Source organism: Schleiferilactobacillus perolens DSM 12744 (genome assembly GCF_001435585.1).
In the GTDB taxonomy this organism is placed as follows: domain Bacteria; phylum Bacillota; class Bacilli; order Lactobacillales; family Lactobacillaceae; genus Schleiferilactobacillus; species Schleiferilactobacillus perolens.
Genome location: NZ_AZEC01000010.1, coordinates 1 through 109036 on the forward strand (window position 1 = coordinate 1; position 109036 = coordinate 109036).

Sequence of the window (109036 nt, forward strand, 5' to 3'; positions counted from 1 at the left end):
AGCGATGCGACGATTGAGTGGGAATAGACAGAATTCGCTTATAAACGTTGACATATCAACGTTTTGATGACTGACTACCCCGCTCGTGCAACTATCGTGCAACTTCTGGTGCAAGTCCAGCGGTAACACCGTTGTTTTGAACCTGCGCCACGTCTGATTTAGCGGTCGAAATTTCGACTAGACCATTCAGCCGTTTGGCGGCCTCAAAGTTCATATTCGGATATAAATGCCCGTAAGTTCCGAGCGTCGTCTGAATATCTTCGTGGCCGAGGCGTTCTTTAATCACCAGTGGGTTCTCACCCAGACTGATCAATAGCGAAGCATGTGAATGCCGTAAAGCATGAACGCGGATGCGATGGACTCCTGCCAGAGCTGCATGCCGCTTGATGATTCGCATGACCAGATCCCGGCGAGTAGGAACGCCGTTGAACGATAGAACAAAATCAGTTTTACACTCAAGCGCTTGTGCTTTCTTCCAATCGGAGAGAAGCTCAAGCGTTTTTGCATCCAGTGGAATCGTGCGATTGCTGGCTTTGGTCTTCGGTGTGGAGAAGGAGTAGTTCGTGTAGCTGCGTAACCACAGCGTCTTGTTGATCCGAACTGTGCCTTCCTCAAAGTCGATGTCGTCCCATTGCAGGGCGGTTGCTTCACCAATGCGCATACCAGTCATAAACAGAAACCAGAGAGTGAAGAAGCAGAAGTGCTGGTAGAAGTCTTCGATATAGAAGGTCTTAATGACCGCCTCGAATTCTTCCTTCGTCCAGAAGTCCACTTGGTTCTTCACTTTCTTAACGTTGCCGACGGTCTTGGTGGGGTTCTCATTCATGAAGCCGAGTACAATGGCTCGTTGAAAGACGCGTGATAGCATGCATTGGACTAAGCGAGTGTAACTTTTACTTACTTGACAGGTCATTTGGTTCTGCCATTTCTGTATGTCCACCGGCTTAATCTTGTCCATGTACATGTGCTCAAACATCTTGAAGTGCTTCAAACTGGAACGCCGACTGTCGTAGGTTTGCGGCTTCACTTGGTTCTTGTACCACGGAAGAAAGAATTCTTCCCAGAATTGTTTGAATTGAATGTGTTGTTGGTCACGTTCCGCGACAACTTTCTCTACACTGCCACCGACCATTTCCTTGTAGGCTTTGCGTGCATCACGACGTGTCGTGAAGCCACCAACCTGCTTCTGGATCTTCTCGCCTGTTTTAGGGTCAACACCGAGGTAGGCGCGGAAGTAGAAAGTACCATTCTTGCGTGTTTTGATTGGGTCTTTAGTTGTAGCCATGTTTTATTTCTCCTTTGTTGCTTTGGAGTGCATGGTTTTGGCGAGTTCCGCCAACGTGCGCGTGCTAATTTGGAGACCCAGTATTTCTTCAACAGCAGTTACCGGTACGCGTCCGAGCTTCGGGCTTTTGTAGTAGGGAACACCTTTGCGTACCATCAGCAGCTTAGCGCGTCTAATAATGTCCTGTGCGCGTGAGGCACCATACCCAAGAGCAACCAGTTCGTGTTTCGTCATCGTGATCACGTGAACCATATTCTTCTCCTTTCCGGGGAGCACGGATCGTACCGATGCTCCAGTCTACCATCCAAAAGTTACGTGCAACAATACCTGGTGCAAAAAACAATACGTGTTTCGTCATCATTCAGCCCGGTTCCAACCGGCTATCGAGGATTTTAAAGAGAGCCTCTCTCCCTTGTTTCGTCAGGGTGACGTGCAAGTATCCAGCCTACTGGTTAATCGCTCGCTCGTGAGAGGTCATGGCGTTGTGAGGCCTACGTTGCTGAACGATGCCATTCAGTTGTCAAAGAACGTTGGCGGGAAAATAAAAACCCGCTTCGTATATACAGACAACGAAAGCGGGGTGAAATGAAAGAGATGGCGAAAAAAGTTTATGTTTTTTTCTGACCGATTTTTTTTGAAGACATTGCAAGGTGCTTCTCAACATCGAAACACTTTGCAATGTAAATCAGTTTGATTTGAAGCTCTTGCCTCAAATCCGGATCAATATGCCGGTGCCCGTATCTGGCCTCGTAGTCAATAACACGACCAAATAATTCAAGCAAGAGCGTAATAGCGTTGTTGTCGTCCTCCTGAACTGCTAAAATAACCGGTACTAGGTTATCAATCTCTGAGTAATGCATCGAATATGCCTCCGCATCCATTACAGGTTTGTGTATGCTACCCGAATTCGTTTTAGTGCACGCTGACGCCGATAATTAATTCCTTGACTTGTTTTGCCACTACGGTTGCCAATTTCGACGTCGTTGAGTTCGCCATAATAATATTGATATAAGACCGTTTTATCTGTCGAAGAAAGGGTGGAAACTGCTCTTGATAATTTCTCACTTTCGATGAAGTCTTCAAGATGCTCGATTTCCTCATCGGTCAACCTGAATTCATCGAGATGATAGGAATCTTCGATTTCTTCCAGTATCCAGGCCTCCAGTGGTATTTCCTTGATTTGCCGAAGAGAGGCCTTATACCGATTGATTCGTTCATTTTTGAGGGCTTGTTGTACATAGCAAATAAACATTCGCGTCACTTCTTGCTCACTACTCATTGGGTTATCCTCCTCGTCTGATTTATTGGGCTACATAATTCCAGACAAATTTTCTGGTCACTTATGAAAGCGATTTCTAAATATTTCTTTGACGAATTACCTGAATTACCTGATGGAGAATTGCTGCACGAAAAAAATCGACCGGTAGCAGTGAATGCATACAGGTCAATTCTTAATCAATAGCTTATGAAATCAGTGTTTTGAGCTGTTCGTGGGAGAGATTCTTATCGAGAGGATGGTGGTCATTCGGAAACAACCCGGTAGTAGATATTTCGGGTCAGTTTGTAGACAAGAACGTATACTAGCGCCAGAATGGCTAATGTAATCAGCGAGACATTGAGGAAGAAGTACCAGTTTGTGAGACCGAAGACGCGTAGCAGACGCTGAACAAAGGGTAATGCAACGCCAACGTGAATGATGGCAACTAGTAAGGGCAAATAGAACACCGTCAATAATTGGCTGTTAATTGTTCGGTGAACTTCTCGTCTGTTATGAAGTGACCCTTGTCAAGCCCCAATTTATCAATTTCAACGGTATTAATAAGCTCCAGAATGCATTTGTCCATCGATGATTAACCACTCTGTTATTCGTGAGTTGGTTACCAACAGGTTAATGGTTCATTCGAAGGCAATATAATCTAGAAACGTGGATCACAAACTGATGAATCAACTTGCACGGCCAATGTTTGTTGATTGGTTTGTGCCAGAATAGGCGCAACGTATGTTGCCAGACCTTTGTATTCTGGGACTTATTGATACCGTTGAGATTAACCTGATACTTTCATCGTTCTGTAGCCCCATCATCCTGAACAACGGTTTTTAACTTGGTTTTGTGTTGCTTTTGAACTTAGACTAGTGTGCCTGTTTCGATCTAAAAAGGGTCTAGCATCTCCAGTGTTGATTACTACCAACACCAAAAATTCTAGACCCAGAAATTTAATAAACGATTTTAGCTCGTCCTGTGACCTCTACCAAAGTTACACAGGGCGGCTTTTTTATTTGTGGTGCTTGTCGATATAGCTGAGGAGCGCGATTAAAAACGTGCCAAACAGCAACATCAACGAGAGTGTCTGGAAGACGCTCATTGACTGTGAAACCTTCCTGAAGATTATTCCATGTTCCCATGGGCCTCACCTCGCAAGGGAAAAGACAGCCACCGCCCTTAAAACTTCCTGCGTAATCTATTATACAGGTGAATTAAGTATTGACCAAGCACAACAAAAATTAAGTCATGGAGTTTCATAGGATCCTAAATTGATCAAATTAAGAATCAGCAAAACATCTTTTGTAGATACCCTTTTTTAAGTTCTTGGAGTTTTTCAAGCTTACGCTGATTGGCAGCGATAAGATGATCAGTCAAAAACAAGAGCCCCAGTTTACAATTCAAGTGCAACACCCTGACGACTAGACCATAAAGGCCATGAAGACCATGAAGACCTATTCTTGTTAGTGCTAGCTAAACAAGAAAGCAGGAATCTTCATGACCCACTCTCAGACTAACACCCACAAGCATTACCAACAACTCAGTTTTAGCGACCGTGCTACAATTCAGGCCCTTCAGGCTGCTGGTGACACCGCGACCGTGATTGCACAGAAGCTTCATCGCAGTAAAGCGACAATCTCACGAGAAATCACGCGTGGATCTGTAACTCAGCTCGACTCGAAGCGTCACTCGCATCAAGTCTATCTTGCGGAAACTGCCCAAGCCATGCACGACCGTAAACGCGATAGAACCGGTCACTACGCCTTTCTTAAGACCGGCCGTGCGTTCTTCAAGGCTCTCGCCAGGAGCTTACTCGTAAGCCGCGCGTACACAGCGTTGATAGCTTCGTACACTTCTATCGCGACCAGGGCAAGGCTTGCCCTTCAACGACAACTGTGTATCGCTACATCGACGCCGGGCTGCTTGAGCTAGACAACATGACACTTCCCAAGAAGCTCCGACGCCGCATCAAAGGCTATAAGAACGCCCACAAGCGCAAGAATAAGAAGATATACGGCGACTCAATCGAGTTGCGTCCTGCGGCCGTGAATGACCGCACAGGCGTGGGGCATTGGGAAGGCGACTTGGTCAAAGGTATTCGCTTAGCTGATGAGCCAGCATTAATGACGCTCACAGAACGGTACAGCCGGACTGAGATCATCGTCAAGATTCCTGACTATCATGCGGGCACCTGCCTTAAAGCCTTGCAGGACACGATCGACGACTACGGGGCCAAGGAATTTGAGAGTATCACTTTTGACAATGGTTCCGAGTTTGCCAAGTTATCAGAGATTGTTGGAACCCAGATTTACTTCGCACATCCGTACTCGCCTTGGGAGCGTGGCACAAACGAGAACGCCAATGGACTGCTTAGAGAATTCTTCCCGAAAGGGAAGTCTCTAAGAGCAGTTACCCTGGTTGAAATTCAAGCAGTCCAATCCGCACTGAACCATCGTCCCAGACGTATTCTGAACTATCTTCGCCCATGCGATTACTACCGATGCATGGCGTAACAGCCTAGACCACTATCAAGAATTCGTTATCATCGTTGCACTTGACTTGAAAATTGAGGATCAAAAACAAGAGTTGTTCAATGTATTTTTGTTCTTTTTCATCTGGAAAGATTGAAAAATACTTTTGAACTTTATCATAGTTTATCCCAAATACTTTTAAACCAGTTCCAACTTTATAAACATAATGTCTAAAGCTTGGTGATAAAAAAAGATATAAGTAATAAACGGGATCTCCATACTTAAGACGAATAGCTATTGTATGTAGTGGCTGTTTAATTAGGCCACTAGATTAATCGGTAACCGGCGGCTCGCGTGTGGATGAATATTAGCCGTTAAAATACGCTGAACTGAGTTTGTCGAAATACCGGTGAGACTGGCGATAGTCTTAGCCGGGAGTGATTTACTGGCTAGCTTCAGCACATGAGTCGCTAGTCCGTGACCGATGGCGTGGTTGGTTGATACCACTGGAGTGGTGGCCGTACAAGTGCTATGGCAGTTACTACAACGCCAGCGTTGCTTGTTTAGCTCTAGAATTACGGGCCGGTCTATGGGTCCTGCAATGTGGACATGAGTGAGCTTGTGTCCGTTAGGGTGCAACGTATTGTATCCACAGCTGGGATAGCGCCTGAGTGTGTAGGTAAGCTCTGCCTGGATGACCAAATACTTTTTGCGACCCGAGCCCCGACCATGAAATTCCTCACGAGTACCGAACACCTGAATGTTTGTGTCTGTAATTCCCAGTAATTTAAGTGTATTATCTGGTTGAGACATCTATTCCTACCCCGCTTATCTTGAGTTTCGTCGCTTAAAGCATAGCACTAGGGAGGCTTAGATGCCTTTTTTTGTTATTAAAAAGGGCCTAGTACTTTTGGAATGGAAATACTTTCCAACACCAAAAATTCTAGACCCAAATTTACCAAATACAATGGCCATTCCAAATACAGATACAATTTGGAACATTCGGAGAATGGTTAAGAGGGTCCAGAAATATTTTGAAAAATATGGGCCCTTAGTTTTCCAGGGGGTTTAGGTTCGTGCACCGAAGGCTCTTGGGGAGATTGACTATATGACAAATCGTGAGTTGATTGACTTAAAGGTGTCCTCACACCAACCCAATAAGACGCAGACCTTTCAAGTTCTGATGTATTATCTGATGGCATACTATAGTGGCGAACCGCAGTTTCGAGCAATTCAGTATTTAACTCTGCTCAATCCTAGACGAGGTATTGCTTATCGAGTAGCCGTCAATGAACTTTTCGCCGGTGCCGTTGGCATTGTGAGTAAAGGAATTCTTGGATTTCCAGATTCTCCACGGGATATGTGAAAAGTCTGATGGGACGCACGATTTAGCCGTCCATCTGGTATACTAAGTCCAAACGAGTAAAATGTATTTTGACACACATGTAAACGATTCACAAGTGACTTTTTCACATTTCACAAGCAAGGAAGGTAGACATGAAACGAATATCGGCCGGAGCGGTTAAATTCCAGTTTTGGTTCACAGAATTTGTTCAAGCAATGGGTATGGCTAACGATAACGATGATTTCACAGTGTTGCGCCAACAGATCCTGGCAGAGAATACGTTCCATGCCTCCTCCCATGCCCGGCTGATCACCACGACCGGTGTGGTTTTACGGCGCGTGGGCTCACTCACGCCAGCGATGCGGGCACTCTTTGATCAGCTCGATCCAGTCAATCAGCGCATTATGAATCTTATCGCCATCATGAATACGGAGCAGTTGATGTATGCCTTCATGTATGACGTCTTCCGTCCGGAACTAATCCTGGGTGACCGACAGATTGAAGCTTACGAAATGGCAGCTTTTTTTAAGAAACTGCCGTTGACGCATAAAGAGGCTGCCCATTGGACCGAGGAAACATTGAGGAGACTGCAGTCCACTGTGGCGCAGTATCTGCGCCGGGCCCAAATCGTTAAGGACTACAAGGACACACTGGTGGTTGAAAACTATTTGCTCGATGAGCGCTTGGCAGACCGGCTGCGCGAAGAAAACCACTTGGATTACTTAGCAATCCTGACGGGGAGGACGTCGTAATGGTACCACTGAAGAAGAAGTTTCAGGACTTGCGGGAAAAGATCCAAACGCAGTCATTTCAAGAGAATCGGGGCCTGTCGAACGAGGTTGGTTACTATATTTTCGATTATGATCCCGAGAAAGAACTATATGTCCGCGGCGAAATTGGCGATATTATCCGCCAAGAAAAAGCGGCGCCCACGGGTGTCACCATTCAAGTGTTCGACCTGTTCACCATCATGTTGACGATTGTTGATCAGTTCGGCTACCGGGAAGCATTCATTGATCTGGAAAAAAGTAATGGTATCACCCAAGTGATTGACTGGATGAACAACATCATGGAGATGAACGAGGAACACAACCTAGTGGTGCAGTATATCAGCGACCATTTGAACAAAGATGGTCCCACCATCGTGTTCATTACCGGTGTTGGGCAGGTTTATCCAATTATCCGGGCCCACAAGGTGTTGAACACCATGACCCAGGTCATTGACCAAATTCCGGTCATGATGTTCTATCCAGGTAATTACAACAGTGTGCGGTTGCAGGCCTTCGGGGAGCTGCAGGAAGACAACTACTACCGCGCGTTTCATTTCGAATAGGGGAGATAACAATGCAAATACGCGACTTATTTGTTAAACCGATTGATCGAAATATCCAAGGCGTCATCAAGGTTGGCCAGGATGCAGACGCTAACGTGAAGCAAGAACTGGACGAGTACGTTGTTACCCGAGAATTGAAAGGCCACTTTGATGACTTCTTTGCGGCCTATGAGAAAAGCATCAACCATGATACTGATGAAATGGGGGTCTGGATCTCCGGTTTCTTCGGTTCTGGTAAATCACACTTTCTGAAGATCCTTTCCTATCTGTTGGAGGATCGGAAAGTTGACGGCAAGAGCGCCATTGATTATTTCAAAGAGAAAATCAATGACCAGATGACGATCAACCGTATTGAGCTGGCTGCGCAACAGCCAACCGACGTGGTGCTGTTCAATATTGATTCCAAAGCTAAGACTGGTGCCAAGTCAGATGACAATGCCATCATCAATGTTTTCCTGCAAGTGTTTAACGAAATGCAGGGCTTTTCGAGCACCAATTTTTGGATTGCTGAAATGGAGCGCCAACTAGTTGCGCAGGGTAAGTACGACGCCTTTAAGGACAAGTTCACGGAGTTGGATAACACTCACATGGATTGGACGGTTGGTCGGGATCATGCCATTTTCAAGAAAGGCACGATCAAAGATGCCCTAGTGCAAGTCGATGCATACAGTGAAGAGGATGCCCAGGGCTTGATGGATCAATTGACGACATCTTATCAAGTCAGTATTGAGGACTTCTCTAAACTGGTGGCCGCCTATATCAAGAAGACCGGTAAGCGGGTCGTTTTCCTGGTGGATGAAGTCGGCCAGTTTGTTGGAGAAAGTACCCAGCGGATGCTTAACCTGCAAACCGTCGTTGAGGACTTGGGGGCAGCTACCCATGGTAAGGCTTGGGTAGTTGTTTCTTCCCAGCAGGCTATTGATACTATTACGGACAAAATCAGCGGTCAGGACTTTTCCAAGATTCAAGGCCGGTTTGCGACCAAGATCAGCATGAGTTCGGCCAACGTGGACGAAGTCATTCGCAAGCGGCTGTTGGCAAAGACAGAGCCGGCTACAACACAACTTGCGGCAGACTACGAGGCTAACGCAGCCGCAATCAATAACATGATTGATTTTGACGATGGCGTGGATCGGCCTAAGTTCCGTTCAGGGGAAGATTTTGCGGCGACGTATCCGTTCGTTCCGTATCAGTTTAACTTGCTGCAAAATGTGCTTACAGCGGTCCGGACCCACGGCTCTGATGGTAAGCACTTGTCTGAAGGTGCACGGTCGATGCTGTCCCTGTTCCAGGAATCTGTGGAAGCTATCATGGACCAGCAGGATACGGCACTGGTGCCATTCAGCTTGTTCTTTGAAGGCCTGCGCCAGTTCTTGGACCACACCCATAGCATCGTGATTGCCCACGCGGTGGACAACGACACCGTTGATCCCACCCATGAAGAAGATAACTTCAACGTCCAAGTACTGAAAGCACTGTTCATGGTCAAGTACTTGAAAGACTTTGACGCGACGCTGAACAACATCGTGACGTTGATGATTGACTCAGTGGATACTGATCGGGTTGAATTGCAGAAAAAGGTCCAGAATGCGTTAGCCATTCTGCGGCAGCAACGGTTTGTCGAGAAAAACTTGGATAACTACGAATTCTTGACCGATGCGGAACAGGAAGTCAACCAGGCCATCAGCCGGGAAGAGGTTCTGTCAGGCGAGTTGGAAGATCGGATGGGCAACTTCATTTTCGATCCGAAAACGGGCATTACTAATAAGTACACTTACCCAAAGCTGAAAGGCCGTTACAATTTCACGTTGAATCAATACGTGGATGAAACTCCCCAGGGGCGGACCAACAATGACATGACGATCCAAGTCATCACGTCTTTGGATGGCGCCAATAATCGGAATGAAGCCAACCTGCTGCTTCTGTCCATGGATCCGTCTAAACATAAGATCGTGGTTGATCTGCCGAGCACGGACGACTATCTCGGCGACTTGCGGCGGGCGGAGCAGATTGGGAAATTTGTCATGCTTGGCAACGCCCATGCCGACGCTCGGTTCAACTTTATCAAGGAACAGCGGACTGCTGAACGGCAGCAGCTGTTAGTCAAGGCCCGGGAGCGGATTATGACGGCCTTGGAACAAGCAGACGTTTATGTTGCCGGACATAAGATTGAGGGCGGCAAAGACTTCCAGGGGCGCTTCACAGATGGTTTGAAGATGTTGGTGGATGATACGTACCGCAGTTTAGGACTCATTGATGCGGCCAAGTCGTCGTCAGATATTACGCAAATCCTGGATCAGGATAATGAGTTGGCAGTATCCACGCAGGAAAACGAGCGTGCGGTCCAAACAGTGTACAGCTGGCTCCAGCGGACGATGCAAAAGGACAAGCATGTTACGTTGCAGGCCATCTTGAACAACTTCAAGGCCATTCCCTATGGTTATATTGAGGACGACATCGAATGGCTGGTGGCCAAGCTGCTGGCGGATGGCAAGATTCAGGCTAATCTACAGGACCAAGTACTTTCTCCGGTCAATCCGGCGTACAAGCCTCAGGATATTGCCAATTTCCTGACCAAGAAGCAATACGCGGAACAGATTTCGATTCAGGTGAAGAAAGACATCAATCCGCGTTATCTGCGGGAAATGAAGGACGTCGCCGATCAGGTCTTCAATAAGCGGTCATTCAGTGCAGCTCAGCCGGATCTGATGGTGGCTGAATTGAAGGAGAAGATTGCCAAGGACAATGGGACGCTGCAGTTCTTTGATCAAAAGAATAGTTCCTTCCCGGGCCATGAACTGCTCAAAAAAGGCAGTAAAATGTTCAGTGAATTACTGGCCATTAATGATGCGGAAACTTTCTACGACAAGATTCATACTCGTTATGATGATTTGCTGCAGTGGGCGGATGACATGAGCGACAAGGGTATCATGGATTTCTATTTCAGCGATCAGCAGCAGACAATTTGGACGCGGGGATTGGATGATATTGCGCGGTACAAGGCATCCCATGACTTCTTCACCAGCACGGCTTTGGCCGAGGACTACCAGCAGCTGAACAAACTGCTGAATGAGGACCGAGCTGGACGTGTTATCCAAGAAATTGATGGTGTTCATCAGAAGTTTGTGGATACCTTTGCCAAGATTATGGACGATCACCAGAAACAAGTGACCGACAAAATCCAAGCAGTCAATGAAAAGGCCAAACAGCGGATTAACGATTCTTCCACCGGAGATGACTTCAAACAGCAACGGCTGGCGACGTTGACGGAGCAGATCAAGCGAATTATGACCGAGGCTGAGGAAGCGCCAGATCTGACGCGCTTAGAGGCCAAACCGGCAGCAGCTGATGCGGTGTTAAGGCGCATTACGCAGAGCTTGGAAAATGAGGAGCAGCGACTAGCAGAAGAACAGAAGCTGGCTGAGGTGGAGAAAGTATCCCCGAAGCCGAGTTCAGACGAGGAATCCATTAAGCTTGTGGATCCGCTTCCTGCTCCTGACCCCAATCCGGCGCCTCAACCAGAACCTGTAGCGCCTGTTGTTATTCAAACTAAGTATCTTGAAGCCGATCAACTCCCCATTGAACGGGAATGGTCCATTTCCTCTGAAGATGACGTAAACCGGTATGTTGAGAAGCTTCGGCAGGCATTGCTGGATCAAGTTAAAGAAAACCAGATCACGAAGTTTACCCTCTAGCAGACAATAACGGCTATTCGTGGGAGTGGCCGTTATTTTGAAAGGAATCGCAATGGATAAAAAGAAGATTCATGATTTCGCGGTGAAAGCCCGCCGCGAGCTCATCGAGAGTGTTGAGTTAAAGCTGACCCAAGTGGGGATCACCAGAGACGGTGTAAAAGAGAAACTGCCAACATCGACGGCTGAGATTGCCTTCTATGTGCCAAACGACACGGAAGGGGTCAGTGGGCGGGATACGTCGCGCCGGGTCAGCTTAGTTCAGCGGTTGCAGACCGCGGCAGCCAAGGATGATTGGCATACCGCCTATGATAATCTCGTGGAAGATGCGTCATACACCTGGTTCAACCGGATCATCGCATTACGATTCATGGAAGTGAACCATTATTTGCCAAGCCGGGTTGCCGTGCTTTCTTCCGAAGAAGGACGGGCAGAACCGGATATTTTGGCGCATGCACTGGAAATTGAAGACGATCTTGGCGGCTTTTCTGATGAGCAGCGAGATCTCATTCAACATGCGCAAGAAACTCAAGAGCCAGCGGCGATGGATAATGCGTATCGACTACTGTTTTTGAAGCAGGCCAACGCCTTGAACGCCAATTTACCCCATTTGTTTGAGAAAACAACTGATGCCTTCCAATTATTGTTCACTCCCAGCTATCAGAATGGGGTGATTAAGGAACTCGTGACCGAGGTGCCGCGGGATGATTTTGACGTGGAGAAGGAGGGGCAGGTCGAGATCATTGGATGGCTGTACCAATACTACAATGAAGAACCCAAAGACGTTGCCTTCAAAAAAAGCAAGTACGCGGCATCAGATATTCCAGCCGTCACTCAGTTGTTCACACCAGATTGGATCGTCAAGTACTTGGTTGAAAATTCGCTCGGCCGCTATTGGATCGATGTGCTCCATACACGCGGTGATCAACGGTCTGAACAGGATATTGCCCAGAGTTTCGGTTGGCGATATTTCATGCCCGCTGCTCAGCAAACTGAGGATGTTCAGCAACAACTATTGGCTTTCAATAGTCATCTGTCAGGCAAGAAGCTTCAACAGATCACCTTTTTAGATCCTGCCATGGGTTCTGGCCACATCCTGATCTATGCATTCGATGTCTTCATGCAGTTATATCAAAGCGAAGGCTATTCAGCACGAGAGGCTGCCAATAGCATTGTTGCCAACAACCTGTTTGGTCTAGACATTGATCGGCGTGCCTACCAGCTCGCCTACTTTGCAGTGATGATGAAGCTCCGGCAATACGACCGGCGCGCACTGAATCAATCCATTGATCCGCAACTGTCGGATATTCCGCAAACTAATATTCTCAATGATGATCTCAACGAGTTAACCAGAGCCTATGCTAATCAGTTGCCACAGCAACAAGCCAAGTCCTTTCAGGGCACAGTGAAGGAGTTCAACCGGGGCGATGTTCTCGGCTCCTTGATCAAGCCTAGCCTCGATCAAGGAATACTATCTGAACTCCAAACGAGTGCAGCCACAGAGCCAGAATCAGCACAGCTTTCCTTTGCGACGACAAATTTCAATTTTGAAGAGATGTCCCGCATCACCCGTGTGCTTACTATCTTGGCTGCCCAGTACACAATCGTAGTAACAAATCCACCCTATATGGGGTCTGGCAAAATGACACCGAGCCTTTCAAAGTTTGTCAAAAGGGAGTATCCAGACAGTAAAGCAGATTTATTTGCTGTCTTTATGGAATTGGCACAGAAGTTGAATGTCCAAAATGGATATCACGCACTTATTACCCAGCACCAGTGGATGTTCCTGTCTAGTTTTGAAAAACTACGGGTTAAGCTCCGTAAGAATGTGCTCATCAATATGGCTCACTTGGGTACCCGTGCGTTTGAAGAAATTGGGGGCGAAGTGGTCCAATCAACTGCGTTCGTGATGAGAAATGCGTCTATACCGAGTTATGTCGGCACATACGAGAGATTGGTGAATGCTCCTTCTCAAACGGCTAAAGAGGACGCGTATTTGGAAATGGTGAAAGATCCCTCCTGCAAGGGTCTCTATCGAACTAACCAAACGAACTTTGAGAAGATTCCGGGGAGTCCTTTATGTTATTGGATTTCAGATCGAGTTTTAAAAGTTTTCTCGCTGCCTAAGAAAATCAATGATATAGGATTCTCTAAAAAAGGTCTTGACACAGGTGAAAATACGAAGTTTTACAGACTATGGTTTGAAGTAAATAATGAAGCAGATTATTGGATTCCCCTTAATAAAGGAGGCAAATTTCGTAAATGGTATGGGAACCACGAATACGTTATAAATTGGAGTCAGAATGGATCAGCTATCAAAAGAAATGGAAAGGCAAATATTAGGAACGAAAAATTCTATTTTAAACCCTCTGTCTCTTGGTCTGACGTTACTTCTGGAAAACTGTCTGCTCGATTAACACCTTCTGGCTTTATCTTTGATGCAACTGGACCATCTTATTTTGGGGCCAATCTCTTTTCGATGTTAGCCTATATGAATTCAAAAGTGTTCGCTTCTATAGCAGCTTTAATGATGCCTACAATTCATTTCACAAATGGACAAGTTGGGCTGATACCATACAACACACAGGCCGATTCAAATCAAAGGATTGTTTTCCTTTCAAAAGCAAACGTTTTGATTTCAAAAACAGAATGGAACAATTTTGAACAATCTTGGAAATTTGACTATCATCCCTACATGTTTCATATCGCTGAGCATAATCGAAATTGGACCGTGGAAGCAGCTTTCAATCAGTGGAAACAAGAGGCCCAAGATCGGTTCGATCAACTGAAGAAGAACGAAGAAGAACTGAACAAGATCTTTATTGATCTGTACGGCTTGCAGGACGAGTTGTCACCAGAGGAGTCCGATAAAGAGGTTTCGGTACGTAAAGCAGATTTAGGACGGGATATCCGTGCCTTCATGTCCTACTTTATCGGAGTCACATTTGGCCGGTACTCGCTAGATACGCCAGGATTGGCATTTGCTGGTGGCGATTGGGATGCTTCGAAGTACACGAGCTATCAACCCAATGCGGATGATGTGATTGTGCTGACTGACTCTGATTATTTTGGCGATGACCGAGATATCATGCACCGCTTCCGGGAGTTTTTGACGGTTACTTTTGGCAAAGAACACTTGGAAGAGAATCTCACGTTTATTGCCAAGGCACTGGGTAAAGCGGGCGACACAGCAGAAGATCAAATTCGGAGTTATCTGTTCAACGACTTCTACAAGAACCATCTGACTATCTATCAGAAACGACCGATCTATTGGCAACTGGACTCCGGTCGGCAAGGTGGCTTCAAAGCATTGATGTACCTGCATCGGTACGACGGCGACACGATGGCGATGATTCGCACGTCGTATTTACACACCCTGCAGGCTGCTTATGAAAAGCGGGTGACCACGTTGGACACCTTCATCGCCTCAGAGACCAACACGCGCCAGAAGAACCAGTTGATTAAACAGCGGGACCACACCCGCAAACAGTTAGAAGAATTGGTGAAGTATGACGCTCAACTCCAACACGTCGCCAACATGCATATTGCGATTGATCTGGATGACGGCGTCGTGGTGAACCACCAGAAAGTACAAGCAGACGTCAAGCTATTGACGCCCATAAAATAGATATTTCCCCCTCTAGAATTGATCTGGAGGGGATTTTTGTGCCAACAGATGTGCCAACGTAAGCACCCAATAACAGACCGAATATGAATCGCCGTTGCCTGGCGGTATCCTTACCTCATCATAACGAAATGGTGAGGTATTTATATGGCAGATAAACCAGAAATCGTCCAAATCAAGATGGACAAAACCCTGCATTCTCAAATCCAAGCACCGACCAAAGCGCTACAGATCAAGATTGACAGTAACAAGTCAGTCGTAGTCTACAATCATATTCAAGGTTACATTCTTGAAGCGCTCATGAAAGCCGTGTTTACTGATGCTCATTGATCCAACACGACTTCACGGAATCTATTTGGTGTGCGGTAGAACTGATCTGCGCCGCGGTATTGATGGCCTGGCGGCAGTCGTTCAAGAGCAATACCAACTCGATCCGCATAATCAGTCGCTTTACTTATTCTGTGGGCGTCGTAAGGACCGATTCAAAGCATTATTCTGGGACGGTGATGGTTTCATATTATTATACAAACGCATTGAGAATGGCCACATTCAGTGGCCAACCAATCAAAACGAGGTGAAGAAACTCCACACAAAGCAACTTGTTCGTCTACTTTCAGGTTGGGCAATTGAATCGTCAATCAAGCCGATACGACCGCCAAAAAGTAATCATGGTCAAACGCGATGATTAGTGATAAGCTACTGCCAACAAAGATAACGAGGCAGTGCCAATGGCAACCACGACGGAAGATCTGCTTAAACAAGCACTCGAACAAAACGCCAAATTACTTGAACAAGTTCAACTCCTGACGGAGCAAGTGGCTTATTTAACTCATCATCGTTTTGGGCGTAGTTCGGAACAAATCAATCCCAACCAAACCTCATTGTTGGAGGACGATAGTGTTTTTACCAACCCAGAGCAAACTGGGGAACAAAGCGAAGAAGTAACCGAGAAAACAACTCAGCAACGTAAGCCGAAGGCAAAACGTTCTGAAATCTTGGCGAAAGATTTACCGGTAAAAACGACCATCATTACTAAAGACGATGAGCATTGTGAGCACGGACATGATTTGAAGCCCTTCGGTAAGCATCTCTTGCGGGAACAACTGCGAGTAATTCGTCCAAGGATGTTCGTTGAGAAGGTTTATGTCCAATCGTACAAATGTGTTGAGTGTGAGCATGAAGACGGATGTAGTCATGTTTATCAAGCAGATGCGCCGAAGGCACTCATTGCCCACAGCATCGCCACGCCGTCACTGGTTGCCTCTATTCTTCATCAGAAGTATATCCTGGCAACGCCATTGTACAGACAATTGAAAGATTGGCAGCGAGCTGGCGTCTTACTGAGTGAAACAACGATTGCCAATTGGGTAATTAAATGCGCCGAGCTGGTCAAGCCTGTCTATGATGTCATGCGATCACATTTGATGAGTCAGGGTTTTCTTCAAGGCGACGAAACGCCATATCAAGTATTAAACGAGCCCGGAAAACCTGCGACGAGTAAATCATATGTCTGGGTAGCACGAAGTATCACGCGTGCCCTCAGCCGGTAGTTCTTTATGCCTATGCAAATACCAGATCGGGTAAATTCGCGCAAAGTTTGTATAGTGGATTCCCAGGTGTGCTTCAGTGTGACGGCTACGCCGGCTATAACTTACTGGGCGATTCAATCATTCGAGTCGGTTGTTGGGCGCATGTACGTCGCAAGTTTTTTGATGACTTTACCAATACTAAGGTGATGACCATCGGACTTAAGCTACTTAATCAGATGTTCGAACTCGAACGCGAATGGAAATACCTTTCCAGCGTGGAGCGCTTTAATAAGCGCCAGCAAGAACTTAAATCACTGATTGAACGTTTCTGGAAATGGTGCGACCAAGTCGATACGTTGCCAAAAGGTCAACTGGGTAAAGCCATTGCGTATGCGCAAGGTCAACGGACTGCCTTAAATCGAGTGCTGGATTACGGCGAAATCGACTTGAGTAACAACGCATCCGAACGAAACATGAAGACCTACGTGATCGGGCGGAAAAATTGGTTATTTAGTACAAGTCCCAAAGGTGCCGAGGCCAACACCATCTGGATGACAATGATTGAAACCGCCAAAGCAAATGGACTTGATCCGGTTCAGTATCTCGAGGATCTACTTCAAAAAGTGTCAGAGCTGCCAACTTTCGCAAAAAACGAACAGTTGGAGGCTTGTTTACCATGGAATATTGTCCACAGTCCATCGGCAATTCAAAACCTAGCGTAACAAAGCAGAGCCCCACAATCTCAAAAACTGAGATTATGGGGCTCTTACATACGGTTGGTTATTAGGTGCTTACGTGCCAACTATGCATTCTTGAGAATTGCCAGGATTTTATCGGTATCTTTTGCCTCCAATTCCTTGATAATGTGCAGGTATGTAGATTGGGTAGTCGTAATGCTGCTGTGGCCGAGGCGCTTAGAGACAGAAAGAACACTCACACCTTGGTAAAGGAGAACTGAGGCATGGGTGTGGCGAAGTCCGTGGAATGTCACCCGAGGCAATCCCAGTGCATGCAATTTATTAGTCAATACTTGGTTGATTTCAGCGCTGACCATGGCATGCCCGTTGACCAAGAAGAGCGGGGCGTTCGGTGATGTGAGGTGGTTTTCTACGAAAACGTGCAGGTGGTGTAAGGAAATTGAATCAAGCGGCAATTTACGCATTGACGCCTTGTTTTTCGTCTTCTTAAAGCCGGTGTGGTATTTGTAGTCCCAGGTTTTATTAACATCCACGGTACCTTCTTGCCAATTGATGTCGCTAGTAGTCACTCCCAAAATCTCCGCATATCGCATGCCAGTAACAGCAGCCAAATAAATCATCATCTCGGGAATTTGATCCGGGTCTAGATGGTGAATCAGCTTTTGCCATTCACCGTAATCCAGCGCTTTTTTTGGCCGGTGTACTGCCACTCCTGTGACGACGGCCTTACGTGTTGGATCGTTGGAAATGATGTGCTCATCCAGGGCATCAAGCAGTGCCGCTCTGATCTGCTTATGGAATGCAGATACAGTACGAGGCGCGTGATTACGGGCAAAGACGTTCAACCGTTCTTGGTACACCGTTCGGGTAATATCCTTTAGTGGCATTTTACCGAAGATCTTGCGGATGTGGTTCAGCGTGTTTTCGTACTTGATAAAAGTGACGTTGGTCACAGAATTACGCTTATAAAGATTGATCCAGCGTTCAAAATAGACACTCAATGGGATTTCGCCAGCCTTAAACTGGCGTATGTCCGCATAGAGGGACTTCACCTGACTAGCCGCTAACTCCGCGTCAGACTTGAGCCGAAAGCCGGACTTACGTAATTTCTTGTAAGCACCATCCAAATCTTTGTATGAGATTTCGTACTGCCACACTTTTCCTCTTTTTCGGTAACTGACCATGTTAATGTCCTCCTAATCCAAATGTTTGGCACTTTTTTGGCACATTCTGTATTTTATCCTCTTACGTGGCCATTGTTTGGCTAGGAGGACTGGATGTTATGCGGATTAGGCAGGTGAACAACAGGATCAGCCAAATGGTCAATGGATTATGCTCAGCGATATTATTGATCAAAGGATCATAGTGAAAATTCCATGAATTCTCAAAGCAATTCCAGTCATTTTGTGAAGCTTTTATTGTAAGATTAACAAGTTCAGTAATCTGGTTGTCTTGAGAAATTTTAGAAATTATTGGCATGTTTTGAATATCTCGAACCTGAAAATTTAAGGTTGGGTTTAAAATTGATGCGAATTTCAAAAAAACATTGGAGTTGAGAAGCCCAAGAATAATTTTATATTTTTCTAACTTAACAATGATGGTCGAGCCGCCCTTGTCGAAAGTTGATCCTTCAGGCATCTCTCGAAAACTAGGTAAGGAGGAGGTGATAAGTCCCCAAGTTATTCCTTTTTTATACCAATATTTTTTAGGGATGATTTGTGATGCATGTTTACCATCTCCTTTTTCATATGTTAACCGTGCTTCTCTTGACCAATTGATGACAGTTGTTAAATTTCCGTACCACTTCCTGTACCCGCCACCCTTGGCATAGAATATCCAGTGATCTTTGTTAGATATTAATAATGAATTAACCTCCCAAAATAGTCTGGTCCATTTTTTATTATTTCCAGTGACATTTTGACTTGGTGAAATAGAAACGTTTTTTATCTTTGGAAAGGAAAAATCTTCAATCATTCTTGAACTTGCCCAATACGCAATCGGGCTCCCGGGAATCTTTCCGAAGTTCGTTTGGTTAGTTCGATTATATCGGTTCCCAGCTACTGGCAAGGAAGCTGGATCTCCGTTTTGAACATCACGATATTTGATCTGGTGATATGTCCCATTGAACATCGTCAGGGGTATGTTTCTGAAAATTGAAACAGCTGTGCCAAACGCAATTCCCATTACGCCGTTTTCCATGTGCATCAAATTGGATAGGGTATATTTAGCCAGTAATCCTTTTCGGAGCTTCTCAAAACTAGATAAAAACATCCAGGATTGCATTGTCACTAAAGCTGAATACCCACCACGCTTCAGACTCCCCGTCATTTTTTCCAAGAATGCAGCAAACAGATCGGCTTTCGCATCTGAGTAGTAATGTTTCAGAAACTGTGAATAGCTGTTATTCAATCGGGCCGTTCCAAGGTAAGGGGGATTGGTCACAATAATATCGTGCTGTTCAGAAAGAATAAGAGCAATTTGAATCAGCTGATGGATTTTTTCACCGACACGAACGAAGGTCTGGTTGTAAGCACCTTGGTCAATTTTTTCGGCAATGTTCTGGAGTGTTTCTAGTGATAGCTTGCTCGTATCAACCAGCGAACCCACTTCTCGTCCGTTTTGGAACGCCGCCATCAGATCATAGATCGCCTGAGCCTCTTCCTTCGTGAAGTTGTCCATTAATAATTCAACACTACCTTTGGAAACTTCTGTAGATGAGGGAATGTCGTATACCTCCGGAGATATGTTTCTCGACAAAGCACGTCTATCGAATTGTCGCAGCTTCATCATGACCGCAAAGTACGCCAACTGTTGCGCACGCGCATCAATGTCGAGGCCTTGTAGATTATGCTTAACAATTTGGCCGGCCGCCTCGCGTTCACCGTATCCTTCAGCAGTATAAATGGCCATCAAAACGTCAAAAGCATAAACCAAAATGTGGCCAGACCCCATGGATGGATCTAAAAACGAAATGTCCTGTGGTTGAAGATTTGCCAGCTCTTGATCTGCCTTCTGGATGTTTACAACTGTCTCCGCTGTTTGGGGAGCGTCCGGCATGTAGTACTGCCAATTAAACTTGGCAACCAGTTCTGTCTCATTCTCCTCGGGATGACGAGTCATCAAAGCATGGATCCACAGCTTGCCCAATGAGTTCTGAACCATATATTTGACTATCCAGTCTGGCGTAAACAGTTGGGTGGCTGATGCTAATTCTTGATCACCGTATTTGTGTGATTTCGGTTGGGCAACGGCAGCGTTTTTGGGGACTTCATTATAGTATTGGTACAGCCACCCAATAATCTCGACTTGCCCCTCCTTCTCCACGTCAAAATCATCCCGCGGCACCTCGGTCACGAGTTCCTTAATCACCCCATTCTGATAGCTGGGAGTGAACGATAAGATTAGCGAAGTATGGCATTGGCGGGGGCCCTTCGTTATACTTAACACAGGTTGAGAACACGGATAAGCGGACACTGGAACGGAGAATGAAAAACATGGCGGAGCTAGACACCAAGAAGATCGTGGCGGGTATTGAGAAGCTGTTTGCGGACAATAATCATTTTGTCTTTTGGTATGACGCACAGGGCGAGTTTGCGGACAACATTGCGGATATTACGGAGCAACTGCGGGAACCGGTCGTGATCATGGGGAAAAACGAGCAGTTTAAGACCAAGCTGACGCTGGTGGCGATGGAGCGGCAAGGGCAGTCGGCCTTGATTTATTCGCCGGCGCCGAAGCCGGATCTGACGGAGAATTTCATGACGGACATGCTTTACTATTCGCGGGAATACACCGCTAATGCGCTGGTCATGCTGCGGCAGGAGTTGCGAGTGCCGGACGAGGATGCCGCGACCTTCCAGGAGCAGAAACGGTTTTTTGCCAGCAAAGACCGCCAGGCAAAATTTCAGAGACTCTATCAGCCGGGCAAGGATTTGCAGATGGCGATCATGGCTGCGCTGGCCGGGGCCAGTGACCACACCATGACGATGGTCTTGCGGGCCGTGCTGCAGGCCGGAATTGGTGATACCAATCCAGTTCTAGCAGAGTTTAAAAAATATGGTCTGCTCACCCAGTTCTGGGAGAACGTGCGGAACGCATATGGCTTCAATGGCGCCACCAATTCGCTTCTGGATTTCACGACGGCCCTGTATTTGAACTTTGCCTATTACCAAATGGAGAAGGATCTGCCGCGAAGTATCGATAATTACAAGCTGACCAGTGCCAACAATGCCGTCACCTTTCTGTCGTTAGCAAGAAATGACCAGACATTTGCGGATACATATCGTCAGTTGGCCGAAACAGTGTGGCAGCATCTTGAAAGCTTCAGTGGTGTTTCCCGGCAGCTCCAGCAACTGGATATTGTGGATTTGCTCAAGACGGATGTGTTTGCCAACTTTGACCGGCAAATCCTGGCGTGGGTTGTCGAGCGATTGCAGGCTGATGATTTCCATGCTGTGGCGGGGACGACGCCGTTGGCGGATGTCTTGACGCAACGAGAAAAGATGTACTTCGGTAAAACGTATCATGATGCGTATGCCTTACTGCAGGCTGCCTTGGTGATTCTCACGTACCGCCGGCGTGAGGTGAAAAACTTAGCGGCCGCCAAAGAACAATACATCACCACCGATTATGCGATGGATACAGCGTACCGGCATTTCGTTCAGCGCTACGACCGGATTGCCATTGACCTTACGGATCTTCTGGAAGGTATCGCTGACAAAGTGGACAACACGTACGTCAACGAGTTTCTCACGCCGACAGTGACGGCTTGGACCACGGTGTATGATCCGCGGGACATTGAACCCAATAGCTGGCAGCGCAGTTTCTATCGGTCATTCATCAGTTCGGCTAAAGAGCGCATTGTCGTGATTATTTCGGACGCCTTTCGGTTTGAGGCCGCGGCCGAGCTGAAACGCAAGCTGGATGATCAGGATGTCTACAGTACAGAACTCGATACGGTATACTCTGAGCTGCCTTCTGTGACGTATTTCGGGATGCCAGCCTTGCTGCCGCATCAGACATTAACCTATCAGCCGGACAAGACGGTCTTAGTGGATGGACTCAAAGCAGACACGCTGGGGAAGCGCCGTCAGATCCTGCAAAATCGGGATCCGCAGAGCAACGCCGACCATGTGATGACTTTTCTCAAAGACTGGGATACGCCGCAAAGAAAACAACTCTTGGCGGGGCAAAAGGTGGTTTACTTGTACCACAACGAAGTGGATGCCACTGGTGATGACGCGAAGACCGAGAAGCAGGTCTTTAACGCCACCGAGGAAGCCATCAACACAATTGCGCGGACAATTGGTTTTTTGCGTAATTTAAGTGTAGCGCACATCATCGTGACCGCCGATCATGGCTATCTGTACAAACGGTCTGGTCTGGATTCGGCGGACAAGATCGACATCAGCGGCCACGATCTGGACGTGTTGGGGCAGCGCTATGCAATCAGCAGCGAGACCATCGAGCAGCCCGGGGTACGGTCACAGCGTCTGGGGGCATTGCTAGATAATGATGATCAGCGGCGTGTCTACTATCCGGCCACAGATAGTATCTTCAAGTCCGCCGGAGCGGGACAAAACTACGTGCATGGTGGCGCCTCACCGGAAGAAATGATTGTGCCGGTGCTGCACGTGCGGACACAAAGTGGTCGATCCAAGGCCACACCGGTGTCAATCAAGGTTACGGAAGGCGCCCATCGCATCACCAGCCGCAGCGTGATGGTGCCCATTTCTCAAGAAGAACCGGTAACCGACAAAACCACCGCCGCCACCTATGTACTCTACTTTGTCGATAGCCAGGATCGGCCCATTTCTAACGAACAACGCTATGTAGCCGATAGTCGGGAGGATGATCCGCAGAGCCCGAGCCGGCGCCAGAGCTTCTACCTGACCTTACAGGATCGGGACTTCGACAACAGCGGCGCATACTACCTGATTATTCAGAATGCGGAAACCAAGGAAGAGATTCAGCGGATTCAATATCAAATGGACTTGACGATTAAAGGGGATTTCGGCTTTGACATCTGATAACAAGCAAGAGGAAGAAAAGTTGCGAGCGAAGAGTGACGGCGACGTGGCGGTGCCAGCGGAAGCCATTGCTCAGGAGCAAGCGGCAGAGAACGTGCAGACAGACTTGCTGGACAAGCTGGAGGCCTTTTTCCCCGGGCGCTTCGTGCGCAAGGATCTGACGCAAAAGATCAAGGAGGGGGCAAACGTCCCTACCTACGTGCTGGAGTTCCTGCTGGGGCAGTATGCCAACAGCTCGGATCCGGTGATCATTGAACGGGGCGTGGAAAACGTCAAGAAGACGCTGGCTAATAACTACGTGCGGCCAGACGAGGCGGAAAAGGTGAAGTCTCGGATTCGGGAAGAGGGAGCGTATACGGTCATCGACAAGATCACCGTGACTTTGAACTCGGATAAGGACCGATACGAGGCGGCGTTTGGCAACTTGGGGATCACCGGTGTACCGGTGGATGAGCGCTACGTCCAGGACTATGAGCGGCTGTTGGTGGGCGGCATTTGGTCCATCGTACGGGTGCAGTACGACCATACCAGCGATGACCATTTTCTCATTGATCAGCTGACCCCGGTTCAGGTGCCGTCTGTGAACATGCAGGAAGTTTATGATGCCCGGGAGAAATTCACGACCGACGAGTGGATTGACTTATTACTGCGGACAATTGGCATGGAGCCGACACAATTTGACGATCGGGTGAAATGGCTCATGGTATCGCGGCTGATCCCGTTTGTCGAGAATAACTATAACTTCGTGGAGCTCGGGCCCCGGGGTACTGGGAAGTCCCACGTCTACAAAGAATTATCGCCCAATTCGATTCTGGTTTCTGGTGGTCAGACGACAGTGGCCAACCTGTTCTTCAATATGGCGCGGCATGAAGTGGGGCTAGTCGGCATGTGGGACGTCGTGGCCTTTGACGAAGTGGCCGGCATCAAGTTCAAGGACAACGATGGCGTGCAGATCATGAAGGACTACATGGCCTCTGGCTCCTTTGCTCGGGGCCGGGACGAAATCCAGGCGTCGGCCGGGATGGTCTTTGTTGGGAATATCAATCAGCCGGTGGACGTGGTCATGCGGACGTCCAATCTGTTTGATCCGTTTCCCGCTGTCATGGCTAACGACACGGCTTTTTTGGACCGGATCCACAATTACTTGCCTGGCTGGGAGATTCCGAAGTATCGGCCGAATTTCTTCACGAATGGGTATGGCCTGATCACGGATTACTTCGCGGAAGTCATGCGGGCGCTGCGAAAAATTTCTTACGGTGATGCGTTCGACAAGTACTTCACCCTGGGCAATCAGTTGAACCAGCGGGACACCATTGCGGTGCGTAAGACGGTGTCCGGAATGGTGAAGTTGCTGTACCCTGACGGTAAATTTACGAAGGAGGACGTTGCCCAGATTCTGACGTTTGCCATGGAGATGCGCCGGCGGGTGAAAGAGCAGCTGAAGAAAATTGGCGGCATGGAGTTCTACGATGTGAACTTTTCTTACATCGACAAGGAGACTTACGACGAACATTTCGTACCAGTGCCAGAGCAGGGTTCGACAGGCTTGATTCCTGAGAATGAGGGGAAGCCTGGCCAAGTTTACACCGTTGCTTATGATGCGGATGAGCGGTTGAGTCTGATAAAATTGGAATCACAGATGACGGCTGGCAACGGCAAGACGAGCTGGACCGGGATTCAGTCCAATCGGTTGGCGAAGGAAGAAATGGATACGGCGTTCAATTACCTCAAGGCCAATTTTTCCCAGGTTAGTCAGAATATTGCGCCGGCGCAGCATGACTATATCGTCAACGCGACTAACCTGAATAATGGCGCCATGGCGACGGAATTGTCGTTGGCGACTTATGTAGCCCTGGTTTCTATTTCGGTGGGCAAGCCGGTCATCGGCGGATTAGCCATCCTGGGGGATTTCTCCATTGGCGGGACTATCAAAAAGATGGATAGTCTGGCAGATCGGCTACAGGTGGCCCTGGATAGCGGGGCGAAGGCGGTCTTGATTCCATCCAGTGCCACGAGTGAATTGGGTACGGTGCCGGGAGATTTGATTGCGGCTTTCTCGCTGAAGTTCTACAACACGATTGAGGATGCGGTGATGAAGGCATTGGGTGTGCAGCAGTAGCGTAGACGTATAAGGGAGGCAATCAGCCGTGGCAGATTCGAAATACGACGTACAGAATAGTCAGATTGGTACATTATTGGGGTGGATTAACTCTGGGGAGATTGGGCTGCCGGAACTGCAACGGCCATTTGTGTGGCCCTCGACCAAAGTTCGGGATCTAATCGATTCGTTGTTTAATGGTTTTCCGATTGGCTACATTATCACTTGGAATAACCCCAGTATTCGGCTTAAAGATGGGTCAATCTCTGTTGGAAAGAAGATCGTGATCGATGGGCAGCAGCGTCTCACAGCATTAGCCACCGCATTGTCGGGGCAGAAGATTATCGACCGAAGATTTAAGCGGCGGCGGATTAGTATTGCTTTTAATCCTTTGACCAGGGAATTTCAAACGGCTAATGCTTTGCTCCAGAAGGACAAACGCTGGATCAGTGATATCGCGGAAGTTTTTGCGGACGACTTCTCAAGCTTCAATTTCATTACCGCCTATTCCCAGGCCAATGACTGCCCACCAGACGAAGTGGCGCGCGCAATCGATGATTTGAAGCGCATTACGTCATACGGCGTCGGCAATATCAGCCTGTCAGATGCGCTGACGATTGATCAGGTGACTGAAATCTTTAACCGGATTAATTCACAGGGGACCCGACTATCCACTGCGGACTTCATCATGTCTAAGATGTCAGCGGACACTCTGCATCAAGGCAATATTCAACGAAAAATGGTTGAATATTTCACCAATCTGCAAGCTGACGCGTCGGCGTTGTCTGGTATTCAAGAGTCTGATCCAAAATTTGCACAATCGGCGGCAATGCAGAAGATTGCCTGGATCGTGAGTGAAAACACGACCCTTTATCAACCGGCCTTTGGCGATATTTTCCATGTGATTTTGGGCAGCCATTTTGGTCGAGGAAAACATGCAGATCTTGTTGCCCTGATTTCTGGCCGTGATTTTGAGACGACGGATTTACAATTCAAGTGCAACAAATTAGTCAAATAGAAAAGACTCATAGCCTGAGTCCTTGTAAAATGGAATCACCACAAGACCAACTACAAGGAGAACTCGACTATGAGTCCGTACACCCATCTTACCTTAAAAGACCGTGAATCGATACTGCTTGGTATCTCTACAGGCAAAACTCTTGATGCCATCGCCAAAGAGATAGGTCGTTCCAAGAGTACAGTCAGCCGTGAAATTGCACGTAACGGCGGCTGGCGGAGCTATTCGGCAGCCACCGCTCAGGACCGCTACCGGCGGGTTCGCTTGGCTAGCAGGCGTCCTCGGATCCTCGATCGACCGGGGACTCGTGACGCTGTCATTCGATATATCACGGTGCTACATTGGTCGCCTGAGCAGATTGCCGGTCGCTTGTCACTAGAAGGCAGTCCTATTCGCATCAGCTATTCGACTATCTACAGAGGTATCTACCTAGATAATCTCGGCGTTCCATTGAAGAGCCATGGTGCTCGCGGGCTACCAAGGCTGCTTCGACACCGAGGCAAGACGCGCAAAATCAAAGGCACCATAAATGAACGCCGGGGGCGCTTCAATGACGTGCCATCAATTCACGACCGACCCCGGTCGGCAGAAAATCGCAGCTGGTTTGGTCACTGGGAAGGCGATACAGTACGCGGTAAAACAGGACACTCTGCATTAGTAACATTAGTTGACCGTAAATCACGCTATCTGCTTTCGAAGCGAACGGCCAACGCAAAAGCTGACACTGTTAGAGACGTCATGATTGAGCTGCTTGGTGCCTTACCAGCTAACCGAGTAAGAACAGTGACTCCTGACCGTGGAAGGGAGTTTGCCCGGTACAGGGAGCTGGCAGAACGTCTGAATACAAAGGTCTTCTTTCCTGACCCACACGCGCCTCAACAACGAGGAACTAACGAAAACACCAACGGACTGATTAGAGAATACTTTCCCAAGAACACAGACCTAGACCTTCAGAGCGACCAGGAAATTGAGACTTACATTGAACAACTGAATAATCGACCACGCAAGGTCTTAGGCTGGAAGACGCCATCAGAAGTCTTCATGGGTAAAAAGTTGCACTTGAGTTGACAATTCGTCATCTAAAAAGGGTCTAGCATCTCCAGTGTTGATTACTACCAACACCAAAAATTCTAGACCCCGTAAAGTCCGCGCCCGTGACACTGCTACGCAAGCAGAATAACGACAAGACCCGGCACGACCCATGCGCATGCTTGCGTGGAGGCCGTGTCGGGTCTTTTGTCAGATACCGTCAGTGATAAACCAATTGTTGCTTTGCTTGGATAGGGTCAGGGTGTATTGCGAGACTTGGCTCATATCATTGTCAGTGTCGAGATACTTCACTGATAAGGTGACGGTCAGGCTGTTCTTAGTCTTCTTAAAGACTGGATCTAGAAGTTCCACGAACTTAAGGTTGCGTTCGATTGGTCGCGTGCCGTTTTTGACATAATATTTGAGTTCATTGCGATCGCTTTTCGGGTACAAGGCGAAGAACGTCTTGAGAAACTTAGTTACGTCATCGGCAGTGCTGCTAGCTACCGTGTTATCAGATTGGGTGTCTGGTAACTTGATTCGAGCTGTTGCTGGTTCCGCAGCGACGGTTGGGTTCTTGGTGACCACCATATCGCCGTTGTCATTTTGCATGACGTTGATGGTGTAGGTGCTGGTCACTGACTTCTTGTCTTTGCCCTTGGTGAGGTCTTGCTTCACCGTAAATAGTACGCGGAACGTGTCTTTGGCTGTCTTGCTCACGTCCCAGACCTTGACCTCACTCACTGTGGCTGTGGTGGAAATATCGCTCCGCACCGTATCCGCGTTCAGCGATTGCAGTTGTTCCACAAGATACGGCTGCAAGGCTTTCTGCCGCTGATCGAGGGCTTCGTGGCTCGGCTGCCACGAGTAGTAGAGCTTAGCGAAGTCGGTAGTGAATGTCGCCAAGGCGTGCGTGTCGATCACCTTGGTCTTGATCACTTGGACTTCATGCACCGTGTGGGTGTCGATAGCGGTCATGTTCTTGTAGACGCCGAAGCTGGTGCTACCGATCAATACCGCCCAGCAAAGCAGCGTGACCGGACGACGCAAGCCGCGATGTCTGATCTTAGGCGGCTTTGGGACGGCTGGCTGTTTCTTGAACCAGCCTTTCTTTTGATTTTTATTCAAGGTTTGTTCACCTTGTCCTTTCTTTTTTCATAGCAGCGGTAAAAGTCATCGTAAATATCGAGAAAACGCACGAACAGGCGTTGTAGTGAGATTCGCTTGTAGCCCTCATAGTCGGTTTCGATATACTGACCGAGTTCACGGTCGTTGTTGAAGTATTCTTCGGCCAAGTAGCGTTCGCGGTCGAGGATATACTTACGGTCTTCTGGTGCAAACACCTTGCCCTTGAGCTATCGATCAACGGCCACTTCATGCGCGACAGCGAGGCGATACTCGCGCCGGTGCCCATACTCCATCTCTGGCATTCGGTCAACAAAGCGGTAGAGGACGTGGCAGAGGTCGTCGGTGTTGGGCAGGCGTTGTTTGAAGAACTTGATGCGTTCCCATTCGCTTGACGCAAAGTCGAGTTCCTTGTTGCGTAGTGCGCGATTGTCACCAAATTTGAGATCGACGTGCGCCTTTTGCAGTGCGTCGTCGTAGGTGTTAGTGATGAGATCCATCCAGTCAAAATAACCGATACCGTTTTGATCCATTGTCTTCACCTACTTCTTCACACGCCCGGCGCCGATCAGGTGGGCTTGCCAGTAACTTGAGTTCAGGTCGGCATAGCCAAGCGGGTCGCCCGCATTGTACATTTTCATGCCGCCGACATAGATACCAACGTGGGTCACGTAGTCGGCAGTGTCATAGGTTGAGTGGAAGAACACTAAGTCGCCGGGTTTGGCGGCTTTGATGTTCAGGTGTGCCGTGGCGTCGTATTGTGCTTGTGCGGTGCGGGGGAGTTTGATCCCGGCTTTGCTGTAACACCAACTGGTTAGCCCGGAACAGTCGAAGCCCGTTGTTGGCGTTGAGCCGCCGAACACATAACGAGTGCCTTGATATTTGAGCGCTTCGTCCATGATGGCTTGCACCGTTTTGTCGTCGAACTTCGCACCACCTGTGACAAGGTATTGCGAGATGACCGACACGTAGTACATGTTCCCGTAGGCATAACGCCAACCGTCTTTGGCTACTGCGTTGGTGTAGGTGACTTTCTTACCCCCAGACTTCTCTTTGGCAAACGCGGTTGCCAGTTCCAGCGTGTACTTTTTGCCGTGCTTCGCAACGTAATCAATAAAGCCGCCACCGTAGTTATAGCTTTGAATCGCAGTGTTGAGATCTACGCCCGCAGCCTTCATGCTTTTCAGTAGCGACGCGAAATACTTCACGCCTTGCTTGATGGACGCTTCGGTATCTAGTGTATTGACTGGTAGTCCCAGCGATTCACTAGCTTGCATCACGTCGCCACCCTTACCACCTGATTCAACCTGCATGATGGCGAGTATCACCATCACCTGGTCGGGGATACCGAACTCCTTGCAATACTTTTCGACTGTCAGCTTATGCTTATAGACTTCAGCGGATAAGTTCATCGCGTCGGCTGTGATCGCAGAGGCGGGCTGGTCTTCGTCATCATCAGAGGCGATGACTGCAAAAAACAGAACGCCAATCAACAGTATTGGGAGTGCGGCAAGCGCTAACCAGCGCCAGAGTTTCATCGCTTCTTATGCCCCTTAGCCTTTTTGATCCGCTGTGGCTTTGGGTTGCGTGGCTTGGCTGGCTTTTCGGAAACGAGGGTCAGTGGCTTCTTGGGTCTATCCGTTGACGGAGTGAGTTCTTGGTGTGGTGTGATGGTGGGTTCTGCTTGCGGCTTCGTGGCTGGACGTGGAGGCCGAGGTGATGTTGGCTTCGTGGCAGCACGCTTAGGTTGCCCACTGGTATCAGCTTGTTCGGGCTTTGGCTTGGGAGGGGTGGCAGTTGTTGGCTTACGAGTTGGTTCAACCGGCGGCTTGGTAGCCGTTGGTTTTGGCTTTTCAGGATCAGCTTTAGGCTTGATCGCGAGCTTGCGTTCTTGCATTTGCTTACGCCGCTGCTCAAGCTGTTTGTCGCGTTCCTGCTGATTGGCCTCACGCCGCCCCTTGAAGCTGTCCTTCGCAGTTTCGGCGGCCTCCTTAGTCAGTTGCTTACCACGATGCAGACCATATAAAACGTTGGTTGGTGCGTCCTTCACCTGATCAAGGCCACGTTCAGTCTTGTCCTTGAGCTTGTTGCCGACATCAGATACATCGGCAAGTTTCTCACCCAGTCGTTGGCTGCGTGGCTTCTTGGGTTGTTGCGGTTTGGTAGCGTCCGCAGTCTGTTCGCGTTGCGTTCCTGTCGGGAGCTGTGGTGTTCCACGCCCCTTGCCATAGCCCCGCGACAGGAAGCGTCCGGCCATTGCGCCACCCATGGCACTACCGACGAACTGTCGTAGCATGCGGTTCCCACGACGCGAGAAGCGTTGTGCGCCTTGCTGGGCGTCAGAGCTGTGTAGCTGCATCATGCCCATCAGGTCGCCGAGCTTCATCCAGATACCGGCGAAGATGGTAACTTGCAGGAAGGCCACGAGGAAGAACGGTGAGGTGGCCGATAATCCGTAGACCATTGCCGAGAGCGAGAACGCCATCGTGATCACCAGCGTCACGCCAACTCGTGTCATGATGGTGTTAAAAAGCTTCATAATGTTCTGCTTCATCAATCCGTTAAAGGACGGCAGCATAGCGAGTAAGAACGACACCGGTAAGAACGTCGCATAGATGATAAAGAGTATCTGGCTGAACAGCATCATTGCCGTCAGGAAGAAGACAAACAAGGTGATCGCCATGTTGAACAGGACAACAAAGGTCGTGGTACCAAGGCGATTGATCGTCATAGTTGGCGAGAGATTCTCGTTATCGTTGTCTTCAATTTCAGCCTTGACCACGTCGGTACGGGTTTTGCCTTTGTCGCCAAACGGGTCGGTTTTCATTAACGTGTTTACGCGATCCTTGCCAACGGTATCAGCGTCGCTGTCGCCAAACTGCAAAAGTGTCCACGGCTGCTTCACCTGAATTTCAAACAGAGTGTCACGGATCGCGTCGACGCCTGATTTATCGGTGGCTGTATCAGTGCCCATAATCATCTTGGAGCCAGTGTTGAGCGCGCTGGTGCTGATGTCTGAACTGAACTCATTGATTTTGCTCACGTAGTCCGGGGCGTAGGCGATGAAGCTGGCTGACGTGATGAAGATCACCACAAAGTTGACGATTGCCGAGATGGCTTTGGAGGTCTCGCGTTTGATGATACCGGTGTAGGCGACATAGATGCCGACTACCAGCGTAATCATGAGGAGTAAGCCGGGGTAAAAGCCGTCAGTAGTGAAGCCGTCCTTTGACACTCCAGCCAAGAGCTGCATGTTCTTCCCAATCGCGTCAGACGTATCTTTGATGAAGTCCAGCGAGTAGGCTTGCTGAATCAGATAACCCGCAGCGTTTGACAGGTAGACCGAGAGTGTCCACAAGAAGTTGGTGATGGCATACAGGCCATAGCTCACAGACTTACCGATGCCATCGCCCCAGTTCCACGGGAGCCAGTCCCAACTCGTATCGACGAAGTAGTCGAGCTGGTAGTGCGACAACGGGTACTTGGAATACTCGTTAGAGCCGCCAGACTGATCGTCAACCAATCCCGCAGCGTGTACCGGTTGACCGCCAGCGAGCATTAGCACTAACATGAATGCCGCGACAACACCGAGGAACAGCAGTAGCCGCCGACGGTTAGCTTTCGTCATCAGCGATCACCTCCACGGGTTTCGGTGGCCGAGTGTCAAAGGCGTGGTGTAGGTGTTCAAAGATATAGTCGAAGTGCAGCACGCCGACGTGCCCCCAGATGTCTTGGAACAAGCACTCCCCATTATCGAGCGACCGGAGCCGATTCTGATTGCCTTCGTCTTCGGCATCAAGGCCAAAGAAGTTCAGCGTGTTCTTGATTTCCGTGATGTCGGTACTACGGAAAGCAAACTTCTGGGCGATATTGTTTTTCATCTTTTCGTCGAGTAAGTCGTCCGCATTTTGAGTGACGAGGTAGACCCCGGCATTCATCGAACGACCTTCACGAATCAATTTCATGGACAACGCCTTACCCTGCGCCACGTTCAAGAAAGCCCAGGCTTCGTCCAAGTCCACGATCTTGAATTGAGCGCGGTCTTGGTGAATGAAATCGATTGCGAACGTACTGATGATCATGAGCATGGCAACGGACAGCATTTCCGCAGTGATGTATTCTTCCTGCGTCTTATCAGCGTCTGGAAGCACCAAGTCTGCAATCTGCACGATGTTGATCTTGCGGTCAAGGGCGATTGTCCGCCGTGCCGTCCCGTCAGAGAACAGCAATGCCGCAAAGTCGTAATCCGTGAAGGATTCGATATGATCGGCAATGTTGCGCGCAATAGGCGTGTCTTCGCGGCGGAGTTCGTCAATGACTTTCAACAGTCCCGGTTCGGGCGCCTGTGTTACTGCCCGGATTGCCTTGCGTAGCGTCGGGAAGCGGTCGGCATCACGGCTTGAGATGCCAGTGAGGAAGGTCAGCGTATCAACGGCTAGCGATTCAGAATCCTTCAAGTTAGACAAGATGATATAAGGATCAAGCAGTCCACGGTTTTGTTCCTCACTGGTCAGATTGACGATGTTGATTTGATCTTCCATAAAGTCGAGGTTCTTTGCCCAGCCGGTACGTTCCGACTTCGGGTCAAGAATCAGTGCCTGCGCTCCGTAAAGGACGGCGTAGTAGACAAGCAAATTGTTAGAGAAGGACTTCCCACCACCCAAGCTACCAAGAAAAGCGGCGGATAAGGCATTGGTGACAGTCCCCTTGATACCTTGCGCGGCAATATCTGGTTGCAAGTAGACGTTTCGTCCAGTGTCCACGTTGTAGCCAATGTAGATACCTTCCTTTTCGCCGAGCGATTGCGTCGCGCCAAAGCCCAGTGAGGCGATGAAGTCGCTGGTCACATATTGGATATAATCGTTGATGTAGCGCTTCGAGGCAGGGATAAACTCACTGTGTAGCCCCAGCATGTCGCCGAATGGTCGCACAAGTTTGATGTTAAGGCTGTCGTAGAAGTCGAGTAGCTGATCGGCGCGGCGCTTCATTTCGTCCTCGGATCGCCCGGCCACGCGAATGACGTAGCTGATTTTGTACATCGCGTCTTTGGTCTGATCAAGATTGCTTTCAAGTTCATCGACCGAATCTAAAGCGTTGCTGACGCCGCGTGTGGTCTCGTTGCCGGACTGATAAGCATGTTCGTCGAGGTCTTTCAACTCCTTCTTTTTGTTACGCACCTTAGTCAATGCCTTCTTGTTTGTCACGATCTCAACGTTCAAGCTAGTGTCGATTGGAAAGTCAAACTGACTTTGCTGGAAGTAGAAGATCTCGCTGCCGGGAAATTCGAGTTCACCCACGATGTCGGAAAGCGTCAGGTACGTCACGTAACTGCTATCCAGACCGTGGGTAATCGTGATTGAGCGTTGGTGCTGCTCAATCAGTGAGCGGGTTGGCTTGATCAAATCATAGCGTTTGATAATCGTTTCGCGCTTAGACTTCTTGCGGGGTAAGTGGTACTCATAGTCGTCGTAATCTTGCCCCGTCATGCCGTATAAGTGCTCCAACAAGTAGCCGAAGTCGTTCTTATCGAGCGGACGAACTTTGAACCGGCGACCAATTTTTTCGGCAAGGAACTTAGCGGACTTGGCGTAACGTTCCACCTCCGCATTGTTCATGGTGAAGAAGTCACCAGCAAACGTTGTGTTGAACTCGGCGAAGAAGTCCCGAATACCCAAGGACATATCCTTGAAGATGGACTTGGCGGTAACCTCAGCGTCGTTCAGCAACAGCTTAAAACCGATGAAGAAGCGGTAGTCCACTTGGTTATCCCCGACGTTTTCGGTCAATGCTTCCGCTTGGCCGTCGATGTGCTGGAAGGCGATGTCTTTGAGCGTTCCTTTGACCAACTTCTTCGAGCGGTCAAGAGTGTCTCGGACACTGGCTTCGGTGGCGAGTTGCAATAAATGGAGCTTGCCGTCACGATTTTGGGAGATCAACTGACGAAAGTTCTCATGGACTTGTTGCTTCTGTTCGGGTGACAGAAAACTGTAATTGTAAGGGACTAGTTCAAAATACGCGTAGCACTCGCCGTCAGTGTTCCAGACGAGATTGTCTTCGATATACTTAATCGGAAATTTCATTGTGGTACCTCCAAACGTAGGTCACCGCTGTGTCTTGTTTCTCTTTTTGCGACTTCACGGGTTTACCAGCATAGGTGAGCTTCGGGGTAATGACGTAGTTGATCACCGACCGCAAGAATCCCACTGGCTTCTTGTTGTCGAAGGTCTTCTGGCTCATGAACCACGTTAGCCCGGCAGGAATACCAACATACTTGAGAAATGCGCCGTCAATAAATGACAGAGGCGGCAAGTCGCCCAGCAGCATGACCGCAAACAGACTGACGATGAACCACGTCATTTGCGTAAAAGTAATTGGGAACGGTAGTTGCAGGTCATTGATGGCATACAGCACCTTTTCCACTGACCAGATGCTGGTGTAGGATCTGACTTTCTTCATGTGATCTCCTTTCGTAGTGAGATAAAAAGGCTGACGCCTTTTGTAGCGCCAGCCCAGAGAGTTAGTCTAATAATTGGTAGATGCCGTAAGGTGTTTCAACGAAACCTCCTTCAATTTCGAGGTCACGTCCGACCTTGGCATAGTCGATATAGTTTTCGACTTGTGGCGGAATGTCGCCGAACCAGCCTTCGTCAGCCAGTTCTTCGGCCAACTCAGCCATGTTCGCAACGTGATAACAGGCAATGTCATCCTTGTGTGCGGCGAGTTCGATCACGTTGTCGTACCATTCGCCAATAAGCTCTTTGATAGCTGGGTAAATCTCGGTGCCTTTCAACGCTTCGACGGCTGCGGCAGCTTCGTTGATCTCGCCAATCGTTGAATACTCACTAAAGACAACGGGGCCTTCGTAGTCCTGAACCATGTATTCTTCGTACTGGTCATTCAGTCCTAATTTTTCTGCGAGTTCTTCGTTGTTGATTGGTGGCGTGAACCATGCGCCGACAATCTCGCCCTCGTTATACTTGCCAAGATTGGCAATAAAGACTTTGATGTCGTCCATCGGCTAGGCTCCCATGACGCGGTTGAACAGATTCAACAGTACGTCCTTGACCCCAGCAGTGTTGAACACCAGCCCCACGGCGATAATCGCAATGACCAGAAAACCGATGAGCTTAGAGAATTCTCGCTTGAAGCCAAGGTAAACACCGATAATGGCAATCGCCATCAGCACCAAGCTCTGGGCGTTGGAGGTGAACCAGTTAAACAAGTTTTGTCCGAAATTCATAATAATCATCCTTTGATTTTTAGTTTTGTGACCGGGGCTCCCTTCGAGATTACCGCTGTTTTGGCGCGGTCAGCGGCGACCGGCTCATGAGTGACGAATCAGAATAGTTCAGTTTGGGTTGCGTGGTGGTGCTTGATGCGGTCAAGGGCGCGCCGCCAGTATTCTTCGCTAATTTCATAGCCGATGAAATGGCGGTCAGTGTCTATTGTGGCAATCGCGGTGGTGCCAGACCCCATACAATTATCCAGAACGATTTCGCCGGGCTGGGTGTAAGTCTTGATGAGGTAGGCAAAAAGATAGACGGGCTTTTGTGTCGGGTGCCAGCCGGTGCGATCAGACTTGTAGTTGAGTACGTCAGACGGGTAGTTAGTCCACTCTTGCGTGTACGTGTCGGGCGCATTCCGCGGGTGTAACTGATTTGAGTTCTCGTACTTACGCAAGTTGACGGTTTTGTTATAGGGGAGCAGTCCTTGGGGGAAGTAATTCATACCTTTTGTATCAGGAGAGTTGCCAAAATTGGCCGTGCCCGCTTTTGAGAAGACGAGAATCTCCTCGAACCGGGATAGCGGACGGTTCTTGGCGTTGACGAAGTTGGTGACTGTATTCTTGATCCAGACCCACTTGTAGCGATACAAGGCTGGATTTGATTGCACTGAGTCCGCAGAGAAACGTTCAGTTGCGGTTAGCACGATCGCGCCTTGAGGTTTGATGAGCCGTTCGTATTGACCCCAGAGGTGGGAAAACGGAATCACCTTGTCCCAAGCGTTTGCTGTGGTGCCATACGGCAAGTCACACAGGATCATGTCGATAGAGGCTGTCGGTAAGTCCGCCATACCTTCCAGACAATCGCGATTGTAGATGACGTCTAGTTCGATTGCGTTGATACTCCTTTAGTTGAATTTGTGACCATCACTCCTTTTTGAATTGCGATTGTTTTGGCGCGGTCAATCGCGACCAAGTTTGTTAATCGAAAAACAGGTCTTCCACTGGTGCAGCGAAGACCGGCCAGCCTGATTCTTCGGCAGTTTGATAAAGCAGTCGGCGCAGCTCGCCGTAGTTCAAGGCGCGCCCATCGCGGCCAATCAATGCCGCCGGGTGTTCTTGTTGCTGGTGCCGCCAAGCGATGTAGTCTTGTGCTGTGAAGGCAAAACTGTTCATGTCACAAATGCGCCGGTACTGTTTGTGTTCGACCACGCCGACTAGCGCGGCCTCGTAGACGTAAACGTTCAGCACACAGTCCTTGAATGCTTTACCGCGCAGCGGGTGGGAAGCCAGCACGTCATTGACCAAACATGTCACCTCCTAGCTCTTCGCTACCAACAGTCTGTTGTTCAATCAGCTTGAGGTGTTTGTCGGTCAGCTCGGCGTCCTTGATCATGAGCTGCAAGTCAGTGGTGCCAAAGTAGTTGTCGATTTCTTTGATGACTTTGAGCGTTGGCATGACTTGCTTTTGGAGCCACGCCTTGGTCTTGTTCAGGTCAAAGGGCTGGGGATCGGTGGTTAAGCGAATCGGCTGGCGTTCTTTGCCAAGGAAGTATGCCCAACGTTCGTTGACCGGCCACTTCAAGCGGCTTTTGTCCGGGACTTCATCCACGAAGCGCATATAGCGGGTGATGATATCAAACGTAACCTTTTCAGCGTCACGGGTTATCAGCATGTTCTCAATCGCCTTAATTGCCCGCTCGTTTTTCAAACGAATCTCAAATCGGTTGATGATTGGGGTATCGGCAATCGAGATGCCGCGCTTGGCCGCTTGTTCAGCAGCCTTTTCGTAGATGCAGAAATACACGTCGCTTTTCATCGTGCCGACGTACAGCGTATTGCCTCGGCCAACCTCGTCGAGATCCACGAGCTTTCCTGATTGCAGCCCTTGGAACGATCGCATGACGGAGATGCACTCGTTGTTCAGACACTTATCGACCAGTTCGGGGATATTCAGCAGGCCAACCATGTCGTTAATCGCAATATCAACTCGTTTGAAAATGCCACCAGCTTCATCGACCCGTAAGAAGTAGTCGTACCAGTTCTCACCGTGGCTAAGCAGAATCCCCTCAAACTCGCGGCACCCTTGGCCTTTCATCTCAACCAATGTGCCGAGGTTGGAGCCGACCGGTGCCACCATGACCTGAATGTTGGAGAAGATATACATAGCCGAATAGCCGTAGAAGCCATGTTCCTCAAATATCAGGTGTTCCGGGGTCAGACCGAGAATCTTGGTGATCACAGTCTTGGCGTCATGTGTCGGGAACCGTACACGCATGTAGTCAAACATTAGCGTTAGTTCTGGTTCATCGTTCCAGTTCTTGAGCAGCCGGTCGATTTCCATTTGCAGCGATGCGCTAGGGCTAGTCCGGCCACTTTCAATTTGGCTAAAATGATGCGAGGTAACGCCTAACCGGCGGGCAACCTGTACTTGGGTCAGTCCCAGTTTTTTTCGGCGGGATCTAACCGCGTCTGTCCATTCTTCCATGTCCGAATGGCTCACTCCTTTCTTGATAAATAAAAATTGTGGATTGGCGGTGCCATCCACAATTTGCTAATTTTCGTATGAATGCCGTCATATCCACCTTTCTACCCCGTGTTCAGGCACAGACGTTGTATTTAATACCCCCCTGTTAGAGTACTGGGGGTAAGCGGTCGGCTGGCGCCGACCGCTGCCGCTCACGCTTGCGGCTTTCGCGTTGCCCGCCGCGCGAGTGCGGCAAGGAGGTCGCATACAGATTCTTGATTGTTCATGCGAAAGAACGCTCCTGAGCCAAGACTAATATCATTTCTTGTGAGTGTCTGGGGCAGAAATGTGCGGTATAATGAGCAATATAATATGGACTTAACATTACGATGCACTTTAGTTGCAATGATGTATATGCGTTTTGATGAAAACCAGTGAGTGATTTTGGGGGAGTACAAATGGAAAAAATGTCTAGTTGGTCTCGTTGGGATATGCATCTCCACACCCCTGAGACCCATATGCAAGATAATTTTGTTGATGATGAGAATCTAAAAACAGACAAAGAGGCAGTTTGGAAACGGTACTGTCGGGAACTTAATGAGTATGGTGCTGATGTTCTTGGAATCACCGACTATTTTTCAGCCAGCAATTTTTTTAGGCTACGAAAGCATCGTAATTCCTGGGGACTTAATTCAAACATCGTTTTATTCCCGAATGTCGAGATCCGAGTAACAGATTTGCCTTCAAAAAAGCAGATTGAAAATGGTAAGACGACCAGTTTCGTTAATGTACATTTGATTTTTAGCCCAGAAATTGAGGAAAAAAAGCTAAATAAGTTTCTCCGTGCGTTAAAGGCTCCTACGGCAACGGGGAAGAAACTCAACTACGTTGATGATATTGACACAATCGTTCATGACAATCGAGTCGATTATATGCCCACGACCTCTGGCGTTTTAGAGGCGCTCCGGGATACATTTGGCAATAACTATGCAGAGTCAGTTTTAGTCATGCTCCCGAATAGTGGCGATGGCCCTAATCTAAGAGATGGCAACGGATCAATGAATGGCAAAGAATTTATTCAAGGATCGGTTAACATCATTCAAGCGAAAACCGTCCAGGGAGAAAGAGATCGGGAGTATTTGTTATCAGACGGCAATTGCTTCGGTAAAGTCTTCCCAGCGATTACCGGATGCGATGCTCACCGATATGAGCAGTTACACGATTTTCCACCGTCTTCTTTCACTTGGATTAAGGCTGAACAAACTTTTGAAGGGTTGAAGCAAATTACGTATGAACCAGATTTGCGTGTAAGAATTCAAGCTAATAAACCTGAACCCCCTGTAAAATCGAAAGTCATTAAATCTCTCCAACTCAACAATTCGTCATTTGGAACCAATAAGCTGGAATTCTCGGAAAATCTGAATACTATCATCGGTGGTCGATCGAGCGGCAAGTCAGTGCTGCTTTCAGTAATTAGCAAACTTGCAAGTGGCGTGGAACATTTTAAGAGTAACAATTCGGGTTATGATGAACTTATCAATCAATTGAGTGACAAGTGTGTGCTAGAATACGCGGATGGTAGTACATCAAGCGCCGCAGGACATATTAGGTTCATTTATCAAGATGGATTGCAAGAAATAGCCCGGGATGCACAAGCTCGTAATAACTTTATTGAAAACACACTATCGGCTTTGACCGATATCGATACCATCAAGGATGAGAATGCCAATTATCGTCGACAAAAGCATGATTTGATTGTTAAGGATGTTAGCCAACTCAAATTACTAAATCAGAAAATCAGCGATTTTGAGACAAAGCTGGGTTCTCAGCAGGATACTCAAACAATTACAAGTAATATTGCTGCGTTAAACCAGAGTGTACAAAAGCTTCAAGAACAGTCCAATGTTGTTGATCAACACGCGGTAGACCAGATGCTTGAACAGGGACATACACTTCAGACAGCAGCGAAAGAGGCTCAAGATGACATCAAAGAGTTAACGCAACTCAATGAAGGAGAAATGGTTCAACTGAACCCGCAAGCGCGGCAATATACCCGACAGGTTGTCAAAGATATTATAAATGACTTTTCTGATCAGGTGAGTGCCTTGAATTCTGCATTAGAAGAGAAAATTAATTCACTTATTCAAACTAAGAAACATTTTGTTGCAGGAAAAAATAAAGAGATTAAAGCACTGCTTGCTACTGAATTATACAAGCAGTACCAGGACCAGCAGAAGCGGTCTCCCGAACTACAGAGATTTCAAAAAATTCTTACTGAGCAGAAGCAAATACTTGAAGATACGACTGCTGCGATTGCAGCTCTTAAAAAGCTCAAAATCTCAAGGGATGAATTACTGGATCAGATACTGGATGAGCTAACTTTTAGTGAAGCTCTATTCACAAAAAATATCTATCAAACCGAGGATGGTAATCTAAAATTTGAGATTATTTCTGCCGTAGACCCCCAAAAATTAGTGAGTCTCGTGACTTCTAGTTTTAAGGTGCACTCGGTTGCGTTTAAAACAAAGCTGGAAAACCTTGACTCTGAAGATGATTTTATAAATATTGGTGAATTGGAATCTATCAATTCGAGCAGTATTCATGGAATGATGAAAAGATGTTTGAGACTTAGCGATTTGGCCACATCATCTGAATCTCCATTTCGCGCAGGCATATCTCCGTATTCATGGCTAGAACAGTTTTCTGAACTGGAATTCATTTCAACCAATTATAAGATCACCTATAAGGATCAGGATTTTTCGGAGATGTCAGAAGGCAAGCAAGCATTCATCCTGTTAATGATGCAGCTTAGTCTTGATAAAGCTGACAAACCATTCTTAATTGATCAGCCTGAAGACGAACTTGATAACAAGGCCATATATGACGAACTCGTTTCGTATCTAAGACAACAGAAACAACATCGACAACTATTCGTGGTTACTCATAATGCCAACGTATTAGTTGGTGGGGACAGCGAGTGTGTGACTCTTGCTGAGGAAGTTATGGATTCGACTGCAACCAATGGTCGGCAATTTCAATACACCCAAGGACCTATTGAGAATTCCACAATGCAAAACGCAATTTGCGAAGTGTTGGAGGGAGGAAAACGTGCATTTCAGAAACGTGAGGAACGCTATGCATTTAGTCGGGGCGTTTAAAGAAATCTTTGCGACATGGAATTCCTTCAAATAGTTGTCCGCAGTCATTAACTTTAAGATTTCAATGTGGTTCGAGTGTAGCTTTTCGATCCCGCGACCTCAAGCATTAGTCTTCCTCACCTTCATCTGTGACGTTGGTATAAGTCATAATTAGATTGCCGCCGTCGGTAGTGTAGACACTGAACAAGAATCTCCTTGGAAAGCCACTAGCAGTCATTCCTCCTGGCATGTCCATCCAAATCTGAGAGTCAGGATATTCATGCGCATGCACCGCCATCCATTGCAGTTGGTCTTCAGCGTACTCATTCGATTGGAAGGGAACATTCTCGTGAAAGTTGGCTATAAAATGGGCCCGATTTTCGATAGTAACGTCCTTGTTTATTTAGAACCTCCTAAATCTAGTGGTGTTGCAGGAACGGTATTGGCTGCGGCGCCAATTTTGGCGAGAAAATCATAGCCGCGCGGTACTAGTGGTGTGTAAAATTCAGAGATCACGCTACCGCCAGTGTCAACATAGCCGCGTCCCTTGATTGGTTTTTGGAAGAAGTCCTTGTTGGTTTCGCCGAACATCATGGAATAGCCCAGCTCACTCATGCGCCCAAGAGCGACCCGGAACATGAACTGATCTCTTATCCCGTCGCCCAAATACTTTGCGTCAGGGCGTTGGCAGGCCAACACGAGAAAGAAGCCAGCTTGACGGCCAAGCATGACAATCTGTTTGAGCTTGGACATGACTTGCATGGCATCACGGCCAAGCATATCCATAAAGGCGACATATTCATCAAAAATCAGAAAATGGGCGGGTAGTCCAAGATAGGCGTAGTTCTCGCCAGTCTTGTATCCGTCCATTTGTTTCATTTTGTCGTTGCGCGCCATCATGTCCTGATAGAAGGTTTCAAGTGCACCCAGCATGGCCTCCTTCTTCGAGTAGACCCCTGGCATCACATCAGCCAGATCGGCTAGGTCAGCGTTTTTCGGGTCAAGAATGGTGAGCTGGGCACCGTCTTTCAGCAACGCTTCAATTAGCGTCAAAATAAAGTAGGTCTTACCACCGCCCGTACCACCAGCAATCAGCATGTGCGGCAGCGCGTCATAGTGCCAAGCCACGGTTTCCATGAGCTGCATGGAGCCATGTTCACAGGTCACGTCAGCGATGGTGATCCGCTTCCCGATTGTGTCGTAAAGCAAGGTGTACTCGACATAAGAATCGTGCAGAATCTTGTCGACCAGCTCACAGTAAAGACCGGCTTCGAGCTTTTTCTCCAAGTGTAGGAGCTGGTCTTGATAGGAAGACATGACGATTTCAACGGAAACGTGGATCAGTCCGTCCTTGAGCCGGTAGTATATCTTTGGGAAGTGAGAAATCTTCTCTTTGGTACGTGTTGAGCCTAAGTCTTTGAAGAAACTCTCGCTGTTGGACTGGTCGGTTTGGTACCACTTATTCTCCATGATCATGCGGGCGAGCTTTTGGCGGTGTTCCATCTGCTTGTAGGAATCCGCAAACCAAGTTCGATAAGCCCACAGACCAAGGCCAAAGAGTAGTGCCGTGCATAAACTGTTAATAACCAGCGGCAGCCATGACCAAGGCAAGGCCACCACGTCCGGCCAACTAAAGAATTTCCAGTTGATTTGTCTTAGCAGCGGCCAATAGGCAATGGCAGCTCCAGTTACCCACAAGCAAACCACAACCGTCATCGCCGTGTTGTAGAGTAAGTTGCGTTGACGGGGATAGACCCGTGTACCGCGATACGTGAGTTTCATTCGTCAATGTTCACTCCGTCGTAGCCAATCACGAGACCAAGTGGACTACTTGAAACGTTGAAACTAAAGCGCGCGCCTTTAAGGTAGGCTTCGGGTTTCGCACACTGCTCGCTGGCTAAAATCAGGTCACAAGCATTCATGCCAGCTTGAATCGCGTGATTAGCTGCGTCGATTAAGTTGATGATGACGTCACCAGTGGGTGATGCACCGTTGTCAAAGTCAGCAATGCGTTCGTAGTGAAGTTGAAAGTCGTCCAAGTTGACGAGAGTTACTTGATCGTTCATAGTGTTCTCCTTTGGGCGTCACTTGACGCCAATATATTTGATAGCGGGTTGTCGGTCTTCGGTGTCGATATTGAAGCTGAATTCTTTGGATTCGTGATCGCGGGTACATTCGCCGTCTACCCAAACGGAAAACGGTTCGCCAGCAATTGCCTGTTCGGCAGCCATCAGCACCATGTCGATCAAAGCATCCGGGCTAGGATCATGGAAATCAGGGTCAACTAACGCGGGGTAGTCTTCCAAGAATCCGTCGATATTCATTGCGGACATTTTCAAGCTCCTTTCATTTGTGGCAATACGAAATTCAATCAACACCCATATAAATAACGGCGTCTTCAAGCAAGTTGAAAATGAATTCCTTTGGTTCGTCATCAATCGTGTCGTCATCAACCCAGATAATGAACTGACCATCCATTGCCTGTGCTGCGGCATCAGCGACCAATTCTTGTAAAAAGTCGGCGCTTGGGGGAACACCATCTGTTCTGACCAGTCTGGTGTAGTCTTCGATGAATTCGGTGATTTCAAAATTTTGTGGTTGAATCAATCTCACATCCTCATTCATCGCTGACGCCCAGATACGAGAGCCGTAAGCCATCTTCACCCTCGTATGAAGTGAACGAGAACAGCTTATTCATGCCGTCGTTGGTCTGTTCGCTATCGATATGCAGGTGTTGGTAGGATTCAGGGCTTTCTTCCATGAGTTCCACCATGTCTTGCAGGATCTCGTCTGGGTCAAGGCGGTAGTCGTTATCGATTTCTTCGTTATAGTCGTCGATGAACACTTCACGACCAACTACGGTCAATGTGGAAGTCATCATCTGTGATCAACTCCTTTCGTTAGTGGTAAGCAACCGCCGCAGTGGGCGGCGCGCGCGAGGAGTGGAGAAATGAGCAGCTATTTCTTGTCATTGGTGTTTGGCTTCTCCTGCGGCTTGACCGGTGCGGTGGCAATCACGAGATCCTTGGCTTTCATGTACCAGGAAGTTTCAACACGGTTGAAGTTCGCGTTCGCCACGGTGTCGATCACTGGGTCCACCAAAGTAACAATCTGGTTGTACTTGAAGTCTTTGACCCCTGCCTCTGCCGGAATTGAAACTTGGATCATCATTCCTTGTTTCATGGACTTCAAGTCATAGGTGCGTTCCCTCACGTCGTCGGTACGGTTGCCGTCTTCGTCTTGCACGAAGCGTTCGCGGCGCTGGCCGGAGAATTTCAAGACGCCAAAGGTTTCTTCTAAATCTATAACGATGCCTTCTGCTAATCGCATGTGGATTCCTCTTTTCTTTTATTTGACTGGAACAATATCGTCGGCATTGCAGATGTAGCGCACAAAGGCTTGTTCACCAATCCGGTAGCCAATGGTCGCAATGCGCGGTTTGATGATGGTGACTGGCGCATCAACTTCAATGCTTTCGGCCTTGTCACCTTTCTTCGCTGGAATGGTGATCTCGATGTTGTCGGTACGCTGCAAGTCGGAGAACAACTCGTAAATGCGAGAGACAACCTTGCGATTGTCGCGATCACCTTCTGACAGTTCGCGCTTGAGCGAACCGAAATACAGGTGGCCGAACGTCTTTTCAATGTTTGGTGCAACAAATTTGAGTTCCATGTTGTAGTCTTCCTTTCGTATTCAAAAAGCCGGGTAGTGGGGCTACTCGGCTGTGGCTTGGTGATAGTATTCGGTTAATTGTTGAAGTAGATAATCGTAAAATGATTTGGAGATTGGGTGAACCGTGCGACCATCAGCGTATCGTGGGAACTGGATATACCAGCGATACTGACCTTCGATAAGTTTCACGTTTTTCAAGATGAGTACATGATCCAGTACGATGTCGCCTTGGAGCAGCAAGTCGCCATCGGGATCGGGGTACATGTTAATAGAAGAAATGCGCATGTTACTTACCGTCTTTCTTCTTGGCACCACCGATTACAACCGTTGCAGCGAGGACGCCGAGCAGCAGTACCATACCGATGACGATGAGCCAGCCAGACGTCGCGTTACCGGTTTGCGGGAGGCCAGGCTTAGGTGTCTGCTTGTCGGTCATGACGGCCTTCACAATTTCACCATCCTTAGTAATCTCGAATGGTACGAAGGCTTCGCTAATTTCGTAGCCTTTTGGTGCGTCATATTCTTGGAAGCTGTACTTGCCAGCGGGCAGGTTGCCAAAGGAGAAGACCCCGTTCTTGTCAGTGTGGCCAGATACAACCGTCTTGCCGTTTTCGTCCAGAATATGGATGCCGGTGTTTGGCAGTCTCTTCCCGGTGGAAACGTCGGTCTTAGTCAGTTCGCCTGTGCCTTTAATCAAATCGTTGGTCAGTTCAAAGGTGATAGTTGGTTCCTTGGCGTCAGCTTTGGTCTCGCCAATCTGCTTATCCTTGCTATCAAAGATTGTCACGCCATCCTTTGTGGAGACGAGCTTGAGGGTTTCCTTAGACAGTACGAGGCTGGTAGCAGAAGGCTTGGATTCACGGAGATAGAAGGTGCCCACAGGCAGGTGCTTGATGGAGCCAGTGGAATCCTTGCCGACAGTGATAGTCTGAATGACCTTCTTGTCAGTGTCGAGCAGTTCAAAAACTGCGCCAGCAGCGTTGCCGGTCATCGCGTAGGAGTAGCCCTTACCCGAAACCAGTGTGGCAACTTCATTGATCTTCTTGAAGGCCAGTTCGTTTTCGTGGAGCTTGTTGTCGATCACCTTACCGTCGTTAAGGTCAATGTGCTTGATCTTCTCGTTGTCGGTGGTGTGGAAGTGGAAGCCGTACATGGTGGTATTCAAGTCGTGTTTCTCACCGGCATCAAGTTCCTTGACGTAGTAGTAGCCTTCTGGCAACTGGATTGCGTCAAATTCAGCCTTACCATCTTTGACCGTCGTGGTGGCAACCAGTGATTCAGACGGAATCACAGTTTCGCCAATCTTGGTTTCGCCTTGGGTGAACAAGCCGAAGACCTGACCATTGGCGGCGACGTTCTTGATTTCGGGGAGATTGTCCTTCCAGCCCGTGATGCTTTCTTCCTGCTTGTTGAGCGAAATGTCGAGCTGTTGGAAGTCGTTCTTGGCTTTAAGTGAGGTGGAGGTCACCGTCACTTCTTGCCCGGCATACTTGAGTTCAAAAGCAATCGGATCGGTGTTCATGATGAACCCGTTTGGTGCAAATACTTCGGTTGCAGTGTACTTGCCGAGGTAGAGTTCTGGAGTTTGAATCTGTCCTCGGGCATCAGTAGTGCCGGTAGCAACCACGTCACCCTTGTGGGCGCGAACCGTGCCGTCAGCAGTCGTAATGTCTTCGGCTGCTTTGAACTCAAACTTCGCACCAGCGAGGGCGATGTAGTCGTAGCGGTACTTATACTGGTCACCGTATTCAGTTTCAACCTTTTCGACGGCGACCGGGGTAGCCCCGGTCTTGGTCAAGGTGGCGACACCCTTTTGGGAGAGGTCAGCGAACTTGATGACCACGATGCCGTCCTTATGGCTGCCGTTGATGGTGAACTTGGCTGGTTTCTTAGCCAGTACATAGCCTTCTGGAGCTTGAACTTCTTCGAGCTGGTACTTGCCGTAGCCAAGTGCTTCGGCGGTGATCAACTCACCGGAGTTGTCGGTAGCGAACTTATCAGTCGTACCGGTCTTGTCGGCAGTTGGCTGAACTTCGTACTTCTTGGTCTGCAGGTTCTTAATACGGAAGATTGCACCAGCGCGTAGGACGGTCTTACCGGTTTCAGTATCGACCTTAACTACCCGCAGCTTTTCTTCAATGACCTTGTTTTCGATGCTATAATGTTGGGACTTCTGGGTGCCATCAACTGTGACCGTGAACGGCTTGATGCCGTTGTAGCCCGTTGGGGTCTTGGTTTCAGCTACGGTGTAGGTGTCGTAAGGCAGATCCACAAACTTCACGTACCCTTGGGCATCGGTGAGGGCAGTGCGAACAACCTTACCAGTGGTCTTGCTGGTGACGGTGAACTGCGTGTCCTTGAGCATAACCGACTTAGTGCCTTTGCCTTGGGTTGTCCAGTCGTAGTTCCCGTATTTCAGCAAGTCGAGGTCACCGGTGATGACTTGTTCCTTGACCGTCGTCGTAGCAGTTGCAGTCGTGACGTTCTGACCAGCGTAAGCCAGCTTAAAGGTGTACTTTTGTGGATTAAGCATGTAGCCAGTTGGCGCCTTAACTTCCTGCCAGTAGTAATCGTCCAGTTCCAAACCGGAAACGGACGCGGTATTGTTGGCAATCGTCACTGACTTCACGAGCTTGTCATCGGCCGCACGGTGGAGTTCGTAGACAGCACCGTTAAGGATGGCAGCGCCTTGTGGTTGCTTACCAGTAACGGTGTCAATTTTTTCGATGGTGGCAGTGCCGCGTTGTTCTTGATCAGTCGTATCGACGTGAGCAGTGGTGACCGCGACAGTTTGACCAGCATACTTCAATTCAAACGGCAGCTTAGCCGTATTCAGAATATAGCCAGCAGGGGCTTTTTCTTCAAGCGCATAGTAGCTACCGAGCTTGAGATTCTGCAAGGTGCCTTTACCGTTACCGTCAGTGGTGATTGCGCCAACCCGTGTACCGGTGCTGGTGTAGATCCCATAGACAGCGCCATTAAGTGAGTAGTAGGCATTAAACATGTCGCTACCGAACTCACGCCCAATCTTGGCGAGGGTCACGTTACCAAGCTGTTCTTTGTTGCCAAGAATAACTTCTACGGTTTTGCCGGGTTCAATGGTGACTTCCTTGAGTTCACCCTTATTGATGTAGCCGTTCGGGGCGGTGACTTCGCTGATTTTGATCTTGGTACCAGCTTTGATCCCGTTCAGAGCGGCATAACCGTCAGTACCGGTCGTGACTTCCTTGGTAGTGCCGTTGTATTCAAACTTGAGCTTGGCGCCCGGTAGCGCCTTGTTGGTGTCGGCATCAACCTTCTTGGCTTTCACGTTACCGTTCAAGTTGACCTTGATTGGCAGGCTAAACTCACCGTTGTTGGACAACTTGAAGTTGACAAGCTTCTGTTGTGAGCCTTTCGTGTAGACGAAAGAAGTACCAACGTCAGCGGCCTTCGCAATCGCGTAAGCCACCTTGCCGGATTCCTTCGACTGGGCAGTGGCTGTCAGTGTGAGCTTGTTGCCAGACTTGTTGATCTTGAGGTTCGCGGTGTTGGCGGTTTGCTGAGCGAAAGCCGCGAGCCGTCCGTTAGTGTCAGTCAAGGTGATTGAATCACCAACTGCGAGCGTGATCTGTTTGCTGTTGAACGACGGCTTGCGATTATGCGCGGCGGCCTTATCAAGGATTGCTTTCTTTTCAGACTGATAGGTCTTGTTTGGTGTTGTGAGCAACGAATCGCCGAGCGTTTCCCAAATAATCATCTGGGTCACGGCGTAGTTGCGATTGGTTGGATTTTGGTAGTAGCCGTAGTAAGCAATCTTAGCTAGTTGATTCTTCTTACTGTCGGAGTAAGTGCTGGGGTTGTAACCGGAACCGCTCATATCGAGATCAACGCCGTGCTCCACGCAGAAGGCAACTTTGTCATCCACTTTCTTCATCCACATACCTTCGTCTGTCCAATGAAGTCCATTGAACAAATGCAGGTGCCAGGTGTTGCGCCAGTCTGCCACCTTAGTATTGTTCATGCTGGCAGCAATCGCCATTGAGGTCGGGATAAAGAGCTGAATGAAGATCGCAATTAAGGCGGCGAATACAGAGGTTCGCCGAACTGCTTTCATCAATGTAATTCCTCCATTCTTATTTTTCAGTAGCAGCGTGTGAACTAAGTGCAACAAAAGCGAATCTTAATCACGGTTCAGCAATGAGATTTCGTTATTTTATTTAGAAGATTAACGGGCGACTATTCATCGGTGAATAAACCGGAGGCAAATAAATAACAGAAAATAAAAATAGACCGCTCGGACATTGAGGGTCTACGCTTGCTGTTGATATGAGATTTTCTCCAATTTGCACTGTGCAACTTTTATGCTGCTTCCAAAGCGGTTTTTTGTGATATAACTGAGTTCATCGAAATTAAAAAGCCTTTAACAGCGCCCATTTGCGCTCATTCGGCTTTTCAGGGCAACAGAGTGGGAATGACATAGGAACACAGTTGGCAACTTGAACGAAAAATAGGTAAAAACGTTTTTCGAATGTGAACTAATGTAAACAGTTCATTTGGTTTCAGAATAATTTTTGAAAATGTTCAACAAAAGCAGTCCAAACGGGCTGCTTTTGTTGAACACATAAGATTTACTTCGACAACACAGTAGTTTCCAGTTAAGTTCTAAATGTTCAGGATATAACAGTGTACGCAATTGTAAAAATCGGGTATAATTCAGTAGAAAAGTAGTCCGGATATATTCACTTGTCCACATATTCAAAAGAATGGGGTAAAAAGATGGAGACATTTAATTCGGTGTTGGGCATTGCCGCTTCAATATTCAGTATCATTGCAGTGATCATCAGTTGGCGAAACCATAAAGAAATTCAAGGTTTGATCCACGTAAACTTAAAGACGAAGCAACATGCTGATGGAACTAATATTGTTCAACAAAATGGTGCGATTAATCAAGGACAGGTGAATGATAATGGCGGGAAATCGAATTAATCAATCTGCTAAAAATAGTGAGAATGTCGTACAACAAAATGGTGAGTTTAACTTCAATAATTCGACAATGAACTTTAATTTTGAAGAAACCATTTTGACCCCCTCTGATGTGTACAAGCTTTTAATGCTGACAATCAATTCATCACTCACGCGTTCTGGAAAACTTGTTAATACAGTTCCGGCTGGATTCAAGGACAAGCTCATTTATAATCATGTTGTGTGATATCAGCATATCTTAATTAAGCCATCTAATCAAATGTTTGTAATCGAGAAAGTTGTTGAAGACATGCCAGACAGTGTACCGCTGATGGAGATGCTTAATGAATTATTCTATCTGAATGCTACTTATAATGGCTCTGACTTGGTTGTCGGGAATGGCGATGAACAACTTATAAAAATCATCGATACTTTAAAACGAACAATTCAACTGGACCCAGATTTTAAGTTGTCAGAAATTTCTGTTGAGAAGCTTAATATGTACGTTAACGGACTCGTAAGCTATGGTATCATGAAATGCAAAGTATTAATAAATCCAAATCAAGGAGATGAGGGTAATGCTGTTATTGGATCTAAATAAGGCACCACAGGACACCGTGTATTACCTCTCGGCCGTTGTAGAAGAAATTTTATCAATTGATTCCGGTCTTGACTATTCGTCATTAATGAACAAGTTAAATGATCAATTACGTATGAATGTTAATCCAACGTTTTTTAATCTTGCACTCAGTTTTTTGTATTTACTCGATAAAATTGTAATTAACGAGAGAGGCGAATTGTATGTACATCAAGAACCTAAAAATCATAAATTTTAGTGACAAGTATGTGCTCCAGAATATTGATTTTCATGATGGAGTTAATTTTGTTGTAGACACAGAATCATCTGGAAAACACAACAAAGTTGGTAAAACCACGTTTCTTAAGCTTATCGATATTGCAATGGGCGCGCAGGAAAGAGACCGATTATATTTTGATCCGGAAACGAATAGTACAGAAGAAGAACTGGAACGCTATATTATTGACAATCAGGCGAATGCTGAATTGACAATTGTTGATGATATTAATCATCCTAAAGCTATGCATACACTCAGAGTTGGACTTTTTAAGCGTGGACACTATTTTATTGATGGAAAACAGATAAAACAATCTGCTTATCGTATTGAACTGAATAAGATACTGTTCAATACACAAGATAAACATCCGACGTTTCGTCAATTAATAAGTTCATTTGTGAGAATCACGATGTCGGGTGATACCGACACGTTTTTGCGCAATTTGCCGCGTGCATCTATTGCAACATACCGATCAGTTTATAACTTTTTGTTTGACATCTCAGATCCAAGTGTCGATGAAAACCGTGGAAATCTTGAAAAACAGCTTAAAATTGTAACTGAGGCTGAGAAACAATTTAAACGTGTACAACAAGCGCATCAACCAGCTGAAATAAAGCAGATAATTTCTTCGTTAGTTTATCAGAGGGATAGACTCAAGGAGCAGATTGATGATATTGTTAGTTTAGAACAGTTTACAAAAAACAGAAAGCACCTTACGACAATAAGAAACAGATACTCCGAATTGACAAACAAAATTGGAAAGCTCAATTATCAATTGGAGCAAACCAAGCGACTTATTGCGCAGACTGTTTCTGATTCTGAAAATGCAATGAGCAATCAACTGACATTGAATTTCTTTGATGAAATCAAGTCACTAATACCCCAGCTTGATAAGTCTTTTTCTGACTTAGTTATTTTCAACCAAAAGCTTTATCAAAATAAAATATAATACCTTCAGGATGTTCAAACTAACATATCTAAGGAAATTGATTCTCTTCGTCATGAACAAAAACTTTTGACTCGTGGTAACGAGGCTCTTCTTGTACTAGTTGCGGATGATCGACTTGATGAATATATGGATCTGACGAAACAACTTTCTCAAAGAGAACAGGAGATAAGTAAGCAAGAACAGCTTTTAGAGTCAATGGCAAAATTTGATCGAGAACGTATTTCTATTAAGAAACAACTAGAATCGTTGCTCGATCAATCTGAAAGTACTGAGGAGACGTATTCCAAAAAAACATCGGCTTTTAACCGTTATTTTACTAATTATGCAGAACGTATTAATGGTGAGCGACCTGTATTGACTTATGTTCCAAACGTCTCGCAATTTCCGTTGCATATTACTGACCTCACTGGTACCAGTACTGGCACCAGAAAGTCTCTGATTGCAGCCTATGATTTGGCATATCAACGGTTTGCCGTTGATGATGACAAACAGGTTCCTCATTTTGTTGTGCATGATGTTCTTGAAAGTATCGAAGGACCTAGTCTTGTTGCGACTACTGAGATTGTACATGAAAGCGGAGTCCAATATATTGTGGCCATTTTGAAAGAAAAGCTAGATTCCTCCGGATTCACTGAGAAACAGCAAGATGACTACGGCCTTGTAAAACTTTCGTCAAACAGTAGACTTTTTGACGATCCAAGGACAAATAGCCACACAATTTGAAGATTGCTTTTTGAAAATGCATCACAATCCTAACAACGATAAGTTTTAACTTTGTTGTGTTTCGTAATTCTGAGTTCTTCATAAGTTGAATCAGGCTTATTAGTTTTATATATTTCAGACTAAGCTATACTTTTGGAAAATTCATCAATTGTATTTTAAATCTCGGTAACACATACTTGGGAAGTTCTTAGTAATCATTGATCTGTCAACGATTCTCGACATTTTCTATTTCTTTTTTCATCGTTATGTGTTTTACTCATAACGATATGAGGGGAATTCACATAACAATCGTCTGTCAGAAGGACAAACGTTTCGGCATCACTTATACCTACGACTCTAAATCCCGCTGGGACGAGGAAAAAAACAGTCACGGAGTACCCGGCGCTTAATTGGCTGGTCGACCCAACCACCGGTGCGATTGTGCCCACTGAACGACGGAACCGGAACGCCAAAGCGAAACTTGTTAAAGTCAACCAGGACTTCTCGCACAAGTATTACGGCGCTACCTATTTGCTTACTCAGCTTGCCGTAAACATGAGTCTAGTCCAAGATTTGAAGGTTTGTTTCGGAGGGCTGGCGGACATGATCCTGTCCATTGCGGAGTATTGGTGTTAGAACCGGGAAACACATTGTATCGCTCTAACCACTGGCAGAACCTGCACGATCATCCCGCAAACCATCCAATCTCTTCTCAATAGAGCAGCGATTTGTTTGACCAAATTACTGATGGCCAAATCCACGACTTCTTTCGCCGGCAAAGCAAGCGGCGTATTCCAGACGAATATTGGGCTTACGACAGTACCTCAATATCCAGCTATTCCCAAGGATTGGCGCAGGTCCGGTACGGCCACAATAAAGAGTACGATCCATCAGCCGAGTTGAATCTTCTGGTCGTCTATGGTGGACAGTCTGGTTTGCCATTCTATTATCGCCAGCTGTCGGGCAGTATTCCCGATGTGAAGACGGTAATTAATCTGTTGGATGATTTAGAAGTGCTGGGAATTGATAAGGCCAAGCTGGTCATTGACCGCGGGTTCTATAGTAAAGTCAACATCGATGCCCTACTGGGCCAACACCTAAAATTGTTGATTGGTATTCAGACCGTTTTTCAGCTGGTACGCACCAATTTATTGGATCATATGGAGGAACTGCAGCAGTTCCAGAACTACGACGATAATAGTGGCGTGTCTGGGATCACCGTCATGACTGAATGGGCCTATGAACAAGTGCGACCCTACAAAAAAGACACACTCCAGATCAAGCGACGGGTGTATCTCCATCTGTACTTCAATAGTGATCGGCATGCCGAAGATGTCCGCCAACTGGATAAACGTCTGGGCAAGCTGTATCACGAACTGCAAGCAGGCAAGCACATTGAAGCTCATGCCAAAGATTACGCCAAGTTTTTTGAGGTCAAGACGACACCAAAACGGGTCCGTCAGGTGTTGCCAAAGATGATGTCATCAAACAGGCTAAGCAGTTCTGCGGGTATTGGATGCTGCTCACCAACGAGAAGATGACCGCCGCGCAAGCCCTACACATTTACCGTTCCAAAGACATCATCGAAAAAGGATTCGGTAACATTAAAGACCGGCTGAACGGCCGTAGGCTGTTAGTTTCGTCCGAGAAGAGTTTGAACGGAAGCTGTTTGTCCAGTTTCTCGGGCTCCAAAAGTGCGGTAAGTACAAGCCGATCAGGATGCAATTTACGATAGCTTTGATATCATAAATCCAGCCTCGTTATGAGTGTTACTGAGATCAAGGTAAAAAGCCGTTCACCAAATGGTCCTAACCATTGTTGAGCGGCCTTTTTAAGAACGGCCTTTATAGAATCTTAATCAGACTCACGACTAACGCGATCACAGCGATTGCCACTTTGTTTGGCGGCTCTCCAGGTCAGAGAATTGGGCATTCATATGCTCACGCATTGCATTAAACTCTCCATCAAGTTTAACGTTAAGCGTATTGAATTGGCCATCAACTTTGGTTGAGATGGTGGCAACTTCTTTGTCTAAAGCGTGAAACTTATCTTTTGCAGCGTATTTCGGGTCCATGTTATCGTCTCCTGGTTTGTGTATCTGTGTTTTTGACAACTTAGCAGTGTCGTTTAGTGGTTGTGGGGGAATACGAACTGAATGAGCTCGATCTGGTTACAGAAAAAGCGTTAAAGTGAACAAACTTTGTCGGATTGTTGGTCGCAGCAGTGGGGAATCATCTTCAACTGATTTTCAAACACCTTACTGCTCAACCCATTCCTGGACAGCAAAGCCCAGCTGCTCTGAGCTCAAGTTGTCAACGCCGATAAAGTCTACCGTGTGGTCATTAGCAAACCATTTTTCTTTCAAGGGCAATAACGTGGTCACATAAGTATCGAAGAACCCACGATCTCTCGTGAGATCATTCTCCTTGTTTCGTCGCAATGTTTTGAGTGACGCTCGTAAATACAAGATTCGTTTTGGAAGAATCTCTTTAAGCTCATTCAGTTCATCGGCCAAAGTGTCTGCCACTGGCCAGTTTAGACCCTTGGATAGTGGAAAATTCAGCGTATGGAAGTAAATTTCCTCAGAGCCAAAATCCATCACGACACATTTTTCGTTCCGATATTTTTTGTAGCGATCCAGCTCGTTCTGGATGAACAAGCGCTGGATTTCAACGTAATCTCCAAAGTTGTTCTTGTCCAACTGTCGATCGTGAATTTCGGCGATGACATGGCGGTTCTCCTCATAGCTGACCGTTGCCTTGGAGCTGTGTTCTTGCAGATATTTCAAGGCAGTCGTTTTTCCCACTGCCATTGATCCCTGTAATGATAGAAAGGTGGTCATTTTTTATTCTTCCTCCTGTGATGCAAAATGACTTTTCGTGGAATACCGGGAAACTCAGAAGGTGATTAAGCTGTCCGTGTACAAGCGGTAGTGCCTATGATTAGTTGCTCTTAGGGCGGGATCATTACTGGCCACATCGATGTCCCTCGATCGCTGGCTAGAATATATATTAGCAAACCTGTTATGTCATGGGAATACGACAGTCTCGTGGAATGTGAGTGCTAACTGACCTGTTCTATCCTGCTCTGAGTGGTCACATGTCGCATTACTTACTTCATCAACAATAATGACCAACCGTGCAAAAAACATCACAGCTGTGATGGATGAATACTAAAACCTTGACGTGATGGAATCTGTTTAACTGCAGCCTTGATGATTGCGATGGAAAAGCAGTCTCAGGTATACTGTTACCGGTGAGTAAGGGCTTTCTCGGAAGCTAAACAAGCATAGCATAGTTTGACGCACCTGGTCTGAGAGAGGGTGGTGAGCCATGACACAACCTAAGATTGTTGAAAAGAAACGGTACGTCCATAAGCCAACCAAAACGGATGAATTGTATTTCGTGATCCAAGTCCCTGAAACTTTTCACATTCAAAACTTGGATGTCTCCGTTCAAAGTGAATACTGGGTACCAGTGAATAAGGATGTCAGCAACACTGCCAATTATCTTCTACCCATCAATGATCCCGACAAAAATACGCGTGTAATTTACGCAGCCTTTCGAAAGGACGCCAACTATCTGACACCATCTGAAATTCGAGACCAGCGTGTGCGAATAGGATTAAGTTTACGGGAACTTTCCCAAATCCTGGGTTTCAGCTATAGCACCTTGTCGGAAATCGAGAATAATAAACGCCTGCAAAACCAATTGCAGGAGACAGCACTGGAAATGATGCTGAACAGGACAGAACTTTACCGATTGTTCAAGAATCGCAGCCATCAGTTGAAACAAAGAATGTCCAAGCAGCAGTATGATCGTGTTGAGACGGCGTTAATAATGGCGATGCCAAAACAAAAGTGAACTCGTACGTGTAGAAAATGCGAGCAGTGATTACCAGGGAAAAACATCATGAGGAAGGGTGGCAAGCAAGATGCCCATGTTGATTCGACCAATGACTGAAAAGGATATTGCAGACATTGATGAGCACTTTACCGAACAAGGTTGGCCCGCCAGAACAGCTGTATTGCAGCGGTATCTGAGCGAGCAAAACTCTGGCCAGCAAAAGGTATTTGTTGCAGAGGTGGAAGGCCAAGTGGCCGGGTATGTGACTTTGCTGCCATTGGCGCTTGCCGGTCCTTTCATTGGTCAATTACCGGAAATCAGTGATTTTAATGTATTTGAAAAGTACCAGCGACGCGGTGTCGGCAGTGCACTGTTAGACGTTGCTGAAAATATGGCAGCACACCAATCTAGTGCCGTCAGTTTGGGAGTCGGACTTCATGCCGGCTACGGTCCGGCACAGCGGCTGTACATCAAACGGGGTTACGTGCCAGATGGCAGCGGCGTTTGGTATCAAGATAGACCGTTACCGATGAATGCCACCAGCTTGAACAATGATGATCTCGTTTTGTATCTCAGTAAAGAGTTAAAGAAATCGACGAGTTGATTTAGCTGATTTGTGTCCAAGTGATTGACTTGGACATAAGAGTGTCCGAGTTGATGTCCGAATCAAAGTTACAGGTAATAAGAAAACGGCACAGCTTCTGGGGGAAAGTACCCCATGAGGCCATGCCGTTTTTGCATAGAGAATTAACGCAACTTAATCGTCCCCACTACCGGCGCAAAATCACCACCGCCAACCATAAAGTACAGCGGCATCTGCGAATCCAAGTCGGTCACATACGCAGCCAGCTCCGCCGTTGATCGCGGCTTTAGCATATACCGCAAATTCTGCACCCGTTGCTGGTCTTCACCCCACAAACCATCGCCGTCAGTGGATGTGCTCAAGGCGGAAGACAACTGATCAGTGGTAGACGTGAAACCCACACCGAGCAATTGTGTGGGATCGGTTCGAAAATAGAGATTTTGAGTCAGATTAGTCATTGTGAAATACACCACGACACCTTGTCCCTGAGTCTTGGCGCTGGTGAACGTAAACTTATAGCCAGGGGTGGTGATGGTTTTTCCTTTGACGTGAATTTGGCTGTCGTCGTAAATCCCATTTGATCGGTCTTCCGTGTCGAAAAGCGTCTCTAGCGGATTCTTAGCTTTCTCAATGGATGATTTGCTCTTGAGACGTTCAGCCATAATCCACCGCATCTGGTTATCTTTGTGTGCATTGGCGGCGTCGCTATCTTTACTCCACAATACCTCGTAATCTTCAGCGTGTTGGCGCAAAATGGGTGGTATTTTCCCACGATAATAGTGATGTCCCAATTCCACCGTCTCGGCACTTAGATACACCTGAAATTCTTGGATGTGGTCGATCACGCTTTCGCCCGTCAATATGTAATGGTAAAACTCGGCGACATGGTCTGCAAATAATTTGAGATCCTGGCCTTCTGGGGTCGTTGACTGGACCAACTGCTTCTGTAGCTGACCAAGGGCCTCTTTGTTCTGCGACATCTCCTTACGGATAGCACCGTTGTTGTCTGATAGCATTGGGTGACAAAAATACGTGACCAAACGCTCAAAGGTGGTGTATTGTGTCCCTGGTTCAGACGCTGCAGGCGGTACTTTAGATGGTTTGCGTAAAGCGGCCTGGGCAGTTTTGTAAGTGACCAACGCATTCATGTTAGTTCTGCCAGAGTTCTCCGAGGTGTTGTATTGCAATACAGAGGCGGTACACAAGACGACCATACTCATGATAAACGCCATGCTGGTCATGGGAAAAAGCGGGAGTGACCCGGTTATCATTTCCCTTTTCTGATCCAGGCTGCGTTGTCGATACCAAGCCAAAAAAGGCCAAACCAGGACGACGGCCATAAATAATGCCATTAAAACTCCGTCCGTAAACCAGTCGAGCACAATCAATCGATTCCTTGGCGGGATCAAGCGGACGACGCGATCAGTATCGGTTAACGGGACCACACTTACCTTGGTCCCTGTTGTGATGACAGAATCTGTACCGACGCCGACTGATTGCCACACCTGGGTCATGTGGTTTCCGTCAAGATAAGCCAACAGTACATAATGGTTGACCAGCCGGAACCGGGGAGAACTCAGGTGGCTTTCTTGATCCAATTTGGCCAGGACTGTCGCGGTCACCTGGGGATTGTTGCGAGTTTGATAAGCCGTCCAAGTCCGCGCAGCGAGTGGGCCAATGACCAACCGAACCACGCTCATAATCATGAAGGCAGCCACAATTCCCCGAGTAGCTTGGCTAAATCGCTCCGCTCGACGCATGAACAGCGCATCGTCTGACCGGCGGAAATGAGGAAGGAGTAATGGGCTTAAGTGTAACAAAGCAATTGCCAGCAAACCGAGGCAAAGCATTCCCTTCCAGAAATTAGTAATGCTCACATCACTATGCGGCGCCTTCAGAGCATTCGTCCGCATAATGCCGCCGCCTTGCAGTTGCCATGCTTGATAGGTATCGCGGTCGATCGTGTACCATTCCTTGCCAACCAAGGCGGCGTGTTCCGTCACACGTCCAGAATCATCCTGCACAGTCGCTACATTTTCGAATGTTTGATTGCGCGGCAAGGGCGGCGGAGCAGCTGGATGAAATGACGCGAAGGTTCCCCAAAGTGCCAAGAGCGCTAGTAATACCCAAAAGATTGTGCTTATCTTCAGCCACTGCGTGGAAAGTTTTTCTTTGCCTGCTTTTTGCATGATTATTCCCCAATTCACAAGCCGTGCAGTTAATTCCAGCCCCAACTATTGATAACTTGATTTTAGCATGAGTGGCCCGTCAATTTGTGTGATTTGAACCACAAATATTCTGTAAGTTACTGCACCAATAAATAATTTTGCGGTGTTGATATCGACACTTTACGAGGTCTCCACGTCATTAAATCACCAATTTAATGCGTGTAGGGATCTTTTTGTCATTGATCAACAAAGCGGGTTGTATAATCGCGTTGATGGAGATGCTAAGAACGTCAAAAATATCCCACATACATAATTGGACTATTCCACAGTCTCTTGTCCACTATAAGGAATCGTAAAATAAGATTTCCCACCATATTTCGTGATACAATTCAGTCGTGGTAATCATGGGAGGATGATGAACGTGCAGAAAAATAATATTTCCCACTATATTTCCCACTATTTTACATTTCTTTTTGCATTATTAATCGTGCTGCTGGGATGGTTCAGAACTGATCAACCAACAAAAACGACAGCCGCCGACGATATTAGTGTGATTGAAAGTGGGCCAGAACGGACGCAGGACTTTTTTGCACCATTTGGTGACGCGACGGTGCAACGCGGTGCCGATGGGCAATGGTCGCAAGTGATTTTGACTCCGGCAATGACAAACAAAGCTGGGGCAGTCACGCTGAATAACCGGTTGGATTTTTCCAGAGACTTTACGCTGCAATACTCTGCTTTGCTGGGCAATGGTAAAGGCGATGGGATGTCGTTCGCCCTCTATCCAGGGCAAATCGGTGCGGTGGGGATGTTCGGCGGTAACTTGGGTGTGGCCGGATTACCTAATGCGATAGGCTTCAAGATTGATACATACCCGAATGATAATGGCAATATAGTAGGGCGGGGTCCAACAATATGGAATTTTGCCCAGTTTGCAGTGGGCCAAGGATTTAGCTTCGATAGAACGATTGATCCTGACACTCGCACGCGGGAGTATGCTGATCAAATGCGAAAAGTAAACCAAGCCGGAGCAGTATGGGGCAACACGGAGGTAGACCTCGGTCAAACCACGCCGTATGGCAGTTTCATTGAAACAAATGGGTATGGTTATTTGAGCACCATGACCAAGAGTAATCCACATCAATTTTTGGGTCTCCCAATGGGCACACAGCTTCAAAATCCAACACCGTCCGTGAAAGCGGTCGGCGGTCAAGTGAACAACGGCCCGGCTCTGATTAATACGAATGGCAACAATTTAACGGACGGGCAGTGGCATGGTATTCGGATTGGTTATGTCGTGCAAGGCGATACCGGCACGATGACTGTCGGGTTATACAAGGATCCCAACAACTTTGCCAGTACGCCACTACAGACATGGAGTACTCAAGTGAACGTCAGGGATATTAAAGACAAGACCAACGGAAAGCCGTATTTTGCGCTAAACATTGCGGGATCCAACGGTCTTTCAGCAGCGAGCCAGGCAGTGAAAAATATTTACATCAAATACACTCCGGAGCCCGGTGGATTTACGACGCGGTATATTGATGAAAACGGCACGAGCATTAAGACCACTGAGGATAAAGGTGATTCCACAACCTTGGATCAAGATTTTACTCAGACCATTGACCGGGTTATCACGAACAAGGTTACCGGTGAAACATTCACCTTTGACTATGCGACTTTAGAAAATTACTCAAAGCCTGGAATTCGAACGAAGTTGAATTTTGACAAAGATGATGGCAAAAGCCAGCTTACTTATATCGGCAAGTTTTTGAATACCTATCAACGTCTGAACGTCGTTTACCGGAAGAGCAGTAACTTTCCGGCCACTTCCTGGTCCATCACCGGCGGCGGCAAAACCGAGACCAGCAAGCAACCAGATAATCAGTTAACAGTGGCCCAAAATAACGAGGTTACTTATATGTACAATATTGCCTTGGATACATTGGCGCCAAACCCATGGACGGGCATCAAACTGACCACGATGATTCCCGCTGGATTGAATTATTCTAACGCCAGTTTAGTGCTGCAAAATGGTAGTACACAAACTTCCACCGCGCCATTGATTTCGAATGTGCAACAGGCAGATGGGCGCAGCTTACTCACTTTTCAATCTGTGGATCTGTACGGAACAGGGACCAGTACGCAGCCGAATAATGCCCAAATTCAACTGAAATTTATGCCTTCAATTCCGCTGATTGGCACGATTGAAACGAGTGCGCATGATACGTATAAGGAAAATACGTCAGATACGCCGAAAGAAACCAGCTATTGGACAAGTCAGCCAGCGACCACGGTGACCAAATTGCAAATTACAGGGACCCAAGGAATTTCCAAGACCGCAATCCCGATGCCTGATCGGGCAAGTAAAACGGTCGCTATTGAACAGAATCAGTTGTTTTTACCACCGAATGTGACGCAGATTACCAGTGCGAAATGGTGGGCGCTGCCAGGTGGGTTGCAGTCAGACGATATCACGATCGCGTCCCCTGGTGAAAACTTGCCGTTTGTGTTGCCAGAACTGACGGATAAGGGTCAAAAGAAGCTGACCGGTAACGACTCTGTTCACGTCGGCATTCTGTTTTCAGGGAAAACTGGCGATGGCAAGACCTTTGACTGGGTCGTGGACTATGAGTTGTTTGAACCACTGACAACCTGGATGCCGGATACCGGCTTGGCCCAAACTGTCGCGACACAAGTTGGTCTGACAAATTCTGAGACGCTTCAGAAATCGACGGTCCGTGATAAATTGACAAGCTTTACCGGGGATGTCTCGCTGTGGACGATCCTTCAGGATCCAACGGGGTTAGAATATGTCGCCAATTTGAAGACTTTCAACGCGCCAGGAAATGCGAACGCGGATGTACAAAAAGCACCGGGCAGTTTTCGACGTTTCTTGACCATGCTGGCAACGGATCGGGGACAGGGCGGGACGCCGTCTAAGGTATTGGAAAGCCTAAATCTATCGGGCTATCCGGGAAGACTTTTGCCCCAGACAGCAGCACACCTGTGGGTCAGTCATTACCGACATTCGCTTCACTGACAGGATTCACTGCGGTCAACGATGGCTTAACCGCTAACCAATTCACGGACACTAGTTCAAGTGATCTGGTGCCGTTTATTACACAACAACAGGGTGCCAAGCTAAAAACAATCAATATTGCAGCGGATGAGCCCGCTGCTGGCACTGCTAATGCAAACAACATTTTGCCGGTACTGACAGGATTAGGTGATCTGACTGTTCAGCAGACGAATATGATTGATCAGAATGCGGTGGAATTGAAGCTCACTCCGGCGCAGAATGATCCAAATAAATTGATTATTTCACCCAGTGACGGAAAAGATATCCGGCAAAAGCTGGCTGCATATGACGTGGGGATAGGGAAATCGGTGGCGCTCAGCGCGGACGATGTTGCCAAAACGCAGGTGGCCTTCTTTGATCAAGGAAGCAGCAAGACTTCTGCCACCAACAATGAGTTGACAAATTGGATAGATTCAACAAATCCCGGATTGCTGAATATGAATTATCAAGACTATCTGAGCAATAGCCGACAAAAGACCGGTCAGGGATATTTACGCCTTAGTTTGACGAAAGGCACAACCAACTATTCACTTTGGCTGCCAGCAGTCATTAAAGGCACAACATACTTAACAGTCACCGGCACTTTGGACTTTGGCCATCGCCGACTGGCACCGGGAAACTATGCTAATAATGGTCACGACGACATGGTTGCGCCAGATCCTGATCCAAACACGGGCGAACCCATCACGATCACCACACTGCACAGACCGAATGACCGGGTAGTGGTGACGGCATCGCCATTCACTGGCGGTCCGTCAACGGTGGATACGTTGGCGCTCACCTTTGGTCAAGGCGGTGTGCAACACAAAGTGCCAGCCAATAGTCTTGGTAATGATGGTGGCGTACTGTTTCCTGAATTAACACCATCGACTTCAATGGTGACAACGCAAACTTACACAGCAGCTCTAAATGTGCCAAGCACAGCAGCAATTGTATCAGGTCAGCCATATAAAGCGACGGTGACATATAGTCTAACGCACGGAATTTGATTTGAAACGAAGATGTCCTAAAGACGACAACATGAAAAACAGTTCGATGGCCGATTCAGACTTTATCGAACTGTTTTGTCGTATTCTGAGTTTTGAAATGCCTATAAGCTTGAAGATTCGGTTAAATTACTTGATATTGTAAATCTTGGTCCCAATTGTTTGAAATTTGGCATCCATGAAACGAAGTGTCACAGGATTGGTATTTTCAAGTTGAAAAATAAGGACACCTTGGGCAGTTTTTCCGGGTAACAGATTATTGTTCATGATGTCCTCCTGTTCTTGAAGGGCATTATTGCCTTCATCATCCATATCATTCATACCTGGGTTGAGATCTTTGTTGGACGTATCGTTTTTTTGGGTAGCATGTACGACCATATAAATGTTCGAGGGATCCATTTCTTTCTTGGAGTTGTTGGTGACATCGGTGTAAATTACCAAATTCTTTTTACCATCGGAAATTGAATCGCGAACTTCGGATTTAGTCAGTTTATACGTCATATTACCAGCATCAAAGACGTCATTTTTGAAAGTCCAATGATTTGGATCGTGGGAAGCAGCGTTTTCTGACTTTGATGTCGCCATACTTGTGGACTTTGTTGAAGAGGTCTTATTTGTGCCTTTTACGGAACTGCTTCTGTTCGGTACTGCAGTCTTCTCTTTTTTCCCTAAACGGTCCTTTTTGAGATTCTCATATGAAACGATCCAACTACCAACAAACGAACGTGATTTCTTGGCAGTGACAGTCACAGTATCACCGATAGTTACATCAGGGTTTTCTGCGCTCACAAAATTTAGATGTTTACCGGTGATCAAATTGTAACCGAAGGCACTTCTGGGTTCAAAACGTTTCACGGTGAATTGAACTGTTTTACCGTCAATTTTTTTACCGTCGTTAAGTGCGTTTTCAAAAGTTGCGGCAGTGTAATCGGGTGACTGTGTTCCAGGATTAGATAAAACAACGATTAGTAACACGATGACGACAACGATTGCAATAATACCACTACCCAACACCCACCACTTCAGGCTTGACTTATTTGACTGTTTATTGGTTCTTCCACTTTTTCGCATCATGAACCCCCCAAAAAAATCTTTCTATGTCGGATAAATTACCTTTGAAAAATTGATTCCTTATTCAAATCCACACCGCGTAAATCCTTGTGCCTGCGCTTCCCCAAGCGTCGTTGCCCTGGTCGAATTAGATCGTCTTAAACCGCGACAAGTCTGACTGAAGTGATACTTCCCACCGGTACTTGTCACATACACCGTTTGTTGCAGATCACCATTCTGATTATTGGTCACTGGTTGCTGCGCGGGGGCGGCAGCTGCAGCTTGGCGAGACGCACTTTCTGAATTAGCTTGGGCAATCGAAGCCGATTCTGCGCGACTGGCGGATTCGGAGGCGGCCCGGGCAGATTCCGCTTTGGCGACTTCCGCCCGGCTAGTTGATTCCGCAACGGATTGCGAGGACTTCGCTTCTGCCTCTTTTTTGCTGGAAGCTTCAGCAGCCATTTTGATGGATTCTTCCTTTGCCTTCTTCGATTTTGCATTTGCTTTTGCTTTTGCCTTTGCTTTTGCCTTTGCTTTTGCCTTTGCTTTCTTTTCGCTATTTTCTGAGCGTTTTTTTGCTTGTTCGGACTTCTGTTTTGCGGCTTCTTTCTTTTCCTTTGCTTTTTCTTCAGCCGCAATTTTACGGGATTCCGATTTGGCATCTGCCCGTGAAGATTGCGCCGCTTGTTGGGCCTCTCTTTGTTGATTTGCTGGTGATGCATTGACCACACCGCTACCAACGAAAAGCACGACAATCGCCACTGCGACAATAATCAGTGGTGACCGCTTTTCTTTTCCTGTCCGTACGGATCGGTACAACCGCCAACCCCCATAAACCAATGCGGCTAAGCCATTGAACATGAAAAGCATGCCGATCAAATCAACCCAATCGTTAGCACCCATTAATATGCCGCTAAAGAAGAGGGCTGCTCCCGAGAGTGCAGTGATTTTCTTTGGCTTGCTACGATCTTCCCCTGTCTTGGCTGCTTTGCGCCACTGCCAAGCACCATAAATTAAACTGATAAAGCTAATCATGCTAATCAGTGAGCCAATTGTATCCATTTTTCTCCCCATTTCTACTATCCAGATGATGTTACTCTCTATATTTTATCGGATAGCGAAGCCTTTCACAATGGCCGCAACACATGGCCAGCAATACGATGGCAGCACAACTAAGCATCGACACGGCTTTCATCAACACGAACGCTGTATGACTGCGCAAATGTCACAATAAAAATGGGAAATCAGACGATCGGGTGAAACTTTCCAGCAACAGAGGGACCCTGCATTGTTTCCAGCACCACCAGCCTATATGGCGTATAATGGTCTTAATTCTAACAGGATAGAGGGTAAATTATGGCTGAACTGACACACTTTTATCATTCGTTCCAACCAACACATTATGATATCTATTTGGATATTGACCGGGGCACCAAGAAGATCTCCGGTAAAACGACAATTACTGGTGAGGCCAAGAATGAGGCTATCGCCATTCATCAGAAGGATTTGACCGTTTCGGCGGTGCAAGCGGACGGGGAAGATGTGCCGTTTACCACTGACACAAAGGCCGATGCCATCCGTATTACCTTGGCGAAAGCTGGCCAGGTCACATTGGCGATTACTTATACCGCACCATTGACGGATACCATGATGGGAATTTATCCGTCTTACTACGAGTTGAACGGCGAGAAGAAGCAGTTGATTGGCACGCAGTTTGAAACCAACGCGGCCCGCCAAGCTTTTCCGTGTGTGGATGAACCTGAAGCCAAGGCCACATTTTCTTTGGCCATCAAGTTTGATGAAAAACCTGGGGAAACAATCATCGCCAACATGCCAGAGAAAAAAGTCGAAGACGGTGTACACTATTTCGACACAACCGTGCGAATGTCCACCTATCTGATTGCTTTTGCGTTTGGCGAAATGCAAAGCAAGATGACCAAGACCAAGAGTGGTGTGGAAATTGGCGTGTTTGCGACCAAGGCGCACAAAGCCAATGAACTGGACTTTGCGCTGGACATCGCTAAGAAGGCCATTGAGTTCTACGAAGATTTCTATCAAACACCGTATCCACTGCCGCACTCTTATCAATTGGCTCTGCCAGACTTTTCGGCAGGTGCAATGGAAAACTGGGGCTTAGTCACTTATCGGGAAGCATTGCTGCTGTTGGATCCAGATAACACCTCCTTGGAAACTAAACAATTAGTTGCTACCGTGATTACCCACGAGTTGGCCCATCAATGGTTCGGCGATTTGGTCACCATGAAGTGGTGGGATGATCTGTGGTTGAACGAAAGCTTCGCGAACATGATGGAATATGTGTCTGTCGATGCGATCAAGCCGGAATACCACATTTGGGAAACCTTCCAGACTTCTGAGGTGCCGGCTGCTTTGCAGCGGGATGCCACAGATGGGGTCCAGGCGGTCCATGTGGAAGTCGAAGATCCAGCAGAAATCGACTCCCTTTTTGACGGTGCAATCGTGTATGCCAAAGGTGCGCGGATGCTCGTCATGGTTCGGGCATTAATTGGTGATGATGCATTGCGGGCCGGCCTGAAGAAATACTTTGCCGCCCATCAATATGGTAATGCCACTGGCGCTGACCTGTGGGCGGCGCTGGGTGACGCTTCCGGCATGGACATTGGGGCCATCATGCATTCCTGGCTGGAACAACCAGGCTATCCGGTGGTGACTGCCGCTGTGAGGGACGGTCAGTTGACCCTTTCTCAGAAGCAATTCTTTGTCGGCGAAGGCAAGGATATCGGCCGCCAATGGCAGATTCCGCTGAACAGTAATTACGATGCCGCACCCGCAATCATGAAAGACAAAGAAATTTCGCTGGGTGATTACAAGCAATTACGTCAGGCCAACGGCAAACCATTCCGGATCAATGTGGGCAACAGTTCTCACTTCATCGTGAAATACGATCAGACATTGCTGCAGGATATCTTGGACCATGTGGATTCATTGGATGCCATTGCGCAATTGCAAATTCTTCAAGATCTGCGGGTGCTCGCCGAGGGTCGCCAGATTTCATTTGCGACCGTCGTACCTTTGTTGAGCAGCTTCGATAACAGTCACTCCGCAGTTGTGAATACCGCGCTGTTTTACTTGCTCAGCGATCTGAAGAACTTCGTGTTCCCAGATACACCAGAAAAGAAGAGCTTGCAAGTTTACTTCGATCAATTAAGTGCTGGCCAATTGGCACGGTTGGGTTGGTCTCCTAAATCTGGCGAGTCCAATGACGACCAATTGACCCGGCCGTTTGTGTTGAGCAATGCTTTATATGCGGAAAATAAAGATGCTATTGCGCAGGCCCACGAATTATTTACAGCCAACAAAGATAACTTAGCTGGTTTGCCGGCAGACGTGCGGGTGTTCATCATTCGGAATGAAGTGCAGCATTTTGGCACGCCAGCACTCTTTGACCAATTACTGGCCGCCTATCGGGAAACCAATGATGCCAGCTACAAGTCCAACATTCGGGCAGCTCTGACGCAAACGCCAGACACGCAGTTGATTGCTAAGCTAATTGAGAAATTCAAGGATGCGGATACGATCAAGCCTCAGGATCTGCGCGCATGGTTTGGCGGTGTGTTGAGAAATGAACACGGTGAGCAAGCCGCGTGGGATTGGATTCGGACGAATTGGCAGTGGCTCAGTGACCGGGTTGGCGGTGATATGGAATTCACCACATACATTCAGGTCTCTGCAGGTGCTTTCCGGACACCGAAACGTCTGGCCGAGTTCAAAGAATTCTTTGAACCGAAACTGAATACACCAGGGTTAACTCGGGAAATTAAGATGGATACGAAAGTCATCGAGAGCCGGGTGCAATTGATTGCGGACGAAAAGGATGCTGTTAATGCGGCAGTAGCCAAAGCGACGAAGTAATCTTCAAATTAGCCGGAAATAATAAATAAGCCGTTCTGCTCGACGAAAAATCGAGCGGGACGGCTTATTTTATTTCGTGGCTAAGGCCGTGTAGACGAAAGAATCGTCAGTATGCACATGACCATTGATAATTAACGGATAATACGCCAACTGGTAATGTTGAGTCCTGACGACATCGACTCTTTGAGGGATGGAACTCGTATTCTTAACCACGATATCGTATTGTCCCTGGGGAAGAGAATGGATCCAACGATAAACATCACCGTGATATTGCAGCAGATAAATTCGATGGTCGCTCAGATTTTCCAGTGTGACCTGAACCTGAGACTTCAGATGAATCTGCACGGAAAAATACGAGGCGGTATGATTGAGATCAACCCTTTCGGTGAGCACCGTGCCCGGATTCACTTTAGCCGGTTTGGCATGGTATTGGGCGGACAGCTGACTGCGTTGAGCAGCCACCACAATATTTTGTGTTGAATAACTGGCGATGACGGGAGCCAAACCGAGTAGGATGCAGCCAGCAGCCACTGCGGATAACACCATCGTTAAAGGTTGACGTTTTCGTTCTGTTACCGTGACAACCGGCAATGCCGCTAATTGGTAAAAGAGCAACGGTAAAATAGCTTGACCGTACCGCTCTTCGACTTCCCAGAGCAAGGTGTGGAACGCCAAGTAGCCAAGTGCGGTGACGATAGTCAGCATGAGCACTGCATCTGCTGGCCGATCAATTCGGGGCCGCCATGCTAGCAAGCGCCAGGCGACTAGTAACAAGAGCACATCGGTGGCAATTTGGTAACTGAGGGCCACGAGTGTTTCAAAGAATGCGGCATGCTGCTGATACCAACTGGGCGCAGCCCGGTAACCACCGTCGCCCCAGGTTTGAATGGAACGGACATCCAGCAGAATGCTAAGTTTGTCCAGCCATAGTTTAACGATCCCCACTGGTCCTAACTTCTTAATCCTGGTGACGATGGTGTCCATGTCATAGGTTTGGCGAGCCGTACTAGAAAGCTTGATTTCATGGCCAATATCGCTGCCGCTATACATGCCTTGGGATTGCGTATTGGTGCCCATCAAAATCCATGAAGTGACGGGCAGAGCGAACGCAGCATGGGGTTCGAAATTGCTGACTTTGCGAATACCTTGGTTAGCGGGAACACTGAGTGAGAATCCGAGCAAAATGAGAAGCATTGGCACACCCAACCGGACTGTGCGCCACCCCTTTTTCAACATTACTAGGACGCCGATGACAATAATGGCGGGAATTAGGACGATCAAATTGGGGCGCAATAGTTGACCAATCAGCACGGTCAAGCACAGGCCAATTCCGGCGAGGATTCGCTGGCGGCGAGTTTTTGATGGCCAAAACGTTAAGGTGCGAAAGATGACGAGAAGCACAATCATGGCGGGTAGATCAGAATAGAACACCTGCAAGAAGTAAGTGTAGGCAAATGGTGTTAAAACAATGAAGGCTAAAGCCCCAAGCAACACACTGCGGCGAGGCGTGATACGGTGAATCGTGTTCAGCAATAACCCGATAAAACCGTCCAGTGCCAGCAGGCTCAAAATATGGACAGCGACGTTGGTGGATAGGTGAACTAGATTGGTGAGACGGAACCAAAGAGACAGGAAATACGCCAAGGGCACGTTGTTGGGATAGCGCCAGAAGTAAGTGATATTCCATGTGTCTTTACCGGCAGCCATTTTGTCGGCCTGGGACAATACCCGATAGGCGTCATGATAGACCGTCACGGGCAAAAAGGTGACGATCAGGATTTGGCCAACTACCATCACGACCAGACCAATAGCAATCACCCAGCGGACCTGCGTGGTGGACAATCGATTTAGAATCGGCGACAGCCAGTGACTAACCAGCAATACTAAGACGCTGACGATTAGGATGGTGAAACTTGTGAGAATCGCTTTTTCTTTTAAAAGGTTTACCACCACACCGACCAATAGGCAGATGGCTAAGAATGCAGGGAAGAAGGCCGGTCTTAATTTTCTCACCATGATGCGCCTCCTAGTCTAACCGACTGCGGATGGTATAGCGCGGCCGGTGTTTCACTTCTGTGGTTAATTTACCGATGTATTCCCCGATCACCCCCAAACTAATCATTTGTAAACCACCCATGAACCAAAGTGAAACCATCAATGAAGACCAGCCGTGGACTGTGAGGCCCAGCAGATGCACGGCGACGGAGTAGATCAACATTCCCGCCGACAACAGACAGGCCAGGGTGCCGAGGATTAAAATTAATCGAACCGGCGCAATGGTGAGGGAGGTAATACCGTCCCAGGCGAAGGCCAGCATCTTCGGCAACGGATATTTGGATTTACCCGCCATGCGCGGGGTGCGTTTGTAATATACTTTGGCGGTGGGAAAACCGAGGCGGGGAATCAGTCCGCGAATAAAGACATTGCGTTCCGAATAGGTCAAAAAGGCTTGACCGGCGCGTTTGGATAACAATCGGAAATCCGCGTGGTTGGGCACCAAGTCCACGCCCAGCTTTTTTAGTAGGCCATAAAACGTCTGGGCGGTGGTGCGTTTGAACCAACTGTCGGAATCCCGATTATTGCGGACGCCATAGACAATGTCCGCCCCGCGCTGGGCCAGGATCACCATATCAGCAATCTTTTCAGGATCGTCTTGTAAATCGGCATCGATCGTCACCATCAAGTCAGCCGTTTGAATTGCAGCGGTCATCCCGGCAATGAGCGCCGCCTGATGGCCGAAGTTGCGAGAAAAGCGCAGACCGCGGACCAGCGGATTTTGTTGATGCAGTTGTTGAATAATAGCCCAGGTGGTATCTGTCGAGCCATCGTCGACAATGAGGATGTCAGATTGTTCATCAAGGTGATTGGTGTGGACGACTTGTTGTTCAATGGTCCATAGCCGGGGAATGGAAGTTTCTAAAACGGCCATTTCGTTATACGCCGGTACAATGATAGTGAGCTTTTCCATGCTATCGCGACCTTTCATGGGCGACTTGTGGGAGAAAATGCTGACTCAAGAGAATTAACTTGTTTTCCTGGCTACGGACAACTAGCCAAAAGCCGCTGGCCAGCAACACACTACCAAGAACATCTGTGGCATAGTGATCGCCTAAGTAGACCCGGGAGAAAGCGACGAGACCAATCCACAGAATGCCCACCAGTGTCCAGGCCAGCCGGATTTCTTGATCCTGAATTCTTGGCAAAAAGACGAATAGCAGCGATAAAATCAGGATCGTGGTGCAAAAAGTGTGACCGCTGGGGAAACTAAAGCCAGTATCGGCGATCAATTGATGGGTCGGGCGCGGCCGTTGCACGATGTACTTGCATACTTCAACCAATCCGGAACCGCCTAATTGAATCAGACCGATCACAAGACTGGCGTGGCGATCCTGCGGCCAGAGGAATATGCACAACAAACCAGTTGCAATCAGAACGATGAGTGGGCTGCCGAGGAAGGCGATCATACGGAAGACAGTGGTATTTCTGGAGCTAATGAGTGTACTGAAGGCGGATTTTGTCTGAACATCGATTATTTGCACCCATTGTGCTCTGATCCCGACGCTGACTGCCAAGGCCCCAAATAGTGTCATCAGGACACCGCCACCGATCAATTTTCTTTTGGTTTGCATTGTTATTCGCCCTCCATGTGTCCTTTGTTGACTTGATTACGATATTTAGAATAGGCCGAAATGGCCGACGCTCCCACCTATGAAAACTGAGGGAAATATGAAGAATCTTCATTTTTTTGTTTTTGAGACACAAAATCCCCCTGAAAACCGGTATCGGCTTCCAGGGGGATTTTGTCTTGTGCTGATTTATGTGGGTCGTTGCGGTGATTCATCACGCTCCGGTTTCGGCGGAATGATGAGCCGGATCGTGGTACCACTGGGCTGATTGGGAGTTACCGTGAAGCGGCCGTTGATCGTTTTGGCGAGTTGGGCGGCGATGGCCAAACCGAGACCGGTACCCGGCACCGATCCGCGTACATCAGCCCCGCGGTAAAAGCGTTCAAAAACGTGCGGTAGATCTTCTGCGCTGATTCCGCGGCCTTGATCAGTCACGGTGAGAATGTCGTTATGGGCGGCATCAGATTGCAGGGCGACGGTAATTACGGTATCCGCTGGTGAATATTTGGCCGCATTGGTGACGAGATTCGTGATGATGTGTGCCAGTGCTGACGCGTTTCCCTGGATCATTACGTGGGGTGCAACCTGCAAGGTGATTTTTTGCGGAATATCCGATTGAATTTTAGCAACGACCGTTTCCACCGCATGGCTCAAATCTAACTGATGGGCATCAGGAGCAAGCTGATCTGCTTGAGACAAGGTCATCAGGTCGGTGATCAGCTGCTGCATTTGGCGAGATTCTTCCGTAATGTATGTGACTGATTGCGGAATGATCTCTGGGTGATCCTGGCCATGGCGTTCAATCAGTTGGGCGTGACTGCGAATGGTGGCGATGGGCGTGCGCAACTCGTGGGCGGCATTCGCAATAAAAATCTTTTGTTGCTCATGGCGTGCATGCAGCTCAGTGAGCAAGGCATTGAAATTATTGGCCAGATCAGTGACCTCGGTGGGCCGCTGGGGCACTGGTAAAGGTGCAGATCCGGGATCGTCAGACGCTTGAATCTTTTGAGTGCTGACGGAAAGCGAGCGCAAAGGATCGGTCAAACGGTGGGTCAGGCGGCGAATGTAGAAGGGACTGGCGAGCAATGTCAGCAGCAAAATAATCAGGGTGACTTCCATCACCCGCCCCAGAACAGCCACCTGGCTATCCATGCTGAGCCAGAGATCATATTGAATCCCGCGAGCATGAACCATTTGGTGATAAAGCAGTCCCTTGCCTGGACGATAGTAGAGATTCTTGATGATTGGTACTGGTTGGGGCACGATTGCCAACAATTTTTTCGTGTGCGGCGAATAATAGTGGCGGATTTTCGCATCTTTACGCTTGTTGTATACCAGGATGTAACTGGAGCTGGTATCCAGCGTGCTATTCTTACGCCAGTTTTCCCAATCGTCATCACCGTCAATGGTGCGATTTTTAATGCTTTCGATGATACCCGTCGAGGTCACGGCAGTTTCTTCGAGCAACTGATGTCCCACCGCCATAGTGATGAGCAAGCCCAGAGAAAGCGTAATGATGGCCACTAAAGCAATAAGACTGCGCAGCATAATGGCTGCGCTGGACTGATTCTTATGACGCATGGGCTTCATCTCCATTAATCGGCAGCGACGCTGTCAGAAATCATGTAACCTGTGCCTCGAACAGTGTGGATCAATTTTCTTTCATCATAATCGGCATCGATCTTAGCGCGCAGACTGCGGACATATACATCGACAATGTTTGGTTGACCTTCAAAATCAATGCCCCAAACCGCATCAAGTAAATCATCCCGGGTACAAGGTTCATCCTGTCTCTTGAGCAGCGCAATTAAGAGCGCATATTCCCGCGGTGTCAACATGATAATGGCGCCATGGCGTTGCACCCGTTTGGTTTCGGTATTCACGACCAAATCGGCCAGCTGATAGGTGGTGGTGACTGGTGGCGCAGTCGGACCGTGGCGCAGGGCCACATCGACCCGGGCTAATAGTTCATCCATTTCAAATGGTTTGGTGAGGTAATCGTCCGCGCCACTGGTCAGCCCCGCGACCTTATCGCCGATATCATCTCGGGCGGTTAACATGATGATCGGCACTTGACTGGTCTTGCGAATTTGGCGCAATACGCTAAAACCGTCTAGATGGGGGAGCATCCAGTCCAGGATGATCAAATTGATTTGATCTTCACTGGCTTTGAACTTCGCCAACGCATCCAGGCCATCCTTCGCCCAGATGACAGTCATTCCTTCGATTTCAAATTCTGTTTTAAGTGATGCCGCTAGGCCTTCCTCGTCTTCCACAAGCAGTAAGGTTGTTTTCACAAAGAGCACCTCCGTGATAAAATCCCGTGTCATTGATTCAAGTTTAACCAACTTTGAGGAGAAATGCTGAATATCCAGAAGTTTTAGATTCTTTTGACGAAAGATTAGACATTTGTCTGTTGTAGTCATATAGTTAGTACACTTACTAAATGACATGGACGGAGTGAATTTTGATGGCGGAGTTAGGGTACCTCTTAATGGCCACTGCCAAACAGTTGAAGTATCAACTGAATAATGCGCTAGAAGAAGTGGGGGTCACAGCGAGTCAATGGGCGGTTCTGGCCCAGATTGTCACCGCTGATAATCCCTTAATGGCGGTCGAAATTGCGAGTGTGTTAGGGATGGACAAACCGACGACGTCGGGGATCATCCAACGATTGCAATCTAAGGCGTTTATTATCAAGAAACCGGCCCCCCTGGATGGACGCGCCACCATTTTATTGCCCACGGAGCAAGGCCGCGCGATCTTCCGCCAGTGCACCACCGTGGCCAATCGGGAAATGGCCAAATTTACTGCTGCTTTAGACGCGCAGCAAAAACAAACCCTCACACAATTGTTAACGATCATAGAAAGAGAGCAATCTCATGGATAAAATATTGGTATTAGGCAGCACTGGCAACATTGGCTGGCCCGTCGTGCAAGAATTGGCTCAGCAGCAGGATATCAAAGTGGTTGCTGGGACTTTTCACGACGCTCCTGCAGCAATGGAGAAATTAAACTGTACTACCGTGCATTTTGATTTCCTCGATCCCACCACGTTTGCTCCGGCCTTACAGGGGGTGAATAAACTGTTTTTCGTGCGCCCACCGCAATTGGCCAAACCGCAGGAAGACATGCTGCCATTTCTCAAAGCAGTGCAAAGCCATGGTGTTGGTCAAGTCGTGTTTGTATCTCTCATGGGTGTGGAAAAGAATCCGATGGTGCCGCACCGTAAAATTGAACGAATGATCACAGAATTAGACTTGCCGCATACGTTTATCCGGCCAAGTTTCTTTATGCAAAATCTTTCTACCACCCATGTTGAGGATATTTGCCAGCACCATGACTTGTTCATTCCGGCAGGGCACGCCAAGACCAGCTTTATTGACACGCGTGATATCGCCGCCGTGGCGGTCACCGCACTGCGCGATCCTCAATATATCGGCCAAGCGTTAACAATTACTGGTCCAGAAGCGTTGACGTATGATCAGGTTGCCCAAATCATGACCAAAGAACTGGGAGAGCCGATCAGCTATTCCCACCCCAGTTTGTGGAAATTCCGGCAGACGATGATTCGGCGCGGCATGAAGAAAGACTTCGTGAATGTCATGGTCATGCTGTACGTGATTACCCAGTTAGGCAACGCCAAGGCGACGACGGATACATTGCCACGGGTGATGCATCGGCCAGCACACACCTTGGCGGAGTTTGTTCACAATAACCAGGCGCTGTTTCGATAGGGTAGAATCGCACATTGCAATGCATACGCATGCGACTAATCCTTTGAAAAGAAGGGTAGTGAATTAAAAATCGTCTCCAGAAATTGGAGGCGATTTATGTTGCCAACTGTTTTAATGTGGGACACCATCGTTGAGACGCTTCAATCCATCCACCAATAGTACCCGGGGACAAGCCACATTCATCCGCAAAAAGTCCCGTCCGGGCGCACCATAATCTGCACCGGCGGATAACACCAGACCGCATTTTTCTCGCAAAAGTCTAGCAAACTTAGTGCTGTCATGGGTCAGCGCGCGACAATCCAACCAGAGCAGGTAAGTGGCTTCCGATGGCACGACCTTGATGGCTGGAATGTTTTCTGCCAAATATTGGGTGGTGAAATCAATATTGGCCTGCACATGGTTTTTTAAGGCATGCAGCCAAGCCCCGCCATGCGTATACGCCGCAATCGTTCCGGGCACAGACAGCAGATTTGGTTCTGCCAGCCATTCAATACTCAGGCCCCGGGCAATCGTCGCTCGTAATGTGGGATTTGGAATCACCACCGTAGAGGCATGGAGACCAGCCAAGTTGAACGTCTTGCTGGGTGCGATGGTGGCAATGGTGTGCTGGATCAAGTGCGGCGGGAGTGAATTGATCGGGATATAATCATGCCCCGCTAAAGTTAAATCACCATGAATTTCGTAACTCAATAGAGTCACATGGTTATCTAGACAAAGTTTGGCAATCTGCATCAGTTCATTCCGTGACCACACTTTGCCGATCGGATTGTGCGGGTTGCACAAAATCATTAATGTGGTCGCGGGATCAGCCAATTTCTCTGCTAGATCGAGAAAGTCAATACTGTAGGCCAGCGTATCTGCGTTGTACGTGAGATCATTGGATACCACATGCCGGCCGTTGCTCTCAATTGTGTGCCAAAACATATTGTAGACCGGCGCCTGCACCAACACATTATCGCCAACGTTGGTTACATGCCGAATAATTGACGACGTGGCAGGCATGACGCCCATGGCGAACAGCATCCACTCGGTGGGAATCTGGAAATGGTGTTCCTGAGCATACCAATTAGCCACCGCACGAAAATAGTCAGCCGGAATTTCTTCGTAACCGAATATACCCGTGCGGACTTTTTCCTGCATGGCCGTCACGATTTCTGGGGCTGTCGGGAAATCCATATCTGCAATCCACATGGGTAATTCGTTGCTTTTGACGTCCCATTTAATTGAGTCTGTCGCGCGTCGGTTGAGCGTTTGGTCGAAATGGTAATTCACAGTCAATTCCTCCTTGATGTGAGTGCTATCAAAAAGTATTATACGCTAAATCCAAACGCCGCCGGGCCGTCTCCTAACCTAAAAATCAGTGCTCGTCATTTCGGCGAACACTGATTTTTTAATGTACCGGTCGTGGCGCCACACCGGTACCCACGAGCATCAGTTGCATCGTAGTCGGGCCGACGAAGGTAAATCCGCGTTTCTTCATATCCTTTGCCACGGCAGCGCCATCTTGCCCTTGAAAGGACCACCAATACGCTGCGAAATCTTTAAATTCCGGCGATAATTGCACAATGGCCTGCGCATTTTTCACAATCGCCCGTATTTTCCGCGGATTGCGAATCATGTCCGGATTGCTTTCGATTTCTTCAATGGTCGCTTCATCAAATCCCGCAACCACCTTAGCGTCAAAATGGGCAAACACTTGCTCAAACACCGGCAATTTACTGGCGGTCGCTTTCCAACTTAATCCCGGTTGAAACACGGCGACCACCAAGAATTCAAATAATTTCTGGGGATCGTGGGTCGGGTGCCCAAACATATTGTGGTATTCATCAATTCCGTTTCTTTCTTCTGCCATCACGCACACACTTCTTTCTGCTGGTAGGATAGCACGGATAGCGGTCAGCGGGGTACAATTGAACCCGAAGGACGGTGGAATTCATGTTAAATATTGGTGTCATGGGATTAGGAACCATTGCCACGAAGGCGTATCTACCGGTTTATGCGGCGATGCAGGATCAGGTGCACTGGCGATTGATGACCCGGAATGAAGAAAAGCTGCACCGTTTGGGCCAGCAATTTAATTTGCCGATTGCCGGTAATAATGTGGCGGCATTGGACGTGCTGCCGCTGGATGCGGTGATGATTCATACACCGACCAAGACCCATTACGACTTGGTGCGTCACTTCTTGAATAAAGGGATCAGCGTTTTTGTGGACAAGCCCTTGGCTACCAATATTGATCAGGTGAAAGATCTATATGCGCTGGCAGAAAAGCAGGGTGTCTTGTTAACGGTGGGCTTCAATCGACGTTTTGCACCCTTGCACCAGACCCTTGCTCATCAATCGGACAAGACTGCAGTACGGGTGATGAAAACCCGGCTGGATCAACCCGATGAGCCGTTCCATGCCCTCTACGATCTCATGATTCATCCCGTCGATACCGCGTTAGCGCTGGCCGGATTTCCCGAGACTGCCAAGGTTGATCATTTCGCTATCCAGAAAAATGCAGCAGGACAACTATTGCGCGCAGAAGTTGCGTTATCGGCACCGCACATGATGGTCTCGGCGGGTATCGATGAAGCCGCTGGCGCCAATTTGGAAGAAGCGACCGTCACCACCAGTCATGGTATTTATCGTGTCCAAGATCTGAGCCGATTAATCACGATTCAAGGGACGACGCAAACACAAACCTATCCGTCTGATTGGGCACCGATCTTGGTGACCCGGGGCTTTTCGCCTTTAGTCCATGCTTTTGTGGACGCGGTCGTCAATCATGGGGACAATCCGGTCTCACCGCAAACCAGCATTCTGTCCCATCAAGTGATTGCGGAATTGGCAGCACAGGCGCTTTCTTGATGGTGGTTTTCTGAAAATCAAATCAGTGTTACACTAGACTTGCAGCCGGTTATTGACGGAGCAAGTTTCCATCCTTGAAAGAATAATATTACTTACCATCTTTCTAATCTTCTTTTAGTACCAGATGCAATTGGTCAATATGTTTTAGGATAGCCGCAGCGTTGCGGCTATTTTTGTTTCTTCCGGTCCGACTGCCAATTAAGCAGGAGGCGTTTTTTGATTTGAAAATAATACGAAACATGGACATTAATGATGTGATGCATCGATGACGGATGATTTATCCAAAACCAAGAAGCGACGGTTACGGATCATTTCATTAATTGCGACCTGTGGCGGGCTGCTCTTTGGGTATGACACCGGAGTAATTAATGGGGCGCTACCGTTTATGTCCCAGGCGAGCGAGCTGAATATGAATCCGCAGATGCAGGGATTAGTCACCAGTTCCCTGACGTTAGGTGCGGCCGTTGGTGCGATGTGCATTGGCCGAATTGGGGATAAAAAGGGGCGAAGATGGACGATCCGCATATTGGCTGTGATCTTTGCCTTAATGACAACCCTGAGCGCCTTATCGCCCAGTGCACCAGTGTTGGCTATTGCCCGCCTGTTCTTAGGTGTTGCCGTGGGTGGCGTATCCGTACTCGTACCAAGCTTTTTAGCAGAAATTGCGCCGAAAAACATTCGTGGTCAGATGGTGACGCAAAATGATTTGATGATCGTTACTGGTCAATTGTTGGCGTTCATCTTAAATGCCGTGTTAGGGACCACGTTTGGTGGCGTCCATGGCATCTGGCGGTGGATGATTGTCCTGGCTACGATCCCGGCAATCGTGTTATGGATCGGGATTGACTTTGTGCCAGAGTCGCCACGATGGTTAGCGACTAACGGTTATTATGCCCAAGCTTTGCGAGTTCTTCACGAAATTCGATCGAATGCCCAAGCAGAATTGGAAATCGCAGAAATGAAGAAGACGATTCAGACTGAAAAAAATATGAAGAAACCCACTTTTCGTGATCTTGGTATTCCCTGGGTCCGGCGACTTGTTCTGATTGGAATTGGTCTGGGGATTACCCAGCAAATTGCGGGAGTCAATATCATCATGTATTATGGCACGACGATTTTGCAGGATTCTGGCTTCGGCCGGGATGGCGCATTGATTGCCAATATTGCCAATGGGGTCGTGTCGGTCGTCATGTCATTGGCGGCCATTCGCTTGATGCGCAGTGTCAAACGCCGGACAATCTTGATTACTGGTCTGATTGGTACGACTGGGGTGATGACCGGCATTACCTTGGTGGTCAGATTTCTCAGTGGAACCACGATTCAACCATACTTGACGGTCGGGTTGACGATGCTCTTCTTAGCGTTTTTCCAGGGCGCTATTTCACCGATGACTTGGTTGCTGCTGTCAGAAATTTTTCCTGATCGTATTCGCGGTATGGGAATGGGGTTTGCCACATTCTTCCTGTGGATCAGCAACTTCGCCGTGGGTTACACGTTCCCGATTTTGGTCCATAGTCTTGGCATGGCCGGATCTTTCGGTGTGTTTATTATCACTAATATTCTGGCGCTGCTTTTCGTGGTAAAGTTCGCCCCCGAAACAGCCGGCAAGTCATTGGAGACTATTCAACGACAAGCCAAAGCCGCTGGCGGGCCTGCACGGTTTGCATTGCACCAGCCCAACAATAAATAGCGAGATAAAAAATGGTTCGTTTCTCCATCATGAGAAGCGGACCATTTTTTGGGGACGTTATCCTTTGACGCTGGTGCCGTCAGTGTAGTTAATGGTGTAGCCAGGTTCAACGTTAAAAATATAGACATTGAACCGAATCGTGTTATCGCCAGTTGATTGCGCCCGCATCTGCACGCCCCGGGCAACGAGTTCATCGCCGCGGTAGATGGGCTTGACTTCGTAACGGACAAAATGTTGATTGCTCTGTTTTAAGTAGTATGCGATATCCATTTCGTGGGCCAGCATTTCCGGGTTGTTCAGGGTTTGGGTGCCTGTGATCAAGTTTTTCGGGTTGTTGTTTTCACCAGACAACTGGAAGCCAATGAGGTGGCTGCGGTTGTATAGCCAGCCGTGGGCCGTGCGCTTATTTCGCCAGCCGGTGGGATCCCAGGTGAGCGCAGTCCGTTTCGTGGTGGGCATCAAGGAATGATTCAGCAACGCGTTAGCGTCGGTGGCCCGGTTCAGTTTATCTAAATCGGCGTATTGTTCCCAGGCTCCTTTTGCCGTGCTGAGATCGGCGGCGGAGAAGCCTGGATCGTTATTGTTCACGACAATTTCACCGGTACCGTCGTAGTTCAGATTGGCCAGATCGGTGGCACTCTTTTGAGGCGCCTTTTCCTTCTTAGTGCTGCTGGCGACCGCGGCTTTGTCGTTGTTTAATTCCTTTTGCAGGTCAGCAATGGTCGATTGGTCATCAGCCATCGACTGTTTGTCATCTGCAATGCGTGCCGCGGTCGCTTTGTTTTGCTTGGTGAGCCGACTGACTTGAGTGCTCAGTGTGCTGTTTTTCTTGGCTGCCGCCGATTCGGTGGGCGTTGAACAACCGGCTAACAGGGCGACCGCAAGTAATAGAATGGCTGAAAATTTCATTTTTTTCATGATATAGTCGCCCCCTAGCGCAATGCTTTCCGGTATCCGGCGTTAATCGCGTCCTGTTCTGTATCGAAGTAAACGGCATTGGCCGAATTCATATGGTACCCGGCTTGGCCAGGAACATGATAGATCTTAGAGCGGCTATTGCCGACAATTTTTCCGGCGGAGTTAGTATACAAATCCCCTTTGTTAGTGGGTGTTTGACTCTGCGCTTGTTGCTGTTGTTGCGCAGCGGCAGCGGCCGCCTGGGATTGGGACGCCGCAGCGGCTTGTTGACTGCTGGCTGCTGCAGCCGCTTGTTTACTGCTTTCAGCCGCGGCGGATGAGGCTTCTGCGGCTGCACGACTGGACGATTCCGCAGCCGCTTGGCTGGATGAAGACGCCGCTTCTTCACTGGCCCGTTTAGCTTGATCGGCGGCGTCTTTTTCACTTTCCAGCTTGGCCCGTTTCTCTGAAAGGGCATTTGATGTTGTGGCTTGTTTGGCTTCTTTCGACCCTAAGGAACGGGATGCGGCTAGAGCGGTTTTTTCTTTCGCCGTCAATTGCCGACTCGTGGCTTTTTCAGCGGATGTGGCCGATTGGTTCGCGCCGCTATTTGAACATCCCGCCATTCCTAGGGCCATTGCAAAAGCTGCCAGGAGCAACCCGACATGCTGCCAGCCCATTCTTGTTCTTTTCTTCATGATGATTGATCCTCCCCGTTTTTGTGCATTGTTCCACAAAGCATCATATCAAATTTTTTGCGTAATTTGTAGGTGCGGAGGACACAAAAAAAGCGTGCCGCAAAAGTTTCGACACGCTTCCAGAAATTACTGATCGTTACCCATTAAGATGCGGACACCTAATACGATATTGTAAATCACCAGACCCAAATCCACGACGATCGCCGCAATCATAATGGGAATACCGATCCAGGCGCCGGCGCTTGATCCCGGTCCAGGAAAGGAAAAGAGAGCCAGGGGCATAAACATGGCGGTGCCGAAAAACAACATCAGAATCGGTACCAGATGTAAAAACAAGGCACGTCTAGCGTGGTACCGGGTCATGGATCCGTGCGCAGAAATCAACCAAACAATTAACGGAAATAGGACAGGGGCAAAAAGAATGGACAGATAGGATAGGCCATCAATAATTCTATCGTGCTCTGGATTTTGAACCATGGGAATTCCTCCTCACAGGAAACAGTCTCAGCTTTTCAATCTCTTCATCATTATTATATGAAGAAGTCGATGCGCTTGATATAGCAAAGCCTCGAAGTGACGGAAGTGTTAGATGGTGGTGAGCAATAAAAAAACGCCGCGACAATTAGCGACGTCATTCAGTGGCTTATTGATAATGTGTCCATGCCGCAAGGATTTTCACGCGTCGTTTGTCCTTGTCAACACTGTATACCACTCGGTGTTCGCCTGTGATACGTTTCGAGTACAAACCAGCGGCAGGCGGCTGCAGCTTTTCAAATGAGTGCGTTGGCTCGTACGGGTTACGGTACAGGCCTGACAGGATTGACAGATAAGTGTCGCGGTAGGGACTACGTAGTACGCGTTTAACGTCGTACTTGGCGGCCGCTACGATCCGTACATCCCACGCCATTATTTGTTATCCCCGTCGTCGCCTTCTGCGTCAAGCAAACGGGTTAACTCGTTGGCGTCAATTGTGTCAGTGTCGTCTTTATGTTTAAGCGCGAACTGTAATTCACCGTTGGCAAGTAAGGCCATTGTTTCTTGCTGGGCCTCATAGTCGCGCTTGCTAATTAATACGGCGCTGGCATTCTCTTCACCGGTCGCTGGTACAATCGTAATTGGACGGGATTGGTTGTTAACTTCCTTAATAAGGTTGTAGAAATCAGCCCGTGCCTTGGTTGGTGTATAAACGTCTCGCATGTTTTTATGCTCCTTTCAGCAAACGGTACGTACGTGATTCCGTACGCCCATAATATACCGCACGTAGTTACGTACGTCAACCAGTTGGACTTGAAATAGTATTGGCCCTGGGGTCTATTTTTTTGCAAAAAAACAGCCCGCAAGCAGCGAGCTGATAAATTGGAGTTTGAGATTGCGGTGCGCAGCTTGTGCCCATCGGTCAGATAAAATGCGCCATCTCAAGGATCTTCCGTTCTATTCAATGGCCCCCGTGGGACTCGAACCCACAACACACGGTTCCGAGGACCGTTGCGCTATCCAGTTACGCTAGGGAGCCAAACACTCTTTTATCTTAGTGCGCAAACGCGTTGGTGACAAGGGTAAATCACGAAAGAGCGGGTAAATCGGCCAAACAGTTGATGCCGAGAGTCAGCGCCCGCGGATGCGAAGCTCGGCCAAAATCCCGCGGATCGTAGTTTTTCTGGTTGGCCAAAGAATCGGCGGTGAACAAAATTTGCCCAAACTTGGCACCCCGGAACTGGCAAATGGCTGCCATCGCGGCACATTCCATTTCGACGACTTCATATCCTTGGGCGGTATATTGCTTGATGAGTGCAGGTGTTTCCCGGAAGAAGGCATCATTGCTCCAGGTTTTGACCGTCCGGGTATTTTGCCCGACACTCTCCAAACTGGCCTGAATTTCTTTGACCATATCAGCATCCAACACGATGCTAGGTGCCGCCGGCAAATAATGGTAGGAAGTGCCCTCATCCCGGAGTGCCTCAGTGACGACTAATAAGGCATTCTCCGGTTTATCTAGCAACACACCGCATGAACCGACGGCAATGATTTGCTTAGCGCCGTAAGCAATGAGGAAGTCGATGATTTGGGCCGCGGCGGGTGCACCAATGACTGCCGGACAAATACCAATGGCTTCGCCGTGGACGTTAATTTGCCGGACTTGCACAATGTTGGAAAAAGTCTTCAACTCACCGATGATTTGCGCATGGTATTCTTGATAAAATGTATTGAGATGGTCCATGGTGACGAATGCCAACAACATTTTTTCTGGAAATCGATAGCCTTCATTGCGGAAGGGATTAATGACCGCATCAGGTGAGGAATCGTAGTTCAAAATAGGTAACTCTGCCATGTCAACATCATGCTTTCTGAAAAGGGTTGAACCCATCATACCACAAAGCTTTTTTGTGGAAACCAGCCCCGAGAATTCGGTAGAATAGCGTATACTACAATTAGATTGTTGCAAATGGGGGAAGATTATGAGGATCAGAAGTGTCACCAAACAAAGTTGGTGGATACTGGGTATCACTGCCCTACTCACTGCTTTGTGTTTAGGATACTACGGGTGGGGTGCCCAATATTTAAAATTGAAAGAGACTGAGCCTAGTACAACATTGACGACGACCAGCACGAAGCCGGTGTATACGGAAGCCCAGTTTAAGAAGACGCTGCAAAAATATAAAGCGTTTGACGCCTTTGCTCGGGTCACCACTGTGGAAGATATCGAAGCGGGCAAGTCCTCATTGGGCGGGTACAGTGATTTTCCGATCATGCCCGGGACCAATGCCACACAGTCGATCAGCGTCCAAGATGGCACTGTTGAAATGTGTACGACCATGACACCTCAGGGCGTAGTGGTGGCTGGCAAATATTTAATCACGTCGGCCTATGACCATGACGGCTTCCACAACTCGGTTTTGTATGTCTCGGATGCTAAAACTGGCAAATACATCAAAACCGTCGTTTTAAAGGGCACTCCCCATGTTGGCGGAGTCAGTTATGATCCGCGCAACCAACTTGTGTGGGTCTGCAGCCGCCGCAATAATCAATCCGAATTGGTTTCCATTACGATGAAAGCCATTGAAGGCTATGATCTCAATAAAACGGAAAAGCCGATTGCCTATCATCAACGGGCGTTATTAGGTTCCATCACCCGGGCATCGTTTGTCACATATGATTCGGGCAAGCTCTATGTAGGCTTCTTCAACCCACGCCAAACCGGCAATATTCAACATTATAATTTAAGTAAGACCGGCAAGCTGATCGGGGCTTCTTCTGTCAAGGTGGGCAACAACGTCTTGGAAACTTTATCGAATGCTGTTTTGCGCCAAGATATTTTGACCCAAGTGCAAGGGATGGCCTTTTACAAGAACTACATCATTCTGTCACAATCCTATGGTCCTGGTCGTTCCCGGCTATGGATTTTTGACAACCGCAATCGGACAGTGTATCGGGAAAAGGATGCATTAGCCCGGTTCTATGCACCGTCCCATTTGGAACAAATTTCCACGAACGGCGACACCTTATGGGCCAACTTTGAGTCCTCTGCGCGCGCTTATCGTAAGACCAGTCACGATCATGTCGATCGGTTAGTGCACATGAACTTGAAGACCTTTAAGGCGATTGTGGATGCGGAGCTGGCACAGGAAGGGGACAGCAAGAAATGATGAAAGAACAATCAACGAAACGCCGCTTGTGGCCGTCATTATTCAGTGAAGATCAGCCGATTGCGACGATCAATGAATGGATCAAAGTATTGGCCACGATTTGGCTGATCTATTTACTGTTCAACACCAAGAATCCACTGAGCATTTATTTCACACCATCGGTGACTGAATTTCGGATGCATGGCAGCCTTGGTTTGGATTTGCGCCTGATTGGTGCCGGTTTGCTGTTTCTCGGCTTGGTCCTGGCCAGTGCTTGGTGGGCCTTTGGCAAAGCGGGTATCGTCAAGCTTTTCCCGCGCTGGCGCGTGCGGGATGGGTTCATGACCTTCGGCTACGGGTTACTCACCTGGCTGTTCTTCTTTGTTGGCAACTTCTTTGCTGACTTCGTCCATGCCAAATATTTTGTGAATACGGATAGTGCGCTGGACCTTGGACAATTCGATTCCTGGTCGAATTACTGGGTTGTGACGGCACGGTATGTGCCCATGATGATCGGGCAGATTCTGGCCTTGATTTTAATCTTTTTAGCGTTGTATCAAATTGGGCGGCATATCATTCCACAAACGAGTCGTTTTTTGCGGGGATTAACGACCTTCCTGATTTATGTTGTCGCTGCAGTAGCCTATGCCGGTATTATGACGACGCCGCTCAATCCCAATTTTGCCCAGAATGTGTGGATCAATGGCATGATGGCTATTCCGATGCTGTGGGCTTATCGCCGTACTCGCAACGTGTTCGTGCCAATGATCGGGGTGATTGTCCTGGAGCGGGCGGCGATTGCACTAGTGTTGCTTTTTTCCATGTAGTCCGTTGCACAATGGCGAACAAAACGAGATACTAGAATTAGTGTAAAGGATTGGAGGGAATACCTTGGCAGAGAAGACAACAGGGACGAATAGCGGGGTGGCCACCACCTTGGCTGTGGTGAATGCCAAAATGGAGCAGATCAGCCCCTATTTTGACCACGCCAAAACCCGCTTGCAGCAGGTGACCAAAGAATACTTGCGGGCCATCTATGAGTCCTTGGATACCCTCCAACTCGAACAAGGTCGCGTACAACAAGCCATCAGCAAATTGCAGAATGAGTTGCAGGGACAGCAGCAGGTAGTCGCAGATATTCAGGCCCAGTCCATGGATCCCCAATTGTGGCCGCGCCAACGGCAAGCTTTGCAGGATAGAATTGACGCCTTAACACGGCAGATCACAAGTCAACAAGCGGAAGAAAGCCGTTTGCAGACCCAACGAGATACTGCAAGAAATACGCTGCAGGGGGCCCAGAATAAGCAAAATATTCTGCGGGCGAGTTTGCATCGCCAGGAGGAGGCAGTTCGCCAAGAGACGGATCTCACGAAGATCACGGCGATGCTGACGGCCCAAGCGGATAAGGCGGCGGATATGAACCGGCAGATTGCTGCATTGGAAGATCAGCGCATCATTGCGCAAAGTACAGTGGATAATCTCACAGCGCAGTTGACGAAAGCCAACAACGACCTCAGTGCCGAGATCAACCAGCGCGGGCAGCTCGTGGAACAGGCCAAGCAGTTGAGTGCCAAGATCAATGCGGCCCGGCCCATCCAGGAGCAGCTGCATCATGCCCAAGAAAAAGCTGCTAAGATTCAGGATCAAATCGACCAATGGCAGGCAGATCAGACTAAACTCACCGCCGCGGGAACACGACTGCAGCAACAAATCAAAAACGTGGAGCAGCAGCTGACCACTGGCTTGTTGACGATGGCCGAAATGGCCCGGGCGGTGGTCATGCAGCAGCCGGTCAGGGTGAGTCAATCCAGTGCGCCAGTGGCCAGTGAAATTCAGCGGCCGCCGGCGCCTGCAACGGGACCTGTGCCCCAAGCGGATGTGCATGTGCCAGCGATTAACCTGCCGACTCAGCGGCCGTACTTATTTGTATTGCCCCAATTGCCGACAAAACTGGAACCAGTCCTGCTGAAGTATTTGGCAGCCCTATTCCGCTTTTTAAGTCAGCACGGTCTCACCGTGCGCGTATTGGTCATGGATTTTTCACCTCAGTTCACCGAAGACTTACGCCATTTTGTGGCGGAAATCGGCGATATCCCCAACCTGCAATTTGCTTCATTTTTTGCCACGTTGCAGAATGTCGGTCAAGCCAAGCCCTTTACGATGAAGGAACTTCCTGTTTCGGTACCGCTCAAAAAGGCCAAGGATGGGGCGGATATGGTATCGGGCAAAGACAAACAGGTGGGGGACTACCGTGCGTTGTATCGTCCAGATGGCTCTTTGAACTGGATCGGTTACGCCGTGGATGACACCCACTATTTATACGATTATTACGCCCCGCAGCACACACCCTGGTACACCCAAATCATCGTGCATCGGCGAGACGTCAGTGAAGTCACTTACTATCGGCAGGATCGTTCACCGGTATTGAAAGTGACTCACAGTCAAAGCACCGCGCCGGTGACGACCTTCTTTAATGGCAAAACTCAGGAATGGCCGTCATTGGCCGCCTTTCAAGCGGACTGGCTGGCGCATGACCAGATTGCCCAGACATCTACGGTGGTCGCGATGGGTGATGATCCATTGTGTGCCAGCGTGGTCCAAGGTCCGCTACAGGAAAACGTCATTCCATTGCTCGGAGATCGTACCTTGACCGATCCGCAATTGGCAGAAAAGGTCAGCGGGGTCCATTGGCTGCTGGCCCCGGATACGAGTGATATTGCGACGTTACAACAGTTGGTAGGCTGGTCAATTCCCGTGGTGACGATGGATATGTTGACGAGTGCTGATGATTTAACAAAGGAGCATGAAGATTGATGGATGCGCATAAGGATTTGCAGACGATTACAGGTACAGTGGATCAGTTGACGCAGCAACGCCAAACGGCCGCCCGGCGAATGGATACACAAACCAGTCAGTGGCAAAGATTAGCCGATCAGTTTGAGCAGGATTTGCAAAAGGTGGCCGAGGGCATCAAGCTGCAATTGGCTCGGTTGGATAAGCTGGCAGAGGAAAACCAAGACGCCTTGACAGCGAACGCCAAGGATGCCGCCGCGGACCAGCAGGCCATTGACGATCCGCCGGATTTTGACGGCCAAGTCGCCGATTTGCAAAACCAGATTGAAGCCATGAATCGCGACACGATTCCTGCTTATCAACAGGAATTACAGCCTTTGTTGACGACTCAGCAAGAACAGCGCCACACCCTGACCGGTTTACAATCCCAATTACAAGACATTGTGGCGCAAGAAAACCATATTGCCATCAAGATTCGCAAGGCCAAGAGTTTGCATGATATGATCGCGGTCACAAATGAAGAGCAGGGTAATATTGATGCCTTGCGCGGTCAACGGGAAGACTTGACTAGTCAGATTAAAGATGTTCAACAAACCTTAACAGACGGCCAACGGGATATTGACCAGGTGAACCATAAAATTGAAGACGCTAAGAAACAAATGACCACTTGGGATACGCAGAGCCGCCAGTTGCAGGAGGCCAAACGGCGCCAGCCTAGTCAAGTGGCTCGTTTCCAGCAGCATATTCAGGAACTGGCAGCTCAGGCAGCAGGACTGCAGAAAATGAGCGATCAAATCAGTGCTGCCCGGGATAAGACTCAGGATGCGGCGAATACGGTCAGTGAACAATTGACAGATCTCCAGCCGCTGCTTACCGCATTGAATGATATTGTGGGGACACAGACGGTGGCTGAGGCCCAAAATTCGGCGGCCGACAGTAGTGCACCGACGCCAGCACCCCCTGCAGCAGGCCCAGTGGCCTTGATCTTACCGCTCTTGCCCAAGAATGCCGCCCATGTCGCTGCTCTGCAGGGCGTGATGCAAAAATTAGTAACTGACGGCACGCAGAGTGTTCATTTATACACCACGGGTTACGAGGAAGAGGACATGGCGGCGCTGCAACAATTACTGGGTGAAGATCGTCCTGCCCAGTTGGCTTGGACGAATATGTACACGGCGTTACGGCAGACCCAGCAACCGGCTGCCCAAGCGCGGTTGAATGTGCAACCGGATTGGGTGACCCGGGCGACGCCGGATAATCAAACAGTAGAATACTTAACACCGGCGAACAAGCTGGCTGCTCGGGTGCAGTATCGGCAAAACGGTAAGATTCGGTCTGTCACGTACTTCAATCTACCTGGCGGTGCGCAACGCCGTGATTTCTGGGATCCCGATGGCCGGGTGGCAGTTACCCAATCCGTTAACACCCAAACCGGCCGGGTGACCAACGAAAATTTCTATCGGGTAGATGGTTCCGTCGTGTTGATCAAGGAGTATCAAAACAACCAGGAGCAAATTCATGTATTGGCGGAAGATCGGCACGTGCTGCAGGAGTTTACCAGTGATGATGCACTGGCTGCGTGGTGGTTAAGCCAGGCTGTTCCCCAGGGCAGTATATTGGTGGCCCCAGCCAATCCGCATTTGCTGCTGAATAAGTCATTGCAGGAGCGGACGGATTTACAGGTGGTACCGATTCTGACGCCGGAGAGTACCCCGCAAATTTGGGCGGAACTGCTGGGCGGCGAAATCCCGCTGGAGACGGCGTATGTCAGTGATCCAAACTTGCAGCAGGCAGCAGAGGAGACGCTGCCAAGTGTGCATGTGGAGACATTAACTGATTGAACGTAAATTAAAAGACGATGTGTTTTTTCTCGCGCATCGTCTTTTTTTGGGTTGCTTATTTGCTAGCCGGTTCTTTTTCGTCAATCTTGGCGATTTGCAACCATTGTTTCCATACGTTTTCCGGTGAGAACTTCTTGGCTGCTTCATAGGCACCGTTGCTTAGTTTCTGGTGCAAGAACGGATCTTTGAAGATTTTGATGATTTCAGCAGCCATGCTGTCCACATCACCATCCTTGAAGAGATAACCGCTCTCGCCGTTGTTAATGATTTCGTTGGGTCCGTAGTGAATATCGAAGGCCATAATCGGTAGGCCATTGCTTTCGGCTTCGAGCATGGTCAAAGGCAACCCTTCACTGCGACTGGTGGAGATGGCCAGAACGCTTTCGTCATAGACTTTTTGGATATCGTGCGTGTACTGGAAGAAGTGGACACTGCCGATCATGTCCAACTGCTTAACGGTATTATTTAGCACAATACCGCTGCGCTGGTCGGTCACGAAACCATACACGTCCAGGATGACATCGGGTATTTCTTCTTTCACTTTGGCGGCGACTTGAACAGCCAGATCCAGTCGCTTTTCTGGTGAGATCCGGGCGACCGCCAGCAAGTGGTGTTGACGCGGGCGACTCGCAATAGAAATGGGAGTCGGAGTGGTTGTCGTCCCACCGGGGATGACAACGATATTGATATCCTTGCCGAAGCGATTTTGAATGTCGGCCTTCTGATGTTCTGTCAAAGCAATGATACCGCTGAACTTGCGTGGATTGGTCAGGACGTACTGGTAGTTGAAATTCAAGTCAGGATCGTTCAAGTTAGAGGGATCATTGACATGGACGTTGTGAATGTAAACGTAACGGCGCGCTGGGGTAGTCATCTTCGCCAGAGCAGGAGTATTTTCATAGCGATCGCTGATAATGAGGCTGTCCCCGCCAGCGATAGTGTTGATTTCGTCCAAGAAGAAGGTTTTCAGCCCGTCATTATTCATGAAGATCCGTTGCTCATCCTTGTATTTCAAAAAAATAGACTGAGTCACACCACTGCTTTTCAAGCGCCAATTAATGATTTCTTCCCCAGTATGGGAAAAGAAATGTTGTTCCTTCAACTTACCATCGCTGGTCATGATGTTGTCCTGACTGAGAAAACCGCGATCGTCATAGATTTCACTGTGAATAACGCGGTTATCAATGGTGCCGTAAACGATCGAACTGATTTGACCGTCGTTGACATCTTCCCGAATCAACATTTGTTGATTACCGTTAACCACTTTCCAGCCATGAATTTTGATTTTATCATTGTCCGTTTCTTCTCCCAGATCAGTAATTTCGCCGTCTTGTTTGGCTAACCAGGCCTTGGCCGGATTTTCCTGTATGGGCACAGAAAGATTTCCTAGGAAATAATCGAACATGTTCAAACTGGTTTCGTCGGACAACCCGTTTTCGGCGAAGTTGCGATGGAAACGGGAATAATAATTCGTTGTGACCACTTTTGCCGGGACACCGTGATCCAGAAACAGATTCAATCTTTTCATTTCAGAGTGCTCAATACCGGAGCTTTGTTCGCCAACAGTATTGGTGACAAAATAATTCATTTTTCGTTTCCCCCTATTTAATATTAGTTTGTCGGAACGGATTCAATACCGAGAGAGCGCAGCCACTCTAAGGATAATGGCAGCCAGTGAGCCACATGTGGTAAATCTGTCCCTGGTCGCCAAGCAGTGAGGACATTACTCAAGGCCAAACCGTGGGGGCCTTCTGAGAAGGTGTGCAATTCATATGGCACCTTTGCTTTAGCCAAGGCAGCCGCGTAATTCAGTGAATGGAACACAGGAATGACATTGTCCGCCGCAGTCCCCCAAATAAAGGTGGGACTTGCTTGTGTCACATTGTGCGCGCGTGCATCTGTACTGGCGATGTTGTCCGTTAATTGAATCAGCGGAATCTTGTCTCGCGGTGGAAACTGATCGTCCAACCGAGTGACGGGATATCCCAAGATGACGGCCTTTGGGCTCACTGGTGCCGGAATGCCTGACCTCTCTGCAAAGTCCGTTTCAGAATGCATCGTGTCATATAGGCTGACTACTTGACCACCCACGGAGAAACCGGCGATGACCATTTGCTCTGGATTCACTGCCCACGCATGTTGGTGATCGCGAATCGCTGCGAGTGCCTGACCGAGGTCATAGACTGGTTGCGGCAGCAAGGGTTTCGTTTCACCAATGAAGTGGTATCTTAAATAGAAGGCTTGAAAACCACGGGCAAAAAAAGCTAGCGCCAAATCTTCTGCCTGATGTTCCGGAATGTGGGTATAAGACCCGCCCGAGACAATCATTATGACGGGGTAGGTCGTGCGCCCAATTTCCTCGTTTGGGGTATGGAGATAACCTTGCGCGTAAGCAGGGCCGTTCAGATCAATTTTGACTTGTTCCACGTCGTCCGCTCCTTTTAATCAATAGTTAACACTTCTATTGTAGCGCACCGACAGACTTGTTTGGAGGGTAACAAATGGCAATCCAATTGCGCCGGTTCCAAGATAAAGATGCGGCAGACTTGTTTGAATGGGGTCAACGGATTCACACAGATGCCACTGTGGACTTTTATACCGTGCAAAATTTAGCAGATGCGATGTATCGGGTACATGTGTTTGCGCAAGATCCCCATATTCGCGCCATCGTGTCAAAGGACCATGTCATCGGCTACCTGGAACTCACACCACGACCAGCCGATTATTGGGAGATCGGCCTCATTATTGATCCTGACCAACGAAAGCAAGGGGTGGGTCAGCGGGTAGTGCGATCTTTAATGGAAAGAAAGTTGAAATTAGCGGCGGTGGTCGACAGTCGAAACTTGATTGCCCAGGCCTTTTTCAAAAATGTGGGATTCCAAATTCACGATCAAATACCTGCGTGGGTACAACAAGATCCCGCAACCGTGCGATTTTTCATTTGGAAATGACTTTGTAAATGGCGGGTGCTTTCTGAAACTATGGTATACTATTCACGGAGTATTTTGTTCTTCGGAGAGGAAGGAACGACCGTGAATACAGCATTATTATCCAAGGTGCTGAGTGCCCGCATTCAAGAGATTCGGAAAGATTCTCAATTACATGTCCTCACCCAATTGGATGAACCATCTGGCAATGAGCCCCGGGTCACCCATTATGTCGCCTATACGGATTTCAGCGCAGATCAGCAGCAGAAACAAACGGCGTCAATCTACGTATTTACACCATATAAGAATCTGGACAATCACAACCGAGCCATCATTGAATACCAGACCCAATTGATGTTCAATTACAATCCTTGGCAAAAGACAATGCATATCATTGTACTAGAAACACTTGGTGCGGCGTCTAGTCTGGCTTTTTTTGATTACCAAAATCATGGATTGGCCACAGTCGCCTTAAAGGGCTTAATTGGGCTGGCCCGGCGTAATGGCTACACCCATATTGATGGGGTGGTATCGTCATTCGATGGGGTGGATGACTTGTTGCGGATCAGTGACCTATTCCAGAAAGTCGGATTTTCTGTGCAAACAAACCCGTCAAATCCCCATGTAGGCGAGTATTCTTATGCCCTAACGAAGTAATCTTCGATAAAAATTCACATTTTACAAGAATTATTATCAAAACATGATGCCAGTCCTCCCCTCCCGGTTGATATTATAGAGTCACAAGGAATTCAAATACTTCTTTGGGGGAGGGCAGAATGTTGATGAGAAGACAAAGTTCGAATCAACGGCCTTACTGGAAGAAGATATTGTTCTTTGCTGCACTGTTTCTATTTCTTGTCGGCACCGTGATTGGCATATCACGTGCCTCCGCGTTGGCGGCAAGCGATGCTGATAGTGGAAGTGAGGTAAAAACAGCGCAACCAGTTGCCAGTTCAAGATCTGGGGTAACTGGGAAGAACCCGAAGACATCTGATGCTCAGGTTAAGATCATGAGTAATGACAATGGCAAGCCTGGTGAAGAGGGCGGCCAGTCAAATGATAACCAAGGCAAAGGTGAAGCGGGCACGACTCAGCCCATGGTTAATGTTGGTAATTACAATGCCAAGTTTCCACAAACTAATGAAGTCCCTGATCCTTATCACTTCCAAATCATTGGAGGAGTTGGATTAGTGGTCTTGGCAGCAATTGGATACACTGTTTCTATCAAGCGTCGCACTGAATCATAATTTGAAACAATTGTTTGTCAAAATTGACAACACAGGCGTTTTAGAACAGTATGATGAAAGTGTGAAGTTGGTTCACAATATCTTATTTCAGGTTGCTTGAAGAGAGCAACGAAAATATTTGGGAGGAATAATATCATGAAGTTTACTAAGTCAAGTTTACTTAGTTCTTTAGCTGCTGCAGGTATGGTATTGGGTGCCGTTGCACCTGTAATTGCTAATGCGGCTACTGGTAACAGCGCTGTTGAAAGTGCAGCTGCTTATAAGAATAGCATGCTCACACAAGACAATGAAGGTAATGTATCAGTTACTTCAGCCAGTGCCAATTTGTTGCAAAACAAACGTAACCAAGATGGCGATAAGGTTACTGGATATGCACCTGGTTATGTCGCTGGTTCTGGTGCTAATGCTTCTTCTGGTACTGCAGTTGGTACATCTGATGCTGTAGTTAAGATTATTGAAGGGTACCTTACTTTGGATGCAGTTCCTGATTTCAACTTTGGTACTGTAGTGCCAGGTGCTAAGGCAGCACTGCAAAACTTTAGCGGTGCTATTTCTGATGATGGTAACGACCAGGGTGATTTACAGATCACTGATAGTCGTTCAACGTCTGCTGCAACTTATTCAGCAGCGCCATTTCCTGCTACTGATACTGATGTTACTAATGCAGTTTCTGGTAGTAATCTCAGTGCTGAACAAAAAGCTCAGATCACTGATACTGTTGCCAAAGCAATTGCTAATAAGACGTTAACCCTTACTGCTGACAAGACTGCGATTGCACCTAAGGCTAGTCAAGATCCTGATATTGCTGGCTTGACAGATGATCAATTTGCTGCTGTTGTTGCCTTTGCTAAAGATACAGGTCGTGCGACTTTGTCTTCATCTTCTAAAGATGGCAAGGGGTATACTTTGAGCGTTGCATTAGGTGACTTCAAACAATTGAATGCCGCTGGTAATGCTCGTACCAGTGTAGATGCTGGTAGTGGGTTCTCATTGATTCTGCCTGATTTGACAAAGGTAACTGGTGTCGTTGATAAGGATGCTGCTAATAGCTTTTCATTCACTGGTACTACTGGTACTGCTGCTGATAATAATGGTGGTGTAACTGCTTCTGATACCGGTTCTGCAATGCAAATTGCACAAGCCACTAGCGGTGCATCATTTGGTACTGCGGCTGTTCACTTTGCCAAAGCTGGTGCCAAGGAAGGCGTTGGCTTGAAGGTCGGCGCCAATGTATCACAAGGTGCTTGGGACGCTCCTGTTTATTGGATCTTAAACGCAGCAGCTCCTCAGGCTTAATAACAAGTCAATTAAACTTACAGGTATCGCATATGTTTTGCGGTACCTGTTTTTTTGTGGGAATATTCTACTAACTATTTGTATATACTTAATTCTGAATAAAAATTACACAATTTGCTTACAAAAGCATTCCTATATTCGGTTTTTTACGGTATGATTTAATTAGACGAAAAAGTAGGGAGTGGCCTTTTTTGAAATTCTTAAAGAAATTAAGTCAATTAGTTATCCCAGCTGTCTTGGCTCTTATCACTTGCTGCGTGTTGTTATTGTTCATGGGGCAACAAGCACATGCGGTTGGGGCGGGATTTAGCATTTCTCCTGTTTATCCCGATAATCAGGTTGGCGGTGATAATGGTGCTTTTAACATCATTGCTAAACCAGGCACACGTCAGGAACTTGGGCTTAAACTGGTAAACAAGGAAAATAAGGATCGTATTATTCAAGTAAAGCTGAACACGTCCTTCACCGACAGTGATGGCAGTATTCAATATACACAACCCAAATCACAAATCGCCAAGGATAACACAATCAAGTATTACGTTAGCGATTTTGTTCCTAAGCCACAAGTGCAAAATGTTAAGATTAATGCACAATCCACTGGTTATGTCATGTTCAATTTAGACATTCCTAGTTCTGGCTGGCAGGGATATCTGCTTGGTGGTTTTATTGCGATTCCGATGAATGAGGATACTACCACCACTGAGCAAAAGGGGACATTATTGCATCAGCGCTTTGGATTAACTGTCCCTCTGGCAATGCGTACAGATGCTAATTATAGTTCCACTATTAAATTACGGCTTAATACCATTCGTCCCAAAATGCTGCCGATGAACACGCTTGGTATTGCTGTGAATGTTCAGAATACGCGGCCAACATATACGCAGAATGATTTGAATATTAATGCCACGGTTACCCGCAAGGGGTCCAAGAAGGTTCTTCACTCTGCCAAAGTCACCAAGACATCATTTGCGCCCAATTCGAATTACGATTTTGGTATTAGCTGGCAGGGCAAGCCGTTAGAGCCTGGCAAATATCATCTATCATGGAAGTCTAACATTGGTGGTGTTCAAAACTGGAACTTTGAACGTGATTTTACAATCAGTAATGCCGATGCACAGCGATTGAATAATCAAGCCGGTTTCAAACCCAATTATCTTTGGCTCTGGATCATTTTAGCGATTCTGTTGATCGTGTTGATCATTGTAATTGCATACTACTATGGACGAAAGAAGAACAAGCAAAACAACAATCCAACACGTTCTACTCGGTCTTAATTTCTTAGTCACTACGAGGGCTCTTTGCGATAATGCAGAGAGCTTTTTATTTGTTGCAACAAGGGTGCTGTCTGGTATCATTAAGTGGAAGACGACAAAGGGGTGCAAGTTGATGTTGATACGAAAAAAGAGTGTGTTGAGTAGCGTTTTAATTGCTTTAATTGTGGTGATTTGTGCGCTTTTAGGGCCGACTCCTTTTCGTCAAAACGTTTCTGCAGATATTTCTAGTGTGTCTGTTACCCCGATGATTGAAGGATCAGATGTTACGGATCGGTTTCAATTAATCGTCAAACCGGGACAAACACGAAAAATCACAGTTTCATTCACTAACTTCGGCTCTTCACCAATTACGCTAGCGGTTGTCCCTAGAAACGCTGCGACATCAGGTGAAGGTAAAATTGTTTATAGCCGGGATGTCAGTGCTGGTGATAGTAAATTACGGTATGCTTTCAAAGATATCACTAAACGTAAATATGTGAAGATGGATCCACAACAGACCAAAGATGTCACGTTTACGCTAAAGATTCCTCAAGAGAAGTTTATCGGCTTGCTGATGGGTGGACTTTATATCTATGATCAGCAGCAGGGGGAAGCTGCGGGTACTGTGGCTGTTCCTGTTTGGTTAACAGAAACCAATCGCGCAGTGGGTGGCAGCTTGGTGCTGACGGGAATTGAAACTGATGCAATTAACCAGCAACCCTATGTTTTTGTGAATTTGGCCAATACGCAACCAGGAATTATGAAAAACGTTGTGGTTTACATGAAAATTCAGCGCAAGGGGATTCTAGAATGGATGAATTTGGGACTGAAGCCGATGACGGCAGATTTGAACTACGATAATGTTGCGCCCAATTCAATAATGCCAGTTGGTTTCAATCAGAAACAGACGCCTATTAAGGCTGGAAAGTACGTCGTTGATGGGACCGCTAAGACTGGTAAGACCAAATGGAAATTTGGCGGCACCTTTAATATTTCCAAAGCACAGGCAGACAAAGTGAATAAAGCGTCCAAAAACCTAATTTATGATTACACATGGGCGTATTTGTTGGGCATCCTTGCTCTCTTTATTTTGATTATTATTGTCGTGTTGTTCATTCACCGTTCTCTCCGGTACAAACCGCGCCACTTAGCAACTCGTACAGCGACACGACAAAGAAGACAGAAGCAGGCACCGAACAGAAAAAAGGGCCGCTGATATGAAAAAGCGAAAACTAATTGGATGGCTCCTATTGGTTGGAGCACTGTGCTTTGTGTTTGGTGGTACAAAAGCCTTTGCGGCAGAGAGTAACACATCGGCTGCAAAGGCTGATAAGGCGTACGCCATCCGTGCATTACTACCCAACAATCAAATTGATCCACAAGTGAATTACTGGGTATTACAGTTGAATCCTGATCAGAGACAACAATTGGACACGCAGATAGTGAATACTGGACGCAAGCCCATTACGGTCAACGTTCAAGCAAACGATGGTATCACGGCCGATAATGCCAAAATCGTCTATGATCAAAAAAGTGCGCAGTTATATCCTCGAACGACGATTGGTTTTTCTTCACTAGTGGTTGGTAAAAGGGCACAAGATGTCACAGTTGAGCCTGGACATGAGAAGACGGTAACGTTTACGATCAAAGCGCCTCCTGAGGCGTACCAGGGAATTATTCTCGGTGGTATTCGAACCGTTGCCAAGGTGAGCGATGCGGCTAAGGGAAACATTACTCTTCATCAACAAGTCGAATATAATCTGAGTGTGGTGTTACAAGGACAGGATGCGAATGTGACGCCAAAATTGTCTTTTGGGTCGCAAGTGACCCCGGGTGTCCTTGCTAATAAGATGGTCCTACGTGTCCCAACCATCAATGCGTATCAAATCAACATTAGCGGCATCCAAACGGATGTCAAAGTGATTAATCGCGGGACAAAGAAATCTGTTGTCAAAAACACTCAGTACGGGCAGAGTATTGCTCCTAATTCGCGTTTCGACTGGACATTTCCCGTTAAGAAATTAACAGCAGGCGATTATCAGCTTCAATTAACCGTGTTTGGTCGTAATTTGAAAAAGCAAGAAATCACCCGTAATTTCTCCATTTCAAATACATTGGTCCGTCGCGTAGCAGCCTATGATCAAAAGCCGGCACAACTCAACATGGGCGCAATTATTATGCTAGTTGTACTGACTATCGTACTATTGGTGACTGCGTGGGTGCTAATTTACTTCTATGCTGTGGATAAGGGCAGGAACAAACGTCTGTCTTGGGAGAAAAAGCGAAAACAACACAAATAGAGAAAACTATTTGTGGTTTTTGGATACGCAAGCGGTTGAATTTCGGATAAGATGAGGGTAAGGAAGTGATTCGGAATGAAGAAAAATCGTTGGGGATTCCTCAATATTTGTGTTGCTGCGATCATTGCAGCTGGGGGAGCGGTTTTGGCAACAAATTCTACACAAGCGGATACTGATACGGGCAGTGGTACGGCGACTGTGACATTCACTGGTGGCAGTCAGATCATGCAGGTGCCTAACTTCGATTTTGGGAAAGACAATCAACCCAATGGAGTTGGCCTCTTTAGTTTAATCGGTACAGCTGGTTCCGGAGTGGGATCCGATCCAACTTTCAACAATACTGTTCGTGCGTTAACAGTTCGTGTGCCCAACCAATCTGCTGCGTCCACTGCTGAAGATGGGTGGTCAGTGAGCGCTCAACACCAACCAGATCAGTCGGCTAACGCGGCAGATACGACGGCAGCCAACGCTTCTATTGTTTTCAACAGTCCTACCGTTACAGGTACGACCCAAACGGGAGGGGTAACAGTTCTCATTGGTGACGACAATGGTGTGTTTGCGGATACAAAGTGGGCAAGCACGCATCAGGAAACTTGGGTGATTAACACATTGCCAGCTGGTGACCAGCATTACATGGACGGATCGGCGGTAACGAAACCTTCCATTTCTGAAATTAAGTATTCTGGCTTTATTCCGATTGGGTGGCAACCGACGGGGACATACACAGGGATAACTGTGTTCGGTCGTACCACTAATAAGATTGATCCGAGTTTAGTCACCGATGACACACACACAAATCCATATTATCGGTTGAACTTTCCATTTAAAAACTCCGCTCAAATTTATGTACCTTTGAAGTCACAAATAGCTAACTTCAACAAAGTGTTGACTGGTAATCTTGTGTGGACTTTGAGTAAGGGCGCACCAGCATATGGTTGGCCAGATGGCACTTCAGGATCGTAATTAATTGGACAGATTGGTGGGAAAGCATGTGCGTCGATGGCAAGTGGTAGCCAGTTTATTATTGACAACAGTCATTTTGTTCTTCACTAATGGTGTATCGACTGTTCAGGCTGATACACCTTCTTTTGACGTGCAGGCAGTTCTACCGAAAAACCAAGTGACAAAGGGAATTGAATTCTTCGATATCCGTGTGGCACCTAATCAAAAGCAGGAACTGCAAGTCAATCTGGCCAATTTAAGTAAGCAGGATAACGTCGTTCATATCAGTGCAACTGCGCCGATTACTGATCTTACTGGAGCTGTCAGTTATACGCAACCAGGGGTAAAGCCAGATCCATCTGCTCGGTATTCGATTGGTGAACTGTTTGAAGGCCCATCGTCAATTAATTTGGCTCCTCGGGAGACAACGACAATCTCTCTAAGGCTGAAAACACCAGTTAAACCCTTTGACGGATTAATTATCGGCTCGTTTATCTTCAGTTCAAGCAGTAAGCCCAGCGTACAAGACGACACAAAATCACACAAGATAAAAAACGATATTCGAGTCGCCATTCCGGTGGGTTTACGCAGCACAAAACCATCTTCCAAAACTGTGGTCCCCAACTTGGATTTGGGCGATCCTAGGATAGTCACTAGTCCATTCGGTGGTGGTGCGATCCAGACACGGGTTAGAAATATTGAGCCTGCATTCAGTGGCAAAGTCACCGGTACCATTGATGTGCACGACAGAGATGATTCCACCAATAGCTTCCGACGGAAACAGTCCACTTTTGGTATCGCCCCAAATTCGTATTTTGAGATGTTTACATCTTGGGGCAGCGGTACAGTTCAACCAGGACACTACATCCTGAATTACCGGTTTAGTGCAGGTGAGAGGAACTGGGAGTTTACGCGTCAGCTCATTGTTTCGTCTGAACAGGCTTCTCGCGTAAATCAAACTCAGCCTGCTGCTCAGAACAATCAGAGCTGGTGGATTATCGGTTTTATTTTGACAACGCTACTGTTTATTTCCATCAGTGTATTGGTTTGGTATCGCGGCAAACGCAGGGGACAGAAAATGGCTCGCTAGTTAGGAACTCAGAGTCATTTCTTAGTAAGTTTTCTTGTAAAAGATGCGCTATGTGGGTCAAATAATCCGGTAAAATGAAAGTGTAGTAGTAGATGAGCCTCTGGGAGGATAACGATCATGAGAATCAGTAGATTTTTAGGGAGAGTTTCGATGGCAGTGCTTGCGCTATCGGCGATGCCGTTGAACAGTGTTTTTGCTGCAGATTCCCCTGCATTGCCGGCAGGCACACCAAACTCGTATAATGCCACAGATAATACTGATAAAGTAAAGGACAATTCTGGCATATCGGATTTTGGTGTTGGCTTCAAACCAGGTGTTCTGACGTTGGATCAGGTACCAAACTTTGATTTCGGTATTCATAGTCTCGGCGAAGCTGGGACGATTGATTTGCCACCAGCAGTTGGTGTTAAAACGGCGACTGGTTTTAAAGCATTTCCGATGCTCGGTGATGCGTCTACTTCGGCCAATGCTTCTGGTTCACGAAGCTTAATTGTCACTGATCAGACGGGTAGTACGAGTGGTTGGAACGTGAGTGTCAAAGTATCCGAGGCGTTAACTCGGACTTTCAATGTGGCCGCTGACGGCACAGCCACGAGTGCCAGTGGAGCAGAAGTGGTGCCCTTGACTTCAGCACTGTTGGCATTTAATGTGGTCGGTTCAAGTGATAATAAAAATTCCAATTCTGGCAGTGCCTATATGGGTACATATGCAAATGGTGCCTTCACCCCATATGCTGGCGATGAAGCTTACAGTCCTAACTTAATTGTTGGTGAGGGTGTGATTGCCAATCCTGGCATTCAAACTGCTGTCACGTTGGATGCCGGTGTTGCTGGTGATGCGCAGACGCTGCTCAAAGTCCCGGGGAAGACTCAAACGGTTTCGCCAGGTTCTTATCAGCTTGATTTTACAAAAGCCAATTCGGCACTATTGTATGTTGCTCCGAGTAAACAACAACAAGGGATTTTTAAGGGCGAGTTAACTTGGACCTTGCAACAAAATCCTGTAAATTAGTTGTTTACTTTGAATGGACATGGAGTGGTTTTGGGTGAGTCAAAAAATAGGTGGTCGGTTTTCTAAACTAATCTGCTGGAGCTGGACGGTCCTTTTACTAAGTGGGTTGTTTCTCCACATCAATAGCACGCAGGTGCATGCTGCTGATGTGAAGGGTGCGAAGTTCAGCGTTAATTTGATTTACCCGCAACAACAAAGTGATCATAGCAGTCCAGGGTTCAATGTTCTGCTGTCACCGAACGAAACCATGGATTTGGGATTTGAATTACACAATAAGAGTAGTAAGTCACAAGAGGTTGTTATCAGGCGACCAATGCAACAACTTCTGCTGAAGGTGAGATTGATTATCAAGACGAGGCGCAGATAGACAGCAGTTTAAGATTTCCTTTCACGGAGATGGGGGCACGCACACAGAAGGTTACGTTGCCACCAAACAAAACAGTGAAGATCGTTCAGCGCGTGAAAATGATTGGGGCGCCGTTTGATGGTGTTGTGTTGGGTGGCTATACTTTATCTTCCGCAGAGAGCACACTTGCTCAGGCAAAAAAAAGCGGTAAGTTGCCAAAGAAAACGGGTTTCGTCAATAATTTTGCCTACTCTGTCGGCGTGTTAATTATCGCGGGTCATTCAGAACAGGTTCAGCCGGATTTTAGATTACGAAAAGTTGGGCCGCGGGTCGTGAATGCACAATCTGCCTTACTGTATCAATTGCAGAACTTTCAACCAATGTATATTCAAAATCGTGGGTTAAAGGTGACTGGTCAAATGACGCCACGAGGGTCCTCGAAGATTATTATTTCGAATTCTCTAGCAATGAGTTTTGCACCAAACTCAACTGCCAGTATTCTGATGAAGTTCGGTTCTCAGCAGGTACCAGCCGGTAAGTTTACATTACACGTTGTGGCAAAATCAGATGGTCGTACTTGGCAGTTTAAACGTGATTTTTCTATCAGCAATGCAGAGGCTAACCGCTTGAATAAGAGTAATGCTTCGGTTAAGCAGAGCTTGTTATGGTTGTGGATTCTCATTGGTCTGTTTATTCTACTCGTTGCCACTATTCTAGTCGTCTGGTTGTATCGCCGCGCGGTGAAACGTGGTCGATTGGAAGCACGGAGAGCATCTTGGAAAAAGAATTGATTTCGAATTTCAGGGAGGGGAGGTATGCTTATGAAGAAGTCGTGGGCAAGATTACTTAGTATCAGTGCATTAGCATTACTTGCTTTTCCGATGGCTGTTGAGACATCCACTATTCAGGCGGATGATTCACCGACTTATAAGGTAGGTGAGCCGTTATTTGGTGACAATTACGCTACCGTAGTTGGATCGGCTGTTGATGATGCAAATCCAAATGTGAGTGGTGGTAGTGTATTAGGTGTTGGCTTTGTTCCCGGACCGCTGACGCTTAATCAGGTGCCGATATTCGATTTTGGGATCCATCAGTTGGGTAGTTCGTCAAAGTATTCGTTGCAGGAAATAACGAGTGCGGATAACTTACCAGCAATGTTACCAGATAACCATGGCGGTGATGATACTGCTAAGGGTGGTAATCGTTCTCTAGTGGTGACAGATACTCGGCAAGCACAAGGTAGTGCGGATGGATACACAGTGTCGTTGACATTCGGTCCACTCATCAAGGTCGAATCCACCACTTCCGTTGATGCTGATGGTAATGCTATCATTACTCCGAATATCGTAGATGGGAACTTTGTGCCAGATCCGAGTGGCGCTAAAATTACTGACGCACACTTGGAATTTTCGAATGCTAAAGTCTCTGACGGCGCCGACTGGAATACTTTTCTGGCTGGCAGTGCGGATACAAAGTATTTTAGTGGTGGTACTGGTATTTATCCGGCGTTTTACAACGCCGCCGACTTTGATGCCCGTAAACCCATTACGACGAGTGATAACCGACTAAAAGATGATACAAAAGCATCATTTCAGATGGGACAGAACATCTCTCAGGATGGTAATGGAATTGACATCTTTGGCGCGTCAAAAACCGAAGGATACGCTACTTGGGCTTATGACTTTACAAATTCGACTTCAGCGTATTTAGCAATGCCTACCCAAAATGGCGGGATCTGGGTGGCTACGCTGACCTGGACGTTAACAAGTGATCCGGCGACCCTGCCTAATGGCTAATCGAGTAATTTAGAAAGGTGGTTTACATCAGTGCGACAGCGAATGTTTGATTCGATTGCTTTTCGCCGACGCGCATTGATCGTAGCCATCTTTTTTTGTGCGGTGATCAGTGTATTAATGACTGATATTTGTGTCACTCGTGCGGTAGTGCCGGATATTGGTTTTCGTGTCCAGGCAATCCCACCAGCAAATCAGATTAATCAAACGGCTCCTTGGTTTCAGGTCAATTTAAAATCTGGACAGAAACAGAAATTGACGATGCAAATCACCAATACGACCGACAAGGACATTACCGTGTACTGCACACCTACAATTGCTCAAACGAATAGGATTGGACAAATTCAGTATGATGTCTTAACGGATAAGCGGGACAGTACATTACAAATGGACTTTTCAAAAATTGGACCGCAAAAAGTAAAATTTGTAGTGCCGGGGAAAAAGACGATCGCCATTGATCAGAATATCCAAGTGCCGGATACGAAAATGAACGGTGTTTTATACGGTGCATTCACCTTCGTTTCACCGGACATCAACAAACGGCAACAGGAGAGTGCGAAGGGTGATGTGAGCCTGCAAAACCAATTTCATCTCACCATCCCGGCCGTCATCAACGTTAATGACTATCAGCTGGCATCCCCAGACCTACATTTAGAACGCGTCACCCCCGTTTCCTTCGAAGCCCAACCCGCCGTCCGCGCCCGCATCCACAACATCGCCCCGCAAGTTATTGCTGGCCGCCAAATGGTCTGTGACGCGCGCGTTTACTTCCGTGGCAGCAAGAAAGTCCTTTTCCGCAACAAAACCACCCAGATGAACTTTGCACCTAATTCGGTCATTGACTACCCTATCTCCTGGGGAGACAGCCGCATGCAGCCGGGGGAGTATACCCTGCGCGCGAAAGTCACCACTGGCGGCGGGGCTGGTCCATCATGGAACATGGTCCGCAACTTTACAATCAGTGGTGACCAAGCTCGCAAGCTTAATGGCCAATTGACGTCGCGACCGGATTATTCGTGGCTGATTATCTTCCTGGTGTTGGCTGCAGTTCTCTTAATTATCACCATCGTGGCTTGGGCATATCGTACTGGAAAGCACAGCTCGAATAAACGGACATGAAAATAGGCAGTCAATCCAATTGCGGATCGGCTGCCTTTATTAATTGCTACTCGGGATTCCCCGAAGCATTGGCAATGTCGTCGGGTTCTTCTTCGATTTCTCGTTCCTGATCAATGAAGCGACTGGTGTATTGATTCCGTAAGCGGACATACAATTCATAGTACTGCTTAGAGTTTTCGTCGGCGTACCAGACAAAGACCTTGGTCGGATCAAGTTTGATTTCGTCGCCCAATAATACCGGGTTGGCTAAGCTGGTGATAATGACGTCCGCGTCGTTGGGTTCAGCGGTTTCTGGTAATACATGGACGAAACCCAAATCGTGCAGGAAGATCTCCAACACGCGAGAATAAAAGCCGCTGCGTTCGGTGAGCAGATAAACATCCACGTTTTCCTTCGTCTTTACGGCCTGCAGATAGGGTGCGAGCAGCAAGACCAGATTGTGGTGCAGCTCAGAGCGGAATGGCCGCAGCGGGGTAAACTCGGGATTATCCGTCTCCTGATCGAAATACTGGTACATCAGTTTAGACATGGCTGAGTTATCGTCCCGAAGGAAGTAACTTGGTTGAAAATCATCGGCATCGAAGCGATGGCCCTCCATTACCAGCGCAGACACCACTGCCCGGGCAAAGTTGGCGACCAACAAGTGGTTTTCGTTTAAAGACGGTTCATCCTGACGTTGGTAAGGGCGGAGAAAGTTAAAGAATTTGCGGGTAAACTCCCAAGCAATCCCGCCGACTTTTTCGAGATAGAAATATAGTTCTGAAAACGATGAATCAGCCATTTCCCGACTGCTGAGAACGATATGGAAGTAAAACTGGAGAAACAGGTTCTCATTATGCAGTGAATGGCCATCTAACGTTGGGAACATGTCCTGCGTAATCAATTGTGCGGTAAAGTAGTTGTTCCCGGGGAAAATCTTTTCGTAAGTGGTCATCGCGGACATCGGGTAGCCGGTAGCGATGCGCATACGGCAAACGCCGAGGAACATATCCAGCTGCAAAGCAGTGACTGGATCAAACTTACGAGTCGACAAGGCTCGGCGCATTTGGACGACGTCATACATTTTGACGTGGCGAAAGGGCCATTCTTGACCATGGAAGGACACCCAGTAAATCACATTGAGTACGAAGCGAATTTGTTTTTCGTCCCCGCGGAGTTGCAGTGTCGTCGTGGACCAGTTGACACCAAATGACTCAAAGAAATGGCGCAGAGGACCGATCTTCCGTAACAGAGTAGATTTGGAAATAAAGTGTTTGGCACAAAACGCCTCTAAATTGGGGTGTGCAGTCTGGACAGTGTAGTCAAAGACCTGGAATTCAACAGAACGTTTGAGCAAGAAAAGACGATATGCATCCACTGGGATGCCTAAATCGTTACCGTTAATGGTGGCCACGGTATGCGAAATTCGGTGACCGTGGTTGATCTGTTCAATATCTTCCAACAGGGACTGAAAGGTATTGTAAGTTTTGGCGTAGCTCATCTCAAGCAATTGAGCGAGATCGTTAATGGTAAACGAACGGCCTTTTTCCCGATTAATAACTTCCAACATGCGAAATCTTTTTTGTTCGGGCTTGCTAAAGAACAACTTTTCGAATTTGATACAGAGCCCCCCCGTCTAAACTGTCCAGCTGCTGATGCAAGTATATCATTTTTCTCATTATTGGTAAAAATATTTTGTGAAATTTGACATTAGATAACATTTATACAGTTTTTTTGATGGTGGCTAAACACTGTCGTAATGCCCGTTTAGCCGATTCTTTCCCATCTTTTGTCCGCTGAATTCCATTACATGATGGGCACCTGACAATCCCTTCAGAGAAGTATACCTATCGCAGAGGTAAGATACGTAATCCGGCGTTTGTTGCGAAAATTCTATCATTTTGGACGGGTTGTCGGCAACGATATTGTTCCGGGTACATCAGTGTGTTATTCTATTGATGAATAAAGCAAAACGTTGAAGCGCCCATTAATTGCTTGATCAGAGAGATGGCGGCCGGTGCGAGCCATCGAAGCACATTTCCAGCGCGGAGTGGTTGGCGAATAACTGACCGGTGGCTGCCCGATACCGCAGTATTGAGAGCACGCTTTGCGTGAAAATGGGTGGTACCGCGAAAGACCGATTTCGTCCCTTTAGTGGATGAAGTCGGTCTTTTTGTTTTGCTTTGAATAGGAGGAACGCACATATGTTGGACATGAAGTTGATCCGAGAGAAACCGGATTTTATTAAGGAACGGTTGGGTACCCGGGGTATTAAGCCGGAAGAAATTGATGAACTGCTTGGCTTAGATGAACAACGCCGGGAAAAGATCGTCGCATCTGAAAATCTGAAGGCCAAGCGTAACGCTGAGTCGGATGAAATTGCCAAGGTGAAGCGGGCTAAGGGTGATGCCAGTGCCCAAATCAAGGAAATGCGTGAAGTCGGCGGCCAGATCAAACAACTGGATAAAGAATTGGCTGATTTGGAAGAAAAGGTCGAATACATTCTGGTGCGGCTGCCCAACATCCCCAAAGAGGATGTGCCCATTGGCCCCAATGAAGACTACAACAAAGAAGTGCGCAAGTGGGGGGCTTTACCGACGTGGGACTTCAAGCCTAAAGCCCACTGGGACATTGGCGAGGATCTCGGTATCTTGGACTGGGATCGTGCAGCAAAAGTCACCGGCGCGCGGTTTGTCTACTATAAAGGACTGGGAGCCAAGCTGGAACGGGCCATCTACAACTTCATGTTGGATGAGCATGAAAAGGAAGGCTATACAGAAATTATCCCCCCTTACCTGGTCAACAAAGATTCCATGTTTGGGACTGGGCAGTTCCCGAAGTTTACCAAAGATGTGTATACGATCATCGACGAAGATGAACCCTTGACCTTGATTCCTACGGCGGAAGTCCCTTTGACTAATTACTACCGTGGCGAAATTCTGGACGAGAAGCAGCTGCCGGTTTACCTCACCGCGCTAACGCCATGTTTCCGTTCTGAAGCTGGCTCTGCCGGCCGGGACACCCGGGGTCTGATCCGGATGCATCAGTTTAATAAAGTAGAAATGGTGAAGTACACCAAGCCAGAAGATTCTTGGAATGAACTGGAGAAATTGACTAACGATGCGGAAGAGATTTTGCAAAAACTGAAACTGCCATACCATGTGGTGGCGTTGTCCACTGGGGATGCCAGCTTCACGTCGGCTAAAACATACGATCTTGAGGTTTGGATCCCATTCCAGGATACCTACCGAGAAATTTCCAGCTGTTCTAACTGTACAGACTTCCAAGCCCGCCGGGCCCAAATTCGTTATCGGGATGCTAATGGCAAAGTGCATCTGGTGAATACGTTGAACGGTTCTGGCTTAGCAGTTGGCCGGACATTGGCTGCCATTTTGGAAAACTACCAAAATGAAGATGGCAGTGTGACAATTCCGGATGTTTTGGTACCTTATATGCATGGGGTCACCAAGATCACGAAGGAAAATGCCCTGGGCTAAAATATTTTTTTGAAGGGTGTTTTCAAGGCATTTCCGAATGTTTGTAAACAACCTTTTGCGAGAGTTGTGTGTTATTTTTACACACAGCTCTTTTTTTGCGGTTATGAATCCTTTTGTTCGGAAAAAGTACGACATAGGGTCCTGGAAATGGCGAGACGACGCCATTTGGGCGTTGACATCTTTTTTACATCCTGCTATATTATTAATTGCGCCGCAGAGAGGTGTGCTACGGCAGTTTTTCGTTGGAAATCTTATGAAAAACTGTTGTTGACAAGCCTGAGCGTGCGTGATATATTATCTAAGTTGCTTTTGCAACATTGTTACTTTTTACCAAGTGCGATGAGCACGAGTGAATGAAATAGTAGGCCTTTGAAAACTGAACAAAGTT

Annotated in this window: 97 protein-coding genes, 1 tRNA gene and 4 pseudogenes; 50 read left to right on the plus strand and 52 right to left on the minus strand. The window is 47.7% G+C overall.

What is annotated here, in order from left to right; all coding sequences use genetic code 11:
- Positions 1 to 91: 91 nt before the first annotated feature.
- The 6 genes and pseudogenes from FD09_RS10505 to FD09_RS17030 form a co-directional block, all read right to left on the minus strand.
- On the minus strand, positions 92 to 1285 hold the full coding sequence (locus FD09_RS10505) for a site-specific integrase (RefSeq protein ID WP_004559577.1): 1194 nt from the start codon (positions 1283 to 1285) through the stop codon (positions 92 to 94).
- Positions 1286 to 1288: 3 nt separating this feature from the next.
- Positions 1289 to 1537 (minus strand): DUF3173 family protein, encoded by a 249-nt coding sequence (locus tag FD09_RS10510; RefSeq protein ID WP_057821145.1) that lies wholly within the window; start codon positions 1535 to 1537, stop codon positions 1289 to 1291.
- A 356-nt stretch (positions 1538 to 1893) separates the two neighbouring features.
- Positions 1894 to 2145: a helix-turn-helix domain-containing protein gene (locus tag FD09_RS10515; protein WP_004559579.1), complete on the minus strand. Its 252-nt coding sequence runs from the start codon at positions 2143 to 2145 to the stop codon at positions 1894 to 1896.
- Positions 2146 to 2165: 20 nt separating this feature from the next.
- A complete protein-coding gene (locus FD09_RS10520) occupies positions 2166 to 2564 on the minus strand; it encodes an RNA polymerase sigma factor (protein ID WP_004559580.1) in 399 nt (132 codons plus the stop codon).
- Between the two features lie 242 nt (positions 2565 to 2806).
- Positions 2807 to 3049: pseudogene (locus tag FD09_RS16490) on the minus strand (FtsX-like permease family protein); the annotation flags it as partial.
- 509 nt (positions 3050 to 3558) lie between these two features.
- Positions 3559 to 3648 carry a putative holin-like toxin gene (locus FD09_RS17030; protein WP_021353390.1) on the minus strand — a complete coding sequence of 30 codons (90 nt, stop codon included), beginning with the start codon at positions 3646 to 3648 and terminating at the stop codon, positions 3559 to 3561.
- A gap of 395 nt (positions 3649 to 4043) precedes the next feature.
- Here FD09_RS17030 and FD09_RS16330 point away from each other — a divergent pair.
- Positions 4044 to 5059 (plus strand): annotated as a pseudogene (locus tag FD09_RS16330) (IS30 family transposase).
- 285 nt (positions 5060 to 5344) lie between these two features.
- On the opposite strand, the pseudogene FD09_RS15980 reads toward FD09_RS16330, so the two are convergent.
- Positions 5345 to 5830: pseudogene (locus FD09_RS15980) on the minus strand (ISL3 family transposase); the annotation flags it as partial.
- A 295-nt stretch (positions 5831 to 6125) separates the two neighbouring features.
- On the opposite strand from FD09_RS15980, the gene FD09_RS10540 reads away from it, so the two are divergent.
- The 9 genes from FD09_RS10540 (at position 6126) to tnpC (ending at position 17263) form a co-directional block, all read left to right on the plus strand.
- On the plus strand, positions 6126 to 6383 hold the full coding sequence (locus FD09_RS10540; RefSeq protein ID WP_057821151.1) for a hypothetical protein: 258 nt from the start codon (positions 6126 to 6128) through the stop codon (positions 6381 to 6383).
- Positions 6384 to 6514: 131 nt separating this feature from the next.
- Complete coding sequence (locus tag FD09_RS10545; RefSeq protein ID WP_048488337.1) at positions 6515 to 7114, plus strand: BrxA family protein; 600 nt, start codon at positions 6515 to 6517, stop codon at positions 7112 to 7114.
- Entirely contained in the window at positions 7114 to 7695 is a 582-nt protein-coding gene (locus FD09_RS10550) for a DUF1788 domain-containing protein (protein WP_015638639.1), read from the plus strand. The genes FD09_RS10545 and FD09_RS10550 overlap by 1 nt, the downstream gene beginning before the upstream one ends.
- 11 nt (positions 7696 to 7706) lie before the next feature.
- Positions 7707 to 11390 (plus strand): BREX system P-loop protein BrxC, encoded by a 3684-nt coding sequence (brxC, locus tag FD09_RS10555; protein ID WP_057821153.1) that lies wholly within the window; start codon positions 7707 to 7709, stop codon positions 11388 to 11390.
- Between the two features lie 52 nt (positions 11391 to 11442).
- On the plus strand, positions 11443 to 15015 hold the full coding sequence (pglX, locus tag FD09_RS10560) for a BREX-1 system adenine-specific DNA-methyltransferase PglX (protein WP_057821155.1): 3573 nt from the start codon (positions 11443 to 11445) through the stop codon (positions 15013 to 15015).
- A 144-nt stretch (positions 15016 to 15159) separates the two neighbouring features.
- Complete coding sequence (locus FD09_RS10565; protein WP_057821157.1) at positions 15160 to 15342, plus strand: hypothetical protein; 183 nt, start codon at positions 15160 to 15162, stop codon at positions 15340 to 15342.
- Entirely contained in the window at positions 15332 to 15697 is a 366-nt protein-coding gene (tnpB, locus tag FD09_RS10570) for an IS66 family insertion sequence element accessory protein TnpB (protein ID WP_057821159.1), read from the plus strand. The genes FD09_RS10565 and tnpB overlap by 11 nt, the downstream gene beginning before the upstream one ends.
- Positions 15698 to 15740: 43 nt before the next feature.
- A complete protein-coding gene (locus tag FD09_RS16930; protein ID WP_268873290.1) occupies positions 15741 to 16562 on the plus strand; it encodes an IS66 family transposase in 822 nt (273 codons plus the stop codon).
- Entirely contained in the window at positions 16523 to 17263 is a 741-nt protein-coding gene (tnpC, locus tag FD09_RS16935) for an IS66 family transposase (RefSeq protein ID WP_268873292.1), read from the plus strand. The genes FD09_RS16930 and tnpC overlap by 40 nt, the downstream gene beginning before the upstream one ends.
- Positions 17264 to 17343: 80 nt before the next feature.
- Here the strand turns inward: tnpC and FD09_RS10580 are convergent, their stop codons facing one another.
- Positions 17344 to 18423, minus strand: a complete 1080-nt coding sequence (locus tag FD09_RS10580) for a tyrosine-type recombinase/integrase (RefSeq protein WP_057821160.1) — start codon at positions 18421 to 18423, stop codon at positions 17344 to 17346.
- Positions 18424 to 18484: 61 nt separating this feature from the next.
- Positions 18485 to 20821 carry a BREX-1 system adenine-specific DNA-methyltransferase PglX gene (gene pglX, locus FD09_RS10585; protein WP_157053773.1) on the minus strand — a complete coding sequence of 779 codons (2337 nt, stop codon included), beginning with the start codon at positions 20819 to 20821 and terminating at the stop codon, positions 18485 to 18487.
- Between pglX (FD09_RS10585) and pglZ the strand changes: the two genes are divergently transcribed.
- From pglZ to FD09_RS10605, 4 genes are all read left to right on the plus strand, one after another.
- Positions 20734 to 23268: a BREX-1 system phosphatase PglZ type A gene (gene pglZ / locus FD09_RS10590; protein WP_057821164.1), complete on the plus strand. Its 2535-nt coding sequence runs from the start codon at positions 20734 to 20736 to the stop codon at positions 23266 to 23268. The two genes, pglX (FD09_RS10585) and pglZ, sit on opposite strands and share 88 nt — an antisense overlap.
- A gap of 46 nt (positions 23269 to 23314) precedes the next feature.
- The gene (gene brxL, locus FD09_RS10595) at positions 23315 to 25387 is read left to right on the plus strand and encodes a protease Lon-related BREX system protein BrxL (protein ID WP_201782875.1); all 2073 of its coding nucleotides are present in this window, start codon (positions 23315 to 23317) and stop codon (positions 25385 to 25387) included.
- A gap of 28 nt (positions 25388 to 25415) precedes the next feature.
- Entirely contained in the window at positions 25416 to 26384 is a 969-nt protein-coding gene (locus FD09_RS10600; protein WP_235812265.1) for a DUF262 domain-containing protein, read from the plus strand.
- Positions 26385 to 26453: 69 nt separating this feature from the next.
- Positions 26454 to 27452: an IS30 family transposase gene (locus FD09_RS10605; protein ID WP_057821166.1), complete on the plus strand. Its 999-nt coding sequence runs from the start codon at positions 26454 to 26456 to the stop codon at positions 27450 to 27452.
- Between the two features lie 171 nt (positions 27453 to 27623).
- Here the strand turns inward: FD09_RS10605 and FD09_RS10610 are convergent, their stop codons facing one another.
- From FD09_RS10610 to FD09_RS10665, 12 genes are all read right to left on the minus strand, one after another.
- On the minus strand, positions 27624 to 28541 hold the full coding sequence (locus FD09_RS10610; protein ID WP_057821168.1) for a conjugal transfer protein: 918 nt from the start codon (positions 28539 to 28541) through the stop codon (positions 27624 to 27626).
- Positions 28538 to 28756, minus strand: coding sequence for a hypothetical protein (locus FD09_RS16755; protein ID WP_057821170.1), 219 nt, complete (start codon positions 28754 to 28756; stop codon positions 28538 to 28540). The genes FD09_RS10610 and FD09_RS16755 overlap by 4 nt, the downstream gene beginning before the upstream one ends.
- 12 nt (positions 28757 to 28768) lie before the next feature.
- Positions 28769 to 29071 (minus strand): hypothetical protein, encoded by a 303-nt coding sequence (locus FD09_RS16760; protein WP_057821172.1) that lies wholly within the window; start codon positions 29069 to 29071, stop codon positions 28769 to 28771.
- A gap of 9 nt (positions 29072 to 29080) precedes the next feature.
- Positions 29081 to 30076, minus strand: a complete 996-nt coding sequence (locus tag FD09_RS10625) for a bifunctional lytic transglycosylase/C40 family peptidase (protein ID WP_057821174.1) — start codon at positions 30074 to 30076, stop codon at positions 29081 to 29083.
- Complete coding sequence (locus tag FD09_RS10630; RefSeq protein WP_057821175.1) at positions 30073 to 32166, minus strand: CD3337/EF1877 family mobilome membrane protein; 2094 nt, start codon at positions 32164 to 32166, stop codon at positions 30073 to 30075. The genes FD09_RS10625 and FD09_RS10630 overlap by 4 nt, the downstream gene beginning before the upstream one ends.
- The gene (gene tcpF / locus FD09_RS10635; protein ID WP_057821178.1) at positions 32153 to 34618 is read right to left on the minus strand and encodes a conjugal transfer ATPase TcpF; all 2466 of its coding nucleotides are present in this window, start codon (positions 34616 to 34618) and stop codon (positions 32153 to 32155) included. The genes FD09_RS10630 and tcpF overlap by 14 nt, the downstream gene beginning before the upstream one ends.
- Positions 34602 to 34994 (minus strand): conjugal transfer protein, encoded by a 393-nt coding sequence (locus FD09_RS10640; protein WP_057821179.1) that lies wholly within the window; start codon positions 34992 to 34994, stop codon positions 34602 to 34604. The genes tcpF and FD09_RS10640 overlap by 17 nt, the downstream gene beginning before the upstream one ends.
- A 61-nt stretch (positions 34995 to 35055) precedes the next feature.
- The gene (locus tag FD09_RS10645; RefSeq protein WP_057821181.1) at positions 35056 to 35553 is read right to left on the minus strand and encodes an antirestriction protein ArdA; all 498 of its coding nucleotides are present in this window, start codon (positions 35551 to 35553) and stop codon (positions 35056 to 35058) included.
- Positions 35554 to 35556: 3 nt separating this feature from the next.
- Positions 35557 to 35778, minus strand: coding sequence for a hypothetical protein (locus FD09_RS10650; protein WP_003606383.1), 222 nt, complete (start codon positions 35776 to 35778; stop codon positions 35557 to 35559).
- Positions 35779 to 35876: 98 nt separating this feature from the next.
- The gene (locus FD09_RS10655) at positions 35877 to 36611 is read right to left on the minus strand and encodes a DNA-methyltransferase (RefSeq protein WP_057821183.1); all 735 of its coding nucleotides are present in this window, start codon (positions 36609 to 36611) and stop codon (positions 35877 to 35879) included.
- A gap of 130 nt (positions 36612 to 36741) precedes the next feature.
- Positions 36742 to 37068 (minus strand): hypothetical protein, encoded by a 327-nt coding sequence (locus FD09_RS10660; protein WP_057821185.1) that lies wholly within the window; start codon positions 37066 to 37068, stop codon positions 36742 to 36744.
- The gene (locus FD09_RS10665; protein WP_057821304.1) at positions 37058 to 38248 is read right to left on the minus strand and encodes an XRE family transcriptional regulator; all 1191 of its coding nucleotides are present in this window, start codon (positions 38246 to 38248) and stop codon (positions 37058 to 37060) included. Before FD09_RS10665 ends, FD09_RS10660 begins: the two co-directional genes overlap by 11 nt.
- A gap of 437 nt (positions 38249 to 38685) precedes the next feature.
- Between FD09_RS10665 and FD09_RS10670 the strand changes: the two genes are divergently transcribed.
- Positions 38686 to 41385, plus strand: coding sequence for a TrlF family AAA-like ATPase (locus tag FD09_RS10670; RefSeq protein WP_045600996.1), 2700 nt, complete (start codon positions 38686 to 38688; stop codon positions 41383 to 41385).
- 378 nt (positions 41386 to 41763) lie between these two features.
- Here FD09_RS10670 and FD09_RS10680 read toward each other — a convergent pair whose 3' ends face one another.
- The 9 genes from FD09_RS10680 to FD09_RS10720 all read right to left on the minus strand — a co-directional run bounded on the left by FD09_RS10680 (position 41764) and on the right by FD09_RS10720 (position 49132).
- Positions 41764 to 43146: an FtsK/SpoIIIE domain-containing protein gene (locus tag FD09_RS10680; RefSeq protein ID WP_057821189.1), complete on the minus strand. Its 1383-nt coding sequence runs from the start codon at positions 43144 to 43146 to the stop codon at positions 41764 to 41766.
- Positions 43143 to 43430 (minus strand): hypothetical protein, encoded by a 288-nt coding sequence (locus FD09_RS10685; RefSeq protein WP_057821191.1) that lies wholly within the window; start codon positions 43428 to 43430, stop codon positions 43143 to 43145. Before FD09_RS10685 ends, FD09_RS10680 begins: the two co-directional genes overlap by 4 nt.
- Before the next feature lie 18 nt (positions 43431 to 43448).
- Entirely contained in the window at positions 43449 to 43697 is a 249-nt protein-coding gene (locus FD09_RS10690; protein ID WP_057821193.1) for a hypothetical protein, read from the minus strand.
- A 34-nt stretch (positions 43698 to 43731) separates the two neighbouring features.
- On the minus strand, positions 43732 to 43977 hold the full coding sequence (locus FD09_RS10695; protein ID WP_225421032.1) for a hypothetical protein: 246 nt from the start codon (positions 43975 to 43977) through the stop codon (positions 43732 to 43734).
- Between the two features lie 4 nt (positions 43978 to 43981).
- Complete coding sequence (locus tag FD09_RS10700; protein WP_003606402.1) at positions 43982 to 44245, minus strand: hypothetical protein; 264 nt, start codon at positions 44243 to 44245, stop codon at positions 43982 to 43984.
- A gap of 77 nt (positions 44246 to 44322) precedes the next feature.
- Positions 44323 to 44694 (minus strand): YdcP family protein, encoded by a 372-nt coding sequence (locus tag FD09_RS10705; protein WP_057821195.1) that lies wholly within the window; start codon positions 44692 to 44694, stop codon positions 44323 to 44325.
- 18 nt (positions 44695 to 44712) lie between these two features.
- Positions 44713 to 45036, minus strand: coding sequence for a DUF961 family protein (locus FD09_RS10710; RefSeq protein ID WP_016376174.1), 324 nt, complete (start codon positions 45034 to 45036; stop codon positions 44713 to 44715).
- A 42-nt stretch (positions 45037 to 45078) separates the two neighbouring features.
- Positions 45079 to 45321: a hypothetical protein gene (locus FD09_RS10715; RefSeq protein ID WP_057821197.1), complete on the minus strand. Its 243-nt coding sequence runs from the start codon at positions 45319 to 45321 to the stop codon at positions 45079 to 45081.
- A gap of 1 nt (position 45322) precedes the next feature.
- Entirely contained in the window at positions 45323 to 49132 is a 3810-nt protein-coding gene (locus FD09_RS10720) for a SpaA isopeptide-forming pilin-related protein (protein ID WP_201782876.1), read from the minus strand.
- Positions 49133 to 49761: 629 nt separating this feature from the next.
- On the opposite strand from FD09_RS10720, the gene FD09_RS10725 reads away from it, so the two are divergent.
- The 7 genes from FD09_RS10725 (at position 49762) to FD09_RS10750 (ending at position 54026) form a co-directional block, all read left to right on the plus strand.
- Positions 49762 to 50004 carry a hypothetical protein gene (locus FD09_RS10725; RefSeq protein ID WP_157053774.1) on the plus strand — a complete coding sequence of 81 codons (243 nt, stop codon included), beginning with the start codon at positions 49762 to 49764 and terminating at the stop codon, positions 50002 to 50004.
- Positions 49985 to 50227, plus strand: a complete 243-nt coding sequence (locus FD09_RS10730; protein ID WP_057821203.1) for a hypothetical protein — start codon at positions 49985 to 49987, stop codon at positions 50225 to 50227. The genes FD09_RS10725 and FD09_RS10730 overlap by 20 nt, the downstream gene beginning before the upstream one ends.
- Before the next feature lie 33 nt (positions 50228 to 50260).
- Positions 50261 to 50581: a hypothetical protein gene (locus FD09_RS10735; RefSeq protein WP_157053775.1), complete on the plus strand. Its 321-nt coding sequence runs from the start codon at positions 50261 to 50263 to the stop codon at positions 50579 to 50581.
- Complete coding sequence (locus FD09_RS17105) at positions 50559 to 50816, plus strand: ABC-three component system middle component 6 (RefSeq protein WP_057821207.1); 258 nt, start codon at positions 50559 to 50561, stop codon at positions 50814 to 50816. The genes FD09_RS10735 and FD09_RS17105 overlap by 23 nt, the downstream gene beginning before the upstream one ends.
- Complete coding sequence (locus tag FD09_RS15990) at positions 50782 to 51783, plus strand: hypothetical protein (RefSeq protein ID WP_083487794.1); 1002 nt, start codon at positions 50782 to 50784, stop codon at positions 51781 to 51783. The genes FD09_RS17105 and FD09_RS15990 overlap by 35 nt, the downstream gene beginning before the upstream one ends.
- Before the next feature lie 66 nt (positions 51784 to 51849).
- Positions 51850 to 52506, plus strand: a complete 657-nt coding sequence (locus FD09_RS15995; RefSeq protein WP_083487795.1) for a DUF2326 domain-containing protein — start codon at positions 51850 to 51852, stop codon at positions 52504 to 52506.
- Between the two features lie 707 nt (positions 52507 to 53213).
- Positions 53214 to 54026, plus strand: coding sequence for an IS1634 family transposase (locus FD09_RS10750; protein ID WP_235812266.1), 813 nt, complete (start codon positions 53214 to 53216; stop codon positions 54024 to 54026).
- A 338-nt stretch (positions 54027 to 54364) separates the two neighbouring features.
- On the opposite strand, the gene FD09_RS10755 is transcribed toward FD09_RS10750, so the two are convergent.
- Together FD09_RS10755 and FD09_RS10760 are read right to left on the minus strand one after the other, a co-directional pair.
- Positions 54365 to 54559: a hypothetical protein gene (locus tag FD09_RS10755; protein WP_057821209.1), complete on the minus strand. Its 195-nt coding sequence runs from the start codon at positions 54557 to 54559 to the stop codon at positions 54365 to 54367.
- Between the two features lie 183 nt (positions 54560 to 54742).
- Positions 54743 to 55327 (minus strand): deoxynucleoside kinase, encoded by a 585-nt coding sequence (locus FD09_RS10760; protein ID WP_057821211.1) that lies wholly within the window; start codon positions 55325 to 55327, stop codon positions 54743 to 54745.
- A 490-nt stretch (positions 55328 to 55817) separates the two neighbouring features.
- Between FD09_RS10760 and FD09_RS10765 the strand changes: the two genes are divergently transcribed.
- Both FD09_RS10765 and FD09_RS10770 read left to right on the plus strand, forming a co-directional pair.
- Positions 55818 to 56348 carry a helix-turn-helix domain-containing protein gene (locus FD09_RS10765; protein WP_057821213.1) on the plus strand — a complete coding sequence of 177 codons (531 nt, stop codon included), beginning with the start codon at positions 55818 to 55820 and terminating at the stop codon, positions 56346 to 56348.
- Positions 56349 to 56418: 70 nt separating this feature from the next.
- Positions 56419 to 56934 (plus strand): GNAT family N-acetyltransferase, encoded by a 516-nt coding sequence (locus FD09_RS10770; protein ID WP_057821215.1) that lies wholly within the window; start codon positions 56419 to 56421, stop codon positions 56932 to 56934.
- 143 nt (positions 56935 to 57077) lie between these two features.
- On the opposite strand, the gene FD09_RS10775 is transcribed toward FD09_RS10770, so the two are convergent.
- The gene (locus FD09_RS10775) at positions 57078 to 59102 is read right to left on the minus strand and encodes a hypothetical protein (protein WP_057821217.1); all 2025 of its coding nucleotides are present in this window, start codon (positions 59100 to 59102) and stop codon (positions 57078 to 57080) included.
- A 400-nt stretch (positions 59103 to 59502) separates the two neighbouring features.
- Between FD09_RS10775 and FD09_RS10780 the strand changes: the two genes are divergently transcribed.
- Together FD09_RS10780 and FD09_RS10785 are read left to right on the plus strand one after the other, a co-directional pair.
- On the plus strand, positions 59503 to 62124 hold the full coding sequence (locus FD09_RS10780) for a lectin-like domain-containing protein (RefSeq protein WP_157053776.1): 2622 nt from the start codon (positions 59503 to 59505) through the stop codon (positions 62122 to 62124).
- A complete protein-coding gene (locus FD09_RS10785) occupies positions 62091 to 63152 on the plus strand; it encodes a hypothetical protein (RefSeq protein WP_057821221.1) in 1062 nt (353 codons plus the stop codon). The genes FD09_RS10780 and FD09_RS10785 overlap by 34 nt, the downstream gene beginning before the upstream one ends.
- A 126-nt stretch (positions 63153 to 63278) precedes the next feature.
- On the opposite strand, the gene FD09_RS16765 is transcribed toward FD09_RS10785, so the two are convergent.
- On the minus strand, positions 63279 to 64220 hold the full coding sequence (locus FD09_RS16765) for a DUF5067 domain-containing protein (RefSeq protein WP_083487797.1): 942 nt from the start codon (positions 64218 to 64220) through the stop codon (positions 63279 to 63281).
- 60 nt (positions 64221 to 64280) lie between these two features.
- Complete coding sequence (locus FD09_RS10795; RefSeq protein ID WP_057821223.1) at positions 64281 to 65261, minus strand: hypothetical protein; 981 nt, start codon at positions 65259 to 65261, stop codon at positions 64281 to 64283.
- A 294-nt stretch (positions 65262 to 65555) separates the two neighbouring features.
- On the opposite strand from FD09_RS10795, the gene FD09_RS10800 reads away from it, so the two are divergent.
- Positions 65556 to 68090 carry a M1 family metallopeptidase gene (locus tag FD09_RS10800; protein ID WP_057821225.1) on the plus strand — a complete coding sequence of 845 codons (2535 nt, stop codon included), beginning with the start codon at positions 65556 to 65558 and terminating at the stop codon, positions 68088 to 68090.
- 69 nt (positions 68091 to 68159) lie between these two features.
- Here FD09_RS10800 and FD09_RS10805 read toward each other — a convergent pair whose 3' ends face one another.
- From FD09_RS10805 to FD09_RS10825, 5 genes are all read right to left on the minus strand, one after another.
- Positions 68160 to 70106 carry a hypothetical protein gene (locus FD09_RS10805; protein WP_057821227.1) on the minus strand — a complete coding sequence of 649 codons (1947 nt, stop codon included), beginning with the start codon at positions 70104 to 70106 and terminating at the stop codon, positions 68160 to 68162.
- A gap of 10 nt (positions 70107 to 70116) precedes the next feature.
- Positions 70117 to 71058, minus strand: a complete 942-nt coding sequence (locus FD09_RS10810) for a glycosyltransferase family 2 protein (protein WP_057821229.1) — start codon at positions 71056 to 71058, stop codon at positions 70117 to 70119.
- A 1-nt stretch (position 71059) separates the two neighbouring features.
- The gene (locus FD09_RS10815; RefSeq protein ID WP_057821232.1) at positions 71060 to 71719 is read right to left on the minus strand and encodes a phosphatase PAP2 family protein; all 660 of its coding nucleotides are present in this window, start codon (positions 71717 to 71719) and stop codon (positions 71060 to 71062) included.
- A 186-nt stretch (positions 71720 to 71905) separates the two neighbouring features.
- A complete protein-coding gene (locus FD09_RS10820) occupies positions 71906 to 73297 on the minus strand; it encodes a HAMP domain-containing sensor histidine kinase (protein WP_420806858.1) in 1392 nt (463 codons plus the stop codon).
- Between the two features lie 14 nt (positions 73298 to 73311).
- Positions 73312 to 74013 carry a response regulator transcription factor gene (locus tag FD09_RS10825; protein ID WP_057821235.1) on the minus strand — a complete coding sequence of 234 codons (702 nt, stop codon included), beginning with the start codon at positions 74011 to 74013 and terminating at the stop codon, positions 73312 to 73314.
- Positions 74014 to 74186: 173 nt separating this feature from the next.
- Between FD09_RS10825 and FD09_RS10830 the strand changes: the two genes are divergently transcribed.
- Positions 74187 to 74606: a MarR family winged helix-turn-helix transcriptional regulator gene (locus tag FD09_RS10830; protein ID WP_057821236.1), complete on the plus strand. Its 420-nt coding sequence runs from the start codon at positions 74187 to 74189 to the stop codon at positions 74604 to 74606.
- The gene (locus FD09_RS10835; protein WP_057821238.1) at positions 74599 to 75453 is read left to right on the plus strand and encodes an NmrA family NAD(P)-binding protein; all 855 of its coding nucleotides are present in this window, start codon (positions 74599 to 74601) and stop codon (positions 75451 to 75453) included. The genes FD09_RS10830 and FD09_RS10835 overlap by 8 nt, the downstream gene beginning before the upstream one ends.
- Before the next feature lie 111 nt (positions 75454 to 75564).
- On the opposite strand, the gene FD09_RS10840 is transcribed toward FD09_RS10835, so the two are convergent.
- Both FD09_RS10840 and FD09_RS10845 read right to left on the minus strand, forming a co-directional pair.
- Positions 75565 to 76725: a MalY/PatB family protein gene (locus FD09_RS10840; protein ID WP_057821240.1), complete on the minus strand. Its 1161-nt coding sequence runs from the start codon at positions 76723 to 76725 to the stop codon at positions 75565 to 75567.
- A gap of 118 nt (positions 76726 to 76843) precedes the next feature.
- Positions 76844 to 77305: a DNA-3-methyladenine glycosylase I gene (locus FD09_RS10845; protein ID WP_057821242.1), complete on the minus strand. Its 462-nt coding sequence runs from the start codon at positions 77303 to 77305 to the stop codon at positions 76844 to 76846.
- An 83-nt stretch (positions 77306 to 77388) separates the two neighbouring features.
- On the opposite strand from FD09_RS10845, the gene FD09_RS10850 reads away from it, so the two are divergent.
- Both FD09_RS10850 and FD09_RS10855 read left to right on the plus strand, forming a co-directional pair.
- Entirely contained in the window at positions 77389 to 78306 is a 918-nt protein-coding gene (locus tag FD09_RS10850; protein WP_057821244.1) for a Gfo/Idh/MocA family protein, read from the plus strand.
- 265 nt (positions 78307 to 78571) lie between these two features.
- Positions 78572 to 79996 (plus strand): sugar porter family MFS transporter, encoded by a 1425-nt coding sequence (locus tag FD09_RS10855; RefSeq protein WP_057821246.1) that lies wholly within the window; start codon positions 78572 to 78574, stop codon positions 79994 to 79996.
- Between the two features lie 57 nt (positions 79997 to 80053).
- Here the strand turns inward: FD09_RS10855 and FD09_RS10860 are convergent, their stop codons facing one another.
- From FD09_RS10860 to FD09_RS10890, 7 genes are all read right to left on the minus strand, one after another.
- Entirely contained in the window at positions 80054 to 80914 is an 861-nt protein-coding gene (locus FD09_RS10860) for a DNA/RNA non-specific endonuclease (RefSeq protein ID WP_057821248.1), read from the minus strand.
- Positions 80915 to 80928: 14 nt separating this feature from the next.
- Positions 80929 to 81591 carry a sunset domain-containing protein gene (locus FD09_RS16770; RefSeq protein WP_235812267.1) on the minus strand — a complete coding sequence of 221 codons (663 nt, stop codon included), beginning with the start codon at positions 81589 to 81591 and terminating at the stop codon, positions 80929 to 80931.
- 126 nt (positions 81592 to 81717) lie between these two features.
- Entirely contained in the window at positions 81718 to 82068 is a 351-nt protein-coding gene (locus FD09_RS10870) for a magnetosome magnetite crystal formation protein family (protein WP_057821252.1), read from the minus strand.
- A gap of 166 nt (positions 82069 to 82234) precedes the next feature.
- A complete protein-coding gene (locus tag FD09_RS10875) occupies positions 82235 to 82498 on the minus strand; it encodes a Txe/YoeB family addiction module toxin (protein WP_057821254.1) in 264 nt (87 codons plus the stop codon).
- Complete coding sequence (locus FD09_RS10880) at positions 82498 to 82788, minus strand: type II toxin-antitoxin system Phd/YefM family antitoxin (RefSeq protein WP_057821255.1); 291 nt, start codon at positions 82786 to 82788, stop codon at positions 82498 to 82500. The genes FD09_RS10875 and FD09_RS10880 overlap by 1 nt, the downstream gene beginning before the upstream one ends.
- A gap of 242 nt (positions 82789 to 83030) precedes the next feature.
- Positions 83031 to 83104, minus strand: a tRNA-Arg gene (locus FD09_RS10885).
- 48 nt (positions 83105 to 83152) lie between these two features.
- The gene (locus FD09_RS10890) at positions 83153 to 83920 is read right to left on the minus strand and encodes a nucleoside phosphorylase (RefSeq protein WP_057821257.1); all 768 of its coding nucleotides are present in this window, start codon (positions 83918 to 83920) and stop codon (positions 83153 to 83155) included.
- A 127-nt stretch (positions 83921 to 84047) separates the two neighbouring features.
- Between FD09_RS10890 and FD09_RS10895 the strand changes: the two genes are divergently transcribed.
- The 4 genes from FD09_RS10895 to FD09_RS10910 all read left to right on the plus strand — a co-directional run bounded on the left by FD09_RS10895 (position 84048) and on the right by FD09_RS10910 (position 89848).
- Positions 84048 to 85235, plus strand: a complete 1188-nt coding sequence (locus tag FD09_RS10895) for a YncE family protein (protein WP_057821258.1) — start codon at positions 84048 to 84050, stop codon at positions 85233 to 85235.
- Positions 85232 to 86041: a hypothetical protein gene (locus tag FD09_RS10900; RefSeq protein WP_057821260.1), complete on the plus strand. Its 810-nt coding sequence runs from the start codon at positions 85232 to 85234 to the stop codon at positions 86039 to 86041. The genes FD09_RS10895 and FD09_RS10900 overlap by 4 nt, the downstream gene beginning before the upstream one ends.
- Before the next feature lie 64 nt (positions 86042 to 86105).
- Positions 86106 to 88028, plus strand: a complete 1923-nt coding sequence (locus tag FD09_RS10905) for a coiled-coil domain-containing protein (RefSeq protein ID WP_057821262.1) — start codon at positions 86106 to 86108, stop codon at positions 88026 to 88028.
- Positions 88028 to 89848, plus strand: coding sequence for a hypothetical protein (locus FD09_RS10910; RefSeq protein ID WP_057821264.1), 1821 nt, complete (start codon positions 88028 to 88030; stop codon positions 89846 to 89848). Before FD09_RS10905 ends, FD09_RS10910 begins: the two co-directional genes overlap by 1 nt.
- A 55-nt stretch (positions 89849 to 89903) precedes the next feature.
- On the opposite strand, the gene FD09_RS10915 is transcribed toward FD09_RS10910, so the two are convergent.
- Positions 89904 to 91436, minus strand: a complete 1533-nt coding sequence (locus FD09_RS10915) for a glycosyltransferase (RefSeq protein WP_057821265.1) — start codon at positions 91434 to 91436, stop codon at positions 89904 to 89906.
- A 23-nt stretch (positions 91437 to 91459) separates the two neighbouring features.
- Positions 91460 to 92275, minus strand: coding sequence for a lp_1002 family arylesterase (locus FD09_RS10920; RefSeq protein ID WP_057821268.1), 816 nt, complete (start codon positions 92273 to 92275; stop codon positions 91460 to 91462).
- A 74-nt stretch (positions 92276 to 92349) separates the two neighbouring features.
- Here FD09_RS10920 and FD09_RS10925 point away from each other — a divergent pair, with 74 nt between their 5' ends.
- The 14 genes and pseudogenes from FD09_RS10925 (at position 92350) to FD09_RS10990 (ending at position 105172) form a co-directional block, all read left to right on the plus strand.
- Positions 92350 to 92799: a GNAT family N-acetyltransferase gene (locus tag FD09_RS10925; RefSeq protein ID WP_057821270.1), complete on the plus strand. Its 450-nt coding sequence runs from the start codon at positions 92350 to 92352 to the stop codon at positions 92797 to 92799.
- Positions 92800 to 92880: 81 nt separating this feature from the next.
- Positions 92881 to 93432, plus strand: a complete 552-nt coding sequence (locus FD09_RS10930) for a hypothetical protein (protein WP_057821272.1) — start codon at positions 92881 to 92883, stop codon at positions 93430 to 93432.
- 122 nt (positions 93433 to 93554) lie between these two features.
- The gene (locus FD09_RS10935) at positions 93555 to 94022 is read left to right on the plus strand and encodes a hypothetical protein (protein ID WP_235812268.1); all 468 of its coding nucleotides are present in this window, start codon (positions 93555 to 93557) and stop codon (positions 94020 to 94022) included.
- A 135-nt stretch (positions 94023 to 94157) separates the two neighbouring features.
- Positions 94158 to 95318, plus strand: a complete 1161-nt coding sequence (locus FD09_RS10940) for a hypothetical protein (protein WP_057821276.1) — start codon at positions 94158 to 94160, stop codon at positions 95316 to 95318.
- Between the two features lie 272 nt (positions 95319 to 95590).
- Positions 95591 to 96592 carry a DUF3324 domain-containing protein gene (locus FD09_RS10945; RefSeq protein WP_157053777.1) on the plus strand — a complete coding sequence of 334 codons (1002 nt, stop codon included), beginning with the start codon at positions 95591 to 95593 and terminating at the stop codon, positions 96590 to 96592.
- Positions 96537 to 97787, plus strand: coding sequence for a WxL protein peptidoglycan domain-containing protein (locus tag FD09_RS10950; RefSeq protein WP_083487801.1), 1251 nt, complete (start codon positions 96537 to 96539; stop codon positions 97785 to 97787). Before FD09_RS10945 ends, FD09_RS10950 begins: the two co-directional genes overlap by 56 nt.
- A gap of 55 nt (positions 97788 to 97842) precedes the next feature.
- Positions 97843 to 98871, plus strand: a complete 1029-nt coding sequence (locus FD09_RS10955; RefSeq protein WP_162261509.1) for a DUF916 domain-containing protein — start codon at positions 97843 to 97845, stop codon at positions 98869 to 98871.
- Positions 98872 to 98946: 75 nt separating this feature from the next.
- On the plus strand, positions 98947 to 99834 hold the full coding sequence (locus tag FD09_RS10960; protein WP_057821283.1) for a hypothetical protein: 888 nt from the start codon (positions 98947 to 98949) through the stop codon (positions 99832 to 99834).
- 76 nt (positions 99835 to 99910) lie between these two features.
- Positions 99911 to 100903: a DUF916 domain-containing protein gene (locus tag FD09_RS10965; protein ID WP_235812269.1), complete on the plus strand. Its 993-nt coding sequence runs from the start codon at positions 99911 to 99913 to the stop codon at positions 100901 to 100903.
- A gap of 150 nt (positions 100904 to 101053) precedes the next feature.
- Positions 101054 to 101914, plus strand: a complete 861-nt coding sequence (locus tag FD09_RS10970) for a WxL domain-containing protein (RefSeq protein WP_057821287.1) — start codon at positions 101054 to 101056, stop codon at positions 101912 to 101914.
- 315 nt (positions 101915 to 102229) lie between these two features.
- A pseudogene (locus FD09_RS16940) lies at positions 102230 to 102418 on the plus strand (WxL protein peptidoglycan domain-containing protein); the annotation flags it as partial.
- Complete coding sequence (locus tag FD09_RS10980; protein ID WP_268873293.1) at positions 102407 to 103051, plus strand: DUF3324 domain-containing protein; 645 nt, start codon at positions 102407 to 102409, stop codon at positions 103049 to 103051. The pseudogene FD09_RS16940 and the gene FD09_RS10980, both read left to right, overlap by 12 nt.
- 30 nt (positions 103052 to 103081) lie before the next feature.
- The gene (locus FD09_RS10985; protein WP_057821294.1) at positions 103082 to 104056 is read left to right on the plus strand and encodes a WxL domain-containing protein; all 975 of its coding nucleotides are present in this window, start codon (positions 103082 to 103084) and stop codon (positions 104054 to 104056) included.
- Positions 104057 to 104086: 30 nt separating this feature from the next.
- A complete protein-coding gene (locus tag FD09_RS10990; RefSeq protein WP_162261510.1) occupies positions 104087 to 105172 on the plus strand; it encodes a WxLIP family cell surface protein in 1086 nt (361 codons plus the stop codon).
- 46 nt (positions 105173 to 105218) lie between these two features.
- Here the strand turns inward: FD09_RS10990 and FD09_RS10995 are convergent, their stop codons facing one another.
- Positions 105219 to 106721: a helix-turn-helix domain-containing protein gene (locus FD09_RS10995; RefSeq protein WP_057821299.1), complete on the minus strand. Its 1503-nt coding sequence runs from the start codon at positions 106719 to 106721 to the stop codon at positions 105219 to 105221.
- Positions 106722 to 107355: 634 nt separating this feature from the next.
- On the opposite strand from FD09_RS10995, the gene serS reads away from it, so the two are divergent.
- The gene (serS, locus tag FD09_RS11000; RefSeq protein WP_057821301.1) at positions 107356 to 108648 is read left to right on the plus strand and encodes a serine--tRNA ligase; all 1293 of its coding nucleotides are present in this window, start codon (positions 107356 to 107358) and stop codon (positions 108646 to 108648) included.
- The last annotated feature ends 388 nt before the right edge of the window (positions 108649 to 109036 follow it).

Excerpts from the sequence above, each read along its gene's own strand:
- FD09_RS10505 (WP_004559577.1), bottom strand. The coding sequence starts at position 1,285 with ATGGCTACAACTAAAGACCCAATCAAAACACGCAAGAATGGTACTTTC.
- FD09_RS10510 (WP_057821145.1), bottom strand. The coding sequence starts at position 1,537 with ATGGTTCACGTGATCACGATGACGAAACACGAACTGGTTGCTCTTGGG.
- FD09_RS10515 (WP_004559579.1), bottom strand. The coding sequence starts at position 2,145 with ATGCATTACTCAGAGATTGATAACCTAGTACCGGTTATTTTAGCAGTT.
- FD09_RS10520 (WP_004559580.1), bottom strand. The coding sequence starts at position 2,564 with ATGAGTAGTGAGCAAGAAGTGACGCGAATGTTTATTTGCTATGTACAA.
- FD09_RS17030 (WP_021353390.1), bottom strand. The coding sequence starts at position 3,648 with ATGAGCGTCTTCCAGACACTCTCGTTGATGTTGCTGTTTGGCACGTTT.
- FD09_RS10540 (WP_057821151.1), top strand. The coding sequence starts at position 6,126 with ATGACAAATCGTGAGTTGATTGACTTAAAGGTGTCCTCACACCAACCC.
- FD09_RS10545 (WP_048488337.1), top strand. The coding sequence starts at position 6,515 with ATGAAACGAATATCGGCCGGAGCGGTTAAATTCCAGTTTTGGTTCACA.
- FD09_RS10550 (WP_015638639.1), top strand. The coding sequence starts at position 7,114 with ATGGTACCACTGAAGAAGAAGTTTCAGGACTTGCGGGAAAAGATCCAA.
- brxC (WP_057821153.1), top strand. The coding sequence starts at position 7,707 with ATGCAAATACGCGACTTATTTGTTAAACCGATTGATCGAAATATCCAA.
- pglX (WP_057821155.1), top strand. The coding sequence starts at position 11,443 with ATGGATAAAAAGAAGATTCATGATTTCGCGGTGAAAGCCCGCCGCGAG.
- FD09_RS10565 (WP_057821157.1), top strand. The coding sequence starts at position 15,160 with ATGGCAGATAAACCAGAAATCGTCCAAATCAAGATGGACAAAACCCTG.
- tnpB (WP_057821159.1), top strand. The coding sequence starts at position 15,332 with ATGCTCATTGATCCAACACGACTTCACGGAATCTATTTGGTGTGCGGT.
- FD09_RS16930 (WP_268873290.1), top strand. The coding sequence starts at position 15,741 with ATGGCAACCACGACGGAAGATCTGCTTAAACAAGCACTCGAACAAAAC.
- FD09_RS10580 (WP_057821160.1), bottom strand. The coding sequence starts at position 18,423 with ATGGTCAGTTACCGAAAAAGAGGAAAAGTGTGGCAGTACGAAATCTCA.
- pglZ (WP_057821164.1), top strand. The coding sequence starts at position 20,734 with ATGGCGGAGCTAGACACCAAGAAGATCGTGGCGGGTATTGAGAAGCTG.
- FD09_RS10605 (WP_057821166.1), top strand. The coding sequence starts at position 26,454 with ATGAGTCCGTACACCCATCTTACCTTAAAAGACCGTGAATCGATACTG.
- FD09_RS16760 (WP_057821172.1), bottom strand. The coding sequence starts at position 29,071 with ATGGATCAAAACGGTATCGGTTATTTTGACTGGATGGATCTCATCACT.
- FD09_RS10625 (WP_057821174.1), bottom strand. The coding sequence starts at position 30,076 with ATGAAACTCTGGCGCTGGTTAGCGCTTGCCGCACTCCCAATACTGTTG.
- FD09_RS10630 (WP_057821175.1), bottom strand. The coding sequence starts at position 32,166 with ATGACGAAAGCTAACCGTCGGCGGCTACTGCTGTTCCTCGGTGTTGTC.
- tcpF (WP_057821178.1), bottom strand. The coding sequence starts at position 34,618 with ATGAAATTTCCGATTAAGTATATCGAAGACAATCTCGTCTGGAACACT.
- FD09_RS10640 (WP_057821179.1), bottom strand. The coding sequence starts at position 34,994 with ATGAAGAAAGTCAGATCCTACACCAGCATCTGGTCAGTGGAAAAGGTG.
- FD09_RS10645 (WP_057821181.1), bottom strand. The coding sequence starts at position 35,553 with ATGGACGACATCAAAGTCTTTATTGCCAATCTTGGCAAGTATAACGAG.
- FD09_RS10650 (WP_003606383.1), bottom strand. The coding sequence starts at position 35,778 with ATGAATTTCGGACAAAACTTGTTTAACTGGTTCACCTCCAACGCCCAG.
- FD09_RS10655 (WP_057821183.1), bottom strand. The coding sequence starts at position 36,611 with ATGGCGGACTTACCGACAGCCTCTATCGACATGATCCTGTGTGACTTG.
- FD09_RS10665 (WP_057821304.1), bottom strand. The coding sequence starts at position 38,248 with ATGGAAGAATGGACAGACGCGGTTAGATCCCGCCGAAAAAAACTGGGA.
- FD09_RS10670 (WP_045600996.1), top strand. The coding sequence starts at position 38,686 with ATGGAAAAAATGTCTAGTTGGTCTCGTTGGGATATGCATCTCCACACC.
- FD09_RS10680 (WP_057821189.1), bottom strand. The coding sequence starts at position 43,146 with ATGAAACTCACGTATCGCGGTACACGGGTCTATCCCCGTCAACGCAAC.
- FD09_RS10685 (WP_057821191.1), bottom strand. The coding sequence starts at position 43,430 with ATGAACGATCAAGTAACTCTCGTCAACTTGGACGACTTTCAACTTCAC.
- FD09_RS10690 (WP_057821193.1), bottom strand. The coding sequence starts at position 43,697 with ATGTCCGCAATGAATATCGACGGATTCTTGGAAGACTACCCCGCGTTA.
- FD09_RS10700 (WP_003606402.1), bottom strand. The coding sequence starts at position 44,245 with ATGATGACTTCCACATTGACCGTAGTTGGTCGTGAAGTGTTCATCGAC.
- FD09_RS10705 (WP_057821195.1), bottom strand. The coding sequence starts at position 44,694 with ATGCGATTAGCAGAAGGCATCGTTATAGATTTAGAAGAAACCTTTGGC.
- FD09_RS10710 (WP_016376174.1), bottom strand. The coding sequence starts at position 45,036 with ATGGAACTCAAATTTGTTGCACCAAACATTGAAAAGACGTTCGGCCAC.
- FD09_RS10715 (WP_057821197.1), bottom strand. The coding sequence starts at position 45,321 with ATGCGCATTTCTTCTATTAACATGTACCCCGATCCCGATGGCGACTTG.
- FD09_RS10720 (WP_201782876.1), bottom strand. The coding sequence starts at position 49,132 with ATGAAAGCAGTTCGGCGAACCTCTGTATTCGCCGCCTTAATTGCGATC.
- FD09_RS10730 (WP_057821203.1), top strand. The coding sequence starts at position 49,985 with ATGGCGGGAAATCGAATTAATCAATCTGCTAAAAATAGTGAGAATGTC.
- FD09_RS10735 (WP_157053775.1), top strand. The coding sequence starts at position 50,261 with ATGTTTGTAATCGAGAAAGTTGTTGAAGACATGCCAGACAGTGTACCG.
- FD09_RS17105 (WP_057821207.1), top strand. The coding sequence starts at position 50,559 with ATGCTGTTATTGGATCTAAATAAGGCACCACAGGACACCGTGTATTAC.
- FD09_RS15990 (WP_083487794.1), top strand. The coding sequence starts at position 50,782 with ATGTACATCAAGAACCTAAAAATCATAAATTTTAGTGACAAGTATGTG.
- FD09_RS10755 (WP_057821209.1), bottom strand. The coding sequence starts at position 54,559 with ATGGACCCGAAATACGCTGCAAAAGATAAGTTTCACGCTTTAGACAAA.
- FD09_RS10760 (WP_057821211.1), bottom strand. The coding sequence starts at position 55,327 with ATGACCACCTTTCTATCATTACAGGGATCAATGGCAGTGGGAAAAACG.
- FD09_RS10765 (WP_057821213.1), top strand. The coding sequence starts at position 55,818 with ATGACACAACCTAAGATTGTTGAAAAGAAACGGTACGTCCATAAGCCA.
- FD09_RS10770 (WP_057821215.1), top strand. The coding sequence starts at position 56,419 with ATGCCCATGTTGATTCGACCAATGACTGAAAAGGATATTGCAGACATT.
- FD09_RS10775 (WP_057821217.1), bottom strand. The coding sequence starts at position 59,102 with ATGCAAAAAGCAGGCAAAGAAAAACTTTCCACGCAGTGGCTGAAGATA.
- FD09_RS16765 (WP_083487797.1), bottom strand. The coding sequence starts at position 64,220 with ATGCGAAAAAGTGGAAGAACCAATAAACAGTCAAATAAGTCAAGCCTG.
- FD09_RS10795 (WP_057821223.1), bottom strand. The coding sequence starts at position 65,261 with ATGGATACAATTGGCTCACTGATTAGCATGATTAGCTTTATCAGTTTA.
- FD09_RS10800 (WP_057821225.1), top strand. The coding sequence starts at position 65,556 with ATGGCTGAACTGACACACTTTTATCATTCGTTCCAACCAACACATTAT.
- FD09_RS10805 (WP_057821227.1), bottom strand. The coding sequence starts at position 70,106 with ATGGTGAGAAAATTAAGACCGGCCTTCTTCCCTGCATTCTTAGCCATC.
- FD09_RS10810 (WP_057821229.1), bottom strand. The coding sequence starts at position 71,058 with ATGGAAAAGCTCACTATCATTGTACCGGCGTATAACGAAATGGCCGTT.
- FD09_RS10815 (WP_057821232.1), bottom strand. The coding sequence starts at position 71,719 with ATGCAAACCAAAAGAAAATTGATCGGTGGCGGTGTCCTGATGACACTA.
- FD09_RS10820 (WP_420806858.1), bottom strand. The coding sequence starts at position 73,297 with ATGCGTCATAAGAATCAGTCCAGCGCAGCCATTATGCTGCGCAGTCTT.
- FD09_RS10830 (WP_057821236.1), top strand. The coding sequence starts at position 74,187 with ATGGCGGAGTTAGGGTACCTCTTAATGGCCACTGCCAAACAGTTGAAG.
- FD09_RS10835 (WP_057821238.1), top strand. The coding sequence starts at position 74,599 with ATGGATAAAATATTGGTATTAGGCAGCACTGGCAACATTGGCTGGCCC.
- FD09_RS10845 (WP_057821242.1), bottom strand. The coding sequence starts at position 77,305 with ATGGCAGAAGAAAGAAACGGAATTGATGAATACCACAATATGTTTGGG.
- FD09_RS10850 (WP_057821244.1), top strand. The coding sequence starts at position 77,389 with ATGTTAAATATTGGTGTCATGGGATTAGGAACCATTGCCACGAAGGCG.
- FD09_RS10855 (WP_057821246.1), top strand. The coding sequence starts at position 78,572 with ATGACGGATGATTTATCCAAAACCAAGAAGCGACGGTTACGGATCATT.
- FD09_RS10860 (WP_057821248.1), bottom strand. The coding sequence starts at position 80,914 with ATGAAAAAAATGAAATTTTCAGCCATTCTATTACTTGCGGTCGCCCTG.
- FD09_RS16770 (WP_235812267.1), bottom strand. The coding sequence starts at position 81,591 with ATGAAGAAAAGAACAAGAATGGGCTGGCAGCATGTCGGGTTGCTCCTG.
- FD09_RS10870 (WP_057821252.1), bottom strand. The coding sequence starts at position 82,068 with ATGGTTCAAAATCCAGAGCACGATAGAATTATTGATGGCCTATCCTAT.
- FD09_RS10875 (WP_057821254.1), bottom strand. The coding sequence starts at position 82,498 with ATGGCGTGGGATGTACGGATCGTAGCGGCCGCCAAGTACGACGTTAAA.
- FD09_RS10880 (WP_057821255.1), bottom strand. The coding sequence starts at position 82,788 with ATGCGAGACGTTTATACACCAACCAAGGCACGGGCTGATTTCTACAAC.
- FD09_RS10890 (WP_057821257.1), bottom strand. The coding sequence starts at position 83,920 with ATGGCAGAGTTACCTATTTTGAACTACGATTCCTCACCTGATGCGGTC.
- FD09_RS10895 (WP_057821258.1), top strand. The coding sequence starts at position 84,048 with ATGAGGATCAGAAGTGTCACCAAACAAAGTTGGTGGATACTGGGTATC.
- FD09_RS10900 (WP_057821260.1), top strand. The coding sequence starts at position 85,232 with ATGATGAAAGAACAATCAACGAAACGCCGCTTGTGGCCGTCATTATTC.
- FD09_RS10910 (WP_057821264.1), top strand. The coding sequence starts at position 88,028 with ATGGATGCGCATAAGGATTTGCAGACGATTACAGGTACAGTGGATCAG.
- FD09_RS10915 (WP_057821265.1), bottom strand. The coding sequence starts at position 91,436 with ATGAATTATTTTGTCACCAATACTGTTGGCGAACAAAGCTCCGGTATT.
- FD09_RS10925 (WP_057821270.1), top strand. The coding sequence starts at position 92,350 with ATGGCAATCCAATTGCGCCGGTTCCAAGATAAAGATGCGGCAGACTTG.
- FD09_RS10940 (WP_057821276.1), top strand. The coding sequence starts at position 94,158 with ATGAAGTTTACTAAGTCAAGTTTACTTAGTTCTTTAGCTGCTGCAGGT.
- FD09_RS10945 (WP_157053777.1), top strand. The coding sequence starts at position 95,591 with ATGGGGCAACAAGCACATGCGGTTGGGGCGGGATTTAGCATTTCTCCT.
- FD09_RS10950 (WP_083487801.1), top strand. The coding sequence starts at position 96,537 with ATGGACGAAAGAAGAACAAGCAAAACAACAATCCAACACGTTCTACTC.
- FD09_RS10960 (WP_057821283.1), top strand. The coding sequence starts at position 98,947 with ATGAAGAAAAATCGTTGGGGATTCCTCAATATTTGTGTTGCTGCGATC.
- FD09_RS10970 (WP_057821287.1), top strand. The coding sequence starts at position 101,054 with ATGGCAGTGCTTGCGCTATCGGCGATGCCGTTGAACAGTGTTTTTGCT.
- FD09_RS10985 (WP_057821294.1), top strand. The coding sequence starts at position 103,082 with ATGAAGAAGTCGTGGGCAAGATTACTTAGTATCAGTGCATTAGCATTA.
- FD09_RS10995 (WP_057821299.1), bottom strand. The coding sequence starts at position 106,721 with ATGTTGGAAGTTATTAATCGGGAAAAAGGCCGTTCGTTTACCATTAAC.
- serS (WP_057821301.1), top strand. The coding sequence starts at position 107,356 with ATGTTGGACATGAAGTTGATCCGAGAGAAACCGGATTTTATTAAGGAA.